This window comes from Paenibacillus haidiansis, from assembly GCF_036553665.1.
Taxonomy (GTDB): domain Bacteria; phylum Bacillota; class Bacilli; order Paenibacillales; family Paenibacillaceae; genus Fontibacillus; species Fontibacillus haidiansis.
Genome location: NZ_JAZHPZ010000012.1, coordinates 1 through 115343, shown reverse-complemented (window position 1 = coordinate 115343; position 115343 = coordinate 1). Strand labels below are relative to the sequence as shown.

98 protein-coding genes and 1 pseudogene (1 of these 99 running past the window's edge) are annotated in these 115343 nt (G+C 49.4%); 7 read left to right on the top strand and 92 right to left on the bottom strand.

What is annotated here, in order from left to right; all coding sequences use genetic code 11:
- Together uvrA and uvrB are read right to left on the bottom strand one after the other, a co-directional pair.
- Positions 1 to 569, bottom strand: the 5' portion of a protein-coding gene (uvrA, locus tag V3851_RS20085) for an excinuclease ABC subunit UvrA (protein WP_331848346.1). It extends 2290 nt beyond the left edge of the window; the window shows 569 of its 2859 coding nt (coding positions 1-569); the start codon lies at positions 567 to 569; the stop codon falls past the left edge of the window.
- 20 nt (positions 570 to 589) lie between these two features.
- Positions 590 to 2581: an excinuclease ABC subunit UvrB gene (gene uvrB / locus V3851_RS20080; RefSeq protein WP_331848345.1), complete on the bottom strand. Its 1992-nt coding sequence runs from the start codon at positions 2579 to 2581 to the stop codon at positions 590 to 592.
- Positions 2582 to 2750: 169 nt separating this feature from the next.
- Here uvrB and V3851_RS20075 point away from each other — a divergent pair, with 169 nt between their 5' ends.
- Positions 2751 to 3548: a flagellar motor protein gene (locus tag V3851_RS20075; protein ID WP_331848387.1), complete on the top strand. Its 798-nt coding sequence runs from the start codon at positions 2751 to 2753 to the stop codon at positions 3546 to 3548.
- On the top strand, positions 3545 to 4417 hold the full coding sequence (locus V3851_RS20070; protein WP_331848344.1) for a flagellar motor protein MotB: 873 nt from the start codon (positions 3545 to 3547) through the stop codon (positions 4415 to 4417). The genes V3851_RS20075 and V3851_RS20070 overlap by 4 nt, the downstream gene beginning before the upstream one ends.
- 73 nt (positions 4418 to 4490) lie before the next feature.
- Here V3851_RS20070 and V3851_RS20065 read toward each other — a convergent pair whose 3' ends face one another.
- From V3851_RS20065 to ftsE, 6 genes are all read right to left on the bottom strand, one after another.
- The gene (locus tag V3851_RS20065) at positions 4491 to 5018 is read right to left on the bottom strand and encodes a nitroreductase family protein (protein WP_331848343.1); all 528 of its coding nucleotides are present in this window, start codon (positions 5016 to 5018) and stop codon (positions 4491 to 4493) included.
- A 190-nt stretch (positions 5019 to 5208) separates the two neighbouring features.
- Positions 5209 to 6531 carry a PDZ domain-containing protein gene (locus V3851_RS20060; RefSeq protein ID WP_331848342.1) on the bottom strand — a complete coding sequence of 441 codons (1323 nt, stop codon included), beginning with the start codon at positions 6529 to 6531 and terminating at the stop codon, positions 5209 to 5211.
- Positions 6532 to 6603: 72 nt separating this feature from the next.
- On the bottom strand, positions 6604 to 8070 hold the full coding sequence (locus tag V3851_RS20055; protein WP_331848341.1) for a S41 family peptidase: 1467 nt from the start codon (positions 8068 to 8070) through the stop codon (positions 6604 to 6606).
- Positions 8071 to 8205: 135 nt separating this feature from the next.
- The gene (locus tag V3851_RS20050) at positions 8206 to 9420 is read right to left on the bottom strand and encodes a murein hydrolase activator EnvC family protein (RefSeq protein ID WP_331848340.1); all 1215 of its coding nucleotides are present in this window, start codon (positions 9418 to 9420) and stop codon (positions 8206 to 8208) included.
- A gap of 41 nt (positions 9421 to 9461) precedes the next feature.
- Positions 9462 to 10376, bottom strand: a complete 915-nt coding sequence (ftsX, locus tag V3851_RS20045) for a permease-like cell division protein FtsX (RefSeq protein ID WP_331848339.1) — start codon at positions 10374 to 10376, stop codon at positions 9462 to 9464.
- A complete protein-coding gene (ftsE, locus tag V3851_RS20040) occupies positions 10366 to 11052 on the bottom strand; it encodes a cell division ATP-binding protein FtsE (protein WP_331848338.1) in 687 nt (228 codons plus the stop codon). Before ftsE ends, ftsX begins: the two co-directional genes overlap by 11 nt.
- Positions 11053 to 11323: 271 nt before the next feature.
- On the opposite strand from ftsE, the gene V3851_RS20035 reads away from it, so the two are divergent.
- Positions 11324 to 12877: a VanW family protein gene (locus tag V3851_RS20035; RefSeq protein WP_331848337.1), complete on the top strand. Its 1554-nt coding sequence runs from the start codon at positions 11324 to 11326 to the stop codon at positions 12875 to 12877.
- Positions 12878 to 13528: 651 nt separating this feature from the next.
- Here the strand turns inward: V3851_RS20035 and V3851_RS20030 are convergent.
- Positions 13529 to 14194, bottom strand: coding sequence for a DNA-binding response regulator (locus V3851_RS20030; RefSeq protein ID WP_331848336.1), 666 nt, complete (start codon positions 14192 to 14194; stop codon positions 13529 to 13531).
- A 427-nt stretch (positions 14195 to 14621) separates the two neighbouring features.
- Between V3851_RS20030 and V3851_RS20025 the strand changes: the two genes are divergently transcribed.
- On the top strand, positions 14622 to 15995 hold the full coding sequence (locus V3851_RS20025) for a CynX/NimT family MFS transporter (RefSeq protein WP_331848335.1): 1374 nt from the start codon (positions 14622 to 14624) through the stop codon (positions 15993 to 15995).
- Here the strand turns inward: V3851_RS20025 and V3851_RS20020 are convergent.
- From V3851_RS20020 to argC, 11 genes are all read right to left on the bottom strand, one after another.
- A complete protein-coding gene (locus V3851_RS20020; RefSeq protein ID WP_331848334.1) occupies positions 15990 to 16685 on the bottom strand; it encodes a hypothetical protein in 696 nt (231 codons plus the stop codon). The two genes, V3851_RS20025 and V3851_RS20020, sit on opposite strands and share 6 nt — an antisense overlap.
- 41 nt (positions 16686 to 16726) lie before the next feature.
- Positions 16727 to 17452: a hypothetical protein gene (locus V3851_RS20015; protein ID WP_331848333.1), complete on the bottom strand. Its 726-nt coding sequence runs from the start codon at positions 17450 to 17452 to the stop codon at positions 16727 to 16729.
- Positions 17453 to 18094: a YhbD family protein gene (locus tag V3851_RS20010; protein ID WP_331848332.1), complete on the bottom strand. Its 642-nt coding sequence runs from the start codon at positions 18092 to 18094 to the stop codon at positions 17453 to 17455.
- Positions 18095 to 18242: 148 nt separating this feature from the next.
- Complete coding sequence (locus V3851_RS20005; RefSeq protein ID WP_331848331.1) at positions 18243 to 20240, bottom strand: methyl-accepting chemotaxis protein; 1998 nt, start codon at positions 20238 to 20240, stop codon at positions 18243 to 18245.
- 297 nt (positions 20241 to 20537) lie between these two features.
- Positions 20538 to 21953 (bottom strand): argininosuccinate lyase, encoded by a 1416-nt coding sequence (gene argH / locus V3851_RS20000; RefSeq protein ID WP_331848330.1) that lies wholly within the window; start codon positions 21951 to 21953, stop codon positions 20538 to 20540.
- A 25-nt stretch (positions 21954 to 21978) separates the two neighbouring features.
- A complete protein-coding gene (locus V3851_RS19995) occupies positions 21979 to 23214 on the bottom strand; it encodes an argininosuccinate synthase (RefSeq protein ID WP_331848329.1) in 1236 nt (411 codons plus the stop codon).
- Positions 23215 to 23255: 41 nt separating this feature from the next.
- Entirely contained in the window at positions 23256 to 24218 is a 963-nt protein-coding gene (gene argF, locus V3851_RS19990) for an ornithine carbamoyltransferase (RefSeq protein WP_331848328.1), read from the bottom strand.
- A complete protein-coding gene (locus tag V3851_RS19985; RefSeq protein ID WP_331848327.1) occupies positions 24215 to 25468 on the bottom strand; it encodes an acetylornithine transaminase in 1254 nt (417 codons plus the stop codon). The genes argF and V3851_RS19985 overlap by 4 nt, the downstream gene beginning before the upstream one ends.
- A 165-nt stretch (positions 25469 to 25633) precedes the next feature.
- Positions 25634 to 26476: an acetylglutamate kinase gene (gene argB / locus V3851_RS19980; RefSeq protein WP_331848326.1), complete on the bottom strand. Its 843-nt coding sequence runs from the start codon at positions 26474 to 26476 to the stop codon at positions 25634 to 25636.
- Positions 26477 to 26514: 38 nt separating this feature from the next.
- Positions 26515 to 27750 (bottom strand): bifunctional glutamate N-acetyltransferase/amino-acid acetyltransferase ArgJ, encoded by a 1236-nt coding sequence (argJ, locus tag V3851_RS19975; protein ID WP_331848325.1) that lies wholly within the window; start codon positions 27748 to 27750, stop codon positions 26515 to 26517.
- A 37-nt stretch (positions 27751 to 27787) separates the two neighbouring features.
- Positions 27788 to 28840 (bottom strand): N-acetyl-gamma-glutamyl-phosphate reductase, encoded by a 1053-nt coding sequence (gene argC, locus V3851_RS19970; RefSeq protein WP_331848324.1) that lies wholly within the window; start codon positions 28838 to 28840, stop codon positions 27788 to 27790.
- A gap of 295 nt (positions 28841 to 29135) precedes the next feature.
- On the opposite strand from argC, the gene V3851_RS19965 reads away from it, so the two are divergent.
- The gene (locus V3851_RS19965; protein WP_331848323.1) at positions 29136 to 30854 is read left to right on the top strand and encodes a zinc ribbon domain-containing protein; all 1719 of its coding nucleotides are present in this window, start codon (positions 29136 to 29138) and stop codon (positions 30852 to 30854) included.
- A 70-nt stretch (positions 30855 to 30924) separates the two neighbouring features.
- Here the strand turns inward: V3851_RS19965 and V3851_RS19960 are convergent, their stop codons facing one another.
- From V3851_RS19960 to V3851_RS19735, 46 genes and pseudogenes are all read right to left on the bottom strand, one after another.
- Positions 30925 to 31581: a hypothetical protein gene (locus V3851_RS19960; protein WP_331848322.1), complete on the bottom strand. Its 657-nt coding sequence runs from the start codon at positions 31579 to 31581 to the stop codon at positions 30925 to 30927.
- A gap of 190 nt (positions 31582 to 31771) precedes the next feature.
- A pseudogene (locus V3851_RS19955) lies at positions 31772 to 32619 on the bottom strand (YitT family protein).
- 159 nt (positions 32620 to 32778) lie between these two features.
- Positions 32779 to 33889, bottom strand: a protein-coding gene (gene prfB / locus V3851_RS19950; RefSeq protein ID WP_331848321.1) for a peptide chain release factor 2 whose coding sequence is annotated in 2 segments (ribosomal slippage) — positions 32779 to 33816 and positions 33818 to 33889 — 1110 coding nt in all. Because the reading frame shifts where the segments join, the coding sequence is not laid out codon by codon here.
- 101 nt (positions 33890 to 33990) lie between these two features.
- The gene (gene secA, locus V3851_RS19945) at positions 33991 to 36498 is read right to left on the bottom strand and encodes a preprotein translocase subunit SecA (RefSeq protein ID WP_331848320.1); all 2508 of its coding nucleotides are present in this window, start codon (positions 36496 to 36498) and stop codon (positions 33991 to 33993) included.
- Positions 36499 to 36721: 223 nt separating this feature from the next.
- Positions 36722 to 37285, bottom strand: coding sequence for a ribosome hibernation-promoting factor, HPF/YfiA family (hpf, locus tag V3851_RS19940; protein ID WP_331848319.1), 564 nt, complete (start codon positions 37283 to 37285; stop codon positions 36722 to 36724).
- 94 nt (positions 37286 to 37379) lie between these two features.
- Positions 37380 to 38477 (bottom strand): FkbM family methyltransferase, encoded by a 1098-nt coding sequence (locus V3851_RS19935; RefSeq protein ID WP_331848318.1) that lies wholly within the window; start codon positions 38475 to 38477, stop codon positions 37380 to 37382.
- Positions 38478 to 38664: 187 nt separating this feature from the next.
- The gene (locus V3851_RS19930) at positions 38665 to 38862 is read right to left on the bottom strand and encodes a cold-shock protein (protein ID WP_007132290.1); all 198 of its coding nucleotides are present in this window, start codon (positions 38860 to 38862) and stop codon (positions 38665 to 38667) included.
- A gap of 222 nt (positions 38863 to 39084) precedes the next feature.
- Positions 39085 to 40806, bottom strand: a complete 1722-nt coding sequence (locus V3851_RS19925; RefSeq protein ID WP_331848317.1) for an FkbM family methyltransferase — start codon at positions 40804 to 40806, stop codon at positions 39085 to 39087.
- Between the two features lie 29 nt (positions 40807 to 40835).
- A complete protein-coding gene (locus V3851_RS19920) occupies positions 40836 to 42944 on the bottom strand; it encodes a glycosyltransferase (RefSeq protein WP_331848316.1) in 2109 nt (702 codons plus the stop codon).
- A 36-nt stretch (positions 42945 to 42980) separates the two neighbouring features.
- Entirely contained in the window at positions 42981 to 44048 is a 1068-nt protein-coding gene (locus tag V3851_RS19915) for a glycosyltransferase family 2 protein (protein ID WP_331848315.1), read from the bottom strand.
- Positions 44049 to 44102: 54 nt separating this feature from the next.
- Positions 44103 to 45302 (bottom strand): UDP-4-amino-4,6-dideoxy-N-acetyl-beta-L-altrosamine transaminase, encoded by a 1200-nt coding sequence (gene pseC, locus V3851_RS19910; protein ID WP_331848314.1) that lies wholly within the window; start codon positions 45300 to 45302, stop codon positions 44103 to 44105.
- 43 nt (positions 45303 to 45345) lie between these two features.
- The gene (locus tag V3851_RS19905; protein WP_331848313.1) at positions 45346 to 46293 is read right to left on the bottom strand and encodes a dTDP-glucose 4,6-dehydratase; all 948 of its coding nucleotides are present in this window, start codon (positions 46291 to 46293) and stop codon (positions 45346 to 45348) included.
- Positions 46294 to 46335: 42 nt separating this feature from the next.
- The gene (pseI, locus tag V3851_RS19900; protein WP_414859335.1) at positions 46336 to 47382 is read right to left on the bottom strand and encodes a pseudaminic acid synthase; all 1047 of its coding nucleotides are present in this window, start codon (positions 47380 to 47382) and stop codon (positions 46336 to 46338) included.
- The gene (locus tag V3851_RS19895) at positions 47372 to 48331 is read right to left on the bottom strand and encodes a methyltransferase domain-containing protein (RefSeq protein WP_331848311.1); all 960 of its coding nucleotides are present in this window, start codon (positions 48329 to 48331) and stop codon (positions 47372 to 47374) included. The genes pseI and V3851_RS19895 overlap by 11 nt, the downstream gene beginning before the upstream one ends.
- Positions 48315 to 49391, bottom strand: coding sequence for a UDP-2,4-diacetamido-2,4,6-trideoxy-beta-L-altropyranose hydrolase (pseG, locus tag V3851_RS19890; protein ID WP_331848310.1), 1077 nt, complete (start codon positions 49389 to 49391; stop codon positions 48315 to 48317). Before pseG ends, V3851_RS19895 begins: the two co-directional genes overlap by 17 nt.
- Before the next feature lie 6 nt (positions 49392 to 49397).
- Positions 49398 to 50069 carry an HAD family hydrolase gene (locus V3851_RS19885; RefSeq protein WP_331848309.1) on the bottom strand — a complete coding sequence of 224 codons (672 nt, stop codon included), beginning with the start codon at positions 50067 to 50069 and terminating at the stop codon, positions 49398 to 49400.
- A complete protein-coding gene (locus V3851_RS19880) occupies positions 50066 to 51004 on the bottom strand; it encodes an ATP-grasp domain-containing protein (protein WP_331848308.1) in 939 nt (312 codons plus the stop codon). The genes V3851_RS19885 and V3851_RS19880 overlap by 4 nt, the downstream gene beginning before the upstream one ends.
- Before the next feature lie 23 nt (positions 51005 to 51027).
- Positions 51028 to 51756 (bottom strand): glycosyltransferase family protein, encoded by a 729-nt coding sequence (locus tag V3851_RS19875; RefSeq protein ID WP_331848307.1) that lies wholly within the window; start codon positions 51754 to 51756, stop codon positions 51028 to 51030.
- A 171-nt stretch (positions 51757 to 51927) separates the two neighbouring features.
- Positions 51928 to 52620, bottom strand: coding sequence for a CDP-alcohol phosphatidyltransferase family protein (locus tag V3851_RS19870; protein WP_331848306.1), 693 nt, complete (start codon positions 52618 to 52620; stop codon positions 51928 to 51930).
- A 2-nt stretch (positions 52621 to 52622) separates the two neighbouring features.
- Positions 52623 to 53300 carry a phosphocholine cytidylyltransferase family protein gene (locus V3851_RS19865; RefSeq protein ID WP_331848305.1) on the bottom strand — a complete coding sequence of 226 codons (678 nt, stop codon included), beginning with the start codon at positions 53298 to 53300 and terminating at the stop codon, positions 52623 to 52625.
- A 34-nt stretch (positions 53301 to 53334) separates the two neighbouring features.
- Entirely contained in the window at positions 53335 to 54438 is a 1104-nt protein-coding gene (locus V3851_RS19860; RefSeq protein WP_331848304.1) for a phosphonoacetaldehyde reductase, read from the bottom strand.
- The gene (locus tag V3851_RS19855) at positions 54422 to 55147 is read right to left on the bottom strand and encodes a phosphocholine cytidylyltransferase family protein (RefSeq protein WP_331848303.1); all 726 of its coding nucleotides are present in this window, start codon (positions 55145 to 55147) and stop codon (positions 54422 to 54424) included. The genes V3851_RS19860 and V3851_RS19855 overlap by 17 nt, the downstream gene beginning before the upstream one ends.
- On the bottom strand, positions 55147 to 56286 hold the full coding sequence (aepY, locus tag V3851_RS19850) for a phosphonopyruvate decarboxylase (RefSeq protein WP_331848302.1): 1140 nt from the start codon (positions 56284 to 56286) through the stop codon (positions 55147 to 55149). The genes V3851_RS19855 and aepY overlap by 1 nt, the downstream gene beginning before the upstream one ends.
- Positions 56270 to 57883 (bottom strand): phosphoenolpyruvate mutase, encoded by a 1614-nt coding sequence (gene aepX, locus V3851_RS19845; protein ID WP_331848301.1) that lies wholly within the window; start codon positions 57881 to 57883, stop codon positions 56270 to 56272. The genes aepY and aepX overlap by 17 nt, the downstream gene beginning before the upstream one ends.
- 2 nt (positions 57884 to 57885) lie before the next feature.
- Positions 57886 to 59715: a sulfatase-like hydrolase/transferase gene (locus V3851_RS19840; protein WP_331848300.1), complete on the bottom strand. Its 1830-nt coding sequence runs from the start codon at positions 59713 to 59715 to the stop codon at positions 57886 to 57888.
- Positions 59716 to 59740: 25 nt separating this feature from the next.
- Positions 59741 to 60745, bottom strand: a complete 1005-nt coding sequence (locus V3851_RS19835; RefSeq protein WP_331848386.1) for a UDP-N-acetylglucosamine 4,6-dehydratase family protein — start codon at positions 60743 to 60745, stop codon at positions 59741 to 59743.
- Between the two features lie 153 nt (positions 60746 to 60898).
- Positions 60899 to 62752 carry a motility associated factor glycosyltransferase family protein gene (locus V3851_RS19830; protein WP_331848299.1) on the bottom strand — a complete coding sequence of 618 codons (1854 nt, stop codon included), beginning with the start codon at positions 62750 to 62752 and terminating at the stop codon, positions 60899 to 60901.
- Positions 62753 to 62897: 145 nt separating this feature from the next.
- Positions 62898 to 63236, bottom strand: coding sequence for a hypothetical protein (locus V3851_RS19825; RefSeq protein WP_331848298.1), 339 nt, complete (start codon positions 63234 to 63236; stop codon positions 62898 to 62900).
- Positions 63237 to 63253: 17 nt separating this feature from the next.
- Positions 63254 to 63625 (bottom strand): flagellar export chaperone FliS, encoded by a 372-nt coding sequence (fliS, locus tag V3851_RS19820; protein WP_331848297.1) that lies wholly within the window; start codon positions 63623 to 63625, stop codon positions 63254 to 63256.
- 13 nt (positions 63626 to 63638) lie between these two features.
- Positions 63639 to 65150, bottom strand: coding sequence for a flagellar filament capping protein FliD (gene fliD, locus V3851_RS19815; RefSeq protein WP_331848296.1), 1512 nt, complete (start codon positions 65148 to 65150; stop codon positions 63639 to 63641).
- Between the two features lie 15 nt (positions 65151 to 65165).
- Positions 65166 to 65558, bottom strand: a complete 393-nt coding sequence (locus tag V3851_RS19810; protein ID WP_331848295.1) for a flagellar protein FlaG — start codon at positions 65556 to 65558, stop codon at positions 65166 to 65168.
- Between the two features lie 127 nt (positions 65559 to 65685).
- Positions 65686 to 66441, bottom strand: coding sequence for a flagellin N-terminal helical domain-containing protein (locus V3851_RS19805; protein ID WP_331848294.1), 756 nt, complete (start codon positions 66439 to 66441; stop codon positions 65686 to 65688).
- Between the two features lie 166 nt (positions 66442 to 66607).
- On the bottom strand, positions 66608 to 67456 hold the full coding sequence (locus V3851_RS19800; protein ID WP_331848293.1) for a beta-1,6-N-acetylglucosaminyltransferase: 849 nt from the start codon (positions 67454 to 67456) through the stop codon (positions 66608 to 66610).
- A gap of 25 nt (positions 67457 to 67481) precedes the next feature.
- A complete protein-coding gene (gene csrA / locus V3851_RS19795) occupies positions 67482 to 67709 on the bottom strand; it encodes a carbon storage regulator CsrA (protein WP_331848292.1) in 228 nt (75 codons plus the stop codon).
- Positions 67703 to 68149 carry a flagellar assembly protein FliW gene (fliW, locus tag V3851_RS19790; protein WP_331848291.1) on the bottom strand — a complete coding sequence of 149 codons (447 nt, stop codon included), beginning with the start codon at positions 68147 to 68149 and terminating at the stop codon, positions 67703 to 67705. The genes csrA and fliW overlap by 7 nt, the downstream gene beginning before the upstream one ends.
- 76 nt (positions 68150 to 68225) lie before the next feature.
- The gene (gene flgL / locus V3851_RS19785) at positions 68226 to 69131 is read right to left on the bottom strand and encodes a flagellar hook-associated protein FlgL (RefSeq protein WP_331848290.1); all 906 of its coding nucleotides are present in this window, start codon (positions 69129 to 69131) and stop codon (positions 68226 to 68228) included.
- 38 nt (positions 69132 to 69169) lie between these two features.
- Positions 69170 to 70723 carry a flagellar hook-associated protein FlgK gene (flgK, locus tag V3851_RS19780; protein WP_331848289.1) on the bottom strand — a complete coding sequence of 518 codons (1554 nt, stop codon included), beginning with the start codon at positions 70721 to 70723 and terminating at the stop codon, positions 69170 to 69172.
- An 18-nt stretch (positions 70724 to 70741) separates the two neighbouring features.
- Positions 70742 to 71242 (bottom strand): flagellar protein FlgN, encoded by a 501-nt coding sequence (locus V3851_RS19775; RefSeq protein WP_331848288.1) that lies wholly within the window; start codon positions 71240 to 71242, stop codon positions 70742 to 70744.
- 9 nt (positions 71243 to 71251) lie between these two features.
- On the bottom strand, positions 71252 to 71539 hold the full coding sequence (gene flgM, locus V3851_RS19770) for a flagellar biosynthesis anti-sigma factor FlgM (protein WP_331848287.1): 288 nt from the start codon (positions 71537 to 71539) through the stop codon (positions 71252 to 71254).
- Between the two features lie 127 nt (positions 71540 to 71666).
- A complete protein-coding gene (locus V3851_RS19765; protein ID WP_331848385.1) occupies positions 71667 to 72095 on the bottom strand; it encodes a TIGR03826 family flagellar region protein in 429 nt (142 codons plus the stop codon).
- An 85-nt stretch (positions 72096 to 72180) separates the two neighbouring features.
- Complete coding sequence (locus V3851_RS19760; protein ID WP_331848286.1) at positions 72181 to 73230, bottom strand: ComF family protein; 1050 nt, start codon at positions 73228 to 73230, stop codon at positions 72181 to 72183.
- On the bottom strand, positions 73227 to 75329 hold the full coding sequence (locus tag V3851_RS19755) for a helicase-related protein (RefSeq protein WP_331848285.1): 2103 nt from the start codon (positions 75327 to 75329) through the stop codon (positions 73227 to 73229). Before V3851_RS19755 ends, V3851_RS19760 begins: the two co-directional genes overlap by 4 nt.
- Positions 75330 to 75517: 188 nt before the next feature.
- Complete coding sequence (locus V3851_RS19750; protein WP_331848284.1) at positions 75518 to 75943, bottom strand: hypothetical protein; 426 nt, start codon at positions 75941 to 75943, stop codon at positions 75518 to 75520.
- 280 nt (positions 75944 to 76223) lie between these two features.
- Entirely contained in the window at positions 76224 to 76952 is a 729-nt protein-coding gene (locus V3851_RS19745; RefSeq protein WP_331848283.1) for a response regulator transcription factor, read from the bottom strand.
- A complete protein-coding gene (locus tag V3851_RS19740; protein ID WP_331848282.1) occupies positions 76945 to 78120 on the bottom strand; it encodes a sensor histidine kinase in 1176 nt (391 codons plus the stop codon). Before V3851_RS19740 ends, V3851_RS19745 begins: the two co-directional genes overlap by 8 nt.
- A 47-nt stretch (positions 78121 to 78167) precedes the next feature.
- A complete protein-coding gene (locus V3851_RS19735) occupies positions 78168 to 80891 on the bottom strand; it encodes a stalk domain-containing protein (protein ID WP_331848281.1) in 2724 nt (907 codons plus the stop codon).
- A 307-nt stretch (positions 80892 to 81198) separates the two neighbouring features.
- Here V3851_RS19735 and V3851_RS19730 point away from each other — a divergent pair, with 307 nt between their 5' ends.
- Positions 81199 to 82047: a hypothetical protein gene (locus tag V3851_RS19730; RefSeq protein WP_331848280.1), complete on the top strand. Its 849-nt coding sequence runs from the start codon at positions 81199 to 81201 to the stop codon at positions 82045 to 82047.
- A gap of 56 nt (positions 82048 to 82103) precedes the next feature.
- Here V3851_RS19730 and V3851_RS19725 read toward each other — a convergent pair whose 3' ends face one another.
- The 26 genes from V3851_RS19725 to spoIID form a co-directional block, all read right to left on the bottom strand.
- Entirely contained in the window at positions 82104 to 82439 is a 336-nt protein-coding gene (locus tag V3851_RS19725; protein WP_331848279.1) for a hypothetical protein, read from the bottom strand.
- 125 nt (positions 82440 to 82564) lie between these two features.
- Positions 82565 to 83767: a methionine adenosyltransferase gene (metK, locus tag V3851_RS19720; protein ID WP_331848278.1), complete on the bottom strand. Its 1203-nt coding sequence runs from the start codon at positions 83765 to 83767 to the stop codon at positions 82565 to 82567.
- A 226-nt stretch (positions 83768 to 83993) separates the two neighbouring features.
- A complete protein-coding gene (locus tag V3851_RS19715) occupies positions 83994 to 84263 on the bottom strand; it encodes an alpha/beta-type small acid-soluble spore protein (protein ID WP_331848277.1) in 270 nt (89 codons plus the stop codon).
- A 121-nt stretch (positions 84264 to 84384) separates the two neighbouring features.
- Positions 84385 to 84912 (bottom strand): hypothetical protein, encoded by a 528-nt coding sequence (locus V3851_RS19710; RefSeq protein WP_331848276.1) that lies wholly within the window; start codon positions 84910 to 84912, stop codon positions 84385 to 84387.
- A gap of 124 nt (positions 84913 to 85036) precedes the next feature.
- The gene (locus V3851_RS19705) at positions 85037 to 86311 is read right to left on the bottom strand and encodes a TolC family protein (RefSeq protein WP_331848275.1); all 1275 of its coding nucleotides are present in this window, start codon (positions 86309 to 86311) and stop codon (positions 85037 to 85039) included.
- A 58-nt stretch (positions 86312 to 86369) separates the two neighbouring features.
- Positions 86370 to 87623 (bottom strand): ABC transporter permease, encoded by a 1254-nt coding sequence (locus V3851_RS19700; RefSeq protein ID WP_331848274.1) that lies wholly within the window; start codon positions 87621 to 87623, stop codon positions 86370 to 86372.
- A complete protein-coding gene (locus V3851_RS19695) occupies positions 87620 to 88942 on the bottom strand; it encodes an HlyD family secretion protein (RefSeq protein WP_331848273.1) in 1323 nt (440 codons plus the stop codon). Before V3851_RS19695 ends, V3851_RS19700 begins: the two co-directional genes overlap by 4 nt.
- Positions 88943 to 88993: 51 nt before the next feature.
- Complete coding sequence (locus V3851_RS19690) at positions 88994 to 89584, bottom strand: TetR/AcrR family transcriptional regulator (RefSeq protein ID WP_331848272.1); 591 nt, start codon at positions 89582 to 89584, stop codon at positions 88994 to 88996.
- A gap of 210 nt (positions 89585 to 89794) precedes the next feature.
- A complete protein-coding gene (locus V3851_RS19685; RefSeq protein WP_331848271.1) occupies positions 89795 to 92290 on the bottom strand; it encodes a hypothetical protein in 2496 nt (831 codons plus the stop codon).
- Positions 92291 to 92465: 175 nt separating this feature from the next.
- Entirely contained in the window at positions 92466 to 95519 is a 3054-nt protein-coding gene (locus tag V3851_RS19680) for an S-layer homology domain-containing protein (RefSeq protein WP_331848270.1), read from the bottom strand.
- A 513-nt stretch (positions 95520 to 96032) separates the two neighbouring features.
- Complete coding sequence (locus tag V3851_RS19675) at positions 96033 to 96374, bottom strand: hypothetical protein (protein WP_331848269.1); 342 nt, start codon at positions 96372 to 96374, stop codon at positions 96033 to 96035.
- Between the two features lie 133 nt (positions 96375 to 96507).
- The gene (locus V3851_RS19670; protein WP_331848268.1) at positions 96508 to 100467 is read right to left on the bottom strand and encodes an S-layer homology domain-containing protein; all 3960 of its coding nucleotides are present in this window, start codon (positions 100465 to 100467) and stop codon (positions 96508 to 96510) included.
- A gap of 177 nt (positions 100468 to 100644) precedes the next feature.
- Positions 100645 to 101064, bottom strand: coding sequence for a hypothetical protein (locus V3851_RS19665; RefSeq protein ID WP_331848267.1), 420 nt, complete (start codon positions 101062 to 101064; stop codon positions 100645 to 100647).
- A gap of 166 nt (positions 101065 to 101230) precedes the next feature.
- Positions 101231 to 102352 carry a glycosyltransferase family 4 protein gene (locus V3851_RS19660; protein ID WP_331848266.1) on the bottom strand — a complete coding sequence of 374 codons (1122 nt, stop codon included), beginning with the start codon at positions 102350 to 102352 and terminating at the stop codon, positions 101231 to 101233.
- A gap of 115 nt (positions 102353 to 102467) precedes the next feature.
- Entirely contained in the window at positions 102468 to 103232 is a 765-nt protein-coding gene (locus V3851_RS19655) for a WecB/TagA/CpsF family glycosyltransferase (RefSeq protein WP_331848265.1), read from the bottom strand.
- Between the two features lie 6 nt (positions 103233 to 103238).
- Entirely contained in the window at positions 103239 to 104387 is a 1149-nt protein-coding gene (gene csaB / locus V3851_RS19650) for a polysaccharide pyruvyl transferase CsaB (RefSeq protein ID WP_331848264.1), read from the bottom strand.
- Entirely contained in the window at positions 104360 to 106378 is a 2019-nt protein-coding gene (locus V3851_RS19645) for a DUF5693 family protein (RefSeq protein WP_331848263.1), read from the bottom strand. The genes csaB and V3851_RS19645 overlap by 28 nt, the downstream gene beginning before the upstream one ends.
- Positions 106379 to 106419: 41 nt before the next feature.
- The gene (locus V3851_RS19640) at positions 106420 to 108138 is read right to left on the bottom strand and encodes a phospho-sugar mutase (RefSeq protein ID WP_331848262.1); all 1719 of its coding nucleotides are present in this window, start codon (positions 108136 to 108138) and stop codon (positions 106420 to 106422) included.
- Positions 108139 to 108187: 49 nt separating this feature from the next.
- Positions 108188 to 108610, bottom strand: coding sequence for a 3-hydroxyacyl-ACP dehydratase FabZ (gene fabZ, locus V3851_RS19635; protein WP_331848261.1), 423 nt, complete (start codon positions 108608 to 108610; stop codon positions 108188 to 108190).
- Between the two features lie 341 nt (positions 108611 to 108951).
- Positions 108952 to 109155, bottom strand: coding sequence for a DNA-directed RNA polymerase subunit beta (locus tag V3851_RS19630; protein ID WP_331848260.1), 204 nt, complete (start codon positions 109153 to 109155; stop codon positions 108952 to 108954).
- A 10-nt stretch (positions 109156 to 109165) separates the two neighbouring features.
- Entirely contained in the window at positions 109166 to 109984 is an 819-nt protein-coding gene (locus V3851_RS19625; RefSeq protein WP_331848259.1) for a flagellar hook-basal body protein, read from the bottom strand.
- A gap of 26 nt (positions 109985 to 110010) precedes the next feature.
- On the bottom strand, positions 110011 to 110895 hold the full coding sequence (locus tag V3851_RS19620; protein ID WP_331848258.1) for a flagellar hook-basal body protein: 885 nt from the start codon (positions 110893 to 110895) through the stop codon (positions 110011 to 110013).
- A gap of 54 nt (positions 110896 to 110949) precedes the next feature.
- A complete protein-coding gene (mreB, locus tag V3851_RS19615) occupies positions 110950 to 111948 on the bottom strand; it encodes a rod shape-determining protein (protein ID WP_331848257.1) in 999 nt (332 codons plus the stop codon).
- Between the two features lie 230 nt (positions 111949 to 112178).
- Complete coding sequence (spoIIID, locus tag V3851_RS19610) at positions 112179 to 112466, bottom strand: sporulation transcriptional regulator SpoIIID (RefSeq protein WP_331848256.1); 288 nt, start codon at positions 112464 to 112466, stop codon at positions 112179 to 112181.
- Between the two features lie 182 nt (positions 112467 to 112648).
- Entirely contained in the window at positions 112649 to 113410 is a 762-nt protein-coding gene (locus tag V3851_RS19605) for a M23 family metallopeptidase (protein ID WP_331848255.1), read from the bottom strand.
- Between the two features lie 94 nt (positions 113411 to 113504).
- Entirely contained in the window at positions 113505 to 114926 is a 1422-nt protein-coding gene (gene spoIID / locus V3851_RS19600; RefSeq protein ID WP_331848254.1) for a stage II sporulation protein D, read from the bottom strand.
- Positions 114927 to 115104: 178 nt separating this feature from the next.
- On the opposite strand from spoIID, the gene V3851_RS19595 reads away from it, so the two are divergent.
- The coding region (locus V3851_RS19595; protein ID WP_331848253.1) for a hypothetical protein at positions 115105 to 115343 on the top strand (239 nt) is incomplete at its 3' end.

Sequence of the window (115343 nt, the reverse complement as noted above, 5' to 3'; positions counted from 1 at the left end):
TCCGACAGGTCCCGCTGCTCGCCGTCGACGCGGACGCGCACAAAGCCCTGCTTGGCAATTTCGGCAAACAGGCTCTTGTGCTCCCCCTTCTTGCCGGAAATCACCGGGGCCAGGATTTGCAGTTTCGTCCGCTCGGGATACTGCATGATCCGGTCCACCATTTGCTCGACCGTCTGGGACGTGATCTCAATCCCGTGCTCGGGGCAGTGGGGATGGCCGACGCGGGCGAACAGCAGGCGCAAATAATCGTAAATTTCCGTGACCGTGCCGACCGTCGAACGCGGGTTGCGGCTGGTCGTCTTCTGGTCGATCGAGATTGCGGGCGACAGCCCCTCGATGGAATCAACGTCCGGCTTCTCCATTTGGCCCAGGAACATCCGGGCATAAGAGGACAAGGATTCCACGTACCGGCGCTGTCCTTCCGCATAAATCGTATCGAAAGCCAAGGAAGATTTCCCCGAGCCGCTTAAGCCCGTCAGGACGACAAAACGGTCGCGCGGAATCGTAATGTCGATGTTTTTCAGATTGTGCGCTCTGGCGCCTTTGATGACGATATTTTCGCTAGCCACTAGGTTTCAACTCCCAACTCTTATTCCGCCCGCAATTCCAGAATCGCGTCGCGGAGCTCCGCGGCCCGTTCGAACTGGAGGTTCTTGGCGGCATCTTTCATCTCTATTTCCAAACGCCCGATCATGGCCTCGCGGTCGCGCTTGGACATCTTGCCCTTGGCGTCCGCCAGATAATCGTTCTTGCTCTCGGCCACACGGGTCGCTTCGATGACATCGTGCACTTTCTTGCGGATCGTTTGCGGCGTAATTCCATGTTTCTCATTATAAGCGATCTGGATGCTGCGCCGCCGTTCGGTCTCCTTGATCGCCTTGTCCATCGACTCGGTTATACCGTCGCCGTACATCAGCACGCGCCCGTCCGAGTTCCGCGCCGCCCGGCCGATCGTCTGGATCAGCGACCGCTCGGAGCGCAGGAATCCTTCCTTATCCGCATCGAGGATCGCCACCAGCGAAACTTCGGGCAGGTCCAGACCTTCCCGCAGGAGGTTGATCCCGATCAGCACATGGAAGGTGCCGAGCCGCAGGTCGCGCAAGATGCTCATCCGCTCCAGCGTTTTGATATCCGAATGCAGATAGCGGACTTTAATACCGACCTCTTTCAGATAGTCGGTTAAATCCTCCGCCATCTTCTTGGTCAGCGTCGTCACCAGCACCCGTTCGTCCTTGGCGATCCGGTCGTTGATCTCGCCGATCAGGTCGTCGATCTGCCCCTTCGTCGGGCGCAGCTCGATCACCGGATCCAGCAGGCCTGTCGGCCGGATAATCTGCTCGACCATCGTGTTGCAATGCTCGAGTTCATACGGTCCCGGCGTCGCCGATACGAAAATCATCTGCCCCGCCTTCTCCTCGAACTCCTCGAACCGCAGCGGCCGGTTGTCGAGCGCCGACGGCAAGCGGAAGCCGTGGTCGACGAGTACGTTCTTGCGCGCTTGGTCCCCGTTGTACATCGCCCGGATTTGCGGCAGCGTCACATGGGATTCGTCGATTACGATCAGCATATCTTCGGGAAAATAGTCCAGCAGCGTGTACGGCGTCGCGCCGCGCTCGCGGAATGTCAGCGGTCCGGAGTAATTCTCGATCCCCGAACAGAAGCCGAGCTCCTTCATCATTTCGATATCGTACCGGGTGCGCTGCTCCAGGCGCTGCGCTTCCAGCAGCTTGCCCTCGGCTCGGAAATACGCCAGCCGCTCTTCCAGCTCCCGCTCGATATTTTCCAACGCGACTCTCATTGTCTCTTCCTGGGTGACAAAGTGAGAGGCCGGAAAGATGGCGACATGGTCGCGTTCTCCGACCAATTCGCCGGTCAGCACGTCGATCTCGGTTATCCGTTCGATTTCGTCGCCGAAAAATTCGATCCGGACCGCCTGTTCCCCCTTGGAAGCCGGGAAAATTTCCAGGACATCGCCCCGGACCCGGAACGTACCGCGCACGAAATTGATGTCGTTCCGCTGGTACTGGATATCGACCAGACGGCTCAAGATCTGATTCCGCGGCTTCTCCATTCCGACCCGCAGCGACAGCACCATGCTGCCGTATTCCATTGGCGAACCGAGGCCGTAAATACAAGACACGCTCGCCACGATAATAACGTCCCGCCGTTCGAACAGCGCGCTCGTCGCGGAGTGTCTCAATTTATCGATTTCTTCATTAATGCTGGAGTCTTTCTCGATATAAGTGTCCGAGGATGGAATGTAGGCTTCCGGCTGGTAGTAATCATAGTAGCTGACGAAGTAATCAACGGAGTTGTTGGGGAAAAATTCCCTGAATTCGCTGGCCAGCTGCGCCGCCAACGTTTTATTATGAGCGATGACCAGTGTAGGCCGGCCGAGCTTGGCGATCGTATGGGCGATCGTGAAGGTCTTCCCGGTGCCCGTGGCGCCCAGCAGGGTCTGGTGCTTTTTACCCATTTTTACGCCTTCCACCAATTGGTCGATCGCCTTCGGCTGGTCGCCCTGCGGCGTATATTCGGAGATTAGCTCGAATTTATTGTTGCTGAAGACAATATCACTCATTGTCCAACATCACCCTTATCGTCTAAAATGGAAATTGTACATCTATATATCAACGAGAACCTTGCATTCCGACATTTGTAAAATAAGAATGGATGTTCCCATTGATTATAACCCTTTTATGTTCAGGATGCAAACAGAACGTCGCAGAATAGGAGTTGTCATGAAACGGATGGATATCACAACAATCCTTGGACTTATCATCGGGCTTGCCGCCTTGATCGGCGGCTTTATTTGGGAGGGCGGGGAGCTCGGCGGACTGGCTCAGATCGCGGCGGCGCTCATCGTCTTCGGCGGCACGGTCGCCGCGGTCATGATCAGCTTTCCTTTGGCCAAATTGAAGACCATTCCCCGGGCGCTGAAGCTGGCCTTTACCTCGAAACCGCACGATGCGGACAAGCTGATCGAGGATATCGTGGGCATGTCGATGATTTCGCGACGCCAAGGCGTGTTAGCGTTGGAAAAGTCGGCCGAGGAGCATGGGGATCCCTTTTTGCGGGAAGGCATTCAGCTGGTCGTCGACGGTACGGAACAAAGCATGGTCAAGCAAATCATGGAACTGGAGATCGACGCCGTTCAGAATAAATATGAAGGGTATGCGAAAATATTCGAATCGGCCGGCGGATATGCGCCGACGATGGGGATTATCGGTACGGTGATGGGGCTGATTCATGTGCTCGGCAGCCTGACCGAGCCGACCGCGCTGGGGCCTTCCATCGCCCTGGCCTTTACGGCTACTCTATACGGGGTGGCCAGCGCCAACCTGATCTTTCTGCCCATCGCCGCCAAGATCAAAGGGCGGGGGGAAGATGAAGCCGAACGGATGGAAATGATGCTGGAAGGCATCCTTTCCCTGCAAAACGGGGATCATCCGCTGCTCGTCCGGCGCAAGCTGGAATCGTTCACGGCGGATGCGCGCCGGGACCTCGCGCCGCAAGCCCCCGCTGCCGGGGAGACGGAAAGCCTATGAGCCGGAGAGACCGAGCCGGGCGGCGAGGCCGGCGTCCGAGGCTCATCAAAGACACGAATGACCGGTGGATGATCACCTATGCCGACCTCATCACGCTGCTGCTGATTTTTTTCGTCGTCATGTATGCCATGAGCCGCGTGGATGTGGAGAAATACAAAGTCGTCACTCAGTCGCTTCAGCTTACTTTCGGCAGCGGCGACTCCATCCTGGAGGACGGAAATAGCATCCTCGACACCGAAAAAGGGCATGAGTCGCCGTTAGCGGAAGAAGACGGGAGCCATGATGCGGGACAGGCTATCAGCAACGGGGAGAACGGCGTGACGGATGACGATCCGCAGAGCGAAAGCGGCGGCGATCCGGAGCAAAAGCCGCTGACCGAGCGGGAGCTGGCCTTCCGTAAACAGGAAGAAGAACTGCAAAATCTGATGAACCGGATTGAAACGTATATCAAGGACAACCAGCTGGAGGACCAGATCAAAGTCGCCGATCTGCCCAAGGGGATTTCGATCACGCTAAGCGACCGGTTTCTGTTCGATACCGGCAAAGCCGATCTGAAGGCGGGCTCCGCCAAAACGCTGTCCAAGCTGGCCAGCCTGTTCAGCCAGCTCGATACCGTGATCAGCATCGAAGGGCACACGGACAATCAGCCGATCGTCCGGGCCTCCGAGTACAAGGACAACTGGGAGTTGTCGGGCGCACGCGCTTTGTCCGTCCTGCGGTATTTCCTCGACAAGGAAAAGCTCGACCCGCAGGGCTTCCAATACGCCGGCTATGCCGACACCCGGCCCGCGGCCGACAACACCACCGCGGAAGGCCGGCAGAAAAACCGCCGCGTCGAAATTACCGTGCTGCGGCAATTGCAGCAATAACGGCAATAGAGCAAAACACCGTTCCAACGCAAGCTGTTGCTTACGTGGAACGGTGTTTTTTGGGTCGGCCGGTTTATTTTTGATAACGATTCGTATGAAATACTTCTTGGAGCGGGTAAAGCTCTTTAGAGGCAGGCTCGGCAGCCGGGTATCCGAGACCGATAATCGCAACTACGCGGAGCTTGGCGGGGATATTCAATATGTCCCGGACATAATTTTCCCGCTGAAGCGACTCGGCCGCATCCTCCGAATGATATACCGCTCCCCATGCGGCCCCTAAGCCTAATGACGTTGCCGTCAGCCACAAGAAGCCGCCGGCGATCGACGCGTCCTGCAGCCAGTATTTGCTGAGCTCTTCATTGCCGACAATGACGATTCCCGCCGCGGCCCCTTCCAGCCAGCGCACATAAGGCGTGGTCTTGCTCAATTGCGACAACAGCGGCCGATCCGTAACGAGTATAAATTCGCGCGAGGGCAAATTATTGCCTGCCGGAGCTTTATACAGCGCCGTGATTAGCTTCTCCAATTCGCCTTCCGGTATCGGCGCATCCTTGAATTCGGTAATTTCCCGCCGCGCTTCAATGGCCGATAATACGTCCATTTGCATCCCTCCAATTAGTATTAATTATTAATTCCGTAAAAGCCAATGTCTTTACTAATTATATACTATTTACGAGTGCAGAGGGGGAAAACCAGGGGGAACAACAAAAATAGCAGCCAAAGGTTGGCCGCTATCCCTAAACACGATGCGATGCGCCTGTTCGTCCGGCGCAGGTCCGCCCGTTTGCGCTCTAGCGGGCGGCGTCGTTCACGCCCGCCTCGCCGGAGGCGGCGGGCTTCCCGGCCGCGCGCGCACGCCCGCGCGCGGAGCTGCGCGGGCGCAGCAGCTGCAGCAGCGAGAGCGGCTGCAGCCTGACCGCCGCCGGCGCCTGCTCGTCCGGCGCCAGAATCGCGCCGAGCTGATGGTGCTCGCCGGCGTAAATCGCGCGCTGGAGGAATTTGCTCTCGCCCGCGAGATTGCGGACCTCCAGCTTGCAGAACGCCGACTGGGTGCGCAGCGCCGCGTGCAGCTCCTCCTTCGTCGGCACCGGCACGCCGTTCACGCGGACGATGGACTCGCCGGCCTGGATGCCGAGCTCCTCCGCCGGGCTTCCCGGCAGCACTGCCAGCACCTTCAGTCCGCCCTGCGGGTGGACAAACAGCGGGCTCTTCTGCTGCTCCTCGAACCGGCTGAACCAGACCAGGCCTTCGTGCAGCAGGAAGGCGGCCAGTGCGGCGAGCAGCGTAAGCGGGGTCCACCAGTACGCGAGCAGCGCCAGCGCGATGATGATGACCCCGTAGGCCAGCAGCCGCACCGATGAAACCCGCGCCTTCGCCTTCGGCAGCATGCCGGTCGTCGACTCCGCGAAGCCGATCACGATCGGCAGTGCCATCAGGGCGAACCCGCCCTGCCAGGCATCCCCGCCGAACAGCGGCGTCCAGGGCAGCACGCCGCCCGTCGTCTCGGCGGGGATCAGCAGCAGCAGCGGAACCGGCCAGAGGCTCTGCATCTGGTAGCCGCCGACCAGCCTCCCGCGCTTGCCCTCATAAAAGAGCGGCCCGGCGAAGGAAGCCCCCTGCCAGCGGACAAGCAGCCCTTCGGCCAAATGAAGCAGGCCGACCAGGCACAGCAGGGCGGGAATATTCAGTTCCCGCACGGCGCGGACCGCTTCCGCCAGCCAGCCGCTCCCGGCGAAATCCGGGAACAGGTTGAGTGCGAACTGGACGACACCCAGGAGTCCGATCGAATAAGCCAGGCACAAATAGCGGACGCGAATCAGCAGCAGCAGGATCGTTGCGGCCCAGATACATAAAATTCCTTCTACAGTCAGCGTCATCCCGACAAACGCCGAAACCAGCGAAACGCCGATACCCGCGAGCAGCCCGCCCAGCACCGTGCGCCAGGTCTGGGCCAGCCAGCCGTGCAGTTTAACATGGAACAGCTTCCGCTCCAGCAGAACTTGTCTGCGATAAAGCAGCATAATAACAATAATCGAAATATAATAAAACGGCTGCAGGAAGAGCTGAGCTACCGCCTCCGTTACTTTCCACAATCCTTCAAGCAAGAGATCCATACCGGCTCACGCTCCCGTTCCTGTGATATCGTTTGACCGAGCAGAAAAAAAGAAGGCTAAATAGCAGCCTTCTTATTCCTTCGACACCGGTGCGGCGATTTCCTTCCGGATGACCTCGATTGCCCGGTTCATTTGATTATCGTTTTTCGGATCGCGGATTTGCTCGACCAGACTGGCTTCAAGCGCCTCCGCCGTTTTGGCGTCCAGAACTCCCGTCGCCTCGAGTTTATGGTCGGTTTGGAACTTCTTCAGCGCGGTTTCCGTAGCTTTGCTGAAGTATCCGTCGCTGCGGCCCGTCTCGTAACCGAGGCCCTGCAGCATGGTTTGAGCGCTTTTGATATCATCGCCAAGCATATCGTATTTGTAGGTCTTCTCTTTATTAATCGGGGCTACCGAGAAATAGTCCGGCTGAGCTACCGGAACATCCGGCTCGATCCCCTTCTTGTGAATCCATTCGCCGTTTGGCGTCAGCCATTTGGCGATCGTCACCTTAAGCAGGCTGCCGTCGCCGAACTCGCGGCTGAAGCTCGTTTGCACCGTGCCTTTGCCGTAAGTGGCTTCGCCGATCAGCTTGGCGTTCGCCGACTCCTGTAGCGCGCCGGCCAAAATTTCCGATGCGCTGGCGCTGCCCTTGTTGGTGATGACCGCGATCGGGTAGCTTTTGCCGGAGCCCTGGGACAAAGTCTGCTCCCGCTGCTTGTTTTTGTCCTCGACCTGTACGATCCCCTTGCCCTTCGGCACGAATTGCTCCGCCATATCGACCACGATCTGGAGCACCCCGCCGGGGTTGTTGCGCACGTCGATGACAAGCCCCTTCATGCCCTGCTTCTCGAGATTGGCCAGCTCCTGTTTGAACCGCTCGGCCGTATTCATCGAGAATTCGGTCACTTCAATGACGCCGACCTTGCCCTCTTCCATCCGGGCATAGACCGTTTCCAGCGCGATATCGTCGCGGATAATCGTATACTCGAGCGTCGTCGCGGTGCCCGCGCGCTTGACTTTGATTTTGGCCTCGGTGCCTTTGGGCCCGCGAATTTTCGCGACCGCTTCATTCAGGCTCAGTCCCTCGAACGATTCCCCGTTCACCGACAGCAAAATATCCTTCGGCTTGATCCCGGCCCTTTCCGCCGGGGAGCCCTTAATCGGCGATACAACGACCACGTTGCCGTTCTCCATGGATACTTCCGCTCCGATTCCGGTAAACGAGCCTTCAATCTGCTCGGAGAATTGTTGGGCGGTCTCCGGACCCATGTACGAGGAGAAAGGATCGCCGAGCGCATTCATCATCCCGTCGATCGCGCCGTCGACCAGCTTCTGCCGGTCCACGCCCTCCACATAATTTTTTTGGACCAGTTCCAGCGCAGTTTCGATCTTTTTGATTCCTTCTTTGGAACTCGTCCCTGCCGTATCGGCAAAAATGCCGCTGCGCAGCGGCCCCGTATCCGCCGAACTCCATTGACCGGTCAAGGTCAAGGTGAGCAAGCTGCCGAACACCATCGCCACGACCACAAGCAAAGCTACTGTACGTTTCTTATACATGAATTCACCGCCTATGTTTGTCTATTAAGTATATGTCCCGTGTCCGCAGAATATTAAATAAACCCTCCATGAACGAAAAACGGACAGCCCGTCTGTTACGGACGGCTATCCGTTTCTATCGGCAAATTTATTTTATTATAAATATGGCATCGGGTCTACCGGGCTGCCGTTAATCCGTACTTCAAAGTGGCAATGCGGACCGGTCGAATTGCCGGTGCTGCCGACTTCGGCGATTTTCTCGCCTTTCTTTACCTTCTGGCCCTTCTCCACTTTGATTCCGCCGTTGCGGATATGGCCGTACAGCGTCCAGACATTGTTCCCGTGGTCGATGATGACCGTGTTGCCGTATCCGCTCCACCATTCGGCGACGATAACCACGCCGCCTTCGGCCGCATGGATATCCGTCCCTTGCGGAGCCGCCAGGTCGACGCCGGTGTGCGTCTTCTTCACGCCGGTAATCGGATGAATGCGTGTGCCGTAATTCGAGGACAGGCGGGCGCCGTCGACGGGAACCTGCATCGAGCCGCCGCTGCCTTTGAATCCGCCGGAAGAGCTGCTCTTTTTGTAAGCATAGACTTGCGCCGCTTTCAGCTTGTTCTTCTCTTTTTCCAAGGCCGCCCGTTTGGTTGCCAGTTCGACGAGCAGCTTCTCCTGCTCTTCGCTGATATCGTCCGACTCCTCGATTTCATCGGAATATTGGGCGATGAGCTGCTGTTTCTCGTTCTCTTTCTCTTCCAGGATGCTCTTTCGCTCTTCCGCGTCGGCATACAAGGTTTTGATCTTGGCGTACTCGTCTTCCAACTGCTGCTGCTGCTCTACCAGGAGCTCCTTATCCTGCTTGTGCTCCTCCAGCAAAATATGATCCTGATTGGCGATCGCTTGCAGCGAATCGGCCCGTTCCAGGAAGTCGGTGAAGCTCGTCGACGATAAGAGCACGTCCAAATAAGACACGGCCCCATCGGTATACATCAGCCGGACCCGCGAATCGAGCAGGTCCGAACGCTCTTCGATCCGCGCCTTCGTCTCGTCCAGCTTGGTCGCGGTTTCGCGCAGGCTTTGTTCCGTATTTTCAATATCAAGGGAGATTTTGGCCAGCTCGTTGCTGACGATATCCATCTGTTCCATCACTTGTTTTAAATAGTTGGTGTTCTTGTTGACGTAATGCTGGGCCGTCTGTTTCTTTTGCTCGGCCTTTTCCTGCTGGGATTTGGCCTGCTTGGCCTGTTCCTGAAGCTGTTTCAATTCCTTATCGATCTCGCTGATCGTTTTCGATTTGGCATAACCTTCTGTAGGCTGGAAGATCGCAGCGGTTAAAGCGACGACGGCAACAACGGATATCCACTTTTTCAACTTCGTTTCCCCATCCTTCTTTTTTGGTTGCTTCAATTGAATTAGACTTTCAAAAATTTGCGGATCGACATGGTGCTGCCCCAGATCCCGATCAGAAGTCCGAGAGCGAGCAGCAGACCCGAAATAGGTAAACCGATCTCGTTCACGGGAATCAAATGAAAGGCGAGCGTAATGTCCGATTTCACCGAATCGACCAGTTCCTTGTACCCGAAAAACAGCACGCCGACGGTAATGATCGAACCGATAAACCCGATCAGGGCACCCTCGACGAAGAACGGCCACCTGATGAACGAATTCGTCGCCCCCACCAGCTTCATAATGCCGATCTCCCGGCGGCGGGCCAGGATCGTGACGCGGATCGTATTCGAAATCAGGAACATCGCCATCAGGCCCAACCCGGCCACAAAAGCAAAGCCGATGTTGCGGACCATTCTCGTAATTTTGAACAATTTCTCGGTGGTCCCTTGGCCATAATTTACTTTATAGATCGGATTATTCTGATATTTCTCGTTAAGAGCGCTGATTTTGCCGGCCACATAAGGTACGGTGGTAGGTTCGATTACCTCGACCTTCAGCGTGTCGGGAATCGGGTTGGTCGTCTCGTCGTACCCTTCCAGTAAATCCTTGCCTTCCTCCCCGAGCTTTTCCCTGAAATCCTTGAGCCCTTCGGCCTTCGGAATCAAGGTTACCCGGCTTACTTCCTCCATCATCCCGATTTCGTTCTGCAGCTGCTCCCGCGTCGCGTCGTCGACATCCGAGGAAAGGTAGGCGCTGATCTGCACCTGGCTGTCGGCCTCATCGGCAAATGAATTGACATTGAGCACCAACAGTACAAACACGCCCAGAATGAACAAGGAAACGACGATCGATGTAACCGACGCTACCGACATCCAGCCGTTGCGAAGTACGTTTCTCGCGCCTTCCCGCAAGTGTCTGAGAAAGGTGTTAAAACTCATACCCGTAATCCCCTCTCAGCTGGTCTCTGACGATGTTGCCGTGTTCTATGGCGATGACGCGTTTGCGCATCGTATTGACGATCTCTTTGTTATGCGTTGCCATGACGATCGTGGTGCCGCGGAAATTGATCTCGTCGAGCAGCTGCATAATTCCCCATGAAGTCTCCGGGTCGAGGTTTCCGGTAGGCTCGTCCGCGATGATAACCGACGGATTGTTGACGATCGCCCGCGCGATCGCCACGCGCTGCTGTTCGCCGCCCGACAGCTGGGACGGATCGCGATTGGCTTTATTCTTGAGTCCGACGAGCTCAAGCACCTCCATCGTGCGCTTTTTGATGACCTTTTTGGGGGCTTCTATGACCTCCAGTGCAAAGGCGACATTCTCATAGGCGGTCAGCTTGGGCAATAGGCGAAAATCCTGAAAAATCACGCCGATATTTCGGCGGACATAGGGAATTTTGCGCTGCTTCAGCTTGCCGATATTAAAACCGTTGACGGAAATCTGCCCTTTTGTCGGCACTTCCTCCCGGTAAATAAGCTTCATAAAGGTCGATTTCCCCGCACCGGACGGTCCGACCAGGTATACAAACTCATTGCGGTCGATCTTGACCGAAACTCCTTTGAGCGCATGCGTTCCGTTCGGGTACGTCTTCCACACATCCTGCATTTCTATCACTTAATCACGTCCTAAACCTTGATTACAAACGCTAAGTTGTATCTCTGTATCTCTAAAAAAATACATTCGACATGTTCCTGCCAATTCCTTTAAAAGCCGAGTTATTTCATCAGTCCGATTCCTATTGTAACAAATATGTTACCTTTTGAGTACCCGAAAGTTTCCAGATTTTCATCATATATATGGTTGTACACAGTATTTTTCCAATCCGGCAGCGGGCAAAAGAGCCCGAATCCCCGAAATAAACGCCTTTGCAGAAAAGGAGAACGGTATGCGAATAAAAGGCCTGTCTCTGCTTATCTCTTGCTTGGACGGAATCGTTCTTGTACTGGCCCTCTATGCCGGGCTTTGGCTTTATGCGTCCCGCGATACCGTGCCTACCGGGACTTCGGTGGGCGGAATCGGGCTTGGCGGGCTGGAAGCCCGGCAGGCGTTGGAATTGCTCGATAAAACTATATCGGCGATGGAGCGGAGTGAAATTAGGCTCACCGCACCGGATTACGCTTTAAGTTCTGCCAATGGGGGTGCGGCGGAGGTCGGTCTGACCTGGAAACAAGCCGGGGTGTCCTGGGATGCGCCCGCGTTTCGTACGGAGTTGATGTCGCTTTCCGCCGGAAGTTTGTGGGAGCGTGCTTGGGCTCGTAAAAATTTTGCAAAATCCTGGGAGCTTCAGACGGCGTTTAACCCCGCCGTTTTGAAGCAAACATTGAGCCCCGCTTGGGAGAAACAGCATTTCGGCACGCCGGTGAATGCCGTCCGGACGATCGGGGAGGACGACGGCATCCGCTACCTGCCCGGGCGCCCGGCGCTGCGGATCGATTGGGACGCCCTCACCGTCCGGGTTCAGGCGGCGATACCGGGCGCAGCCGTTCCGGGTGGCGGCGCGGATGGCCCCGGCGGGGCCGCTGCGGGCCACGGTAGGGCCGCTGGCGCGGGCGGCGCGGGCCAAGGCAGTGGTGCGGCATGGCCCGCTGTAGCGGTGGAGCTGCCGCTCACGCAGGTGCAGCCGGGCGTCACGGTCGAGACCCTGAAGCGGGAGGGCATCGTCCGCAAAATCGCCGAATACTCGACCGGGCTGCAAACAAGCGGAGCCGGACGGCTGCACAATGTCGAGGCGGCGGCGCGCAGCATCGACGGCCTGGTGCTGGCGCCGGGCGGCGTCTTCGACTACGCCAAGGCCGTCGCGGCGGCCGAGCGCGACTACGGCTTCCGCGAAGCGCCGGTCATCTTCGGCGGCAAGCTCGTCCCGGGGGTGGGCGGCGGCATCTGCCAGGTGTCCAGCACGCTGTACAACGCCGCCCTGCTGGCCGGCCTTGAGATGGTGGAGCGGCGCAACCACACTCTGCCGGTCAGCTATGTGCCGCTCGGCCGGGACGCCACCTTCGCCGAAGGCTACATTAATTTCCGCTTCAAAAACACCAGCGAACATCATCTGCTCATCTCGGCCCGGGTTCGGGACGGCCGCCTCACGGTCAAGCTGTTCGGCGGCACGCCGGAGAGCGTCACCTACCGGATCGAGTCCCGGACGGTGGAGATCCTCCCGGCGCCGGACAAATTCGTCGTGAGCCCCGGCCTTCCGGAAGGAAGCCGGGAGGTTGTCCTTGCCGGCAAGCCCGGTTACGTCGTGGAGACGTACCGGACCAAATACGCCGGCGGTTCCCCCGCCGGCACCGCGCTGCTGTCGCGCGACACGTACCCGGCCCAGCCGAACGTCATCGCCGTCTCCGGCGGCAGCGGGGACGGCGCAGCGAACCCTCGCCCGCCATCAGCGAAGCCGTCCCCTCCGATTTTGGAGGACGGTATTGAAGGGCCAAAGCTGCCATGATTTGGCCAGCCCCGCCCTTCCCGCGCCCATCTCCGGTGACCGCCAGAAATAGCGGCATTTTAGGGCGCTATTTCTCCAAAGTACTGGATTTGTTCGAGAATAGTGTCCTAAAAGGACCTTATTCCAGTGAATCTTGACCAAAACGGCCCAATATAGCCTTCAATTCACATAATAAGGTCCAAAAGGGACGCTATTTCCCAGATTTCGGCTCAATATTGCAAAATAGCGCCCAAAATGGACCTTATCCCAGTGATTCCGGCCCAAAACGGCCTAATATGCCCTCGAATTCACGCAATAAGGTCCAAAAAAGGCTCTATTTCCCCGGTTTCGACTCAATATCGCAAAATAGCGTCCAAAACGGACCTTATTCCAGTGATTCCGGCCCAAAATGGCCTAATATGCCCTCCAATTCACACAATAAGGTCCAAAAGGGACGCTATTTCCCCGGTTTCGACCCAATCTCACTAAATAGCGCCCAAAATGGACCTTATCCCACTAACTCAGGCCCAAAACGCCTAATATGCCCTCCAATTCACACAATAAGGTCCAAAAAGGACGCTATTCCCCCTAATTCAGCTCAATTTCACTAAATAGCGCCCAAAATGGACCTTATCCTGCGACAGATGCACGGCTAGGGAGGAGCGAGCTTACTTAGAGTAGCAAGTCCTTCCCCTCCATACTCAGACAATAGGAACGAATGCGCTTCTCGCCACTGGCGGGTTGGATCCACCCTTTCCGGGCCAAGCTCTGGAGCAAAGCCCTAGCCTTTTTGCCTCCCACCCCCATCTGCTCGCGGATATCCCCCGGAGTCAGCGGCCTTCCGATGCGGAGGAATAGACGTATTACCTCCTTTTCAGTCCAGTCGATTCCTTCCGTCTGCCTTTGCTCGCCCAGCCATCTTCCCATAAACTGCTGGAGCTTTTGCTGACAGTAGCGCGGGGTGTCCTTTACATCATCGTAAGTAAAGCGCAGCACTTTCCAGCCGTCGATGATCAGATCGTTCTGGCGGCGGCAGTGGTCCGAGAACTGCGTGCGGCCAATATTTCTCCAATGCGGCCCGAAACCGTCAATTTCTATCGCCAGCCGCAAGTCCTTTGGAGTATAGGCATAATCGAGGTATCGGAAGCCGTCCTTAAAGTCGCTGATCTCATATTCCGGATGAAGATGCTCAAAATGTCCAAAAGCGGGCCACCATACCGTTTCCGCGAACAATCTTTCCGCATGCCCATGCCCTTCCTGCAATCTCCTTAAACCTTCCCCTTGTCTCGCCGCCAAATGACGGCTCATTAATGAAGCGTAAGCTTCCGCATATCCCATGGTTTCCCCCACTTTCTTCCCATATGGAAAATAAAAAACGCCGCTTGCCGGCGGATCGTAAGACCGATCCGGGCAAATGGCGTGTGCTTCACGACAATCGCGCAAATGACAACATGCTGCCGATTGCAGCAAGTTGTATATATTCACCATAATTCTACCGTATTTCTCCGATCGATGAAAACTATTTTCTAAAGCTATTGATTGAAAAAGTTTTCATATGATAAGGTGGAGCCACCTGACAAAGCATGTGAAGAACTTGAAAGCCAGCCCTCGGCTAACGATAAATTTATCGTTATTTCACAGATACAGATCATTCCGGTGAATTGAATAAGGCTATTTTGTATCGATATTTTATCGATATTGGTGGAGATCATATCTATATCTTGCATGATGTTCGGGAAAACCTGGAAAGGAACAGGCAGTGACCATGAAGCAAAATATCAACGCTCCGAATATGGAGCGAAAATCTAAAGTTTATACGAAACAGCGTTCTTCAAGCGAATTGAGTTTGGAAAAAAATGAGGCGCTGCCGCGCGGCGCGGCTAGCGCGCTGCTCGTTGTCGCGGTAATGCTGACCGCGTCGACGCTGCGGGCGCCGATTACCGGGGTCGGGACGCTGATCGGCGAAATACAGGCCGACACCGGCCTGTCGCATACATTCGCCGGCATGCTGACGACCCTCCCGCTGATCGCCTTCGCGGTGTTCTCCCTCGCCGCGCCCAAGCTGTCCGCACGGCTCGGCATGGAACGAACGCTGCTGTACAGCATGATTCTGATGACGGGCGGGATTTTGCTGCGTTCGCTGCCCACGGTTTCCGCCTTGTTCGGCGGGACGGCATTGATCGGCATCGCCATCGCGATCGCCAACGTGCTGGTGCCCGGCTTGATCAAGCGCGACTTCACGCTGCGGCTCGGATTGATGACGAGCCTCTATACGTCACTCATGAATTTGTGGTCCGCCGCTGCCTCCGGCATCAGCATGCCGCTCTCCCGCACCGCGCTGGGGTGGCGGGGAGCATTGACCTGCTGGTTCATACTCTCGGCAGTCACCGCCCTGGTCTGGTTGCCGCTGGCCCGGCGCCACCGTGTCTCGCGGGGACCTGCCGAAGGTGCCGCGGCGAACGGCCGCGGCGCTACCAGTGCCGGCTCTACCGCAGTTACCCCCGCAGCCGGGTCCGCATCCGGTCCTGCCGCCGAGTCCGCCGCAGACGGCACCCGCCGCTCCGGCACGGTCTGGCGGTCGGCCATCGCCTGGCAGGTGACGATTTTCATGGGTTTTCAATCCGTCATGTTCTATATCGGGGTATCCTGGCTGCCGGAGATCCTTCATGAGCAAGGCATGAGCATGGATAAGGCGGGTTGGATGCTGTCCTTGATGCAGCTCTTCAGCATGGCCGGCTCGTTCCTGATGCCGCTCATCGCATCGCGCATGCAGAGCCAAAAATGGCTCGCCGCCGGCTCCTCGGCCTTCTTCCTGGTCGGCTTCGGCGGGATATGGCTCGGCCCGGCGGCCCTGGCACCGCTGTTCATTACGCTGATCGGGCTCGGAAGCGGCACGACCTTCAGCCTGGTCATCCTCTTCTTCGCCCTGCGTACGCGCTCGTCCGAGCAAGCCTCCCAGTTGTCCGGGATGGCCCAATCGCTCGGCTACCTGCTGGCGGCGGTCGGCCCGACCCTGTTCGGCTTTATCCACGACTTGAGCGGGGGATGGGCCGCGCCGCTGGCCACGATCACCGCCGTCTCCGTGGCGACCATCCTGTTCGGCTATTCGGCCGGACGGAAGGGCCATATCGGATCATAACGGCGGATCGATCTTGACGCTTTGCCCGACTTCGGCTTGTTTATCCCGGTGGCACGCAATACTGTATTCCACAAGGCGAATCCGGCAGCCCGGCCCGATCGTCACATCGCCGCCGCGGACGATGTCGGCCTGCGTATTTTCCAACCGGATCACATCACCTTCGATGACGCTCGCTTCAAGCTCGGGGGTCTCTCCGAGCCTGATCCAAGGCGTCCATTTCTGCGCCATATGCGGGGCAATGTCAATGCTCGTACCCGCGATCTCTCCCGTTTTACTGCGGCCGATCATTCGCAGCTCCAACCTCTCCGCGTTAAGCATCCCTTCCGTCTGAATTCCGCCTTTGAGCCGTAATTGTTCCGCTTGTATTCCACGATTCGCGATCGTATTTCCAAATACATGGAGCTCTTCGCACGAAACGCTTCCCTTTGCCCGAATTTCGCCGGTCAGGCGCATCTTGGCGACATGCAGTTCCCCCTCGATCTCAAGATTCCCCGTTGTGCGTATACTATCGCTGCGCAAGCTGCCGTCAACCTTGGTATTCCCGGTGCATTTGAACGTACGGCAGTCCAGACTTCCGTGAATCTCCGCATCCCCCGTCACATGAACCTTTTGAAAAATGCCGCCGTTCGAAGAGCTTTCGCCGACGAGCCTCAAATCATGCAGATGTTCCTCCCGCTTGGAATCGTTCATTTATTTTCGCCTCCTATAATCAACCTGTTTCGGGTTTCCGGTTAAACCTGCTCCGCGCGGCCGACGGATGCACTCGGGTCGGCCTCATAACGATGCCGGTATTCTACGCGTCCGATCTCGCATCCCGGACCGATGATCACGGAATTGCCGCGGACGACATCCGCTTTGGTCTCCTCCAGTCTGATATCATCGCCTTCGATAACATCGGCGGTAAGACGTACCGCCAAAGCAGGCGACAAGAAAGCCAAAAGACTCCGGGCGCTTGCTTTTCTGCGGACCTGAATGCGTTCCCCGCCGATTTCTTTGGCCCGGCAAGCGCCGGCCATATAAATATCCAGCGTTCCAGCGTTCAGCATTTCCCCGATCTGAAAACCGCCGTGTACCTTGAAGGTCTCAAATTCGGCACTGCCTTCCAGCTTCATGCTTCCGTCAATCTCCATACGTTCGCCGGAGGCGCTGCCGGTAATCGTGAGTATACCGTTGATATCATTCTGTTCCACCCGCAAATCGCCGGCGATGTTCAGCATGCCGTCGATCCTGAGCTTTTTCCCGTACAACGGCCCCTCCGCCGAAGCTTTGCCGTTCATCCTGAACTCCTGAGCCCGCGCCGATCCCTTCAGCTTTAGGGTTCCGTTGGAAGTCAGCGAAACGCAATCCGTGTCCCCGTTCAACGTGGCGATTCCGTCCGTGCTGATCTTGCCGTAAGTGCCTCCGGCCGACTGGCCGATCCCGTTGATTTTCAAATTCCTTGCTTGCTGCTCATTCATTTAACCTTCACTCCCGCCCATCCGTAATTTCAACTCTTCCGTGCAGCGAGCCATGGACAGTTTCGCAACTGTCCGCGTTTCGTCGTCCACAAACATGCCGCCGTCCCCCGGTACCAGGAAGAATACAGGCACACCCATCTTTCTCGTCAGGCCTACGGCGCATTCCCGCCCGGTCTTCCCGGGAAAATATTTGTCCAATGTCCGGACCAAAAGCCGCCCTTCCTCCAAAGAAATATCCCCGCTGAGCAGCAACAAATCGAGCGCATAAACAACGAGAATTTTTTCGAAGCCAAGGATAGGCTGGTCTGTAATGTTTACAGTTTCAAGGTATAGATTCAAGGATGTTGAGGTAACAATGTTTCGTTCCAATAATTCTTCAACGCTTAGGCTCACCTCTCCCGGATTCGGCGAAAACACATCGGCCAAGTCGTCAAGCGACAGATCCTCCTTCATGTTCAGGATCCGATCTATGCGCTGCAGTATTTTTTCGCGCGGAAAAAAAGTTTCCTGTCCCGTGAATGACGACTTGCGGATAAACCACTGCTCCGGAATCAGGCTTTTCCGTTTCCAACGGTACAGTTGCCCATAGGAAATTCCGGTCAAGTCCAGCAGTTCTTTTTTGGAGATTAATTCTTCACTCATTTTGCTGCTCCTTTCTTACTCCACGAGTGTAACATAACATTGTTACTCGGTAAAGAAAGAGAATGATGGAACCCGGGATCTCCGTCAAAGATAAAAAATGCCGGTTACGTATCCTTAAAGACACGTAACCGGCACTTCCGGCTAACTCTTATAATTTAAAATGCTCGATTTGGGCATGCATGTCCGCCGCCATGCGGGCCAGTCCATTCGAAGCCGAGGAGATTTCCTCCATTGAAGCCAATTGCTCCTGCGTCGCCGCAGTTACGCTTTGGAAGGAGTCCAGGCTCTTCGAAGAGGTTTGGGAAATCTGCGCCACCGAATCGGCGATCTCGTCCGCACTGGCCGACATTTGTTCCGTAATCGCGGAAACCTCGTGAATCTGCTCGGCAATCCGCTTCGTCGATTTTTCGATTTGCCCGAAGGCGTTTTGGGCTTCCTCGGTGACCAGGATGCCGCGTTCCACGCTCTCGATCACCTGATGATTCATGACGTTAAACACTTTCCCCGCCAGCTCGACCATCTGTGAAATATTGTGCTGGATGCGCTCGGAAGTCTCTCTGGATTGCTCCGCCAGCTTCCGTACTTCCCCGGCCACCACCGCAAATCCCCGGCCTTCTTCGCCGGCTCTGGCCGCCTCGATGGCCGCGTTGAGCGCCAGCAGATTCGTCTGAACCGCTATATCGGTAATCGCGCTGCTCATTCCGGAAATTTGAGCGCTCAGCTCATCCATCTGACTCATCAAATCAGCCGATTCCCGGGTGGAGCGGTGAATCTCCTCCATTTGCCGCCCGACCAGGCCGACTTTTTCGCTGCCGAATTTTACGTCCTCCCCCGTCTGCACGGAGGACTCGACAATCGCCCCGGATGCCTCCGCGATTTTGCGGATGCCGAGCGACATTTCCTCCATCGTCTTCGCGCTTTCGACCGAAGCCGCGGCCTGGTTCTCCGCGCCGGTTGAGGCATCCTGCACCAGACCGACGACGTATTCGACTGTCTTGGCGTTCTGCTCGGTTCCGGCCGTCAGCTCCTCGCTGGATGCGGCAAGTTGCCCCGATATGTCGGAGATGCCCATAACCATCCGGCGGATCGAGCTAACCATCTCGTTGTAATTGCCGGCCAACTGCCCGATTTCGTCGCGTCTCTTGATGTCCACTTCCTCGTTCAAGTAACCTTCGCCTACCCGTTTCGCCGACAGATTCAGCTTCTCGATCGGCCGGGTCATGCTGCGGATGATGATGAACAGCAGGACGCCCGCCACAATGAGAGAGACGGCAAGCACGATCAGAGAAGTCCAAAAAATCGGCATCGACGCCTCGACGAACTCGTCCGTTGACAGGACGCCGACGATTTTGAAGCCGGTCAGCTCGTTCGTGGCGTAATATACGCTTTGAGGTTTGCCGGTGTCCGGGTTGTCATAATCGATGAATCCCGATTCGCCGCTTTGGATTTTCGTGATATGATCCCCGACGGCTTCGTCTCCGACCGCCCGGGTCGGATGGGATGTAAATTTATTGGTTCTGTCGATCATATAAACGTAGCCGCTGTTCCCAAGACGTATCCCCTTGACCATCTCATTGACATTGGCCAGGTTGAGCGAAACCGTGATCGCGCCCTCCCCGTCCGGCAAGGCACGGCTGATATAAAGATTGTAGTGTCCCGTCGTCGCCGATTTGAACGGATCGAGAATGACCGTTTGATCCGGAGCGGCCATCGTCGCCTTATACCAGTCTCTTTCCCTCGGATCGTAATCCTGCTTGCCCGGATCCGGCGCCTTCATCCATTCCCCGTTATTGTTTCCGACCACGATATTCTCCAGATCGGGATGGTTCTCGATAAACAAATCGAGATGCTTGCGCAATTCCGGCGATTTTGCGTCGATCTGCTTGGAGTCGATTTCCATCACCAATTGCTCCACGTTTCGGACCTCGGCTTCAACGATCTGATTCAGCGTGTTATTCAACAAATTGACGCTCGTTTTCGTGCTTTCGTTCATTTTTTCCTGCAGCTGGCCGCTTGAGCTGGTCAGACTTGAATAAGCGATGACCAGGTTGGGAACGATCAGCAAGATCATGAACAGACTAAGCATCCTGTTGCGAAGCGTTCTTATCTCCAGCAGGCTTCCAATACGCCTAATTATTGATTTCATAAATATACCTCCCCCTTGATTTGCCAACTATGTACCGAATATGTTGAACCCCCAAGATGACTTTCATGATTGTCAGACTCTATGGATGCCCGCAAGTTTTCCTCCTTTTTAATAAAATCGCCTCGTTTTCACGGGACATTGCCATGAGCAATCTATCTAATATTTCGACAATATATGACGTTATTTTTATAATTAAATGAAAGTTTATGAAAATTAACATATTTTTCATATAAAAAAATAAAAAACAGCCCTCGTTACTCACCAAACGAGAGCTGTAATTTCATTTTACTTGCGGAATTATTTGCTTTTTTCGGTGTACTCCTTCACCCACTCGGCGGTGAATTGAAGTTTGTCCTCCGCCCGGGCGATCGCCGCGGCCACCTGTCCGGAAGCCGTACCGCCGTAGACATTCCGTGCATTGACCACGGTTTCGGGCTGAAGCACCAGATAGATGCTCTCATCGAACAGCGGCGAGAACTTCTTAAATTCCTCCAGCGTCAAATCGAGCAGGAATTTCCCGTTCTCGATGCAGTACAGAACCGTTTTGCCGATGACCTCATGCGCCTGCCGGAACGGCAGCCCTTTGTTTGCCAGGAAGTCGGCGATATCCGTCGCATTGGAGAAATCCTTGTTCACCGCTTCGCGCATGACCCCGGCGTTTACCTTCATCGTCGCGATCATCGGCCCGAACAATTGCAGTGCTCCGCGTAGGGTTTCCACCGTGTCGAACATGCCTTCCTTGTCCTCCTGCATGTCCTTGTTGTAGGCCAGCGGCAACGATTTCAGCACGGTCAGCAGGCCCATCAGATTGCCGTAGACGCGGCCGGTTTTGCCGCGAACCAGCTCCGGCACGTCCGGGTTTTTCTTCTGCGGCATGATGCTGCTGCCGGTGCAAAAGGCGTCGTCCAGCTCGATGAACCGGAACTCGGTGCTGCTCCACAGGACAAGCTCTTCGCTGAGCCGCGACAGATGCATCATCAGAATCGAGGCGTCGGCGAGGAACTCGATGATAAAGTCGCGGTCGCTGACCGCATCCAGACTGTTCTCGTACACCGCGTCGAAATGGAGCTGCTCGGCCACGAAATGACGGTCGATCGGGAACGTCGTTCCCGCCAGCGCTCCGGCGCCGAGCGGCAGTACATTGATGCGCTTGTAGCTGTCCTGCAGGCGCTCGATGTCCCGCTGGAACATCGAGACGTAAGCCATCAGATGATGGGCGAACAAAATCGGCTGCGCCCGCTGCAAATGCGTATAGCCGGGCACGATCGTCTCCTGGTTCGCTTTCGCTTGTCCGATCAGCGCCTCCTGCAAATCGTGCAGTAAGCCGGTGAACTCGACCACCCGCTTGCGCAGGTACAGATGCATATCCGTCGCCACCTGGTCGTTCCGGCTGCGCCCGGTATGCAGCTTGCCGCCTACGGGACCGACTTCTTCGATCAACTGCTTCTCAATATTCATATGGATATCTTCATCCGAGACGGAGTATTCCAGCTCGCCCCGGGCGATTTTGTTCAGCACGGTGTGCAGACCATCCTTGATTTTCTCGACATCCTCTTCCGGAAGGATGCCGCATTTCCCCAACATCGTCACATGCGCGAGGCTGCCCTGCACATCTTCTTCCGCGAGCGCCTTATCAAAGCCGATCGAAGCGGTATACTCTTCCACCAACCGGTTCGTCTGCTTTGTAAAACGTCCGCCCCACAGCTTGCTCACTTGACCCACTCCTTATTTGCCATTCCTATTGATTGCTCTGTGCCACACCGGCGCCGACCTTCAGGCGCAGCGCATTCAGGCGGATAAAGCCCGTAGCGTCGCCTTGGTCATAGGCTTGCGTCGGATCGGCTTCCATCGTCGCGATATCCGGGTTGTACAAGCTCACCGGACTCTTCACGCCGGCTGCGATGATATTGCCCTTATACAGCTTGACGCGGACCGTGCCGGTCACATTCTTCTGGCTCTCCGTCACGAGCGCCTGCAGGGCCAGCCGCTCTGGCGCGAACCAGAATCCGTTGTATACGAGCGTGCTGTAACGGGTGATCAGGCTGTCGCGCAGGTTCATCACTTCGCGGTCCATCGTCAGCGATTCCATTTTACGGTGCGCCGTGAACAGAATCGTGCCGCCCGGCGTTTCATATACGCCCCGGCTCTTCATGCCGACGAAACGGTTCTCGACCATATCCACGCGGCCGATCCCGTGCTTACCGCCCAGCTCGTTCAGCTTCTCCATCACACGGAGCGGGTCCAGCTGCTCGCCGTTCAGCGCTACACAATTGCCTTGCTCAAATGTCAGCTCCAGGTATTCAGGCTGGTCCGGAGCATCCTCCGGCGAAGCGCTGAGCAGGAACATATCCTTGTTTTCCGGCGCCGAAGCATCAAACCACGGATCCTCCAGCACGCCGCTCTCGTAGCTGATGTGCAGCAGGTTGCGGTCCATGGAGTAAGGTTTGGCCGCCGAGGCGGTAACCGGGATACCGTTCGCTTCCGCGTAGGCGATCATTTCGGCGCGGCCCGGGAAACGGTCGCGGAATTCTTGCAGGCGCCAAGGCGCGATCACCGAGATTTCCGGCGCGATTGCGGCCGCCGCCAGCTCGAAACGCACTTGGTCGTTGCCTTTTCCGGTGGCGCCGTGGGCGATCGCCGTCGCGCCCTCGGCGCGGGCGATTTCCACCATGCGCTTGGCAATAAGCGGGCGGGCGATGCTTGTGCCGAGCAGGTATTGCCCTTCATAAAGCGCACCCGATTGGAACATCGGGAAGATAAAGTCTTTGGCGAATTCTTCGCGCAAATCATCGATGTATACTTTGGAGGCGCCGGTTTTCAGCGCTTTTTCCTCCAGGCCGTCCAGCTCTTCCTTCTGCCCGATGTCGGCCGTGAAGGCGATAATTTCGGCGTCATAAGTCTCTTTCAGCCATTTCAGAATGACCGACGTATCGAGACCACCCGAGTACGCCAGTACGATTTTTTCTTTTGCCATGATTGATGATTCCTCCTAAAAAAGAGTAAGAATGGTCTAATTTATCCCATCAGGGCCGCCATCAGCGCTTTTTGCGCATGCAGCCGGTTTTCCGCCTGGTCAAAAATAATCGAATGTTCGCCGTCGATCACGCCTTCGCTGACTTCCTCGCCGCGGTGGGCGGGCAGACAGTGCATGAACAGATAGTCCGGCTTGGCGTGTTTGGCCAGCTCTTCGTCGACTTGGTAGGACGCGAACGCGATTTCGCGCGCCTTCTGCTCCTCCTCGAAGCCCATGCTCGCCCATACGTCCGTATAGATGACATCGGCGTCCTTCACCGCGGCCTTCGGATCGCGGACCACTTCGATCACCGCGCCGGTCGACTTGGCGATGTCCTGCGCTGCTGCAACGACCTGCGGGTCGGGCTCATAGCCTTCTGGCCCCGCTACCGACACGTGTACGCCGAGCTTCGCCCCGCCGATCATGAGCGAATGCGCCATATTGTTGCCGTCGCCGATATAGGCCAATTTTAAGCCTTGCAAAGCGCCTTTGTGCTCGTAGATGGTCTGATAATCCGCCAGCACCTGGCAAGGATGAGCCAGATCGCTAAGCCCGTTAATGACCGGAACAGTCGAGTACTTCGCCAGATCCACAACTTTGTCGTGACCGAAGGTACGGATCATGATTCCGTCCAGGTAGCGCGACATAACGCCGGCCGTATCGGCGATCGTCTCGCCGCGGCCGAGCTGAATATCGTTCTTGCTCAGGAATAGGGCGTGCCCGCCCAACTGGTACATGCCGACTTCGAAGGACACGCGCGTCCGGGTCGACGATTTCTCGAAAATGAGGCCGATGGTCTTGCCCTTCAGCGGCTGATAGACCTCGCCGTTTTTTTGTTTGGCCTTGATCTCGATCGCCAAGTCGATCAAGTATTTAATCTCTTCACTTGTGTAATCGTCCATCTCGAGAAAATCTCTTCCGCTGAGATTGATGCTGTTGCTTTTGATTTGCTCGGTCAAACTCATAGATTGCTCTCCTCCTTCGCGGTATAGGCGGCGATCAAGGCGGCCAGCGTATCGACGGCCTGATCGACTTCCTCCCGGGTCACGTTCAAATTCGGCAGCAGGCGGATAACATTCGGCCCGGCCGTGACGAATAACAGTTTATTTTTCTGGCCGGCCGTTACCAGCTCGGCGACCGGTCCCTCGCATTCGATTCCAATGATCAGTCCAAGGCCGCGGACTTCCTTCACGAACGGTTCATCCGCAAGCGCCTCGCGCAAGCGGCCGATCAGATAGCTTCCCGTAACCGCGGCCCGCTTCGGCGTGTTTTCCTCCAGCATCGTTTCGATCGTCGCCACGACCGCCGACGCCGCTACCGGGTTTCCGCCGAACGTCGAGGCATGGGTTCCCGGCGTGAACGCTTCGCGCAGGTATTCCTTCGCCAGCATCGCACCCGCCGGAAGACCGCTGGCTATGCCCTTGGCCGCCGTGAAAATATCCGGCTCAATGCCGTACTGCTGATGCGCGAACCAGCTGCCGGTCCGGCCCATGCCGGTCTGCACCTCGTCGATGATGAGCAGCAGCCCTTCCGCCTTGCACAGCGCCGCTAGCTCCTGCACGAAGCCGCGATCGACCGGATACACGCCTCCCTCGGCCTGCACCATCTCCAGCATCACGGCCGCGGTATTCGGACCGATCACCGCCTTCAGGGCGTCCAGGTCGTACAGCGGCACGGTGACGAAGCCGGCGGGCAGCGGCAGGAAGCCGTCCTTGACCTTTTGCTGGCCGGTCGCGGTCAGCGTCGCCAGCGTCCGCCCGTGGAACGATTGCTCGAAGGTGATCACTTCGTACCGGTCCGTCCCGTTCACCTTCTGGTGATAACGGCGCGCCAGTTTAATCGCCGCTTCGTTCGCCTCCGCCCCGCTATTGCAGAAGAACACCACGTCCGCACAGCTCACCTCGGTGAGTAAACGGGCCGCTTTTTCCTGCTGCGGAATTTGGAACAGGTTCGAGACATGCCACAGTTCGTCGAGCTGAGCCTTTACTTTGTCTTTCACCTTTTCCGGCGCATGCCCCAGGTTGGTTACGGCGAGCCCGCTCATAAAGTCGAGATACCGGTTGCCCTGGTCGTCCCACACCCAACTGCCGTGCCCTTTTACCAAACTGATCGGATAGCGGGCGTAGGTGGAGAAGAGCGCGCTTTTCGTTTCGTTATCGGTAGCCGCACCGGCGGTTCCTTGTTTATTCTGATAATCGCTATGGGCTTGAGCCATCCTTTTCAACTCCTATCGGTTAAGATTGAGCTTCCCGTCGGATTATCCCAATGAAGAAATCCTGCTCCCGCTTCATCGGCGGTTTTCATTGGTTTCCAACCTCGCTGTATCTTCAGGTCTTGTCTGTGTTCGTTCATTGGACTTTTTCCAATGAATCTTAGCTTACTACATGCGCACGATTCTGGTCCCGATCGCTTCGCCTTTAAGCACCTTGCCCAGCACGCCCGGCTCGCTGCCGTCGACGATGACGACTTCATTGACCTTGCCGCTGATGCAGGCGACCGCCGCGCGGACCTTCGGAATCATCCCGCCGTAAATTTCGCCCGTCTGGATCATATCCTCGATTTGCTGTACGGTTGCGGTCCGCAGCACTTTTTTCTCGCCGTTGATCGATTTCAAAATGCCCGGCACATCCGTGACCACGATCATCTGCTGCACGCCCAGCACCGAGGCTACCGCCCCGGCCGCCGTATCGGCGTTGATATTGTAGCGTTGCCCGTCAAGTCCGATCCCGACCGGTGCGATGACCGGCATAAAACCGAGCTTCACCACGCCTTCGATCAGGGCCGCGTTGATGCCGGCCACTTCGCCCACCAGGCCGACCTCGGCTGCGTTCGCCACCGGTTTGGCCTGGATCAGATTGCCGTCCACGCCGGACAGGCCGACCGCCTTGCCGCCGGATTGTCCGATGCGACGGACTATTCTTTTGTTGATGCTGCCGGCGAGCACCATTTCCACCACATCCAGCACCTGTTCGGAGGTATATCGCAAACCGTTGACAAAGCGGGTTTCGATCCCGAGCTTTGCCAGATTATCGGAGATCGCCGGGCCGCCGCCGTGCACGATTACAGGTTGGATGCCGTTCTCCTGCAGCCCCGCCAAATCTTCGTAAAAAGACTCCGGCAGCTCCTCCAGTGTGCTTCCTCCGCATTTCATTACAAATGTGCGTTTGGAGCTTAGCCCCAAGCCGACGGCGGACAACTGGCCGCCTTCCAATACGATTCTCATCTTAACGCTCCTCTCCAAATGTGGATCCTTATATAAATTTAAGTGCGGTATGCCGCGTTGATTCTTACATAGTCATAGGTCAGGTCGCAGCCCCAGGCCGTCGCGCCGCCTTTGCCGTTATGCAGGTCGATATGGAAGACAACCGTGTCGCCTTGCAAATAGGCGAGGGCTTCCTCCTCGTCGAACGGAACCGGCCGGGAGCCGGACAATACGACGATGTCGCCGAGCCGGATATCCACGGTATCCGGGTTCACCGGCTCCCCGGCGCGGCCGACCGCCGCGATGACGCGGCCCCAGTTGGCGTCGGCCCCAAACACGGCCGACTTCACCAGGCTGGAGCCGACCACGGTCTTGGCGATCCGGCGGGCGGACTCGTCGGTGACGGCGCCTTCCACCGTCACCTCGACGAGGCGAGTGGCGCCTTCGCCGTCGCGGGCGATCGCCTGCGCGAGCGTCTCGCACACGTGCCGGAACGCGGCCGCGAACGCCTCCCAGTCGGGATGGCCCGGCGCGAGCGGCCGGTTGTCCGCGAGGCCGCTGGCCATCGCGAGCAGCATATCGTTCGTGCTCGTATCGCCGTCGACCGTGATCATGTTAAAGGTCACGTCGGTCGTCGCGCCGAGCAGAGATTGCAGCGCCTGCGGCTCCACCGCGGCGTCCGTGGTCACAAAGGCGAGCATCGTCGCCATGTTGGGGTGGATCATGCCGGAGCCTTTGGCGGCGCCGGCGATCAGCACCTCGCGGCCGTCCACCGCGAGGCGGACGCACACCTCTTTCTTCACCAGGTCGGTGGTGAGGATCGCCTGGCAGAACTGCTCCGCCCCCTCGCCGTCCACAGCCACCGCCGCCGGCAGCCCGGCGATCCCGCGCTGGACGCGGTCCATCGGCAGCAGTTCGCCGATGACGCCGGTCGAAGCGACGGCGACGTAATGCTCGGGCAGCCCGAAGGCTTCCGCCGCCGCGACCCGCATGGCGTAGGCGTCGGCTTCGCCCTGCTGCCCGGTGCAGGCGTTGGCGTTGCCGCTGTTGACGACGATCGCCTGCAGCTTCCGCCCCCCCGACGCGATCGATTCCCGCGTCACCTTCAGCGGGGCGGCCTGGAACACATTCGTCGTATAAACGGCCGCCGCCACCGCCGGCACCTCGCACACGATCGCGCCGAGATCGTTGCGCGTGGTTTTTTTCAAGCCGCAATGGAGCCCTCCTGCCTGAAAGCCCTTCGGCGAGGTAATGGAGCCTTCCGGCGCTACGCTGAACAAACTAACTACTCCCATGACGTTCTCCTTTCGTTTTTACAAGCGGCTTTATCTTCTATGGATACACCGGACTCAGCATTAACCCCGTCGTTTCGTCCCAGCCCATCATCAGGTTCAAATTCTGGATCGCCTGGCCGGCGGCCCCTTTCACGACATTGTCGATGACCGAAATGATCGTCAGCCGCCCGGTCCGGGGATCGACGGCAAAGCCGATATCGCAATAATTCGAGCCGAACACTTCTTTGGTAGCCGGCCATTTTCCGGCCTCGCGGATGCGGACGAATTTCCGCCCTCCGTAATACTCCCGGTACAGCCTGATCAGATCCTCTTCCGTATACGCTCCCTTTAAGCTTGCATACATCGTGCTCATAATTCCCCGCGTCATTGGCGTCAAATGAGCCGTAAAGGTGACAGTCACCGGCTCGCCCGCGACCTGCGACAGGCATTGCTCCACCTCGGGGATATGCTGGTGCTTATTGACTTTATATACTTTCAAATTCTCATTGATTTCGGCAAAATGGTTGGTCAGGCTAACGCCTCTCCCCGCTCCCGATACGCCGGATTTGGCGTCGATAATGATCGTTTTGGGATCGATCCAGCCCGCTTTTAACGCCGGGATCAGCCCCAGCAGCGTCGCGGTCGGGTAACAGCCGGGATTCGAGATGAAGTCCGCGCCCTTTACGTCCTCGCCATGGAGTTCGCACAAGCCGTAAACGGCCTGCTCCAGCAGCTTCGCATCCGGCGCTTCGTGTTTGTACCAGGCCTCATACACCGAGCCGTCCTTGATCCGGAAGTCCCCCGAAAGGTCGATGACTTTTAGTCCGGCAGCCAGCAGCTCGGGAACCAGCTTGCCGCTTACGCCCGAAGGTGTAGCCGTGAACACGACGTCCGCCTTCTCCGCAATGGCCTGCGGATCGACACCGTCCAGATTTTGCGTCATGATTTCCGTCAGATGGGGAAACCCTTCCGCGATCGGTACCCCCTCGCTGGATGATGAAATGACCGAGGCAATCTCCACCATCGGATGCCCCAATAAAAAACGAATCAGCTCCACTCCTCCATACCCAGTGGAACCGACGATGGCAACTTTTAATTTTCCTCCACTCACTGGCTGACCTCTCTTTCTCCTCTCCAGGATGAATCGCGGTTTATAATCCGGATGAAATATACCGAAAAGTAATTACGTATTATTATACATTCATATTAATATATATACAATGCGAATTTTCTGTCTAAATTTGTATGAGCTTTTGGGAATATGTCATATTTTGCGTTGACTTATTTACAGAAAAGAATCTATTCTGGAGATATCTGTACATTACATATTTTGGAGGGGTCGGATTACATATGGTTTTACGCAGCAGACCTCCCTCCCGGGAACGAACGGAAGGAGCGTTAAGCCAATGAAGTATTGCAGTGAATGCGGGGCCAAGCTGGAGAGCAATGTAAAGTTTTGCTCGGAATGCGGGACCCGTATTGAACCGAAGCCGGACGTGGAAAAGAATGCGGAGGCCGCGAACGAGCCGGTTCCCGTGTCTGTGCCCGAGTCCGGGCAGATAGCAGAGCCGCCTTCCGGCGGGCAAGCACCGGAACCGGTTGCCGATCTGCCGGTTAAGGAGCAAGAGCCCGAACCGGTATCGGACATGATGACCGATCCGCCGGTATCAGGGCCGACTTCCGAACTGCCAGCAAGCCCCGAAACATCCGTACCGGCTCTAGAAACGGCAAGCCCCAATCCGCCAAACGGGCCGGTATCCCAACCCGTTCCCACCATGCAGCCCGCTCCGGCGCAGCCTGCCGCTACGGGAACTAAAGAGCAAGGGGCGTTCTTACGGTGGATTCAGCGCCATAAGTGGCCGGTCATCTCCGTCGCCGCCGCAGCCTTGCTGGTCCTTATTGGCCTGTTCTTCATCAGTACGTTATTGGGCGGCAGCGGCCAATTGGCCGACAAGTTTGAAAAAGCGGTCGAAGCCGGCGATGCCCAGGTCCTGGCCTCCATGTTGAAGCCGGGAGAACAAAAGCTGGTTGTGAATAAAGAGACGGTCCGGCCGCTTCTCGATTTATTGCGTGAGGATGAGCTGCTGCGAGCGCAGGTCGTCGATGAGATCGAAGCCCAAATCGAAATGCACAAGAAAGAGAACGGGGCCCGGGTCGCCGATGTGTACGCAGAGTCCATCATCCAAGTGAAAAAAGCGGCCAAACAGTCTTTTTTGAAAGCCGATTATGAACTGGTTGTTGTTCCTTGTTATGCCAATGTCAGCACCACCTACCCGGATACCAAAATCCTGGTCAACGGCAAGGAATTCTTCACTACCGACGAAGAGTTTTCTTATGATGAAATCGGCCCGCTGATGCCGGGAAAAGCCACAATCAAGGCCCAATTCGACGGCAAATACGCCTCCCTGGCAAAGGAAGAGACCTTGACCTTGTCAAATCCGCTTGAGTACTATGACGTCAATCTCGATTTGGAGGGCGAAACGGTTTATGTCAGCTCGAATTACGATGAAGCCGCTATTTACATTGACGGCGAGGATACCGGATTGACGACGAGCGATTATGAGGGGATCGGGCCGATTTTGCTGGACGGCAGCAGCAAGGCATATGTGCAGAAGGAATTCCCTTGGGGTACAGTTAAAAGCGAAGAGCTCCCGATCGATTCCGAGGACATGCAAATCGATATCGCCCCCGAGAACGACCAATTCCGGGATTCGATTCAGACGGCCGTCCAGACCTTTTATCAGGAATTTTTAAACGCGTTGAATACCCAGGACACCTCGGCAATGACCCATGTGTCCAATGCGGCCGAGGGTGAAGTTGCCCCCATCATTCAAGAAATGAAAAACAGTAATTTAACCTACAGCGGAAAACTGACCAAGATTATCTTCGACATGGACAGTATCGAATTTACCGGCTGGGGCGATGATTACAGAGCCAATGCGAGCATTCAAGTGCACTATACTCAAACAGTGACCGATAATGCCGATTCGACGAACACCATGACGGAGGACATCGTTTCCAACGAAACGTTCCAATTGACCTACGAAAACGACCAGTGGATCGTAACGAGTATATACGAGGACTACTCTTTTGATGCTGGAAATTCCGAGGAAGTACTGATGTAAGTATTAAAAAAACAACAAGGGCAAGCGCCTGCCTATGGCGCTTGCCCTTGTTGTTCGTGATACGGTCGCATTACTCCGTTCCGTCTATTTTCGCTTGCAGCAGCTCGATCAGCCGGTCGCCCATATTGGCGAAGCCGCCGCCGGGGCCGCCTGCTTCGGGAGCGCCCTCGGGTCGCTCGCCAGCCTCAGCCGCGTCAGGCGGCTGCACTTCGCCGCCCTCCGGGGCTTGGCCTTCTCCGCCTTCCGGAGCGCCTCCTGGACCGCCCTCACCCCGATTGGGGCGATCTCCACCCTGACCGCCGGGCATCTGCTCAGCCGCCTCCGTCAAGAAGGCCTGCTGCTCCTCGGTGAGCAGCGCGGTCAGGCTTGCGTCACTTTCTTCAGTCAGCTCGTTCGCCGTCACCGCTTCCTGCACGATCGGCAGCATCGATTCCGCCTGCACCTTCGTAATCCCCAGCCCTTCTTGCTCATCCATTCGCAGGAGGGAAGAGAAGGTGCGCATCATCTTCATTTGCCCTTCGTCCATCCCCTGGCCCGGACCTTGAGCCGCGTCATCAGCCGACGCCTGGCTCGTCTCTGTATTTGTGCTCGTGTCCGTGCCTGCATCCGCCGCAGCTTGGCCGCCATTACCGGCATTCGATGAGACCGCGGCTTCATTGGAGCCGCATGCGCTCAGTAAGAGCAGAGCTATAATGCTTACAGAAGCAAGCTTTGTGAAATGGTTCATAATCTATCCGTTCTCCTGTTCTTCCACCTGTATTTGGATTTGACTCTTCCCCATCATAAAGTCCAAACCTTAAACAGGCCTTAGCGATAACTGAATGTATCCTTAGCGCTTGCTGAAAAAAAGAAACACCCGCTTCCGGACGTCCGGGTAGCGGACGGCTTTAGAAACGGGCCGATAAATCGTATAATGCTCAGCTTTTCTTGAAACCTTCGCCCAGCGCCTCATGGGCATTCGTGATCACGACAAACGCCGAGGGCTCCAGCGTCCGTACCAGCGTCTTGAGACGGGTCACTTCGCTCTGCCCGACGACGACCATCAGTACGGTTCGGTCATCCCCCGTATAGCCGCCCCGAGCGCTCAGCTTGGTCAGGCCTCTGTCCAGCTCGGACAATACCGCCTGCGAAATGGCCTCGGTATTTTCCGCGATGATATAGGCCACCTTCGTATAGTTGAAGCCGAGCTCAATCATGTCAATGATCTTGCCGGTTATGTACAAACCGATCAGTGCGTAGAGCGCTTTTTCCATAGACAAGGTAAAGCCCGCGAGCGCGATTACCGTTCCGTCCATCAGCACGACACAGACGGAAAGGCTCAGCCCGCTGTATTTCTGGATGATCTGGGCCAGCGTGGACAACCCCCCCGTGGAGCCCCGGCCCCGGAAAACAATGCCGAGCCCCAGGCCGACGCCGATCCCGCCGTACAGCGATGCGAGCAGCGGGTCCGTAGTCGGAACCGGAAAATCCTTGGTTAGAAACACGAATAACGGAAGTATGACGGTTCCCAGCAGGGAACGGATGGCGTAATTCCGGCCAAGCAGCCAAAATCCCGCAATAAACAGCGGTATGTTTAAGGCCCACTGCGTATAGGCCGGTTCAATACCGAACAGCGACTGCGTAATGACGGACAGACCGGACACTCCGCCCGAGGCGATATGGTTCGGCACCAGAAACAAGTTAAAAGCCAGCGCGGTAATGAACGAACCGACGAGATCATCAGCGTGTCGATCGTGGTCCGGACCGGGCCGGTGACAGGAATCATTTCATTCAATCTGCGTTTGCGGGTTTTGGTCGGCACCGCTAGCCCCTCCTTACTGATTCAAAAAAATTCCTACACCAGTCGGATGCATCCGGCGTATAAGAAGCCTTTAGCTCCTGTTACGTCCGGAATTCCGCGGTGTAGGAATGGGTTCTATTTTACTTACGCTTCGGTCTTGATCTGGCTCCGCAGGTACCCGTCGATAAACGCATCGAGGTCGCCGTCCATCACGGCGCCGACATTCCCGGTCTCCACCGAGGTGCGATGGTCTTTGACCATGCTGTACGGGTGGAATACGTAAGAGCGGATCTGGCTGCCCCAGGCGATGTCGGACTGCTCGCCGCGAATCTCATCGATCTCCTTCTGCTGCTCTTCGAGCTTGCGTTCGTAGAGCTTGGAGCGGAGCATCGTCATCGCGCGTTCGCGGTTCTTGATCTGCGAGCGTTCGTTCTGGCACGTCACCACGATCCCGGTCGGCAAGTGCGTAATCCGCACGGCCGAATCCGTCGTGTTGATGTGCTGTCCGCCCGCGCCGCTCGCCCGGTACGTGTCGATCTTGAGATCCTCGGTACGGATGTCGATCTCCACGTCGTCGGTAATTTCCGGTACGACGTCGCAGGAGACGAAGGACGTATGTCTGCGGCCCGAAGAGTCGAACGGCGAAATCCGTACCAGCCGGTGGACGCCCTTCTCAGCTTTCAGGTACCCGTAAGCGTTGTAGCCCTTAATCAGCAGGGTGACGCTTTTGATGCCCGCCTCGTCGCCGGGCAGGTAGTCGAGCGTCTCCACCTTGAAGCCGCGTTTCTCCGCCCAGCGGGTGTACATCCGTAGCAGCATCTGGCCCCAGTCCTGGGATTCGGTGCCGCCCGCGCCCGGATGAAGCTCCAGGATCGCGTTCATTTTGTCGTAAGGCTGGTTCAGCAGCAACTGCAGCTCGAAATCCTCCAGCTTCTTGACGAGCGCAGCCACCGATGCGCCGATTTCCCCGGCAAGGGACTCGTCGCCTTCCTCCTCGGCCAGCTCCGCCATCATCTCGGCGTCGTCGTACTCCTGCTGCAAGGCATTGTACTGATCCACCGAGGATTTGACGGCATTCATCTCGGCAATGAGGCTCTGCGCCTTGTCGTTGTCATCCCAAAAATCGGGCGCGGCCATCTTTTCCTCATAGTTGGCAATCATTTCCTGTTTTAGGTCCAAGTCAAAGAGACCCCCTAAGGTTGATTAATTTTTGGGCTATTTCCCGCATATCATGTTTGACGTTCGGATCGATCATGCTGTAAAACCACCTCTCTAGGTAAATAGTATGACAGAAGAAACGGGGATGCCATCCATGAAGGCCCCCCGCTTTGATTTTTAAATTCCGGCTGACCAGGTTTAGGCGTTTTGCCCATGGCAGTGCTTGTATTTCTTGCCGCTGCCGCAAGGACAAGGGTCGTTGCGCCCGATTTGCTCACCGCGATGGACCGGACGCTTCTCGGCCGGTTCGCCGCTCGTGGAGATTTTGCTCTCGTCGACGACGGCTTGACGCTCCTGGTTGCTTTCCACTCTGGCTTTCATGATATACGTGGCGACTTCTTCCTGAATGCTGGCAATCATTTGATTGAACATTTCAAAGCCTTCGAATTGATATTCGCGCAGCGGATCGGTGCCGCCGTAGGCCCGGAGGTGAATCCCTTGACGCAATTGGTCCATCGCGTCGATATGATCCATCCATTTGCTGTCGACCGCGCGAAGGGCGATGACTTTCTCGAATTCGCGGACCATTTCAGGGCCCATCGCTTCTTCACGCGCATCATATTTTACCATAACCTTTTCGAAAATAAAATCCACGATCTCGTTCGGCTCTTTGCCCCACAGGTCGTCCTTGGTCACGGCACCTTCGTCGAGCAGCTTGCTGTTGACATAGTCGGCGACTTCCTGGAGTTCCCAGTTTTCCGGGATCTCGTCGGCGGTATGCGCTTCGACCACGCGCTCGATAACCGGCTTGATCATATCGATGATGATCTGTTTGATATTTTCCGATTCCAGCAATTCGCGGCGCTGCTTGTAAATTACTTCACGCTGCTGGTTCATGACATCGTCATATTGCAGAACGACTTTACGCATGTCGAAGTTGTTGCCTTCCACCCGTTTTTGGGCGGATTCGACCGCGCGGGTGATCATTTTGCTCTCGATCGGCTGATCTTCTTCAAACCCGAGGCGGTCCATCATATTCAGAACGTTGTCGGCGCCGAAACGCTTCATCAGTTCGTCGCCGAGTGACAGATAGAACTGGGTCGAACCCGGGTCGCCTTGACGCCCGGCGCGGCCGCGCAGCTGGTTATCGATTCGGCGGGATTCGTGCCGCTCCGTACCGATGATATGCAAACCGCCCAAATCCGGTACACCATTGCCGAGCAAAATATCGGTACCGCGACCCGCCATGTTGGTGGCGATCGTCACGGCCCCCGGCTCACCGGCGCGGGAGATGATTTCGGCCTCTTCGGCATGATACTTCGCGTTGAGCACTTTATGCTGCACGCCTTTGCGCTTCAGCATTTCCGACACTCGTTCGGAGTTCTCGATCGATACCGTACCGACCAGAACCGGCTGCTTCAGCTTATGGCGATTGACGATTTCATCCACAACCGCCTTGAACTTTCCTTCCTCGCTCTTGTAAACGACATCCGGGAAATCCTGGCGCTGGTTCGGACGATTGGTCGGCACCTGAAGCACTTCCAGCCCATAGATCTTCTTGAATTCCTCTTCCTCCGTCTTCGCCGTACCGGTCATCCCGGCCAGCTTGCGGTACATGCGGAAGTAGTTCTGGAAGGTGATCGTGGCCAGAGTCATACTCTCGTTCTGAACCTCGATGCCTTCCTTGGCTTCGATCGCCTGGTGCAATCCGTCGCTATAGCGGCGGCCTTGCATAATCCGGCCCGTAAATTCGTCGACGATCAGCACTTCGTCTTCCGTTACCACATAATCTACGTCCCGGCGCATAATCACGTTCGCCTTAAGCGCTTGAACGACATGGTGGTTCAGCAAAATGTGCTTGTGATCGTACAGGTTTTCGATGCCGAACGCTCTCTCGGCTTTGGAAACCCCTTTTTCGGTCAGGGAAACCGCTTTAACTTTAATATCCACGGTGTAATCTTCTTCGGGCTTCAGCGTCTTCACGAAGCGGTCGGCCGCGTAATACAGCTGGGTCGATTTCTGAGCTTGTCCGGAAATGATCAGCGGGGTACGCGCTTCGTCAATGAGGATGGAGTCCACTTCGTCAATAATACAGAAATAGAGCGGGCGTTGTACCATTTGTTCTTTGTACAGCACCATATTGTCGCGGAGATAGTCAAACCCGAACTCGTTGTTCGTGCCGTACGTAATATCGCAGGCATAAGCTTCCTGCTTGTCATGATGCTCCATGCCATTCAGGTTGACCCCGACGGTCATCCCGAGGAAATTGTAAATCTGTCCCATTTGGTCGCTGTCGCGCTGCGCCAAATAATCGTTGACCGTAACGACGTGCACGCCTTTGCCGAGGAGCGCATTCAAATAAACCGGCAGGGTCCCGACCAGGGTTTTACCTTCACCGGTTTTCATTTCGGCAATCTTGCCTTCGTGCAGGGCCATCCCGCCGACGAGCTGCACGTCAAAATGGCGCATGCCCAGCGTCCGTTTGGATGCTTCTCTAACAGTGGCAAAAGCCTCCGGCAAGAGCTCGTCCAGCGTTGCGCCATTCTCGATCCGTTCCCGGAACTCGGCGGTTTTCGCTTTCAATTGCTCATCCGAAAGGGCTTCAAATTGCGGTTCCAATGAATTAATATAATCTACCGTCTTCATAAGACGTTTGACATCACGTTCGTTCGTGTCGCCAAAAATCTTTTTTACTAATCCCAGCATGGTTTACCCCTTTCACGCATAAACAGATGATTTGCCTAAATTGTAACAGTTTGTAAGGGATGCCGCAACAAGCGCCGTCACTGCCCGCATTCCCGCCAAACCGTCTTCTATACGAATAAAGAGCCCTATCCGCGCGCGGATAAAGGCTCGTTCCTTTAACTGCCATGCAACAATTACCACACTCATTCAAACAATCTTCACAAGCGGCCGGTATCTCTCTCGCTTATGCTTTCTCGATCAGCCCGTATTTCCCGTCGTTCCGCTTATAGACTACGCTGATTTCCTCCGTGTCGATATTGGCGAAAACAAAGAAATTGTGGCCGACCATGTTCATTTGCAGGATCGCTTCCTCCACATCCATCGGTTTGAAGTTAAACCGTTTGGTGCGGACCAGCTCCATCTCCTCGTCGGTGTCCGTCTCATCCAGCGTAGCCACGGTACCGTTTGCGGCCGGGTCTTCGACGAACAAAGTTTTCAAGCTGCCTTCCTGGCGAAATTTACGGTTAATCTTTGTTTTGTGCTTGCGGATTTGACGTTCCAGCTTGTCCGCGACCGCATCGATCGACGCATACATGTCGTCACTGCGATCCTCCGCTCGAAGCACAACGCCGGTAAGAGGAATGGTGACCTCCACCACGTGCAAGCCTCGTACGACACTCAAGGTGACGTAACCATCTGAGGTAAGGGGTGCATCAAAGTACTTGTCAAGCCGGCTGAGCTTCTTGTCTACGTATTCTCTCAAGGCCTCAGTCACTTCAATTTGCTGTCCACGAATACTATAATTCATAGGGCACTCCTCCTTTGCTTTGCACCTTCATTATACCACAGGTGTTAGCCCAAAGTAAAAATTGTAAACGGGAGGTTAAGGGCGCCCTAACAGCTTATTTTCTGCCAAAATACACTTCTTCTCTGAATAAAACAAGATTCTCCCCTCTAATGAATGTTACAAAATTATAATTAGATACGGCATTATAAAAGGCTTTGCTACAACCTGGCTTCATAACATCATGCAATTCAATTATCAGAACCTTTACCTTACTGAGCCATTCCTCATAATCCGAAGTGAAAAGCTCTCTTTCGGCCCCCTCAATATCCAGCTTTAGAATATCAATTTCCTGCCCAACATAGTTTGCCATTAACGAAGAGATGGTGACGGCTTTAAAAGCATCCGGATCCGATTCACTAGTCTCTTCAACCATTGCTCCCCATTTGTCCAAACCATTATCCTTTACCTTGAGATGCGTGTCTTTATTCCATAATCCGGAATTTACTGTGGTGATATGTTTATAAGGCGCCGTATTATACTGCAGTACTTCATAATTAGATGCTTCCGGTTCTATTGCAACGATTTGCGCTTCCGGGTAGGCGTTGGCGAATAATACACTACCATACCCAACGTTGGCTCCTCCATCAATAATAAGCTTTGGAGAAAAGGAAAGTGGAAAAATATAATCGCGCCCCTGGAAGATTTGCTTATACACTGTCGGATCGGATGTTCCCAGTCTTACGTAAACGGGGAATTTCACCCCTGGCTCTTGCAGCATTTGGACTGAGTATTCCTTTAAAAAGGCTGGCCCCGAATCCAGCTTATCGTTAATCTCATGAACTAAATCCGTTGCCTCGTTTGTTTTGTGATAAATTTGGTTTAAATAATCCAGTGAAAGTCTATCCTCGCCTAATTGATGTAAAATATAACCCATATTATACAGAGCATCCGCGTAATTTGGCGCTAGCTCTAGTGAGCTGTTTAACAACGGGATTACATAATCGTAATTTTGGGACTGCCAGAAATAGATTGCCAAATTATTGAGCAGTTCATTTACAGTCGCCAATTGGCCGTAAGATCGCAAAATAAGCTCTGGTAAATCCTCGGCAAGAACTTTTGTCTTCAAAATGGTCTGCACCAACTCGCTCAAAAAAACAGGATCGTTTATATCTCGAATTGGAAAGTCAAATATCGTTACAATTTCGTTACTCACATTATCCCCCGTTGCTATAAATTTATTTGCCAATAAAACGGCTTATAAAATTTATCGGTTGTAAACCGTTACCTGATTACTGTTGGGAATAAATAAAGACCCCGGGATTTATCCCAGGGTCTGTTGCTAGCGAATCTTCAATTCTTAACCATCGTACCGTTATATGTAGGTCGGCTGTGCCGGATGATTATAATTTGATTACGTTAGCTGCTTGCGGTCCACGTGCGCCTTCAACGATTTCGAACTCGACGGATTGCCCTTCTTCCAAAGTCTTGAAACCTTCAGATTGAATTGCGGAGAAGTGTACGAATACGTCGCCGCCTTCTTCAGTTTCGATGAAGCCATAACCCTTCTCTGCGTTAAACCATTTAACTTTACCTTGCATGCACTAACATTCCCTTCATTATCAAATAAGAGTGTAGCCTTGTAACCAAGCCTCCACATTTCTGACTATACCACCCAAAGTTCTCCAGTGTCAATTACCAAGGAATAGGTTTTACTGTAAAAATAATGTAAATCCTTGTCGAAATGGATTATTCATGTGGTTAGTTCAAAGTGGTCTCTTATTAATTATTAACCAAACCGAATCGTACCGAAACAATACTTCCTATAGATTTTTCGGCGCATAAATATAATTACTGTAATCGAAGCCCGACAATGCGCGGTCGACGATTTCATAATTTAGTTGATTAAGCAATCGGTTAACTCTTACTAATGAGCTATCTCTAATTTCTAGCCATAATATTGGGCGATGATCAAGCAAAGTTTGCTTCATGCCATTAATTACCTCGAGCTCTAAATTATCAACGTCTATTTTTACAAATTGGGGGGGAAGTAAGTTTAAATCGTCAATTTTAACAACAGTCGTAGCACCTGTTTCACTATACAAGAGATGAGACGCTCCTATATTTCCATCAAAAATACTCATTTCCCCTTGCGTATTTATGTCTGATACAGCAGCTTCAATAATTTCAACATTGAAAAATTGATTATCCCTCAAGTTGGCAGCTAATAATTCCTTTACTTCCTTTATTGGTTCAAAAGCATATATTTTTTGTGGTTTGGCATACTTGGAAAAATATAATGAATGGTTTCCTATGTTTGCCCCTATATCATATATCACGCTGGCTTCCGGGATATGTTTTAGAAATTTATCAAGATCTTCTCTCTCATAATAATCACGGTTCTCCCCAATGATTCTTCCAATAAAGTCATCTTTAAAGACACGGATTGTAACGTTATCTTTGAGACTGAATTGTTGTGAGTTGGTATCTTCTTCGGGTACAGGGCACTGATTCAGTTTATTTTTTATGGTGTTTATTAATCGGAGACATCTTTGTCTTGTCTCTTCATCCAATACGTCTAACATTCGATCAATGTAATACATCACGTTGTATAAATTATTTATGCATTTAAGAAACAAAGTAATATCCAAAGAGGTTACCCAGGAATCAAAGGCATTCAGTCCTGCAAAACGAACCGCTTTATGATCGGAAAGAATGGCCCGGCTTAAATGGACCCATTCATCGAAGATAAACATATTGGTAAAGTACGTTTCCAATTGGTCCTTTTCCTCTTCATCCAGTTCAGCAAAAAAGGATTGGATATCGGACCACATCATCAAAGAGTTCTGAAGGGTGATGTCCGGAGACATGGATTGGGTCAGCGATCTTGAAACACCGTCTCTTGATCTGTAAAAATATACAGTCTCCGGCAATGTATAGATACTCTTTGAGTTGATATAAGTATATATTGCAATTGGTATATCTTCTCCAATCGCTATCCTTTCATTAAATCTAACTTTGTTGATTAGCTCTCTTTTGTAGAGCTTCCCCCAACAAAAGAAAAAGTTAAAAAATTCCGGATAGTCTGTAATTCGTTTAGTCCCCCCTACCGATAGAGTTGGGTATTTAATAAATAATTCCGCTACGGCATTTCCATGGCTAGTCAGGTTATTATAAGTTCCCGTTACGATATCCGCTTGGGTTCGAATAGCTGAGACATACATTTTCCCCAGCGCTGCCGGCTCGATCAAATCATCGCCATCCAAAAAGAAAACGTATTCTCCTCTTGCGATTTCCAACCCTTTATTTCTAGCTGCAGCTACTCCATTATTCTGAGGATTTCGTACCAAAACAATCATAGAATGAATTTCAGCTAATTTCTGAAGTATTTCATAAGTTCCATCCATGGAATAATCATCGATGACAATGATTTCAATTCCATTCATCGTACTTTGAGTGACCGAACGAATCGTATCGGTGATATATTCGACTACATTATACGCTGGGATAATAACACTGACTTTAACATTATTATTACCGGACATCATTCAGCCCCCATTTATTTCCTATAAAATCATCTTGATTGAGATGTCAGTGCCTCTCCCAGTTTAAAGATCAAGTTACTGATCTCTCTATTGGGCTCTCTAATTTGAATTAGAACCTTATACGCATCCTCTATGGCATTTAATTTTATCAGATTTAATCCAAAACTGACTAAAGTTTCTCTATCGTCTGGTTTTTCCTCCAAGGATCTCTTATACATGGGAATGATCCAGTCATATAATTCGAAAGCATAGCAACTTCTTGCTATTTGGGTTAAAGTCTTTGATTTATGAACAATCTCGGACTCAACGACCTCTAAAACTTCATCGCATTTTATCCCATTGTCTCGTACAAAAGTAAAGAACTGGTCAATGTTATGATCCGGCTCAACATAATATTCGATCCTCAAAAGATAATATTTAAGCTTCTTGCGCTGCTCTACCTTTTTGGTTAAGTTAGTTTCAATTTCATGAATCCACTGATTCAACTCAGGGCTCTTGTTGGGGATTTTCTTAAACCATTCGACTGCCGATTGCTGCTCTCCCAAAAAGTGCATGATTCTTCCTAAATTAAATAACGTATTGGGATCCTTTGGGCTTAATTCATACGCCTTAGTTAAATAAGGAAGCACCTCATCCAATACATTCTTTTCAAAATTAGCCATGGCTAATGTATTAAGAAGCTCGGTTGCAGATTCCTTGTATTGACTAAAAAGAGATATAATTTGATCCATACTGTATTGTTCCAAGAGGGTACTTAACGCTGCTTCATCGGGATTTTCTATAAAATGATCAAAAGCAGCATGAATCCCCTGGTGAACCACTTCTCTTGTTGCACTAATGATAAAATTCGAAACGTTCCATTCCTCGGGAAGTTCGTGGCCTGACAATTTTAGCGTGCTTTCCTTCAAAATGAAGTCGTCATTAGTCTCTTGATTAAGAACATAGTCCACATTCAGTTCTTGGAATCCCGCTTCTTCGAAAGCGATTGAAATTTCGGACAAACTCCAAAAGTTCATTCCCTCTCTCCATATCCCGTCCCTAAGAATTTTTTGGATGACATTACGGTTACGAATATTGGGGAAATCAACCAAAACTTGACCCGTGGGAGTTGCATAATGAATAATATTTTGCAAAAAGTTTACCAGTTCAACAATATTCGACGTATTATTCCGCAAAATAACCAGATCAAAGCCGTCTTTGTCTAACTCGGTTAAATCACTATGCAGGAATACGGCACCTTCGTTGCCGACAAGATGGCGAGCAATTCCCCGCGCCCTTTCCGATTTTTCAATGCCGTGAATATGCGCTTGCGGAAATTGCTGCCGTAAATTTAATAATGTAGCGCCACATCCGCTACCAATTTCCAACACGGAAAGAGCATCTTCAGTGGAATAATTATTCAGTGCCGTTAATATATTCGCTTGAGGATTCATATAAGACCACGGGAAACCCCATTTTTTATAGAAAGAAAGTGCTGAAGGGACATCTTCCCCCTCTCGCTTCGAACTGTCCTCATGGTGTACGAAAGCCGACCGGTTCACCGCCAGCTTATAATTGACTTCTACTAGTCTTAGAGAAAAGTCCGCTAGAATCAAGCTACCCTCGATTTTCTCATCAAATCCGCCAAGTTGGTCAATGACGGATTTTTTTAATAAGACGCAGAAGTCGGACAAGATAAGAGTATCTTCGAGTGTCAGTCCACCATCTTCCAATTTATCCGCAAAAATCAACAATTCATCTATAGTCGCATAATTAACAGGAATGGTTTGGTTCTCCCCGGCTTGATTCGAAACAGGACCTACGCCGGCATAATGTGGTGAAAGCTCCAAACTATGCAAAAGCCGCGGTAACAAATTAGGTGTTAAAATGGTATCCGCATGCAACAATAAAACATAGTCCCCTGAAGCAACCTCTAACCCACTATTCCAGGATTGCGCTTGAGAGGAACATTTATCCGTTATGGGTGTAATAATATCTTTCTGTTCTGTTAGCCATTGTCTAATTTCCTCATCGGCGCCGCGTTCAACAACAATAATTTCATATTTAATTCCATTAATGAACGTCCGAATGCTATCGACACACGTTATTAGTTCCGGTAATGCATTGTCGGGACTAATTATGATACTGACTGTTTCCATATGGCTGCTCCTTATTATTTTCTGCGATGATTTCTTTTAATTCATTAGTAAATTCAACCGGGTCATTGAAGGTTCATAGTTTAAAATTGCCGCCTCTTTATAACATGTGGATGCCTTTTCTTTATTCCCCGTAACTTCATAAAAAACGCCCAGGTTATGTAATGCCGCAAAACTACCGGTACCAATAACACTATCATATTGATCGGTTTCTCCAATTTCCAAGCATCTTAAATAAGACTGCTCGATTTGGGGCAAATAATTGATATATTTCGCTGTATTGCTCATGATCAGATCCAAGTAAAATACACCGGAGGCAAAATGAAAGTCGGAGAATTCCCAAAGGAATTCTTTCTCTCTTTCGATTAACTGGAGTCCTTCCTCAAGATGACCCGTAGCTAAAATCTCATACAGAAGATTAACAATCACATAAGGAGCGTACATTTCTTGTCGGGTTATCCGTTTATAAGCCTCTTGCAAATGAAGATAAGCCGCATTGTGATCATCGATGCCTTTATATTCCTTTGCAATTTGATAATGATAGTAAGGATCATTTGGATGATCCTGAATTTCCAACTGTAAAATCGGAATATTCCTACCTGATTTAACCTTTTGATAGTAACCGTCATGTTGAACTTCCACGGAAAGTTTCACACGAGGTAAGTCGGACTGGACCTGTTCATGTATACGACCTTTATAGTACAATCCCCGGGGAAACAATCGAGAAATAAAACATTGAGCGTAAGCGACCCCATTCTTATCCTGATATTTATCGATTCTTTTGACCCTTCCGATCGCTTGGCCGCCATCCATAAACTGGCGTATCGCTTGGCCGCAATCGTTGGAAATGTATTCGTCCGCATCAAGCACCAGGTTCCAATCCGAGGTTGATCTCTCTAATGCATAGTTTCTTGCTTCCGCAAAATTTTGATTCCATTCAAAATCGAACACTCTGGCCTGATAGGACAAAGCAATCTCCTTTGTATTATCAGTGGATCCGGTATCCACCAAAATAATTTCATCCACTAGAGGTACAACACTATCCAAACACCGGGCTAACGTAGCAGATTCATTTTTGGCAATCATTACGAGTGATAAAGTCGGCATAAAGTTATCCTTCTATACTAGGGAGATTTTATATTCAGGAATATACTAAAAATCTTAGAATTGAGCATAGTACTTGCTATATACGGTCTTGATCGCATCAATAACATCCTTAATATCCTGGTCCTTCATTTTCGGAAATAGCGGAATAGTCATTGCGGTTTGATAATAAGTCTCCGCATTAGGACATAATCCGGCAGCATACCCCATTTTTCTATAAAACGGCTGTAAATATACTGGAATATAATGAACATGAACACCAATATTCAATGTACGGAGCTCATTAAATATTGTTTTTCTGTCTGCACTAAAGTGACGGGGATCCCATCGGAGTACATATAAGTGCCACGAGGAATCTGATAACGGATTTTGCTTAGGCAGGACAAGACCCTTCATTCCGGAAAAAGCTTCGTTGTAGACATTAACAATTTGACGTCTTCTCTTTATAAATTCATCCAGCTTGTCCATTTGGCTTAAACCCAAAGCGGCTTGAAGATCAGTTATCCGATAGTTATAACCAAGCTCCTGCATTTCGTAATACCACGGACCGTCATTTTCAATAAGATCATTCGGGTCCTTCGTCATTCCATGATTGCGGAACAAAAGTAGTTTCCGGTAATAATCCTCATTGTCCGTTACGATCATGCCGCCTTCACCAGTTGTGACATGCTTGACCGGATGAAAACTAAACATGGTCATGTCCGCCCAGCCACCAATTTTCCGTCCGGCAAAGCTCGCTCCAAGGGAATGGGCGGCGTCTTGAATTAGCACGATTCCATGTTCTCTGGCAAGCATAGAAATACGGTCGATTTCCACGGGCTGTCCCGCAAAATCAACCGCAATGATCGCCTTTGTATCATCCGAAATTTTCAATTCGATTTGTTTCGGATCTATATTATAAGTATCCAAATCGATATCCGCAAATACGGGCGTCCCGCTTTGATAAAGAACGCAATTGCTGCTGGCCAGAAAAGTAATCGGCGTCGTGATGACCTCGTCCCCTTCGCCGACCCCCGCGGCAAAACAAGCCCCATGAAGCGCAGCCGTACCATTTGCAAATGCGACGGCATACTTCGCCCCAACATATTCGGCAACCTTGGATTCAAACCGTTCAATGGTTGGACCTTGGGTAATAAAATCCCCACGCAGTACCTTAACAACCGCTTCTATATCCTGATTGTCAATCCATTGCTGACCATAGGGAAGCATAGATGAACGAACGGAATTTACAGTTGATTGATTCTGATTTTTTTCCATATGGCAGGGTCCCCCTTCTTCATGTTAGCTGTCATATTTGATACTACTTTAAGCCGCCATTTCGGATCCAATCGGTTGTACGGGCAATTCCTTCCTCCAAACCGACCTCCGGTTCCCATTTCAGGAGGCGCTTCGCTTTATCCGAATTACATAGCAGCTTCTGAATCTCGCTTTGGGGGTGAATGTGTTTCACATGTTTAATTCTCGAGCTGTCACCTGTTATGAAGAGCGCCAAGTCATTAATAGGGATGTCGCGGCCAAGGCCGGCATTAACAATCTCCCCGTTTACCGTATCCGAGAATCCGGCAGCAACGACAAATCGTGCGCAATCCTCGACATAAAGAAGATCTCTTGTTTGTGTCCCATCCCCATAAATGTGCAAATCCTTGCCGCTCAAATGATTATTAATAAAAATCGCTACGACCCCGCCTTCACCGCCCGTCTTTTGAAACGGTCCGTAGGTATTGAAAGGCCGAATGACAACCGTAGGCAAACCGTAAGTATGGTAATAGGAAAGCACCATGTTTTCTGCGGCCACTTTGGAGCCTGCATAAGGGGATGCCGGCTTCGTCGGATGCAGTTCAGTGATTCCGGTTTGGTCGTTGCATCGATCATAAACCATGCAGGTACTCATAAAGACGAGCTTTGTTTTATACTTTTTGCATTGTTCCAAAATATAAAACGTTCCTACCGTATCATTGTTAAATGTTGTGCGCGGATCATCGATCGAGTCTTGGACGTTAATGGAGGCGCCTAGATGATAACAGATGTCAAATTTATGGGCCGTGAAAAGTTCCTCTAACAGGAGCTCATCCAAAATGGTCCCTTTAATGAAATGTTTTAAACCCGAGTGTTCGCGGAACTCCTTCAAGTTTTCTTCCCGACCATTAGACAAGTCATCCAGAATCCACAGATGATGGCCATCTTCAAGCAGTCTTTTGGCAACCCAACGGCCGATAAAACCGGCGCCACCGGTAAGTAAAATGTTCATACAGCTATTCCTCCAAAAAATCGAATTACTCGACCTATTATATTACAATAGCTCCCAGGTAACTGGAGTACCTTTGGGGGCATCTTTCCCAATACGTTTTCCCAGTATTTCATCCAAATACTTCGTAGGAAGCCCGAGACCCGGACGGATTGCTTTTACATTTTCCTTTGTAAAAACCTCTCCTGCTTTCATGTTCCTTGAAATATATAAAGAACGCCGATGCTTGAGCGATTCCTGCTCTCGTTTCGTTGCACCATATGTGATTTCACCCAAAGCCAGCCAAGCTCTTTCCGATTCAGTCACTAAAGCTTCAAGCTCTCCCGGCTCCATGGAAAATGCCGAATCGACCCCTCCATCCGCACGATTAAGAGTAAAATGTTTTTCGACAACAGTGGCCCCCAAGGCTACACTGGCCACGGAAACTCCTATTCCCATGGTATGGTCGGATATACCAACTTGGCAACTGAACAACTGTTCCATATGGGGAATTGTCAGCAGATTCGTATTGTCGGGAGCTGCCGGATATGTACTTGTACACTTCAACAATACGATATGCTCAGCCCCTGCTTCCCTTGCTGCTCTTACCGTCTCGTTCAGTTCGGCCACAGTGGCCATGCCGGTAGAAATAATGATCGGTTTTCCTGTTGCCGCTACTTTGCGAATCAGTTGAATATCCGTATTTTCAAAGGAGGCAATTTTATAGGCTGGAACATTCAACGATTCAAGGAAATCGACGGCTGTTTCATCAAACGGGGTACTAAAAGCAAGCAATCCGAGCTCTGCACATTTTTTGAAAATCGGCTCATGCCATTCCCATGGCGTGTATGCTTCTTGATACAACTTGTATAAAGATGTTCCTTTCCATAAGGAATTTGGATCCTCGATGAAAAAATCGCCCTCATCAATATCGAGCGTCATGGTATCGGCCGTGTATGTTTGAAGCTTAACGGCATCCGCCCCTGCCTTGGCAGCGGCCTCAACAATGGCAAAAGCACGCTCAAGCGAATGGTTATGATTTCCCGACATTTCAGCGATGACAAAAGGTTTGTGTTGCTTTCCGACCCAACGATCACCAATTCTAAATTCCATATCGTTCATCTTCCTCTCCCTGGAAAAAATCCATAAAGTGTGTGGCTACTATCGCGTTCTGGGGTAGCAAGCATGGGATGCCGTCAATGATCGGATAAGCCAACATGCTCTCCGGAGAATAATAGGCTGATTTCATTCTGCGTATAGGTGTTTTGGTGAGAGGGCAGCAGAGATGGGAAACAACGTTCTTTTCCTGAAATACACTATCTTCCTCCCGCTTGCGTATGACCATCAATCCGGTAGGATTCAAGGGATTCAAGGACACATCAAATAATTTGTGTTCAATGACATCATAGCCAAGATCCTTTGCGGTTTGATACAAATTGGTGACATAGCCATGAGACAGCATGCGTTGTTTTGCCCTGTCATCGGCGAATTCATAGGACGGCTCGAGAAGAACTAAATATTTGCGAGCGATACGGTAGAGTTCCGTCAATGCGTCCTGCTCCCGCCCCCCGTTAGGCTCGACGGCATGTACGGTAAATACAACGTCCATGCTCCGATTCATGAAAGGAGTCGCAAACATATCCCCAGTAAATAATTCAAGTTCATTTGAATTCAGACTAAGCTGATTTAGAAAGACAGATGCATATTTGACTCTGGACCAAGATAAATCAAATCCATAGATTTGATTTGGTTTCCGTTCCATTCGTTGCAGTACATTTCCTAGGGAGACTCCATCGCCGATGCCCGCCTCAAGAAGGGTGGAGATATCCCCTAGATCATCCAATACCTTCGCAAGACTCTCCGCAAATAAATCTCGCTTCGACCTGTCCTTATAATAACCCCTAATATAACTTCCTGCTTGCAGATCATAACTTATCAGGATATCGGAAACTGAATTCATCTTGCTCCCGGTATTATTTTTGAGAAAACGAATTATATTTTCCCGATTTGAAAATCGATGTTTCAATTCACTTAACATTTTCAAGTTATTTATATGATCCATCAGAGCTATACCTTTCTATGATTGAGGTTATCGGATGCGCCCTTCTCGTTTTTAAATTACTCATAAAAGCTATTGCCTGACTACTTTTAACCTTTAACTCTTCAGGGGTAAGCGCAACTCTTATCAGGACTTCTGTGATATCCGAAGAACTCACTTTACTGCTAAACCCTAAGTTCCATGCCAAGCCTTTTTTGGCCGCCTCCAGGACAGCTTCCTCTTGATTATCCGCAACAATGATTACGATTGAAGGAACACCCATGAAACATCTTTCCCACAAAGAAATCCCCCCGGCTCCGATTGCCAGGTCCATATTTAAAAGGAATTTCGCCATTTGATTCACTTGGGGATAAAAACAGACGTTTGGGATATTTTTACAGAGTTCTTGCAACTGAGACTGCCGAGGATTCGCCGGTCCAGCCACAACATGAAAATTGAACTTTTTCAATTGTAAAACATCCTTCTCTAATGCCGATAACACCTTCCCAAGCTCATCAGTCGGATCACTACCTCCAAAACTTACAAGGATGTTTTTGCATTCATCCCTTTCTTGTATTTGATCTGCGACTTCGAAAAACTCTTCTCTTATTAATGAATAGTTTGGGCCAAGCATCGGGATACAATGTTCCGGAATAAGAGAACGATACCTCTTTTCCAAATTTGCATATAAATTTTGGTCTATTATTACATCACAATCATGTCGCCGATTAGCCAAATCATCAATGATGATGATGCCTCTCGTAAAAGGTCGAACTAATGTTTCCCAAGTTATATCCAGGCTGTAATGATCGGTTATGACCCAGTCTACTTCCATAGGTTCTATAACTTTCAGAAACTGTTCCGCGTCCGAATGTTGCCCTACATTGCTTAGGCCTATTAAGTGTAGTGCATACCCCTTTTCAACAATCTTACCATGCATTGAATTTGGCAGTTCTTCTGAGCATACGAAACTAATGTTCAGACTGCTTATATGTTGCGTTAAATGTTGAGCCAGAGTTAAGCATCGCATAACATGACCGATTCCTAAATCATACGTAGCATCCACCCGAAAAACGATATTCATTGAACCTCACACTTTCCACTGATGTATGACATCAAAAATCTCTAGTAAATGATCAACTTCAGCCTCGGCACAATATCGTTCACTTAATTTCAAATTACTGTACGGTCCCCTTTTTATTTGAATCGTTCGGAAACCTAAAGGCTTAATTCCAATAAAATCTTTGTTCGGGTTATCCCCGATATATACAATATCGGCAGGAGGGCGTTTTTCGATTTGAGATATTTTTTGGAAACAATACGGGGAAGGTTTGGAATGCGCTCTACCATAGCGATAAGTAATAAAGCATTTTTTTATTCTGGGGTATAAACCTAGCGCCTGAACCTTGCTGTGCTGTACAAGCTTGTTTCCATCTGTGACAATATATGCAGAACCCTCGGGAAGTCGTTGCAGCACTTGCTCAGCATCTTCCAAAAGTTTGATTTGAGGTATATGCTGACGGTAGACCGATAGACTTTTACGGATATTTCGCTGTGTCTCCAAACCATAATCCCTTAAAACCTCATTAAATACTGATCCTCTTCCTTTTTGTTCGAGCGCACTCCACATCTTCCGGAAAGCCTCGTTCGCCGACACCTTAAACTCTTGCGATAAATATCCGGCAACTGCCCGGAATCCGCTTCTAACAAAAGTAATCTCTTCGTATAACGTATCATCCAAATCAAAAACGAACACAGTCATATGATGAAGTCCTCCGCATGGCGTATAAGCGTTTTTTCCTTAAGAGAACGTTTAAATGGGAGTTCACTTGAAGGAATCCCCCGGCTCTCTTGTATAAACCAATAAAAACTATCCAGCCCCATCGAAAGGCTTAATGTGGATGCTCCGCCAAACCGCGCATTGCATTCGATGATGTGGGGGGTGCCGGATTGATCCACGATGAATTGGAACATAACATGCCCTTTTAGACGAAAATACTCAGCAATTTCCCCAAACATTTTTTCATATCCGGGATGATGAAAAGAAGCGGTTATTTGAGACTCACCCGCCTCAACATAATTCCGCTTCCTAACAATAACCCCCTTAGTTTGGTAATTCTGGTCAACGTATACATCCGCACTACATTCCACCCCATCAATGTACGGTTGAAAGATAGGTATCCTTAATTGCATTGAATAACGGAGTGCCTGATCCCGATTCAACCGTATCCCAACCTGCTTAGAAGCAGCCCCAAAGCGTTCTTTAACTACGTAATGATCAGTATCAAACTTTACATCTTCAAAAGATGGAATAGACGAAAATCCTACTTCATTTAATTTTTGTGAGAACAGTAATTTATCGAGGCTAAGTTCAACTGCGCCTATATCAGAAATCATGGTATAAATTCCCTTTTCCCCTAACTTCCCCCGATACTGAGCAAAATAGCTGAGTTCTCCATCCCTACTGGGAAAAACTACAGTTATGTTTTTAGTCAAGCAATACTCTATAAAATCTTGAATAGGAAGTCGCGATAGCGGAGGACAATGCCAATATTCGTCAACAAAGTATCGCCCGATACATTGATCGTTTGTATCCGCTCCAAATAGGAGGGAAGTCCCCTCGATTTGATGCAATGCATCCTTTATCGCTTTTAACATCGGTACCTTTTTCGAGATGCTCATCACTAACACGTTCACAGTTGATCCTCATTTCCGAATAACTATTCACCTGAATGAGCTTGCTCAACATTGGCGTTAATCCTAACCCATTCAGGGTGCATTTTCAGTAATTCCAATGTTTCATCCCATCCAAATACCGTTCCTTTATAAAGGTGGTTATAAATTCTCAAGATCAATTCCCAATCCTCCGGTGTGTCCAAGGTAAGCCGGTATTGCGACTCATCTTTTTCATTCACCATAGTATGGATGTGAAATATTTCAGGATGCCGATAAATAAATGGAGTTACATGTTCTTTATCATAATCCGTTTCTGCCTGTTCATAAGCCTGTTCAAGGGCTGCAAATGTAAGTATCTCTGAATCTAATCCACGAGGGTAGGAATTGGCTAACTTTACTCTCGCATAGTCATAACCGCCAGAGACAAATTCTTGTATTAACTTTTCCGTAGTAGCTGGATCGAGTAACGGACAATCTGAAGTTACCCGAATGATGACCTCAGCTTTTGCAAGTTTTGCAGCCTCATAGTATCTACTCAACACATTATTTTCGCTGCCGCGATAACAAAAGACCCCATACTTCTCTGCCTCCGTTGCAATCGCATCGTCTCTCTCCAAATTTGAAGTAGCGACAACAACATTTGAAACAGAAGGTATAGTCTTACTCCTAGTTATAACGTGTCCTAGAACCGAACGGTCTTTTAATAATCGTAAAACCTTTCCTGGCAATCGGGAAGAGCCCATTCGTGCTTGGATGATTGTCGTAATGTTCATATATTCTTTTAATCCTTATCATTAGTTTGAAGGGTCTATTCAAAAAACATAATATTGGATAAAAAACAAAAAAAGTGAAAATGGTAAAATGAAAGTGTTTCTTCACCTATAATATCAATACGTGTGGTGCATCTTTATGGACTTGTAGCTTGAACATGTTACCTATCACCACTATAAATGACTCGGTTTTGACGCGGAGCTTTTTGTCTTAATACACTCATATACACGGTATAACCAGTCCAAATTTTTAAGTATAACAATAATTAGAATCGCTTGTGGTAACCACCCGAATATAGCCGAAATGGAAATGATAAAAAAGATGCTAAAAATATCGAAGCCTGGTATTATTCCTCGATCAAGAAACCACTGTTTCCATTTAGAACGAACAAGTTTGTTTTTTCTTGAAAAGGGCAATACATATTTATGAACGACTACCAAATCAACCAAAATTGTAAGAGGTAAAGCAATGCGTAACCATACAGGCAAGTCCGCCCCAAGAGCTAAGCCGAGAAATAGAACCCACCTAACAGTTTGATCACTAATCTGATCCAATTTGGCCCCAAAAGGAGTACACCGGTTTGTAAGCCGGGCCAAGTTTCCATCCGCTCCATCAAAAAAATGATGGAGTTGAAGCAGAACCGCCCCTAAAACCCAACGTTGAAGAAAAAAAGACACCCCTGCTCCTATACCAAGCAATCCGGTAAAGACTGTTACCAAATTGGGGGTTAATTTTAGATCATAAACTAACTTAGTAAAAAACGGATCGATCAAATGCGCATAGAATCTATTTATTGCGTATTCATATTCTCTCCGTTTCCTAACTACATATTTACGTTTGAAAGCAAGATACTTTTCAATTAGCATGTTCATTTCCCCAATTGTTGATTGACCATGTCTAAATCTTCAGGAAAGTCAATTTCTGTACATAATACATCGGATATATTCACCGGGTAAATTTTCAAGCCTCTTAATATAGCATTTTCAATTCCTTTTTCAAAATAATCAAAATCATCGCAGTTTTCTAGCTGTTGAATAAGTAACGAAATATCTTCCCATATTATTTTGTTAATCCCCACAGCTTCACCTTCAGGATTCTCTACTGTTTTTGATACATTGATGATGAATCCATTAGAATCAGTAATATACTTAACTTCTTCTCCCCCTACTTTTGCTGTATTTACCGCCATACAAGAGACGGGATGTCCAATTAAACGCCCTATAATTACCGGATCGAATACTACATCCCCATTCACCCAGATAACATCTTCGTGAGGAACCTTTTTTAATGCTTTCAATAAGCTTTTAGATGTATTCGTAGTATCAAAGTAGTCATTATAAATAAAAGAGGCATCTGGTACAGCTTCCATAATCAGTTCCTTTTTAAATCCCACCACGATAGAAATATCGTCGATACTAACGTAATTCAAAAACGCTTTTATTTGATTCTGCATAATAGTGTTTCCATTTGACAATTTAGTTAGCGATTTCGGATGAGGTTTTCCTAATCTGGAACCAATACCAGCTGCTAAGATAATGATTTTCATAATTAATCCTCAATCGATTTTTTTACAAAAAATATTATGAAAACTGAGATACAAAGTTGGAAAATAACGCATTTTCATCAACCAGACTATTCTGTGACCGAGAAATCTGTGATAATTGACCCTTTATTCTATATAAGTCCTCAATAGTAATGTTATAATCTTCAAACGAACAAGACACTCCCAAAGAGCCAAACCATTCAACAAAATCTTTCTTGGAAATTTGAATAAGCTTTTGTTTTACTAAAGGATCAAACACATCTAAACTCAATGCGGTCTCTAATATAAATGGAAGAGTAAAGCTGCATGCGATTCCATGCGGCACAGATTTTTCAAGGGTAAAACTATATGAAATTGCATGAGCTATAGCAGTTTTGGTATTAGAAAAGGCAAGCCCTGCTTTACAAGAAGCTAGCATGATTTTTTCTCTAACATCAAGATCACTAAGATCCTCTCGCAACCTCGGTAAATACTTCATTATATCTTCGATAGCTTCAAGTGCAAAATGTGTAGAAATCGGATTGGAATTAATATTCCACAAAGCTTCAAAACTATGCGATAAAGAATCAAGCCCTGAACTAATAGTAATACTTTCAGGGAGCGATACTGTAAGGTGAGGATCATAAATCGCATGCTTACACCATAAATCTGGCAAATGCAAAGAATACTTTCGACTCTCCACTGGATCCCAAATTGTGGCCCATGGAGTAATTTCGCTACTCGTTCCAGACGTAGTCGGGATAGCAACTACAGGGCAGATAGTATATTCAACATCAACTCCTAAATGTATTAATTTTGTTATTGATGTGAAGTTACCTTCTTTTGTTCTAACAGATAATACTTTTGCAGTATCAATTACACTCCCTCCCCCAACTGCTAGAATAATATCGAAATCATATCCATATGACTCTTTATATAAATTTCCAACAGTTTGTAAAGATGGATTAGGGCTAACTGAATCAATTATGAAAAAAGAATTGTTAAGTTGCTTTTCTAGTTCAGTTACCAAACCACGATTGACGAATCCTTTAGATGTTACTAACAATACCCGCAGATCTTTCAAGACATTCGAGGCCATTCTAATAGCATCATAACCAAAATGAATATGAACTGGGTTGAAATAATTAAAACTTTTTATCACCAAACACCTCTTTAGCACGCTTATAGTCGTCAAGAAAATCTATCTCGATCCATCTCTTCCCGTCGACAGAAGAACATAAAATTCTCTTTCCCTTTTTAGCCAAACTGGTAAAAGCCTTAGTATCATATTCATTAAGATTGCCGGTAGCTAATAAATGCTCAATCTCAGTCATTAAAGGGCCAGGATCTTGTATTACTGCCAGACCAGTCCATTCTCCTGCACTTTCTAATGGTGCAATTTCTTTTGACGACTCAACTAAAAAATTATTGTGGTCTACTTTAACCTTCATAGCCTCTTCATCAGTTTGGCCAAACTCTGTAACTAAATTGATATCCCATTCATCAAAATTCTTATGATGTATTAAGGTTCTAACAATCTCTTCATCATAAATGACATCACCATGCAGATATATAAAAGGCTCATTCACAACAAAATGCTTAGCGAACCACAAGGAACCCATATTATTACAATGCTTGTAAAAGGGATTAAAAATATATTCAACATTATTACCAAGTGACTCTCTTATCATTTGATCCTTATATCCTACAACTACAGCAATTCTCTCAACCCCATTATTTATTAGATAATTTACAGATCTTTGTAATATTTCTACTCCACTAATTTCTAATAACCCCTTTGGTTTTTCTAAAGTAAGCGGATAGAGTCTACTTGAAAGACCTGCTGCTACAATAACAGCTTTCTTAATCATCATACTTCTCCCTTAAGATGTTGTATTAACCTCTCTTTGACCTCATACGGTTTAATCCGAGGTCTTCCGAGATTCTCAACAGTACCTGGAAAAATTTTGATGTATGCAAACGTCAACCCCTTGTTAGATTTCCAACGGTTTAATTCTACAATTAACTCATCAAGATTGTGAATGTAAATGGAGTTGCTATACCCCACGTCCGCTGCCAAGCTAATAAAATCAATGCCACCTGATACTGTCTTTTGCCCCCCCGTTGATTCATGGGCATTGTTATCTAGTAACAAATGAAACATATTAGAAGGTTTATAGTAGGCATTAGTCGCAATCGCTCCCATTCGCATCAAAAAAGAGCCGTCACCATCTATAACTACAACATTACTCTTCGGACTTGAAAGTGCTAAACCTAGGCCTAAAGAGCTTACTGCCCCCATTGAACCTACCATATATAAATTGTTCGGTAGATCCCCCACTTCATACAGTTCCCTACCTGTTAAACCCGTAGTAGCCAAATTAATATCAAGTTTCTTCGTTAAGCGAGTGATTTCTGATAGAACTTCGGATCTTTTAGGAAATTGATCCTCATGTGACCGAGTTATTTTTCTCTCATTAAGCGGGATTTCAATTCTTTGTTCCAATAATAACTCTTTTTCAAATGTTCCTTTCTTCACGACAAAGAAAAAAGATTCCCCACTCTCAATAAATTCATTTGCTGTTACCAATTGAATCATTGCTTCTTCAATTTCATGAGACAGAAAGGCCCAATTTATTCTCATCACATCTAGTAAATCAGTTGTTATTTGTCCCATCAATTCATGTTGCGGTTCATCTTTAAGACCACTTTCACCTCTTAGACTCACAAAACCAAGGACAGGGATTCTAAACGTATAATTTAAAGAAGTTAGAGGTGAAATTGCATTAGTTAAACCAGAATTCTGGCATAGGAAAACAGATTTTCGCCCACCTAAATAAGCCCCCGCGCAAACAGCAACCGCATCACCCTCATTAGCAGCCATAATATACTCACAATCATTAATAGCATAATTAATTAAGTTTTGAAGAAAAGAACAAGGTACCCCACTGTAAAAATTGAAGCCCATTTTTTTTAATCTATCCCCAAACAGTTTAGTATTTATTGGCATGAATTTCCTCCACCTTCAGCAAATCTACAACTTCATCAATATCCAACCATGCGCCTCTAATGAATTTGACTCCAATCCTATAACCATCTTTAATAATTTCATTAAACAAATCGCTCATACGCAACATTTTAAAATCATCTTTCAGAGCCATTCTTTCCAATGTTTTCCTTACAATCTGCGATCCGATCTCATTCATTTTCCATATACCAATAAATTCACCGTTAATTTCACTTTCTTTTAAATTAGACGACATTTTTAATAATTGAGTGGTATCTAAAAATAATTTTTTAGAATATGGTCTTTCGGTAATTATATAGTCGCGATAATCCTCTGTCTTATGTGTATCAGCATCTGCAACGATAGTGATATCATTCTTATCGTTCAGCAACTCGTTCAATATAAATCCTTGGTAGTAAATATCACCATAACTTACGAGCGAATTTTCTCGTAAATGCTCTTTAGCCAAGTATAGTGAGTATAATTCAGAAGTAGTAGAATGTTCATCATTATCAATCATTTTCGCGTTGGCCACTACTACCTTTTCTTTAGCAAATCCTCTAACCACTGTAATATCTTTAATGCCAATTTGGTTAAAAGAATCTATTTGATTTCCCAAAAGAGTCTTACCTTTAATTTTTAATAGAGCTTTAGGAATATCATTTGTCAACTTCCCTAGTCTTATTCCTTGAGAGGCGGCCAGTATCACAGCATTGATATTCATCCCGGCTGTCGGAAGATATTTCTTCTCGGCATCTTTCAACTCGTCAGCACCCTGTATGCGGAAGATTTCAGAGACAGTAGCAATTTCATCTTCAACATTAATAAGAGATTGATCATTGAAAACTCTACAAGATATCTTTTGCATTGCAGTAATCGATGCCCTAACGTTATGATTGGCCCAAATAACAAGATTTACCCCTAAATCTCTAAAATGATCCGTTGGAGTAGAATAATATTTTGTCGGTACAATCACCACAGGATGACGACCAGCCCATTCTTTCATAAACATCTCTATGTCAGATGGATTAGATTTTTTACTATGAATTAAAATCGCATCAGCTCCAGCCATCCTATAGGCTTCTGCCCTTATGAGAGCCTCCTCCAATCCCCATCCAGCAATAAATGCTTCTACCCTTGCTACAACATTAAAATCATCATCTTGTTGCGCATCTTTTGCAGCCTTAATTTTTCCGCAAAATTCATCAATATCAGCAAGCGGTTGTGTTTCTCCACTTATGAAAGAGTTAGTTTTAGGAAAAATCTTATCTTCTATACAAACTCCGCCAATTTGACGTTGTTCCAACTTCCTCACCAATCTCCTCATATTGTTAAAATTCCCATAGCCGGTATCACCGTCGAGTAAGATTGGTATATTGGTTGCATCGCTCATGAATTCGAGCACTTCTAAAACTTGAGTCCAGGAAGCCTCATTATTATCCCTCACACCTAAAGCAGCAGATATCGATAAACCACTAGCCCAAATCCCCCTAAAACCGGCTTCTTCGACAATTTTAGCTGACAACCCATTATGCGCCTCCATAATAAAATCCAGTTTAGAAGAAACGAGCATTTCTTTTAAGCATGTGGTTTTCTTCATAGTCAGTTAAGCCCCTTACTAATGAAATTTTTATAGTGTTCGGTATTATGCAAATTAACTTTAAGGTACTCAATCCTCTTTTTGCTTTCAGAACTGGTAATTAAATTTTTTTCTTCATTTGGTAAGTGATAGTATTCTTCTGTACCATTCCCATAAAGTACGTATTTATCATTTATACCTCTTACTACGAAAAAACTATTTTTAAATTTTTGGCCTAGTGCTTTTAAAAACATTTCGTTTTGAGTAAATGTCGGATTCAACAATTCCTCTCTAAACATATAAATCAGTTCAGTATTGTTGTTTTCATATTTCAACTCTCTAAACAAAAACTCAGAAAGCTGCTCACTTAATTGTGACATACTAAACAAGTCCGTAATCTTTCGAGGTTCAATCTCTTTTCTGTAAAAGATCAACGGTACTTTAATTACTTCGTCATACCAAGTAAATATATGTCCAAATGCATTGTGCTCACCAACTGCTTGTCCATGATCACTGCATATAACTAAAGATGTTTCTGCGGGTATAAAATCCATAAAGAACTGTAGCTGCTTGTCTATGTACTCAACAGTTTCCTGATAGCGAATCCTATAATTATCTATTGAATATTCGCCATCACCCAAATTCACATAATACCTAACCGCACTATTTAACAGTATAGAGTTTGCGTGATATCCACATAAATGCGGAACATGAGCTTCACTTATATGAATCAGAGAAAAATCGTTGTTTTTCTCATTAAGTAAATCGCATAAATAATACCAAAAAACAAGTGATATAGGCAGATTAATTTTCCCATACTCTCTTTTCTTATTTCTTTTTAAAATCGCTTGTTCAGTTCTATTATCACTCCCAAAAAAGTCCAAAACACTATAATTCTTGATTGTATATTTTTTTTCGAATAACCCCCGTAAAAAACTACTATTATCCAACTCGAAACCATACTTTATTTTCTCATCTCTAATACTTGTATCTATATCTCCAGTGAACATTGAAACTACGCTTGTATGAGTGTAGGTAGAAGTACTATAAGCGTTTGTAAAACTTATTGCCTTTTCCTCCAAGGCTTTTAAATAAGGCATATCCTCCTGAACATCTTGATATCTAAGTGAATCAAGTATGAGAAAAGCCATATCTTTATTCTTTCTATGCTGTAAGCATTTTTTTAAATTCATAAGAAGTTGGTTCAACTCTATTAAAAACTTTTCTAATTTATCGCAATTTTCAAATTGGTTATTAATATATTCATTTATGAACTTCCTCGCATATACAAAGTCTCTTATGTTCAGGTATTGCTTTATCAACTCTAATAAATAACGTTCTTTCTCTGCTTTAGAAACTCCCTCTCTGTACTTACTTATTAAGATATTAATCCCGATTTTCATACCATTATGATCATAGAATGGAATTTGCATTTTAGGTAGACCTTCATACAGGTCAATAATTAGAGTACCTGAGCCGAGTATCATTCTTATTTCAGAACTTATCTCATCCGCATACGCTACAGAAGAGATAATGACTACAGAGGGCTTTATTATCTTTAATTCTTCTGGAGCCCCTATTGTGATTCCCTTTATACTCTGCCCTTGTAATTCGACATTGTTATCAACAATACAATACGTCTTCTTTGTTAATTCAGGAATAAAACTCAAAAGTTTTCGGGTATGTTCTCCCCCGCCCCAAACAACCAATTTTTGTTTATCAATATAAGGTATTTTAGAATAATTGTAGAAGACAATATTTTCTAAATAAGATAAATTGTTATTAATATTCAGGCTATATTTCTTTAATAAGTTAGTAATAATATCTTCAAAATCGGCTGCTTGTTCTACCATTGATATGACATCCCTTCATAAGTTGCTAACTAAGTAAATTCTCTTCTTCTAGCCACTTACACAGTATTGACTTTTTTACTACCTCAAACTTAAATAGATTATCATTTTTCATTTCAGTTCCTATTTTTTCACCTTCCATAATATGTCTATTAAAAACAGGCCTAAGGATATACAAATTGTTTGTTTCTATAGCAGTTATAACCTCCTCTGCCGATAGAAGTTTCTCAACCATCTTCTCTCCAGGTCTTAACCCAACAACTTTTATTTTAATTTCTTGCTTGATTTTATACTTTTTCTTCATGTAATTAATTATTACTTCCGCCAAGTCAGATATTTTCACTACTGGCATTTTCAAGACGAACACCTCACCCCCAGATGAAAGGGAGTTCGCTTCTAGAATCAACTCAATTGCTTGTCTAGGGGTCATCATAAAGCGTAACATATCTGGATCAGTAAGTGTTATTTCAGCTCTATTTAAAATTTGCTTTTTAAATAAGGGGATTACCGAGCCCCTAGAACCCATAACATTTCCGAATCTCACCGAAGCAAACACCGTGGACTTAGGCCCTTTCTGATACTCTGCTGCAGAAATAAGCTTCTCTGCAGTCAGCTTAGTTGCTCCATACGTGTTCGTTGGAGAAATAGCTTTATCTGTACTTGTAAACAGAACCTTCTTAACATGATTGTTAATGGCTGCTTGAATTACGTTCTGTGTGCCGATCACATTCGTTTGAACGGCTTCAAAAGGATTATACTCACAAGCAGGTACATGCTTCATTGCCGCGCAATGAAACACATAATCTACATCTTCCATTGCCCGGGACAATCTTTGTGAATCTCTTACGTCGCCTATTAAGAAACGCAATTGTTGAGCATATGGCTGAAGTTCCTGCGCCATTTCGAACTGCTTGAATTCATCTCTGCTGAAAATGCGAATAACACCTGGTTCTTCCTGCAACAAACGCCTAACCAGATGCTGACCTATTGTCCCAGTCCCCCCGGTTATCAAGATTTTCTTACCTTTATACATACTCACGGTTAATCCCCCTATAAATACAATTGATCCAACGATGGAGAGCAAGCCGAATATAATTGTTCATTTTTTAGTGGAATCAGTTCATCAATAACTCACCTAAGTACTTATCTTCTAAAAAAACGAATCATAATATATCCACTAAATTGATCAAACTGGAATTCGATTTAATGCATCATGTAAAAGTTTCTCTAATCTCGGAATAACCTCTATCATTTCATTGATGAGTTTCCCAAGATAAACCTCAAAAAGTTTTGCCTTCTGTACCAATTTTCTTTCTTCCACGATCAACGATAAATGGTTATCAAAGTACCGAAGTTCGGTTGGCAACAACGGTTCAAACAAAATTTTGAATAGTACACTGCTCACAACGGAAGACCATTGATCCTCAATGGACATCATGGTATTCGAACATTTCAATGGGTTTATACGACTAAGTCCGGCTAGTTTCCCTAATAGTTTTTGTATATTTCTCAACTTATGATAGATATCTTCAAGTTCATTAAATGTTTCCGTTAATTTATCCATCACTTGTTTTCTTTGACGTTCATTAATAGCAGTATCCCTCTTGCCCTCTACCACTTGTAAAATGCTGTCTGGCGATAACTTAACTTTTCGTTCCCATAGTTGTTCTAACTGCTCTAATGACATCCACTCAGTCCCTTTGATTATTGCTCCTATTTTTGAGGTATTTATAAAGTGAACATCCGAATATCGAGAAATCACTTCTTCCATATTACTTTGAAGAATTCTATACGCATAAGTGGTCCTATTCATTCCTCCATTTACGTTTTTGACTAATTCATTGGCACTACTCACTTTTTCATGAATACTCTTTTCACGAATATGAATCACACCCTCGGCATAATGCTTTTCTTCCGGAAAAGAAAAATCCTGTCCGGTCAGGGCAATCTCCCTGCACCCCATGTACACGGCAGCCTGAAGAGCTACCCCGCTTACTGAAGCGAGCGAACGAAATATCGGAGTATCTGTGTCTGATTCCATAAAAAATTTGGTGATTGGATCCGTATCACTATGGGCAAATAGTTTTATTGCATTCACTTTATCCGTTACCCGATAGTTTGTTGTTGGTGTATATAACATTGGAATTTCCAAAGATTCAGAAGTTCGAAATACATTCTCCATAACTCTCCCCCCATCAACAGCAACAACTAAGTGGGGACGGATTCCATGATGCAGCAATGCCTGGATACTGGAGCCCGCGGAAATTATTAAACAGCGGTTCTTCAATTTACGAATATTTTCAATATCTTGTTGAAGTGAAGGTCCTGAGCCAACAATGACAGCAGGCACCCCCGAAAAAGCATCCTTTAGCTTCGCAATGGAAGGTGAGGACAGATTGGTTGCTAAGTGATTCATTCGATTAAGCATCCAGATATCTTTAAATTGCTCTAGCGTCTTCTGATTCACTTGATACTCCGCCGCTATTGCGGGGATTTGCTCCTTTAGACTTCGAATACCTTCCGATTCTTGCTTTTGATATGAAGGTATCGTTAGCATTGCAAATGTATCTTTGGCGAGTGTACAAAGCGGATAGATCAACTGCCGTTTTTCCTCCATTGAGGGTCCAACGGCAACAGCTTTGACGTTTGGATGATCCAATAATCCTTGAAGGTTTTCAGTCATTAACATTGTTTTAAACAAAGAAATGTTAGGTTCATAAACATATATCCATTTATCCGGATAGTGCTCCAGAAGCAATCGGAGATGGTACCCTAAACCAAGCCCATACAGCAGAATGTGATTGTGTTGCTGCATTTGCTCCGCAATGGATTGAATCCACAAAGCCATCTGAAATAACGCATTATCCTTTTCATACAACCAATATTCTCCCGACATTTCAGAATGAAGCAGGACATTTCCCAGCCCGTTCGTCATCTCGGTACGTCGCTCTGCTTGTATATTATCTTGGGCTTGTAGCATTTGATAGATGTGTTCGTATTTATTTTTGAGTAAATTTAAATTCGTACTCGTATAGTCCATAGATCTTCTCCGTTCGCATACTCAACTTCTATATATTATATCGGTCACCTTCAGCCTTTCTATGATAACCAATAGTTGGTTATGATACAAAAAAAACCGGAGCAGTATCCCCTTTGAAGGAGATAGATTCCGGTTTTGAATTTAATTAGTTCTTCTTATCGAAAAAATAACTGTCAGCTGCATAATTATTTTGATATGCTATTTGTTGTCTTTTGATCTGATTATTTCGCTCTAACCAATCGCTTGCGTCATCTCGCAGTTGATACATCCTAGATAGAATAGGTTTATCCTCTTTCAATATCTCTGCGAGAGCTTTTTTTTGATTGGAATTTAGTGCAATGGATGCCCCTTCTGCAACGATTTTATCGACTAACTCTTGTCGTTCTCCAACAAAACGCTCAACTTCTTCAAACTCAAGGTCAACTGAATGATCCAGAAAATCTTTAGTTATTTGCTCCAACTGCTTAAGCAATTGATCTATCATTATATTTCACCCTTAGATTATATACTTACACGTTTACTCGCCTCTGTCCATGCTTCTTTCATTTCTACCAAATAATCATAAACTTCCTTCGCAAAGTGTGTGTTTTTCTTAACATTCGCTTGTATCAATTGGTAAAGCATATAATCATAAATTTTTAATAAATCATTGGCTATTTGGTAATCAAAATTAAGCGATGCAATGAGTTCATTAATTATGGCCTGAGCTTTGACCAAGTTATTGTTGGTTTTCTCATAGTCCTCCTGCTCCATGCCTTCAATCCCCAATTTCACAAAACGAATCGCTCCATCATACAGCATGAGCAATAATTTGGCGGAATTAGCTGTTTGGGCTTGGGTTTCTTTATATTTATCAAAAGGGGATATTACCAATTTCCTCACTCCTCTAACTTAAAAAGCTGGACAAACTGCCGGATTGAGCATTATATTTATTAATCGCCGTCTCCATTGCTGTAAATTGTTTATAATAGTTAGTTTCCAGTCGAGTCAATTTATTCTTCATATCCTTAATCCGATTCTCGAGATCCCTGCTCTCCATTCCCATTGTACTGGATGCCAAAAACGAACTATTCAAATCACTGCTGATTCTGGATGTTCCCGCTCTTTCTGCGAGACGATTAAGTCCATCATTCAGCAAATTGCTTAAACGGTTAAAAATACCCGTGTCCTCATTATATTGTATGCCTTTTTTCTTATCTTCCGATGTTACGGATGTACCGACCCCGGAGAAAAAGCTGATTACTTGATCCGCATTGAGCTCAATCATCTGTCTTAGCTGATCTTCATCCTCAATAACCAGCTTGCCGCCTTCATTCCATTTCCCCGTGGATATCCCTAAGCTAAAGATTGAAAAGTCGCCTTCCGCAGTACTAACCTTACTAGTTAAAGCCGTTCGCATTCCACTGACGACACTGGAAATAATATCGTCTCTCTTGAGCATCCCGCTCTGAGCCTTTTCTGTCCAGAGCTTAATATCGTCTTCCGACATTTCCGCCTTCTGGTCATCCGTCAATGGCGCATAATCACGATAACGCTCTTCATTTACCGCAGAATTCATTGCGCTGATCAAGGTATTGTAATCCGAAATAAAGGATTTCACTGCATCTACAAGTTTATCTGTGTCGGGTTTTGTTTGAATATTAACTGTACCCGTTCCTTTTAGAATGATCTGCATTCCGTCATAAGTAATCACGTTAGAATTGTTTGGATCTATTTTTACGGCACCGTTAGCAATGAGTTCCGTTGAAGAAACCCCGTTTATAGAAAACTCAGGATCACTTTGAGTTATATTCTTTACTTCACCTTTACTAAGCAAATTATCTGATATTTGAATATCGCTGCTAGCACCAACTATTTTGGAAGTGATGACCAGTTTTCCAGTCGCGCTATCAAAGGTAGCATTAACCTCGCTTCCGGCTTGTTTATTAATTTGAGTTACAAAAGATTGAATGCTCGTATTCGCCGGATCTGAAATAACTACATCTTTACCATTGATTACTATAGTAGTCGAATCAGTGGTTCCCAACACATCACTCATCAAACTATCACGCGTTTTTCCGGCAAACTTAATTTCTGTCCCTGCGGCCGTACCTACACTCGTTACTGTTACATCGATTGGCAAATTGCTTGCGCTATTCGAAGCCGAGACGCTGACTGCTCCAGTATCACCCGTGATCTCAGCTTTTTTAGCCTGCATGGAAAAGGTGCTTTTGAGACTGGAGAGCTTATCATTAATAAAGCTTACCATCTTGGTGCTTTGTTCACGATACGCCTCTCTTTTCCAATCCAGAAGTTGTTTTTGCTGATTTAATTTATCTAAGGGAGCGCGTTTGGCTTGCATTAACTCTTTTACCATACTGTCAATGTCTAACCCTGAAGAAAATCCACTAATTCTCACAATTTCCCCTCCTAATTATACCTTTTCGTCGATAAGAAGGCCGGCTATTTCCATCATTTTAGCGGCAAGGTCCAACGTCTTCTCCGGTGGAACCTCCCGAATAACTTCGCCAGTATCCTTATTCAGCACTTTCACCATAATGGCATGTGTTTTATCATGAACTGAAACTTCTAACATAGTGGAAGGACCCTGCATGGCTTTTAAAGCACGTTCAATAGCCTGAATCAGCTGCTTTTCGCCAATGGATACTTTGTTCCCCTGGTTGATCGCCGTCTCTACTTCTTTTCTGCTCATCTCGGATGTATTCAATGTAGGAACAGCATTTGCAGCTGCCGATATTCCGGTTTTATCAGTCTGTACAGGACCTGTTACCGGTGAATTCGAAGTTGCTGATCCCGAAATGTTCATCGATACAACCTCCGTTTACATCAAGATTAATTTACTCTATATATCGGCAGTTTTTAAATTCAATGTTATAGATAAAACGCAAAAAAAAGAGCCGCCCGATTGGCGGCTCTTAATGATAAGCGAAAAATTAACGCAGCAAGGAAAGTACGCCTTGCGGTTGGGAATTGGCTTGGGACAACATAGCTTGCGAAGCTTGCAGCAGGATGTTGTTCTTCGTGAGAGCAACCATTTCCTTCGCCATGTCCGTATCGCGAATACGGGACTCGGAAGCAGTCAGGTTTTCTACTGTAGTACCCAAGTTGTTGGATGTGTACTCCAGACGGTTTTGGTAAGCACCAAGCGTACCGCGAGCCGTTGCTACGCTCGTAATTGCTTCACTGACCGTAGCATGGTCGGTAGCCGACAAGCTAGTGAAGGAAAGAGCCTCAATAGCAATGGAACCACCATTGTCATTTGTAGTAATACTGATCGAGCTAGTAATATTAACACCGTTAAATTTTGTATTGCTGAGAATGTCGTTGATTTGCGACTGCAGTTGTTCCAACTCGGAATCGATGTTTCCTGTATCAGTGGATTGATAAGTTCCGTTTTCACTTTGAACGTTCAGTTCTTTCATCCGAACGAGCATAGCACTTACTTCGTTCAATGCACCTTCAGCGGTTTGTACAAAAGAAATACCGTCTTGCGTGTTCCGTTGCGCTTGTTCCAAACCGCGGATTTGGCCGCGCATTTTTTCGGAAATCGACAGGCCGGCTGCATCGTCAGCAGCGCGGTTGATGCGGAGACCGGAAGACAATTTCTCCATGTTCTTGCCTGCAGCTACGTTGTTCAGACCCATATTGCGATGAGTGTTCAATGCGTTAATATTGTGGTTGATAATCATTGATAATTTCCTCCCTGAAATTGGATTAGCCCACGTCCTTGTGGTGATCGGTTTAAAGGTCGGCCGCCCGGTTTAAACCTTTCTATTCGTTATATCGGAAGTCCTACTCGATTATTTTAGGGATTAACACATTTTTTTAAAAAAACTTTCGTGGTAAGGCAAAGAATCATTTAATTCCAAGCGTATGTTCAATAAAATCCAGTACCTTAGAATCAACGGATTCATCGAATTTTCTGGCAAATAATGCATCACTGTTAAACAAACTATACAAATAATCCATTGTTATGATTGCCGGTCTATATAAGGCGTGTTCATATTCTTCCATGTTAATAAATCTATGGTAATTATTAATATGCGTTGTTTTAAAGTCACTGTTTAAAATAAGCGTTTGAAAGAACGCTTCATCGGGAATAAGGGTATATCGGAAATAATCCTGCATATCAAATGATAGATAGGAGGTTGTCGCATATTCGGCAAATGAACGGGTAATCATTTTCCATTGGGAGCCGTAGTGAGGCTCAATATGAGGAGCAAAATATTCCTCGAAGGGCTTCCGTTTCCCCATATTCAGTATTTTCCCGCAATCTTCCACGTGATAGTGGTTCTGTGTCAACTCCAATTGTTTGGGGACCGATCTTGTCGGTTTCGATCTCAAATAGTTTGATCCTATCGATTTTGACAAAAAATCTTTAACTTGCTGCTGCTTGACTAATGGAAAATCTTGTCCACTTAGATTGATGTAGTAATCCCACTCCATATCCCAGTTGAGTAAGTATGTCATAGCATCAAGTTCAGCTTGTACCAGCGACCATCCGCCCCAAGACAGAAATCTGGGTGGGAGAATTCGAATATTGGGATTACTATCAGACAAATTATAAGCAAGTTGATGGAGCTCCGCATCCGCTCCCGAATCGATGTGAATAAGATAAATATTGTCCTCTGCATATACGGCATTTAGCAGCCTAAGCAGCATGTTAGGCTTATGGTGCGCCATAATGAAATAAGCAATTTTCACATTTCATTCTCCTGACAGTCACATCTTATTTTTCTTTCCAATCGTTTAATTTTTGCAACAGAGCTTTTCGGCCACTGGAGGCTTCAACATTACTTTTCTGAATGGCTATATAAATTTCTTTCCGGTGAATCTCGACATTTTTTGGAGCTTGAATTCCTAGCTTTACGGTATCCCCTTCTACCTCTAAAACAACAAGTTCAATATTATCGGATATTATAATCGATTCGCCTTTTTTACGACTTAGCACTAGCATGAACTGTCACCGCCCGCCGTTGTTCTTCCCCCTAAGTGAAGAAAATGCTTGGTTGTATAATTGCTCCTATTCAAAACAATTTGTTTACCAATTCTCTCCTCTACATTAAATACAAGAGGAGCCATCAAATTGGTTGTAACCTTGGTTAATTCGTCCCCCCAAGTTACAATCGTCCGCACGGCAACTTCACTCTCACTATTAATATGGAGTTCTTCTAGATCCGTATCGCTTAATTCAAACTCATAGTCAGGAAAAAATGAAAATGGGTTAATAATAATAAAGGCTACCTCTTCTTCCTCCATGGACTGGAGAAACGAAAAGTGCTCGTCGTGACGAAAAATCGTAAATTCTGAGTATTGTTCAAATCCGGGGATCCCTTTGCGGAATGTGTATACCTCATCTTCGCTTACCTTCACTTCACTTTGGGCTTGGGTGACCATTTATCTGGTTCCTCCTTATATTAAAAAAGCCATGAACCTTTTAGTTCATAGCTCCATTAATAAGCAGTATATAATGTTAGCTAATAAAATTCACCAGGCTCGGAGTAATAATTTTTGCACCGGCCGATAAAGAAGCCTCGTAAATATTAGAGGTTACATTTGCCTGAATCATCAGTTCGGCAATATCCGCATCCTCTGTTTTAGACTGGAGCTCAGTAAGACTTAAATTCTCGTTGCTTAACCGATTTTGCATCAATTCCACACGGTTCGTACGAGCCCCTGTTTCTGCATGTACAGATACCATAGTATTCAAACGGGAGTCAATATTCTCCAATTCACTGTTGATATCGTCAAAGCGGCTATTTTTCAAAGCATCGGATAATCTGTCTATAATGCTGAACACATTATCCGTATCATCCTTCCCGCCAAAAAAGTCATTTCCCGAGGTATTGATTTGGAAGGTAACTCCTTGTCCCACTGTGTATTCCACACCTTTGGGATCGGTAACTACGGATGCATAGGAATCCGGATTATTAGAATCATAAGGTTTAATATCGTAGGTTTGCCCGTTAAAAATATATTTCCCGTTAATTTGGGTGTTTCCCAAATCGCCCAATTGTTCTTTGAGTTCCTGAATCTCCGATTCGATACTGCTTAACGCACTTTCCGGATTTGTCCCATTACTTGCTTGGACCACAAGTTCTTTGAGCCGATTCATTACTTCTTCTGCCTGGGACATCACAGAATCAGTTGTATCCAACCATCCAAGAGCCGTATCCACATTCCGGCTATACTGATCGTTCGCTGACAATTCGGAACGATAGCGGAGGGCATAAGTCACTCCAACAGGATCGTCAGAAGGCTTGTTCAGTTTCCGTCCGGTGGATAGCTGATTCTGCTGTTCGGACATTTTGTACAAATTTCGATTCAAATTACGAAGAACCTGAGTGCTCATCATATTTGACGTAACGCGTAGTGCCATAAATTATTCGACCTCCTAAAAAATCTGAGAGTTAAACATCAACGTCCAACCATCCCGGTTCCGTTAATGAGTTTGTCCAACATTTCATCAAAGGTGGTCATAAAACGAGCTGCGGCCGAGTAGGCATGCTGGAACATGATCATGTTCGACATTTCCTCGTCAAGCGATACACCACTAACGGATTGACGTTTTGCGTTTACCTGGTCGGTAAGTATAAGTGCGTTGTCTGCCTGACGCTTGGCTTCATTGGCTTGCACCCCAACCTGGCCAACTATTGCTTTGAAATAATCATCAATAGTTGAGGTAGCCGTTTGATTGCCGAATGAAAACTTGACATCTTTTAAATCAGCCATAAGCAGAGCAAGACCATTATTCCCTTTTACCACGGTTTCTGATGTACCGGCTCCGGTCGTTCTGAGCGAGGTAGCAATCAAACTCGGATCGTCTATAATAGCCTGGCTTAGAGTAATATTGCCCGCCGTAATTGTTGTTCCGCCATCCTTCGCGGTAAAAAAGTCACCACCCGCAACAGGCGTACCATCGTTAGCGTTATATCCCAGTTTATGCAAGGCGTTGATACCTTTAATCGTAACCGTTAAATCGGTCGCCAAGGTACGACTGTCCCCTTCGTATCGTTGCCCGTTGAGTTCAGTACCTTCGGGCAGAATCGTACCTGCCGGAATAGTGACGGTGATGTCCCCGTTTACTAACGCATTCGCAAAAGTATCAAGCTGGGTCTGGTAACTCTTCACATAATTATCGCGGGAATAGATCATTCCGTAGATTTCGCCGCTATTTAAGTTACCTGCCGAATAAGCGTTTTGCAGCAAATCTGCTGTAACCGCAGTTGTTGTTTCCCCGGTAACAAGAAGTTGTCCACCCATTGTAATCTGATATCCATCCGGCAGCTCAGTCACCTCAATATTTACCAAACTGGATAACTGATCCGTCAATAAATCTCTTTGATCACGGAGGTCATTTGCATTATCGCCAAGACCTTCAATTCGGGCAATCTGACGATTTAAATCCGCAATTGAAGAAAGCATTGAGTTCATGTCCGAGGCATTAACCGCAATATTAGTTGTCAAATCAGAATTCAAATCATTGAGTTGTTTGGCGGTATGGTTTAAAGCATCGGTTAGAGCAAGTGCCGTTTCCTTAACGATTTTTCGGTTTGTAATATTTTCGGGGTCTTTACTCAAATCGGACCATGCGCTCCAGAATTTGTTCACCAATGAACTAATCCCTGTATCGGAAGGCTCATTAATAATCGTTTGCAACTTATCGAGCGTATCATATTGAATGTTCCATGCACCAAGCGCCTTATTTTCGTTTCGGAACTGCTCATCCAAAAACTGTTCTCGAATTCGTTCAATCGAATTGAATTCGACACCTGTACCAAGCTGACCGGCTGTGACGGAGCGGCTTACCCCGTATGCTTCCAATGGGCGGGCCGCGCTCATTTTAACCGTCTGTCTAGAATACCCGTCCGTATTCGCGTTCGCGATATTGTGCCCTGTTGTATTTAATGCGGCCGTCTGCGTAAACAAGCTCCGCTTCGCGGTTTCTATCGAGTGAAATGTCGATGCCATAAGTTCCTCCTTGTTCGTTTAAGCTCGGGCGTCGAAATAACCAGGTCCCTTCGAGCCAGAATATTTATCGGTCGGCGGCTTGTAAGTAGCCTCTTGCTCCGGCGGCGCGCCAAGCAGTTCGATAGAGTAATTCACAAAAGCAAGGGATTGCTCGATCAGCTTCTGATTGAGATCATTCAATCTCTTCAGTTCTTGCAGGGTCCAGGAGAGAGCGGCCTGTACATTCTTAAGAGCCTCTTTCTCCGCGGGATCAAACACAAGCCTGGTCAGCTCCGTAAGATTGAGATTTAGCCTGGACTTTATCCCCTTCTCTCGCAGGAAAGCCTGACAGGCATCCAGCCGCTGCTCTTCCAGGTTGGAGATTTGCTTCATAATTTTCGACTCCTGATTCATGATTCCGATCAGCGTCTCCATATCATTTGCCATAATGGCTTCCTTCTTGGACTCCCCGCATTTAATCATCGTCAGGTGAACTTCATTGAGCTCGTAAAGCGAGTCAATCAATTGCTGTATAGCCATAGCCGCCCCCTATTTATCGGTAAAAAAAGACTTGAAATACGGAACCAGCTTCTCGGCCAATTTCCCGGCATCCACATTATAAGTTCCCGAAGAAACCTGCTGCTTCAAGTCTGCGATACGCTCCAAACGCGAGCTGTCGATGGATCCTTCCTGGGCCTTCAAGAGCTCCTGGGCTTCCGTCGAGATGGATACCTCGTCCTTGCGGCGGGTCTTGCTGTCCAGGTCCTTGCGCTGCGTTTCAATTTGCCGCTGATAATTGTTGATGGCCCCGATCCGTCCGGTCTCATTGATTTTCATGGGTTTCACCTTTCCTTCCCAAATAAAAAAGCCGATAATCTTTACTAAGTTTATCGGCGTGTCTTGAATCATATTTAATAGCGAACCATTGGATTGTGAAGAATATTATGCCAATATATGAAGGTTTCTAACGCGACGGACCTCGGAATTTGTCGACAACCCCGTAGGCGCCGCCTCCGTTTCGGTCGTCATCCCTGCCTTGGGCCGATCCGTGTGCCTCTTCTCTCGCGGCTGCGCTCAAATCGCGGGTAAGGCGTCCCCGGCAGGAGTCGCACATATTGCCCTCGCGGATAAGAACTCCGCACACCTCGCACGGATACATCATATTGGGGTTATTCGCGATCGAAATACGGCCCTCTTTGATAAATTTGGTGATTTGACGAATGGATACTTCAGTGGCGTCAGCCACCTCTTGTATCGTGGCGGTCTTCTCCTCGCGTAAAAATTTGACGCATTTCTCATATTCCTGTTCGATCTCTTTTACGCAAGATGGACAGATGTCTCTGAAATTTTTGGCAAACAGTCTCCCGCAGCGCGGGCAGTTCCCTAGATTCATCTCCATACGGATGATCGTCCTTTCAAAAAAATAACATGTTCTGCAAATAAGATTACCCTATTTGGGGAAATTCGTCCAATGTTTTTCAGGAACGCGCCCAAGTCAGACTGTAGATTTCGGCCGGACGCCCAAGGGATAAGCACAATTTCCGAAGCACGGCGGAACACGCATTCACCGTACTCCCTGTAGTGTACACATCATCTATAAGCAGCAGTCTTACGGGACCTGTTGTGTAATCTTCGCTATAATCAAAGGCCCCGGTTGCAAAAATGGAAAAGGGAAATCCGCACCGTTTCGGATTATTCAACGCAAAAGTCAGCTTGTCCTCCGCATCCGGTGCAGAACCAAAAACACCCTGCAAATCCCGGAGGCGCTGCCAACGGTTTTTGAAGCTTTGCTTCTCGGTATGCTGCGTACGTTCGAGCAGCTCCAAGAGCGGCAACCCTAGCACGGAAGCCGCCCCCGCCGCGAGTTGTTCGGCCTGATTGAAGCCCCGCTCAAGCATCCGGTCATTGCTTACCGGCACATAAGTGACGGCATCGAACCGAGAGCTCCTTTGACGCTTTTGCTCGCCGAGTTCCCGAGCCATTTGCAGCGCAGCCTTCCCGGTCATCCGGGCCAGGATCGTCCCTAGCGCCTCATTGCCTCTGAATTTATACTGGGCAAGCCATTCCTTCATGGTCGCATTATAGGAAACAGCGCTTCGGTTCAACACATAATATCTCGGCGCCCTGCCTTCTCGGCTGCAATCGGGGCACCCGACATGCCGGCCGCAAATCTCGCATCGAGGATGCTTGATCCAAGGGATGGAAGCATAGCAGGAAGAACAAATTTCGGGATAGCCTTGGGTTTTGTTTGAAATCATCTTACCGCAGGTAAGACATGGCAGGCCGGGAGGAGCCAGCAGATTATGCAGCGGCGACAGCATTGCCTCTTTCGCGCTGTCCCAATCGATTCGGGAGTAGGGGGACACCACTAACTGTTCTTCAACTAATCCCACATCCTCCAAGCCTTGAGCGCTTTCGCATCGAGAGCCCCCACCATCATGGTCTACCGGCCGGTTCCGATTCCATATACGTCTCCGTTCTCTATTGATCTTCACATTTTCGTTATAACTGTACCGTGCGCTCGTCATCCGTTTACAACCTCCCCTTCTTCATTAAGAAAACCTTTCTTGCGCGCCGCAGCGTTCATCGCGCGGATCTGCCGTACGGCGCCCCGTTGGGACTTCGTCCACTCCGGCGAGACAAACACGATCGCACCTTGCGGATCATCCTTGGATCTGCCCGCCCGGCCGGCCATCTGGACTAATGAAGCCTCGTCAAAAAGCTCGCTGTCCGCATCGAGGATGTATACATCACTTTTGGGTACGGTCACCCCGCGTTCCAATATCGTGGTCGTCACCAAAAGCCTGATTGTTGTCGCCCTGAAACTCAGGACATGATCGGCTCTATGCTCATCCTTTGAGGAGGTCCCTTCAACGGGAACCCCCGGAAACTGCTTCCGCAGCAGTTCTACAACCGGATCGATGTGGCGAATGCGGGAAACGAAAACAAAAACCTGGGCGCCGCGGTGAAGCGAGAATTTCAGCGCCGACAGCAAAGGCCGAGGAAATGTTCGCCGTCTGAGGCAGGCTTCCACAGACGCCATGGCGATCCGGCTCGGAACCGGGAGCGGGTGACCGTGGAAGCGCGCCGGTACCTTGGCGTGAGGCAGAAGGCCTGTCCTGACTTCCCGCTGCATTTTTGCCGGCGGCGTTGCCGAAAGGAAGATGAACCTGCCGCCCGGCTTGCAGCAGTTCTCGGCGGCGTAGGCCAGCATCGGATCATTGTGGTAAGGAAACGCGTCCAGTTCGTCGATGATAACCAGATCAAATGCGTGATAGAACCGCATAAGCTGGTGGGTCGTCGCCAAAAACAGGCGGCTCTCGTGCCACCGCTGCGGGCTTCCTCCGTACAGAACTACGGCCGGATCGTCCGGGAAGGCTTTGGCGATCCGCGGCGCCAGTTCCAGCACGACGTCGCGCCGCGGCGTGGCTACAAGCGCCCGGCCGCCGCAGTCCAGCACATAACGCAGCAGCGGGAAGATCATTTCTGTTTTGCCCGCGCCGGTGACCGCCCAGAGCAGGAAGCGGGGCGGGCGGGGCGAAGCTTCCGCCGGGCCTGCGAAAGCTGCGCGCCGGAGCAAGCCGGGCAGCGGAAGCAGGCGGCGGAGCGGCGTTCGGAGCGGGCGGCCTGCCACAGCCGCGTCGTAAGGGGCAACGGCGGCGGAAGCGGGGCGCTGTGCTTGCATAGAGGGACGCCGCCGTGGGGGCTGCGGCTGAGGTTCCCGCGCAGCCGCCAGAAAGCGCAGCGCGGCCCCGGCCGCTTCGCGCTGCGCCGGGCTCAGGCCCCACCGGTCCAGCAGGGACCCGGTGGGGCTCTCCGCCGCGCCGCCTGCGGCCGGCGCGGGCATGGCCCCGGCGCTGCTGCCGCGCAGCAGCAGCGCGCAGGAGCGGCTGCGCCCCAGCGCGAGGCAGGCCTCGCAGTAGGCGCAGCCGCCGGAGCCGCACGACCCGCAGGGCGTGCGGCTTTGCACCGCGCTGCCGCAGCGTCGGCAGCGCAAGCCCGCGGCCCGCCCGCCGGCGCGGCGGGCCGCCACACCCGGCAGGGCGTCGCCCGCAGGGCCGACGCCCGAGGTGAGCTGCACGCGCCCTTGCAGGTGCGCGAGCTGAACCGCAGAGCGCCAGGCCGGGCCGAGCTCCGGCAGGCGCTCCGCAAGCAGCTGCTGCAGCTCCGCTTCCAGCAGCGACCTGCCCTCCAGCGCGTCCGCAATCCGCGACGCCCCGGTTAGCAGCGTTTGCGGGTCTATATCCGCAAACGCCACATCGGCTTGCTTCCCCTTCATCCACAGCAAGCGGGGCGTCTCCAGTTCAAGCCGCGCCTTGCGGTCTCTTCCCCCCTGCTCCGCTCCCGGCTCCCGCTTTAATTTCGCTTCTATGTACTCCAACCATTCCCGGGGACTCCACCGGTCCATTGCCGCCGAGCCCTGAAATCCGTCGCGGAGATAGACCGCCCGGCCGAGCGGCATGGAGGCGGCCAGCATAATAATCGCCTTAACCTCATTAAGCTCCCTCTGTCCGCCTTCATAGCTGTGTTTTCCTTGAAGCCACCACCAAAGGTCAATCTTGTAATCCAGGCTAATCCTTAATTGCCATCCCTTATCCAGACTGATCGCATACACGCAAGCTCTCATACTGCCCCTCCTTTTCAAATCAATAATTAATCTGATAAATCTATTATGTTTAAATATATCCCTGTTTTGGGAATATCCGTATGTGTCAAAAAAACAAAAAAGCACACTCCCGGCTCTCGCCGTTAAAGAGTGTGCTTCACACTTTCCATTGTTTCCGCATATGAAATTCAAACCGCCGCAAATACCGTTTACGCCTGTACATATGGAATCTTGGCCGCCTCCTGCGGGACGCGAAGATCGACATGCACTTTAACCTCTTCCTCCGCTAAAGCAGCAGAGTGCCTGGTTACCTCATCTTCGCCCACCGTCTTCAAGCCGATAGTTGTAAGCTCAATTCCCGCCTGATCCCGCAGCCGCTCGATGATGGCCAGTGTATCATCCCGGGACGCCTCATCCAATACCGTGACCTTGATGGACTCGCCATGCAGCCGCGCATACCATGATAAGGCTCTCAAATACCACTCCATTTGATTCCCGTGATTGTGGGTCACCAAAATATAATGCAGTTTCTTCCCGTTTTCCGGTCTTTTCCGGGGGAGGAAACCGTACATGAAATGTACGAGCACCGCCGCTGAACCGTAGCAGAGCAGAATCCAACCGACATAGGAAACCATGGACACCACCCTTTCCCTAGTAAGAAAGTCAATAGCAGGCGTACATAAAATCCCGCTTATTGAACTTTCCTTTTATAACGACAATATATGCCGCCATAGGGAACTCGGTTCCTGGCTCGCGCTCGCACTTCAATCAAGCCACAAATTTACACATCGATATGTAAGCAGCCCCACTGACTTTGTTTATGCAAGAGGTCCTCAAATTTCATGATCCAGTAAAAAATGGCATTCTTTTGCATAAAAAAGCCCTTGTTCGCCCGGAACACGAAATTGAATTCCGTTACAGGGTAACCCAACCAAATTTAATTGCGTTAATTACCGCCTGGGTACGGTCATCCACATCCATTTTTTGCAAAATACTGCTGACATGGTTCTTGACCGTTTTCTCACTGATGAACAGATGCTCGCCGATCATCTTGTTGCTGCGCCCTTCGGCCATTAGTCGGAGCACCTCGGCTTCGCGCCGGGTCAGCGGATTATCTTCGCCGGCCACAAATTTAACGCCGGCTTCGCGGATCGCATTATCCTCGGCAATCGCGCCCGTCTCGCTTAAATATTCCATCCGGCGAAGCTGTTGAATCAGCTTGCCCGTTACCTTCGGGTGGATAAAGGCATTGCCCTCGGCCACGGTACGAATCGCGTTGATCAGGGATTCGGCTTCCATATCCTTCAGCAAATACCCGGTCGCCCCTTTGCGCAAGGTCTCAAAAACATAGCTTTCATCGTCATGAATCGACAGGATGATGATCTTCACTTCGGGGAGCGTTTCGCGAAGCTCGGCCGTAGCGTCGACCCCGTTGAGGATCGGCATGTTGATATCCATCAGCACGATTTCCGGGTGAAACTGTTGGCAGCATTCCAGGACCTGGGCGCCGTCGCCGCATTCACCGACGACTTCGATATCTTCCTCCATATTCAATATTCGCTTCAGACCCTCACGAAATAATTGATGGTCGTCGGCCAAGAGTACTTTAATTTTTTGTCTGCTGTTAGAATTCAGGTTATCCATCCTGGTACTCCTTTCTCTTTTCTGCGTTAGTCGGAATGTGGATTATAACTTTTGTGCCCATATTCGCTGTTGACTCGATTTCCATTCTTCCTTCTAGCAATTCCACCCGTTCCCTCATACCGATCAATCCGAAATGGGTATGTTCCTTTGTCTTCTGCTCCAATTGGTCGACCTTGAATCCAAGGCCGTTATCCTGAACGACAATTCTGACCATTTGGGCTTGATAAGTGATATCTACACCGACATAGGTAGGGCAGGCATGCTTGGCTGCATTACTGAGAGCTTCCTGGACCAGTCTGAATATCGCTGCCTCCATAGGGGAAGACATCCGGTGCTCCTTACCTCTTGTTTCAAAGGTGGTCCGGATCTTGGTCTTTTCTTCAAAATCATGTACATATTTGCGCAAGGTCGGAATCAGACCGAGGTCGTCCAAAGCCATCGGCCGTAAATTGAAAATCACCTTCCGCATTTCTTCCAGACTGGAGCGGACCTGTCCCTTCAAATCTATTATTTCGTCCTGCACCATCTTAAATTCCTGCTTAGCGAGCATTCTTTCAACAATTTCCGTCCTAAGAACTAGATTTGCGAGCAATTGCGCGGGACCATCGTGGATTTCCCGCGAAATCCGCTTGCGCTCTTCTTCCTGGGCCAAAATAATCTTGAGCCCGATCATCTGCCGGTTTTTAGCCGATTCCAGAATCCGCGTAACCTGCCCCAATTCGCCGGACAAATACTCCAGCACGACTCCGAGCTGCGAGCTGACCGTTTCCGCGCGTTCCACGGATTTTTCGACATTGCGGGCCCGTTTCTGCAATTCATCGCGGCGGGCCTTCAAATACATTTCCTTTTCCCGAAAAATCAACAGATCCAGTTGAAGCTGGGTGGCCTTCTCGTAGGCTTGCTTGATGTCCTCTTCCTTATACCGCACAAAATCCCGGCTGACTTCCGTCAGCCGGATGCGGGATCGACGATAATTGATTTCAAGTTGATCGACCTTTTCCACGGTCTCTGCCGTCTCCTTGATCACTTGCTGCAATTCCTTATTGAGCGTATTCAGCTCATTGCGCGCAGCATCCAGGATCTCAAGGATTTGCAGCTTGCTGTTCTCCATGACGCCTACGGCGTTTTTGATAACACGGTCAATTGCATCAGCTTGATATTCTGCCACTTCAACCTTCTCCATTCCAAGTATCCATATATTCCGAGCTTATCATATCATGATTGAAGGGTGATAGTTTTGGTATTCTTCTCCCAATTTACGAGAATGCCCAATTGCTCAGAAACCAAACGGAGCGGGACCAAAGTCCTGCCGTTTACAATCATCGGGGATACTGTGGACTGTTTTGCCGATCCGTTTAACAAATATTGTTTCTTCCCTACCGTCAACTCCAGCACGGTTGTGCCGCGCGTTACCGTTATTTTTTTCGCGGTCGCATTCCATGTTGCTTGCCCGCCAAAGGCATCCAAAACATATTTTATCGGAACGTATGTGGTGTTGTCTTTCAATACTGGCGCCGCGTCAAGCGTTTGCTTCTTGCCGTCTACGGTCATGCTCTTCTGGCCGATCACCATCGTCGCCTTCACGCTGGGCAACCCGTCCCCGCCATCCGTAACGGGGGCCGTAAACCGGATATTATCAAAAGATACGCTTCCCGTCAAAGCCCGCTCGTCCTGACCGTCCTCCAGATTGACGACATACAGCCGCTTCAAATTGGCCGGATGCTTGATGGCACTGGACGTAAGATCAACGGTAATCGTTCTCCAACCGGTAAAATCTAACGGTCGGGCGAGGTCCACATACACGCTCTTGCCGTCGGCATCCGCGAACTCGGCCCGCAGCCAGTTCAGGCTGGCATCGCCCAGCACATCGATAGCCATCGATGTGGCGCCCTCAGGAATCGTTTTGCCCGTCGTTCCATTGAGCTGTGCGTATCCGAATTTATTGCCGGTGCCTCCCGTAAGATCATAATCCAGTTTCAGTACCTTGGATTTCTCGCGTTCTCCCGTCCCCTGCACCACTGCGGCCGTTCCCGCCGCTTCGGCAGGGAGCCCTGTAAACGATACCGGGTAGGTCACATTCTCGAAGCTCTCCCATACCTGCTCTTCCGAGGCGGACAGAACGATCGGCGTGCCGCTGAATCCGTCGTAGGTCGGCGTGGCATAAGCCACCTTGGCCCCGCTGTTCACGGACTCGACCTTCAGCACTCCGTCCTGTACGCTCGCCTTCATCCCGGTAAATTGCCATTTGATCGATTCATCCGGGACATCGACCGTACGGCCATCCTTCAGCTTGGCCGTTACCGGTACGGAAATGGTTGCCCCCGCTTCCAGGGAAGCGTAGGTCGTCACCGGCGTCAGGCTGCTTAAATCCGAACCGCCCAGCACAGTGACCTTCATGCTGTCCTTGGAATCGCCGCTGACCGCGGTAATTTGCGCCGTTCCCGCTTTAACGCCCTTGAACCCGTCTCCCGTCCAGGTTACGTTGCCGTTGTCGGCCTTCCAGGTCGCCTGAATTCCCGAGGCGTCCACCGGATTATAGTACGTGTCGTAACCTTTCAGGGTATAACCTTCGGTCTGTCCGATCATCAAGGTTGACGAACCGCTGACTTTAAGACCCTTCAGGGCGCCTTGAGGCGCCGTGCTGTATACTCCCAAACCATTGGCTACGGCCCGTTGCCCCGCCGAGCCGTTGGAGGTCGTATATGTCAGTTCCGCCTCCGTTTCGGCAAGCGGGCGGGTAACCATGGTCGTCGAGCCGCCGCCGTCCAGGTTGACGCCTTTCCAGACGCCGATGCTCGTCATAAACTTCTGCAATTCGGCCAAAGTCAATCCCGAGCTGGATTCGTTCTTCTCCGCCGTGACGATATAGACTTTGGTACCGTCCTGGGAATAACCGACCGCTGTCCGCGCGACCGCGCTGCTGCCGCTGATCGATGTCGTGGAACGCGTAAAGGACGACGCCTTCCCTCCATCCACCAGAAGGGTATGCCCGCCGATCATCATTTTGAAGCCCGACGGATCGACTTCCTGTCCGCTGGTTTGGGAAACCAAACGGTAAGAAGTATCTACCCGCTGCCCTACCTGCATATGGGACATAATATATTCGGCCGCTTCGCCGTGGGCGCGGAGGATGTACCCGTCCGACGGCACGGTGCCGACAATCGCCGATTTATAGGAAATTTGCTGAATAATCCCGCCTTGCACCAGCACCTCGGTCGGCGTCGTTCCGCTCGCTTTCGGCCGTTCCTCGGATTTCCATGCACTCGTATAAATAAACATTTTGTTTACGTGGCTGTAGCTGCCGTCTGGCTCCGTCTTGTAGGATTCCTGGTTGATCCCTGTAAGCGGGAATGTCGAGCCGTCCTCGGCCATTACCGTGCCGGAGAAGCCATAGCGGTCGATCACCGGCTTGTTGTCGGCGGTTACCGCAAAAGTAAACATGCCTTCCAACTGCGCCGGGCTGGTTACCAGTTCTCCTTGGGACACGGCGGCGCCCATCGGTACCCCTTGGCCGCCCGTGGCGAAGAAATCCCCGTTCACCCCGGCGACCGCGCCGGTCTCCTTGGCCATTCCCTCTACGGATTGCCGCGTCGTCACCTGTCCGCCTTTCCCGGTCATCACATCCAATTGGACGTAAGGGTTGCTCAAATCAACCTCGATCACATCGGCCAGCACCTTCACCTGCTTGCCCGAACGCGTTGTTGTATATTGATATTTTACCAGCTTCGCACCTGACGTAATATTCTCTTCACTTAACCGGACCGTCTGGCCTTCTGCCGCATACGCGGTTTGCGCCGACTTTCCGAAAGGTTCCAATAAAGCTACCGGCTGAATCCAGATCAATCCCGCCAAAGAGACAAGTATCAGCTTTTTCCCATGCTTTGCCGCAAGACGCACCACTTTCGCTTTGCTTCCGGCTTCCTCTCTTTTTACAACCATTTTTGTCTGCTACTCTCCCATCTTTATTGCAGTCTTTTATCCCGGGTTATGCGCTCCCGCGGAATCTAGTACATAATTAATAGACTACAATTAGCCGGAAAAGTTACGAAAAAAAGCAAATTTCATGAATAATGGGAAAGTCTGAGATGTTTAGCATTGACTATCTTATGAATTGGATTATTATATACATATTACTATAATTATACTTTACAGTGACGAAGAACGTCCTAACTTTCTGAATGCATGATTCAGAGGGTTAGGACTTTTTTGCTTGTTGGACAATTTTTTAGAGGGAGGGTTTTGTAGTATGAACGGAAAATTTGAAACCGCATACGAGGCATTTGTAAAATCCCACTTTTGCGGAGAGGCAGAAGAACGAAAGACACCGCATGCTAGAGGACGGGGACGCAAGAACTTGATATTTCTCAGAAATGTATGGTGGCCGCTGTTTAAAAGCTTGGAATATTTATGCCCGGAGTTTGAAGTTCGCGACTGGTGCGGGGAACCCTTTTCCGTGGACTTTGCTTATCTGCCGGGTCAGGTAAAATATGCGATCGAAGTCAAACGATTTGTTCCGGATGTTCAGGAAGATGGCCGCAGCCATTTCTCCTGCGGGCTGAGCCGGGAATTATACCTGCAAACGCTAGGATTCCGGGTCATTTCATTTGCCGAAGACGATGTCATCAACCGGCCCGAGCTATGCCGATACTTGCTGCAAATGTTGATCTGCCGATATCAGGCCAAGCCGCAGTCAGCCGAAACCCCCTTGTTCGCCGAAATGGAGGTGGTCCGTCTGGCGCTATGCTCATCGCGTCCGCTTCATCCCGGGGAAGTGGCTCATCACCTTAACACCGACGAGGGGACCGCGGTTTCCATGATGCAAGCGTTATGCACCAAAGGCTGGCTTCGCCCCACCCGGGTTGGCTTCGGGGATAAAACGCTTCATTATGAATTAGTCAGAAACGGGATCGAGAAAGGAACTATTGGGTCAGAGCTTACGCGTTCCGGCAAAAGGCAGGAGGTCGACGATCGAGGGGAAATGGTGTTCAAGCTGGACAGGGTCGTAGAGATAGCCGCTGGCCCTATGTACTCAGCGCAAAATAAGCCGGCGGATTATGGGGTTTCCTTGCACGGCGATTCGATGCAGCAGAAATAACCCTTTTGCTCGTGCTTCGCTCAAAAGGGATGCGCTGGATTGAATTTGAACGTTCGTTACATAGCCGCTCGTTTCATCTCGCGGATTCTCGTTTCCTGCTCCAGGGAACGCATAGCCAATGATTCGAGAATCCGGTCCTGGCGGCTGATATTCTCCCGAGATTGCGAGACAGCTTCTTTTAGGCTCGCCATATCTTGTTTAATGACGGTAACATCCTCTTTAACAATCGCGAGCTTCTCGTTGGTCGACTTCACGATATTAATGAGCTGCATAATCAAACCTTCGTGTCTGTCGAGCCGTTTGTTAATGCCATTAACTTCATCTTTCATTACACTTTGTCCACTTTTAATAATACCAAGTTCGCTTAAAATTAAATCCAGCTTCTCTTCCATCGTGATTCCTCCTTCTTACAAATTTAGATTTATTATACCATACCTTGAGCCAAGTCTTGTGTCTAAAAGAGAAAAGGATACCGTCTTCAACACTTGAAGTCGGTATCCTTCTATTTAAGTTGAACTTACAGCCCCGCTTGTGCTTTGAGGGCTTCTACCTTGTCCACACGCTCCCAAGGGAGATCGATGTCCGTACGGCCGAAATGGCCATACGCCGCCGTTTGGCGGTAAATCGGTCGGCGGAGATCAAGCATGCGGATAATGCCGGCCGGACGAAGGTCAAAATTACCGCGAACCAGCTCGACCAGCTTCTCTTCAGGCACTTTCCCCGTACCGTACGTATCGACATTGATGGAAACGGGATTGGCTACCCCGATGGCGTAAGCCAGTTGGATTTCCACTTTGTCGGCCAGCCCGGCGGCTACGAGGTTCTTCGCCACATAACGGGCGGCATAGGCTGCGGAGCGGTCCACTTTCGTCGGGTCCTTCCCGGAAAAAGCACCCCCGCCATGACGAGCATAACCGCCATAGGTATCGACGATAATTTTGCGTCCGGTCAAGCCGGCGTCCCCTTGAGGCCCGCCGATGACGAAACGGCCCGTCGGGTTAATGAAGTACTTCGTTTCCGCGTCCAACAGCTCTGCCGGAACGACGGGGAGAATGACTTGCTCCTTAATATCTCTTTGGATTTGCTCCAGTGTAATATCTTCGGCATGCTGCGAGGATACGACGATCGTATCGACACGCTTCGGCTTGCCGTCGATGTATTCAATCGTGACTTGCGTTTTTCCGTCGGGACGGAGATAGCCGAGCGTACCGTCCTTCCGTACTTCGGAGAGTCTGCGCGCAATACGGTGCGACAGGGCGATCGGAAGCGGCATCAATTCCGGAGTCTCGTTGGTGGCGAACCCGAACATCAAGCCCTGGTCGCCTGCGCCGATATTTTCCGTCTCCTTGTCCACTTGCGCCGGATCCCGGTTTTCCAAAGCCGCGTTGACGCCTTGGGCAATATCGGCCGACTGTTCGTTTAACGAGGTAAGTACGGCACAGGTGTTGGAATCGAACCCGTACTTGGCGCGGGTATAACCGATCTCTTTGATCGTATTCCGGACAATGGCCGGGATATCGACATATTCGGATCTTGTGCTGATCTCGCCGATCACGAGCACCAGACCGGTAGCGACCGATACTTCACAAGCCACCCGGGCGTATGGATCATTCGCCAGGAATGCGTCAAGAACCGCGTCGGAGATTTGGTCGCAAATCTTATCCGGATGCCCTTCAGTAACGGATTCGGACGTAAATAAGTGTCGTCCTTGGATGGACATGAAAATCAACCTCCCCATGATTAGTATGGCAAAACATCTAAGTATCAATCCTGAAAGTACCCTATGGTGAATGCTAAATAATCCGTCCGAGGATCACCGCAGTCGTGGTTTATCATAGCAAAAAATCAACCTTTTCCTGGGCGGAAAAGGTTTGATTGACAATCCTCAAAAGTCATATTATCGCATTTGGCAAGTCATGTCAAAATAAATGAGAAATTTTACACAATTAAAGCATAAAATTGCGTTCCGCCTGAGCTACCAAGCGTTTGGTGATTTCGCCGCCTACAGAGCCGTTTTCGCGTGAAGTCAAATGCCCCCAATATTCCCCATAACTTTGACCGGCTCCTAAAGCTCCAAGTTCCCCGGCAAACTCCGTGTCCGCCGATCCGGAAAAGCCAGCACCCACAGGCAATCCGAACTCCGAGGCAATTTCGTATTTCCATTGCTGCAGCACATGACGGCTTTCCGGGACGATCTTGCGGTTGTTTCTTGCCATAAATAGCACCTCCTGATGATCTTGATCTTCATCTTCAGGATTAGTATGGTGCCCGACGACCGTCGCTACGCATATTAATGTTTGTTATCGTTGGCAAAATTATACCCTGGCAGCCGCTTCTTTATTTAAGGATCCGGTATCCGCCGCGCACCATTACGGTTAAATTATGGGTGTCTCCTTCGCGAACCTGAATGCCCCGACCGTCCCGCGGAAAGGACAACAGATGATTGTTGTTTACGGTTCCCCCCGTCACAATGTCGACCCCATCCGTCAAATCCGCTACGCCGTTGGCATCCTTACTATATATTACCGCTTTCCCCGAGCGGACGATAAATTCGGCCCCCGCGGAAGCGATAAGGATCTCTCCCGGTTTCACATCGACAATTTCAATCCCTTCGGTTGAACCGCCGTCCGTTGAGCCCGCCTCTTCAGTCCCGGACGATGGCGTTGTAACGGTGCCGCCTCCGCCGCCTAAGGCTTGCTTAATGGCTTGGTCCACATAGCTTTTCGTCACGACCGGATCATCGGATGTCCCCGGCTGCCCGGACACCCCCGCGCCCTCGGCTTCGATGTTCAAAAGCGAGCCCGTCAAAATCCCACCGCCAATTGCCAACACCAATGCTGCCGTCTTCCAGCTTATTTTGCTCATGACACATCTCCCATCTAAAACTACTAAACTATTTATAATGATAGATGGTTTGATAGTTTAAGACAAGCAAAAACCCTCCTCATTATGGAAGAGGGTTTTGATGCATATAGATGTCGACCGTCGTTTAAATGATGAGCCCGTTTTCCATGGCTTCAACTTGGCGGGTTATTACAAAATACTTCAACTTGGTTAAATTCGCTTTGGTTTCGGCTTGCGTCAGCGTAAACTTCAGCTTATTCATATCAAAGGCGGAAATAAAGCCTTTCTCATACCGGATGTTATTGTTGTTATAGTCAAACAGGACATCCTGATACTCGTTATCGGCCGTTACCGCCCCAAGATAAGCCGTTTCCGCGTCGTTATAAATTTGATCGACTTTCTTCGCTTGTTCAACATACAATTGTTCACCCTGCAATTTGGCGATTCTCGTGCTTAATTCAAGGAAGTCCTCTCCGTCATCGCTGGCCGTATCCGTATGGGTTTCTTCCCACTTCGCTTGGTCGATTTCTTTATCTTTCATTTTAAGATCATAAGATTTGGCCAAAATCCTGTTGGTATCTTTTCTTTCCACCGGCTGTAATTCCGGCAAAGGAATGTCCTCAAGCACCAAATCCGGGTTGTATTCGATCCCCAAATCATAGCTTAACTGAACCAGGTCGGCCTGATATTTTTTCTCCAAAATATTCAACTGCTCGTTTTGTGTCCGAACGGCGCGCTCCGCCTTCACAATATTCTCCTTCGAGCCTCCGCCATAGCTTTCTAGGATTTGGGCTCTTCTCACATCGTTCTCAAGCAAAGCAACATATTCTTTGGTGGTTGCAATTTGCTCCTTCTCGGACAGCAGAGTAACATATTGCGAAGTGACTTGCAGGATGGCACCCTCTCTGGCTTTATCCGTTTCCAGCAAGGTCTTCTTTTTATTCGTATCCATTTGCTCGATTGCGACTTCCAACTGATTTCTTTGGGAGCGGACCAACTTGTTCATTCCGTCCACAATATCACTTATTCCGTCCATCATTCCGTTGATCACCGTATTCGCCTCAATCGTTGTCCCCAACCACAATAATTGGTCTGGAGTGGCGTCCTCGGGAATCCGGTAGGTCGGATCCGTCAAAATATCCATCGGATCTGTCGGAAGCTTGTATTTGTATACCGAACCGGTTACGGATAATTCGTCCTTCTGCGCCTCCAAATCCCCTTGTTTATTATCCAAAGCGCTAAATTTAAGTCCCAGCAAAGCCAAATTATAAGAATTATCAACAGCCATATCGATCGCGGAATTTAAACTTAAGCTGTCCACCCGTTTTAAATCTTTAAGCGGATTATTCGCCGCTGATACAAACTGACTAGAACCAAACAGCAGCGAAACCGCCAGCGGACCAATGATCCATTTTTTCATGACTCCGGCTTCCTCTCTTTCCTAATCCAAAAAGTATAGTTTATACCCATCCAGCTTCCTACATGGAGACTGTTGTCGTTGGTGCCGCACTAACCGGTTGAGCAGCAATCGGCAATGCCGGGGTTGTGCTCTCGTAATGCTCCTCGTCGTCCGTTATATTCTTAAATGAAACGAACCGGGAGTACAGCAATCCGGCCAATAAAGCAATTAATCCAATCACGGCCGTTGAAATACAGTCGTTCAAAATATGGGAGGTAGGCAGTCCCTTCAACATAATCGTACGAAGCGCTTCGAGAAAATAAGTCAGGGGCAACCCGTGCGCGATATTTGCCAAGACCTTGGGCATTGCCTCCATCGGCCAGGAATGGCCCGACAGAGAAAATGAAGGCAACGCGACCAGCATGGAAATCTGCAGCGCGGTAATTTTATTGGGCAGGATCAGGCTGAGCACATACCCTATCGCCGCAACCGTAAATGAGAAGACAACGGCGATCAACAGAAGCGACCAGACCGAACCGCGGAATGACAATTTATATACCGAAGTAAGGATGGACAAAACTACAAAGACATTTAGAATGCCAATCATCCAATACGGAAACATCTTCACAAAAGCAATTTTCCAGGGGCTTCGCTTCCAAACGGCAAACCTGCCCCATGTTTTTTCTTCTTTCTCTCTTGCGATCGTCATCGAGCCTGCCATAAGAATGACTTGCTGCAAGGTGGTGGCCGCCATCCCGATCACGAGAAAATCCTCATAGTCAAAGGTCGGGTTATAGAGCGTTCTGGAGCTAAAAGGAATACTTGTCATCGTGGCGCTGACCTGCTCATCCTGGAGCCCTTGCTGCATTAGCTTCTTGGAGGAAGCCCCGTAACTGTAGGTGGCTATAACTTCGTTAGCCCCTTTCAGCACGGAGTTTGTGATCATCAGATTTGTGCCGTCCACAAATGTAATTACCGGCGTTATGGTGCCATGCTTCAGCTTCGCATCCAAACCGGCCGGAATGACGACGGCCGCCCTTGCGCTCCCTTCATCGATTGTCTGTTGCAGCTCGGCTTCGGAATAAACTTCGCCAACAATCTTAATCGACATATGGGCGTCCAGCGCCTGTATGATCTCCTGGCTTAATTGGCTATGATCCTCATCGTAAACGACGGTCGAAACATCCGTAATCGCACGGTGGCTATAAAGTGACGCAAAGAAAAACGTATAAAAAATAGGGCCTATCAACAAGATCACCAATATTACGCGATCCGTAAAGATCTTTTTCCATTCATCCGCTAACGCGGAGCCTATGGTCATCCGGGTATTCACTTGGCTTCACCCGCTTTTTCGTCTTGAGCCGTCGCACCGCTTTTTCCATACCATTCTAAAGTCATTCCGGTTGGAACATCCGAAGGCAGATCCAGCAGCTCTATCTTAATTCCGAACGAGCGGATATCGAGATCGCCGGTATTCTGGGTCGCTTTTTGCGAGGCAAAAGTTGCGGCCTGAGCCACGGAAATTACTTTCCCCTTCAGCATTTTGTCGCCCGATACCAGCTTGATGTCGACATTATCATTCACTTTGATCCCGGCCATCTCCGTCTCAGGCAGGTAAAACTTTGCCGTCTTGATGCTGGCGGTTTCTTGAATCGTGAATACCGGGAAACCGGAGCCGACAATCTCTCCGACTTGCGCCGATTGCGAAACGACAAATCCGTCGGATGGAGCAATCAACTTGGTGTAGCCAAGATAAGTCTCAGCTTCCGTCAGTGCCGCCGAAGCTTGTTGTTTGCCGGACTCAGCCGTATGTAATGCCGCTTCGGCTTGATGAATGGCCGCTTCGGCCGTTTCAACATCCTGTTTCTTGATATCGATCTGCGCCTTGTTCGCTTCCGCCAGGGCCAACGCTGCCTTCGCCTGATTAAGCGTGGCTTCGGCGGCTTTAATCTCTTCTACGCGCGCCCCTTCTTTGGCCATGTTATACTGCTCTACCGCTGCGTTATAGGATGCTTCCGCCTGAATGTTGGTGGCTTTGGCTTTGTCCAGGTCCGCCTGACTGACCAGACCCTCGGCAAACAACTCCTCCGTACGCGTCAAAGTATCCTTGGCAATATCATAAGCCTTGCTTGCCGCATCCATTTGGATTTCGGCCTGCTTCAGCTCTTGCGGCCGGGCCCCGGCCTTTAAAGCGTCTACCTTGGCCTGTGCCGCATCGACAACCGCTTTGGCCTGTTCGATTTGTTTGTTGATCGTATCCGCAGTAAGCGATACGGCCCCTTCACCTTGCTGCTTTTTCGTTTTGGCCGCATCAATCGATGCTTCCGCCTGCCCGATCTGTCCTTCGGTCACGGCCACCGCCGCCTGAGCCTGGGCAACCTTGGCATTGATCTCATCGCTTTCGATCGTGGCGAGCACATCGCCTTTCTTTACTTGATCCCCTTCCTCAACAAAAATTTCGGTAATCCGCCCGCCTACTTTAAAGCTCGCACTCGCTTGGTCCGCTTCAATAAAAGCTGTCGGGCGGTTCACCTTCTCGCTCCCCGAAGTCACCTGGTTAGAGCTAACGATCCATATCCCTGCAACGATTAGCAGGCATAAAACCACATAAATTATAGCTCTGGGATTTAATACAGCTTTTAGTTTCTCCATGTTTCATTTCTCCCCCGAATTGGTTCTCTATTTTAGTCATAGTCTCTTTCCTTAATCCTGCTGTCTTACATGCAGCCCGCCCGCCAAAAAAACGCGAACGAATTCCTTAATTTGCTCTTTGGTTAGCGGCTCATGGAGATTGTTCCAATCCACGGTCAGCGCGACGTAAAGCTTCACCATCACGAAGGAAATTACTTTTGGATCAAAGGAGTGAATCTCCCCGTGCTCGCCGGCAATAGCGATCTGCCGCTCCAGATAACCAAGAATGGCCTCCTCGACTTTAATCAAGCCTTCATGGGCCTGCTGTGTGCCAAAATTGCGCACCTCTTGGATTAGCTTGTGAAGAAGCTCATGCTGGCTTCTGTATTCCAACAGCGCGTCCATCGTTTCATAAAGATTTTCAAAAAACGGCTTATCCTCTCTCACCGTCCGCTCAATAACGAGCTTCATATCCGCAATGATCGAATGAAGAATTTCATCAAAGAGCTCTTCCTTATTGGTGAAAAACGTATAGATTGTCCCCTTGGCAACATTTGCAATCTTGGCCACCTGGTCCATCGTCGTTGCTTTATAGCCGAACAGCGAAAAAGACCTCTCCGCCGCTTCAACTATTAATTCACGGCGATTCACCGCGCTTGCCATGAAATACGCCTCCTTTAACTTTAAATTGACTTTTGATACGAAATGACCAATTTGTTATTCTGGTCATTCGGTCATTAATCATGATATCATTTCCTCGATTGGATTTCAATTCATTGTGGAGGAAAATTTTTATTAGTTAGAAAAAGAAAAAGGCAGTGCAGGAATGGATCCTGCACTGCCTTAATCATCTTTACTTTAGTTTTTCATTAATTACTCATAGCCTACAGCATACGTAGCAATTTTTGTTTTCTCTCCGCCAAAGGAATCATACACAGAGAATTGGAATGCACCCGAACGATCTGTTTGATATATTGGGTCGGAGACGGTGTAACTAAACGATTGATTTGTGCCAATTGTAAAATCTTTCTCAAGTTCAATTTCCTTTTGGAATTTCAATCCGCTGGAATCCATGACTTCCAAAATGAACTTATGCCCGAAAGTACCCATATTGTAAGTTATATCCCGCTTCAAGTCGTAATCAAACGAGACTTCAAGGCCTCCGCTGCTTGTACGGCCTTCAATACCTTTGATACTCAAGCTATAAGGGAAGAGTTCAATATTGGTTAGGCCGCTTTTAATATCGCGGCTATCCAACATCAATTCCATAGCGTTAGCATTTACAAATCCGGTGGATGTTTCACCGGTTGCGGTTAATTTGCTGCCGTTAATTCCTTCGCCCACGATCAACTGCATATTCGAGAGTGTAAGGTTCTTCGGAACTTTCGCCGAGAACGTGACGATGTTGTTCGTTTTAGGGCTAACCGTTGTTTCCGGCTGAGTTACTTCAGCTTTATAATATTGACCGTCACTCGTCTTAAAGTATGCCTCTAGTTTTGACAATGCAACCTGCATATCCTCAAGATTTCGCATAATCATCTCAGTATAGAGGACATCCGAAGATGTACCTTTATACACATATGTTGCGTGTTCTTGCAGATCCGCCTTTTTCCCGGCCATATCCATATTGTAATACGACCCGTTAGTTGTAACTGCAACATCACTAAGTTTGCCAAGGTTCGTAAATTGAACCCAGTTGCTTGTTTTCTCATCCGCTTTCTTCTCAAGAAGCTGAACTTGAACCTGATTGAAATTCAAATTAGTAGGTACGGTTGTAACCACATATACGCTCGTTTTTTCTCCAGGGCCCAAGATGCTGCTGGCGCTGCTATTAATGAGTTGAGTCGATTCACTAACGGAAGAGCCATCCACTTTATAGGCACCGGCAAACTGCGGTAATTGAGCCGCAACCGATCCTCTATTCACAATTGTCAGTTTAGAGGTCAAGAGATTACTGTTATCCCATGGCAATTTTTGGACAGCGTCTAACGATACCCCGAATAATCCGGCATTATTTTTCACATACCGTTCCTCACCCGAAGAGTTGTACATCGTTTGAGCCTCCGGAAGAACAAACACGGCTACCGGATAGCTGGATGAGCTTGTCGCCGGCTCACCCTCGGTTGATGCTGAGCCGCTCGGCACTTTCATGACCAATTCCAGGTTTCCAAGCGCGGAAACAGGCATTGATGCATCTAATGAAATATTTTGTTCTTCTCCCGGATCAAGCGTCAATCCGGAAAACTGATCAGTAGTAATTGGATAAGAGGTCGAGCCGGATTGAAGCTGGAACGAATAAGCCGGAACGGTTACCGCCTCCGTACCTGTATTCGAAACCATTAATTGAACCGATACATCACTTTTGAAATTGCTCTGATTCAGATAGGCGCTCTGAATACTTGTCTCAATTTTAGAGTTCCCGACTAACAAAGTCTTTACTTTATTCGCTAAAGTCTTGGAGTTGTCGGCACTTGCATTAGCGAGTTTCATAGACACAATAGGATAATCCAGTTTCAACGTTTCATCCGTCTCTATAGCAATCAATTTTAAATTATTCGTACTTACATTCTTAGGCAGTTTTGCATTTAAATTAATCGTTCTATTATCTTGAGATTGAATTTCGTAGCCTGTGCTCGAAGTGTCTGGGGTCATCGTAAACGTAGTCCCACTGACCGTCTGAATGACAAATTTCAAATTTGGCTTACTAAGCAGACTTGAACTATTGTTCTGAATGTTAAGTGCCACATTTGCGTACTTATAGTCACCAACCGTTAAAACATCAAAAGAGTTCACCTTGAACTTAACTCCTGTCCCGTAAACATCCACTTGTTGGGAGTAGTTAAGCGGTGTAGAGATTGTATAGCTTGCCGGAATTTTAAAACTGCCCAAATTGCTTTCATAATTCGCCTGACTGAAATCCCATTTAATCAGTTGAAAAATCAAATCACTATAATTCAGATTTTTACCGATTCTGGCTGTATAAGTAACGCTTACTTCAGCTCCGGGAACCAGTTTCTTCTTGCCGCTATCTTTCGAGACGATTGAAACTGTATAAGCTGTCCCTGAATTTGTTTTAACCTTTGTCCAATAATCCGTCAGATCAATAGTAGTACTTCCATTGTTCTTATACACAAGCGTATAAGTTAATATATTCTGTTCATCTTGGGACAGAATATTAACATTGCTTAGTCGGACGGTGCTATTAGCCGCAAGCTTAACGGGAGCCAAATTGTTCACCGTATGTACTACCGTTGCCGCCTTATTGGCGGCAGCCGTAGAAGATGATGCAGCTTCTGCAGAATATAAACCAACCTGACTTATAAGAACGGTAGCCGCTAAAGAAGCAGCGAGTGTTGTTCTCTTATTCAACTTCAAACCTCCTAGATATTTGTCGTATACATTATATACGCATCAACTTAGGAAAAGTTTAACACAACAAGCTTAAAAGTTCCTGAAAAAATTAAATGACCCGTAAGAGTCACTTTTTTCAAAGTGGTCTTACGGGTCATTACTCACTCACTCAGAAGAGGGCAAGATGTGATGATTATTTGGCCAAGATACTGTCAGAGTAATCTTTAACAGTGTTACCATATGGATCTTGAATATAGCCTTTAGGGTCTTTGTATTCAATTTCAATATCGGTACCATCTGCAATTGCTTTAGTAGTTTCGATTTGAACTCTGATTACATTGCCTACTTTGTAAGTTACGCCATCGATTTCAACTTCTTCACCAACGATATCAACTCTCTTAACTGTTACATCACCAGCACCAAGTACATCGATATCGAAGAGGTCTCTTACTGCTTTAGCAGTAGGATCATTGTAATCTGTGAATCGAACATCTTGGTCAAGAGTAAAGTCCAGATAAGTTGCATCAGTTGTGGATACATATTTCACTTCATCAACTTCAGGATCAATTTCGTCCTTGAGTTCGATTGCTTTGTTTTTCAAATCGTTAGTCCATGTAAAGTCAACAGCATTTCCATATTGGTCTTGAGTATTGTCATCTACAGTAGCCAAGCTGTAGGTACCTTGCTTAAAGTTAGCGAGTGGCAGATCGCGATCCAAGGTCAGTACCAATTTCTTGTCCTTGTCTTTCAACTCATAGTCATCAACATAAGCTACTGCTTTACCAGAAACAGTATTGACGATTACAAAGTCGTCCTCGTCTACTGTGGAAAGCGCAGTTTTGAAGCTAATTTCCACAGTATCAAGAGCGGTAGCCTTTGCTACACCGTCTTCTTCAACTATTTTTGTGCTATTAACAACCTGTTGAAGAGTGTAAGGTGTATCGTCGCCATCCTTCAGATAATCACCATCAGCATCTTTAATGTAGCTTGCATAGACAGTGTCACCTTCTCCAATAGCTTCTTCGGTGTAAATACGGATTGTATCCTTGCCGATTGGAGCGATATCGTCGTCATCATCCGTCAATTCGAGCTTAGTGTTAGAAGCATCGTCTTTATCTGAGAAGCTGAATTTAGCATGATCATCGTTGTCGGCGGAAATTTCGGAGTTAAACTCGATGTAAACATAATGTCCTTTACTACCTTTTTCCTCCAACCATACACGAGCGATGTCGGCATCTTCAGTTCCTTCTGGATCAAGTGCAACGGAGTAAGGAAGCATTGTGTTCGCGATTACAGCGTCATCTTCAATGCCTTCAATTTCCAGAGTGTACTCATCGTCGAACTCTGTTCCGAAGTCGATTGTTACGATATTTTTCACGGAGTCGTATTCGATAGTACGAGTTGGATGTCCATCTTTGTTTACGCCGGCAATATCGGCTGGATCTCCGTCTTCATCAACAAGGGTGTAGTTGTCTTTGTCTTTAGCGGTCTTTGAATTAAGAGTTTCGCTAAATTCGATTTTGGCAATATAATTGCCATTTTTCTTTTCGAAATCAACATCTACAACCGTAGGACGAATCGTATCCAAAGTAGGAGTTACAGTTCCTTCGCGGTCAGCTTTGTTGCCGCTGTAGTCCGAAACACCGTTCAGATGAATAGTATTTTCGCCAGTGTTCAGCTTATCGTCAGAATCTTTAAATACAAGTGTTACTTTATTATCTTTAATTTTAGTAACTTTCAGATCCTTGGAAGAAGAGTTGGCATAGCCATCTTTTACATCCTTAATGGTTTCATTGAAAGTTACAGTAACTTCTTTCAGGTCATCAGTTTCGATCGAAACGATTTCAGGAGCTTCAGTATCAACAGCTACCTCAAATTCATTTTCAACCGGAGCAACTTGAAGACCGGCGAAGTCTTCTACTTCACTTACACGAAGAGTATGAGTTCCTTCAGCAAGATCTGTAACAACGATTACTGTGTCTGGATAAGCATATTTCACAGAAGCAGCGATTCCCTTACCATCAACACGATAGTTTGTTGCAACAACAGCTTCGGTTTTATCAACCGGTTCGCTGAAGACAACTTTGAACGCTTTTGTTCCCAGACCAACTACTTCTTTAATCGTAGGAGCAGTAACGTCAATTGGGGTGAATTCGACTTTTTCATTGAAAGTCTTCGTTCCGTCTTCATTCAGAACATTTTTGATTTCCAGCTTAGTTTGTTTTTGTTCTGCCAGTTCAGAACCTTCAGCCAACAAGAGCGTTACAGTTGTTTTGTCTTCGGACAACGTCGCGCTTTCGAAAGATTTACCGGAAATCACGTAGTTGTTTTCGTTTTCTGCACTTACTTTGTCAACAGTGCCGTCGAATACAACAACAACTTCCTTCAGGTTCTCAGCAGTTACGGATTGAACCGCTTGAGCAACTGTAGTTACATAAGTAACTTTTTCAGTGTACTCAACACCGTTGTGAGTGAATTTCACTTCAGTTTCTTTGTTAGCTACGAGTGGAGTTTCCAGAGCAACTTCAACTTTTTCGCCGTTGGACAGCGTGAAAGTTACGTTGCTAGGGTCAACTACTTCGTAAGAAGAAACTGTAGGAACTTGGTTAGCTTCGTATACTGCGTGAGCAGCAATTACTACTTGGGAGCGAGTTGCATTAGCTTGGTAGTTAATGCCTGCATCCAGGTAGCCGGCTTTAACAGCCGCTTCTACATAACCTTTAGCCCAGTCAGAAGCTGTGTTGTTAGTTTCTGTTGGAACTTCCAGGTCGAGAGCGATAACCAGAACTTTAGCCAGCTCTTGAACTGTTACGTTGCCAGTTGGGTCAAAGAGTTTCTTAACGGAATCTTTACCTTCCATGATGCCTGCTGCCGTAGCTGCTTCGATGTAAGGAGCTGCCCAGTGCGATGCAGTGTAGTTCTTGTCAGTGTAAGTTGCAACACCTGTAACAGGTTCCAGATCGATTGCATTTACGATAACTTTAGCAAGTTCAGCGCGAGTGATCGCTTTGTCCAGGCCAGCAGTGCCGTCTGGGTAACCAGTAACGATGCCTGCTTCTTTGAGGACATCAAATTTTTGTTGTGGCGTCAAGTTATTGTCTGCGCCGAAGGCTACAGAAGCAAACATAGAGAATGCCATTGCTGTAGACAAAGCCACGGATAAAATTTTCTTCATAACCTTTTTTTCTCCTCCTTGATTAACTATCACATGAGAGTTTTCTTTAAATGAATAGCTCGTGTTACTCATTAGCCATTGCACCCCCTTTCCAGAGCCTGAGCAGGTTTCCTATAAATTAGGTCTGCGGCTAAATCCGCAGAAACTTGTAACCAGCTTCATACATAAAAATAGAATGTAGAAATAGACTAGTTTCCTAATCCTACCTAAACATTATACAATGAGTCCCAAGTGCCGTAAAGCTAAATTTTCTAATAGATAGACAAGTTTCCCCATGAGGTACATGTTGGAATGTCTAAACTGGTCATCATTGTCAATGCTCTACATCTTAAACGCAGCAGGATTCAAAAAGTTGCGGGGTTTCGAAAAAAAATTGCAAGATTGTTACCTTTGCTAACTTTCCCCGATTTTGCATCAATTTTACTTCCCTGCCGCCTGACGGAAATTAGTATAACACCCCTAAAAATGTCAGTCATCAAGCAACTTTTTCCAATGTCCAATACCCTAAATGTATGTATGTCAAACGCAAATAAGACGTCCAATTTGGACGCCTTAATGCTTTTTTGCTTATGAAAGGGTTTTCCTCTAGCGTACTCTCATCGCCAGTTGAATGATCCGGCTGCGCATTTGCGGGTCGGTATTCAACTTCTCGTACATATCATCGATGGCTTTCTTGTTATCTTTATATGTTTTCTCGTGTTTCATCGTATTATGAGACCATTCAATTAATTCGTTCTCGGCCACTCTCAGCTCATTAAAGGCATCGTGGAAGCCGGTCTCGATAACCAAGCCTTCCATTACCTCCTGAGTCACTTCCTGAATCTTGGTGGTTTCTTCGATTCTCTTTTCTAGAATTTTGGATTTATCCTCAAACTTTCTCTTCGCTTTCGAATACATAACTTGCGGTTTCGATAAAATCGGTTTCATTTCTATTATTCACCCTTTTGCGAAAAAATCTGTTACCCAGCTATTGTAACGTAATTCCAGCTAAAATACAAAATGATGAAATTGGAAAGAGGGAGAGCCAACGATTGGCCCTCCCTCTTTCATAGATAAGCTCTTACATCTTAGGCAGCTTCTTCTGGTCAATCATCACTCTGGCAAGAATAATCGCCGCATCTCCACGCAATGTAGAAGCTCCTGGATTGAAATTATATCCTTTGGACTCGTCCTTCGCATCTACAGGAGAACCCGTAATAAAGCCCTTCTTGGCAATCGCCAAAACGGATGCCTGAGCGTAGTAATCGATCGTCGAATAATCCTTGAAATACTTCTGCAGATCCTTCGTGATCTTCGCACGGTCCGTCTCCAGCTTCAAATCGAGCGCTTTGGCAATGATAACGGACGCATCCTGGCGCGTAATAGGGCTATTCGGATCGAAGGCACCCGGCTGCGAGCCTTTAACAAAACCGGCGCGAGCCGCCGTTTCCACAAAGCGATAATCCCAAAGTGCGTCAAGGTCGATGACCGTCGTCTTCGGAACGTCGCCGAAATGGAGCTCACCGCTGTAGTTGAGCGCCAATTCTTTAGCTCTTACGATCGCGCGCACGAACTCGGCGCGGGTGATTTTCTTGTCCACGCCAAATGACGTGGAAGGATCGATCGGATTCATAACGCCTTTCGAGAAAATTGTTTCAATATAATCTCTGCCATAGGCGTGATCGATAATATCGGTGTAAGACGAGCTCATCTTGCCTACGACATAGTAGCCGAAGCGGTCAAACGGTATCGTAACGGTGTGCTTCTTCGCATCGACAACCCCGCCGATATTCTCCCACTCACGGTTTTCCGGATCGAAGTGGAATACTGTTACAAGGCGTCCCGCATCCTGGGCCACCGAAGCATCATAGGCCAGCGTAAGCTTTCCGCGTTTCGATGGAACCAATTCATTTTCCGGGTCGCGCTCATAGAAGCTAGGGATGTCCGAGAAATCGAACTGGTACGGATCGGCGCCTTGGGTAACCGGATCATATTCCGTTGTGGTAATATCGTCGGCAATCCCGGCGTCAATCCAGAATACCGGACTGGATTTGGCGAAGCGGTCCGGGAAATTACTGATGAAGTACTGTTCCCCGGCTCCTACCAAGTAATTGTAGTCGTCATAATTTACTTCGAATTCGTGCCGGTCTACAACCCCGTCTTCCTTGTTGGCGATGGCAAAACGGAGGTCATGCCCGGAAAAGACCTGGTTCTTTAATTGCTCCGGAATATTGAAATCGCGCCGGATCAGACTTGTCCCGGTCTCAAACGTCAGCGAAAGCGCCCCGTCAAATACTTTATGGGTCTTGGCCATTTCGGCCATGAATTGCGCCCCCGGAATATTGGTCGGAACATACTTGACCGTTATGGTTTCCTTCAGTTCATCGTCGCCTTCTTTGACGACAATATTAATCTTCGTTTCTTTATTGGCCTTCAAGCCCGTAACCACGGCCCGGAAGGCGTTCGGGTAATCCACATCGCCATCCAGATCGGCATCGTATTCCACTTTGACGGCTTCCTCTTTATCGACCGTCACGCTATCCGCCGTGTCCGAACTAATCACGACTTCCACAAAGTTCTGGTTGAGCGTCGTTTTTTCAGGCAATGGACGAATTACGTTGTAAACCGTACGTAAGTATACAACTTCGATACGATAGGTGGATGTAGCCCCGTTACTTGTTACAGTAAAGTTGTAAACAACAGGAGAACCGTCCTCCGGAATTTCCTGATCACGGAGGATAAAGCTAAAGTATTCATCATCCTCGTTATAGAACACTCGCAAATCGTCTACATCGTCGCCGGAATCATAGAAACCATAGCGGCTGCCGTCTTCTTCGGAAAACAGACTATTTTCCAAGGTCCAGGTCACGCCGTCGGAATCCGCGCTATCTTCGGAAGACGAAATATTTAGCGCATACTCATCCAGGCTACCATTATCGTCCAGGTCCTCCAGTGAGCTTCTCACAGTGTTCTCATTCCCGCCCAGATCAAGGAAATCAAAAGTCCCGTAAATGTTCATGGTTGTTTCTTTGGTTGAATACGTGGAACCTGTCTCTTCGAAGGCAGGGTCTTTCTTGTCGGGGATATCCCAGCCGCTTTCATCGGCATAAGGGAACACACCCAAGGTGTCCTCGACCGGAATTTCCGGCACATTCGTTTGGATAAGATTTACCGATACGCTCTTGGTGTAAGAGCTTGTTCCCGACTTGTAAACCAACTTGATCGTATTGCTGCCCGTGATCATGGCGCCGGCCGCCGTATCTTCGTCATCTTCATCCACTTTAAATTCGGTCTTGGAACCGTCTTGTTCCAGGTCGACCAATGTGTTGTTGACATATAAATAAACCGTTCTGTTGCCGCCGCTGTACACGATGGTATCCGTATTTGGAATGTTAAACAAAGTACCCGAGAAATTTCCGACGGCTTTCAAAATATCTTTCTTCATGTCCGTATTCGTCGTATCGATCGAGATTTGTTGACCGTCATACAGCTTGTCAAACTGTGCGTACGGACCGTACAGCAAGGTTATGGCAACCGTCTTCTTGCTGTCCCCGACGGACAGAGTAATCAGTTGCGATCCGTCGGCCGGAAGCTCGCTCATTTCTACGATAATGCGCATGACATCGGTTTGTACCCCGTTAATCGTTTGTACGGACGATTTCCGCGTGACTACATCCAAATCTCCGCCGGTAAGTTTATTCCCTTTAGAATCGGTAATACTATCAAGCTCAACGTCCGTAGAATTGGTACCGTTAATCACCAGGACTTCAAAGCCCGCAGGCAGGGAATAAACATCCGTATATTTCGTAGGGCTTGTGGCCGTGCCTGTCAAATTCAACGCTTGGGAAGCCGATGTATTGCCGCTGTAGCCATCCAAATAGTTAATGGCGTAAATATACGGCTCCGAATTGTCCCGGAGCGTGAAGTAGGCGGTATGTTCTCCAACGGTGTTTACAGAACCGTCAGGTTGCTCATTATTCACTTCCAGTTGAACCTTGACCGTGTCGTCAAAAGCGGCAGCAGGAACGTCAATCTCATAGCTGATTACGGTATATCCGCCGTCCGCATCCGTCGACTCCACTTCGGCATCCACCGAACCGGTGCCTGTCGCCCCTCCCGAGAAGGTGTAATCCACTGTAAAGTCTCCATCCGTAACCGGAACAATGGCTTTACCTGTGAGAACGATATCTCCCGCTCCGACCGAGCTGACGCTAAAATCAGGGGAAGTAGCCAAGTCCGGGGACTTGGTATTGTCGCCATCATGGTTCAAGTACAAATCATAGAACGTCGATTCACCATTATTGAAAGCGAGCTCCCGGGTCGTCTCTACCGACTGGTCCCCGTTGGTAGCCGTAATCGTAATCAGATTCTTGCCTTCGTTGACTTTGATCGAAGAAGCGGTAAATTTGTAGTCATTATAGCTAGACACCTTATACGTCCAGCTCTTGTCATTTACGGTGACCATAACGGACTGCGCGTTTTTGGCGATACCGCTAATGATGATATCGGCGCTGTCCTTACCGAAGTTGGCCGATTTCGGAGCAGCCGTCAACACGGCGGTCGAGCCTTCGGACAAATCCACTGTCTGGCCGCTCATGCTTGCTTGCAGGTTAGACAGCGTAGGGCCGTTGCGGAATTCGATATAAATCGTATCTTCCACCGATTTGGCGCCGTTGGTGCCTTTGAATGTAATTTTGTTCATCCCGGAGTAGAGTTGCACATCCATAACGGTCAGTTTAAAACCGTCCAGCGTGATGCCTCCGGTTTGACCGACATTGGAGTTTACAACCTCCCAGTCATTACTGGAATTTTGGGCTATTTGATAAACGCTGTAGGAGATATCCCCGTTCACATTATTAATGGTACCGGTCAGATTCACCTCATCCGTATTCACTACTCTAGCCGAACCCACGCTGTAATTCTCGTTAGGAAACACAAAAAATGTCCCCGTGGAAGCGGCATTTGCCGTCCCGGCCAACCCGGCCGGTATCAAGCCAACCATCAGCATAGCCGTCAACAACAAGGATAATACTCTTTTCAAAATCAAATCCCCCTTTAAAAGAATAGCGAAAATATGCCTATGGCTACCTTTCACAGTTTTGTACCATTTATATCGGCTTTACCCGGGGATAAATTTAGAGAATTTGAAGAATAAAATAAGCTCCCGGAGTCTTTGATCCGGGAGCTTGAATATCTGAAAAATATATTTAGTTTGATATTATAGTGCCCGCCGTATTGCCGAGATGTCCGTCTCCTGCTCAATCGAGCGGAGACACAGCTTCTCCAGAATCTTCTCATGGCGTGCTTGTTCCTCTCTGATGGAATTTTGTTCGCCGTGCCGCTTGTTCATGTCCATGCTAAGCGCGTCAAGCTTGGCATCCGTCACATCCTGACGGTCGCTAATTGCTCTAACGATGGCATGGGTCTCGCTTAACTGCGTTTGCATGAGTCCTTGCGTTCCTTTAAGACCTTGAATATCCGACTTCATCGACTGCATTTCCGATCCCATGGATTGCATTTCCGATTTCATGGACTGCATGTCCGATTTCATAGACTGTATGTCGGATTTCATGTCGTATTGCTCTGTCTCAATATGATCCAGCTTCTGCAAAATCTGATGGAGTAGTTGTTCGCTCATATCCGAATTTACTCCCTTCCGTAATGTAAAAATCATACCTTATTATACCCTTTTTCGAGGAAACGTGTCGAGCAAAAAACAACCCACTGTTGTCTTCCCGAGACACAGGGGTTGTCCTAAACAAACGTATAATTGCGGTAATCTAAGCTAAAATATTGCAGTAGCGTTACTTGGAGCCGCGCTCCGTGCCGACTTTCATGCGCAGACGGGCGAAAAAGTCGAGCAGCGGCCGCTTCGTCTTGCCGATCAGACCGATGACCTCCGCGCCGATTTGCAGGAAGAACACCATGACGCAGATGACGACGAAGGTGACCCAGTTGGCGTTATACATCGCCGCCGAGGATTGGATCACGGCCAGCACGCCGAAGAAGGCGGCGATGCCGTAAATAATCAGCACCGTCTGGCGGTGGCTGAAGCCAAGCTCGCGCAGGCAGTGGTGCAAATGCCCTTTATCCGGCGAGAAGATCGGTTTCTTCTGCATCCAGCGGCGGATAATGGCGAACAGCGTGTCCGACAAAGGCACGCCGATCAGAATCAGCGGCGTCAGGAACGAGACGATCGCAACCTGCTTGAAGCCGAGCAGCGATAGAAGCGCCAGGCTGAAGCCCAGGAACAGGGCGCCCGAGTCGCCCATGAATATTTTGGCCGGGTGGAAATTGAAGTACAGGAAGCCGATAATGCCGCCGAGGAGCAGCAGGCTAAGCAAAGCCACCACGATATTGCCCATCAAAAAAGCCATGACGGCGATCGTGCCGATCGCAATCGCGGATACGCCCGCGGCCAAGCCGTCCAACCCGTCGATCAGATTGATCGCGTTGGTCACGCCGACAATCCACAGAATCGTGAACGGAATCGCGATCCAGCTTTCCACCGACGCATACGTATGAAAAGGAATATTGGCAAATTCAATCCGAACGTCAAAACCGAATACAACGACGCAAGCCGTAGCGATCTGCACTAGAAATTTCAGCTTGGCCGGCAAATCGAACCGGTCGTCGAACGCGCCGAGCAGGATCGTCATGGTCCCGCCGACAAGAAATGCTTTAATAAAGTTGATTTCGCGCACCGAGAGGCTTTCCGGAAGAAACGGAAGCAGCAGGAAGAACGTAATCACAAAAGATAAAAAGATAGCCAATCCACCGAGTCTCGGCATAATTTTCGTATGCACTTTACGGGCATTGGGCACATCCACCGCGCCGACCTTAAAAGCGAACTTCTTTACCAACGGCGTAAGGCCGAGCGCCAGCGCCAACGAGACGATAAACCCGATGGTATAAATCATCCACATGTGTTATTTCAACCCCCATTTATTCTGCCGGAATGAATTATACTCCGATTCAGCAGGAACACACAAACCTCATACTTGAGCAATAATACGCTGTTTTGCGCAAAAATTCAATCACTTAGCTCATTTTTGTAAGGTTTTCGCCTGCGCGGAGCACCCGAACCATGAACTTCGGCAGGACTAGCATCCGCCGGAAACGGGTCGGTTCCGACAGCAAACGGTACAGCCATTCCAAACGCATCTTCTGAAATGCTTTGGGCGCACGCTTCGATTTTCCGGAAATAATGTCGAAGCTTCCGCCAACACCCATCATCACCGGCACGCCGAGCGCTTGCTTGTATTTCCCGATCCAAGGCTCCTGCGTATCCGCGCCGCGGGCGACGAACAGCAGATCCGGCGACGCGGCCACAATGTTCGCGATGACTTCCGCGTCCTGGTCCGGTCCGAAGTAACCGTCCCGGAAGCCGACAATCTCCGTCCCGGGATATTGGATGCTTAACCGCCGGGAAGCTTCCTGAATCACTTCCGGGGTCGAACCGAGCAGATAAACTTTCCAGTGCCGCCGCTCGCCCTCTTTCATTAATTCATGCAGCAGATCGAAGCCCGCCACCCGTTCGGTCACCGGATCGCCGGCCTTCTGCGCGGCCCAGACAAGACCGGTGCCGTCCGGGATGACCAATTCGGCGTCCTGCATAATTTTCTTGTAGGCGGGATCTTCCAAGGCGGCCATAATCATGATCGGATTGGCCGTAATGATCTGATGCGGCTTGCCCGACTCCACCATGCCGGCCACATGGGCAAGCGTGTCGTTCATTCCCCATTTGCAAACGGAGATGCCGAATACCGATACGGTCGGCACCGCTTCTATATGCTTCGTCTCCAACTTCCCTCACCCTTTGCTCCGTAGAAATTCGACGATGCGCCGCGCGGGGGTGCGGGCTTCGCGCTTCAGCTCCGCTATGCGCGGAGCGTTGGCCGCGCGCCAGGCGTCGCCCTCCAACAGCAGGCGCTCGGCCTGCGAGGCCACGATCCGGGGATCGAGCTCCTCGGCAGTGCCGACGGGCACGCCGCCGAGTCGCCCCAGAAAATGGTCGATCTTCGGATCGTACGAAACGCCGAGCAGCGGCACTTCCTGCGACGCCGCGTAAATGAGGCTGTGCAGCCTCATGCCCACCAGCAGGCGGCAGCGGCTCACTTCGCGGAGCATCTCGTACGGATGCTCCGTCTCCGCCGCGATGCTGACGGTGCTCCCGTGTTCCGCCACATTTCCCAGACGGTCCATGACGAAGCGCGAAGCTTCGTCGTCGCCGGGGAAATGAAACGGCAGGAACCGGATATGCACCGGAACGCGGCGGCTGAGCGAAGCGAGGCCTTCGGCCAGCTTCGCAAGCTCGGTCCGCTCGGGATTCCAGAAGCGGACCGACACGCCCACCACCGGCAGCTCAGCCGAGCCGGAGCCTTGGTCCGCCGGATCCGGTGCCACCCCCGGTCCATCCTCCGGCAGCGCCAGACCCATCACCGGGTCCGGCACGACCTGGACGGCCGTTTTGCGGATGCCCATGCTGTCCAGCAAGGCGGCCGACTCGGCGTCCCGGACGGAAATATATTCGCAGCGGCGGAACACCGCGGCGATCAGCGGCCGGAACGGTTTGCGGCGGACAGGCCCGATCCCCTGCGCGTAAACGAAGGTCGGCTTGCCCATCCACTGAGCGATTTTGATGATGCCGAGGTAATACGGAATCGAGCCGAGCCCGGTGGCGTCCTGCAGCAGGCTTCCTCCGCCGCTGATCAGTCCGTCGCTGTTCTTAATAGCGTTCCTTACATCGCCGAGTTTCATCCGGTGCACGGCCTTAACGCCGTAAGTCCGGCTGGTCCACTCGGGGTCGATGGACAGAACGACGGGCGTGATCGCGATGCCCGCCGCCTTTCCCTCTTCTTCCAACGCGGAGAGAATCGATTGCAGCACCGCTTCGTCCCCGCTGTTGCGGTATCCGTAATATCCCGACAGAACTATGGTTTGAGAAGACGCGGCGACCATTTATCCCAGCACCTTTCGATAATATGCCAAACCAGCACGGCGATGAGGCCGACGATGAGGCCAAGGGCGAGTCCGAGTCCGCCGCGAATCAGCGAAAGCGCGGCAGGGGTATGGATATGGGCGAAGGTGTCCACCATCGACAATTGCCCCATAACCGCAATAACCATCGCGTACAGCGCCCAGCGGTAGCGGAAGGCGGCAAACACGGCGACGATAAACAGCGGATGCGCCAGCAAAAATTCCTTGTTGCGCGGACGAACCCCGAACGTATTTTCCAAGAAAGAACGGAAGGCGGCTTCACCCGGAAGCAGCGTGCCGGCATTGCCGGTTCTCGACAAATAATATAGCGCAACTACGCCGAGTATGCCTGCGGCAACGACCCATACCAGCGTAATCGGCATCCGCAGCCAATTCCGCAGCTCCTGCCATACCGAGGTCCCTTGATACAGGAAGACATAAATCGCAACCAGCAGAATCGGCCCCAAATGAAGCAGGCTGACGCCGCGGAATTGATTCAGGACCAGGCTGTAGGTAATGTTGTTCAGCAGCGAAATAACGAACGGAACGGCGGCCAGCGAGATAATCGCCGTTTTCACATACAGGATGATGCTGTGCGTCAACCTCCGGCCGGCCGAAATGCCGGGATGTGCTTGGCCGATCTCTTTTACTTTGCGGATCGCAAGAATAGTGGAAATCGTCGGAGCGCTGATGGCAACCCCGAGTGCCAGCGCCTGTTCCAGCAGCGTCGGCTTCAGCACATATAACCCGGCCGAGCCGATTAAACCAAGAATAAAAGCGATCAAGGTCAGCGGCGCGATAAAATAAGAAACAAGCATCGCACAGAATGCTACACCGCCGAGGACGACGAGGGCTTTCAAATATTTTTGCCAAGAAGCGTCATGAATTTGGAATGCCTCCGCCTGTCCGAATTCAAATCCGTTATTTTCGATGCGCTGAACCGCTCCTTCCGGCCCCTGCAGCGAATCGATCAAATTGTTGATCGGATTCGTGATCGCCGCTTTGGCCGCATCCTTGGACGGCGATGCGTTCAGATAGATCATCCGGATGTTGCGGTCCTTGGTGGCCAGGACGAACCGGTCGGCCAGCGTTTTGGCGTCCTGGCCGGCTTCGGTGTCGGCCAAGGAATGCAGGCGTACGATATTGTAATCCGTCAGATAAGCCAGCTTATTCAGGCCCTTTTGCGGAGCCTTCAAATTCTCGATCGCCGCGAGGCCGATCCCGTGTTTTTTGAGCAAATCGGCGAAGCCCTGCAAGCTATTCATAGCTTCGTTGTCCTTGAATCCCGTTACCGCTTCCCCGTCAAACAGAATTCGCTTTACGCCGTTCGCCGCAAAGAACGAAAGCTGCTCATCGAGCGATTCCTGATCGTAAGGGACATTGTCCGACAGCCGCGGCAAAATATTAAATCCCTTTTCGCGCAGCATGTTAAAGGCGATCGGGTCCAACTGCATCGGTTTCATGACCGCTTCGTCCATGCCCATGCCGATAATCAGACCCGGATAATTCATATACTCCCAGTCCGTCACGGAGACGTCCAGATTCCGGAACGTCTCTTCGATCATCGGCCGGAGCTGCTGTTCATTCTCCGGGCTAGTAAAAACAAGGTACGTATAATTGCTCTCTGGAGAAACAACGGTTTGTGTCATCTTTGCCGCATCCAGCGCATTAAACACCATAATCCGCCGCGCCTTCGACAATTCATCCAGCGTGCTTTCAAACATCGCCATGGTACTCACGCCGGCCTCTTTCAGCCGGTCCAACTGCTCATCCATGTAAGCCGCCGGATCGGCCTGATACGAAGCCACATCCAGCAGTCCCCGATAATTGAAAACAATCTCCACTTTATTTGCAGACGACTCGGTCTGCACCCGCTGAACGATCACCGGTATGGAAGCTACAATACCAACGACGACCAAGATCCACAACCATTTGCGGGAAGCGTCATTCCACCGCTGCCAACTTCGAATCACAAGGGTACCTCCTCAAAAGTAAAAAATAACTGGTAAGTCCATTAGCCGTCCACGCGGGCCAGCACATCTTCCTGCAAACGGGCGAGCCGGGCTTTGGCATCCTCGTTCGACGTTCCGCGGACCGCGAAGTAAAACTTGATCTTCGGCTCCGTTCCCGACGGACGAAGGCAGAACCAAGAGCCATCCTCCAACCGGAATTTCAGGACATTTTCCTTAGGCAGTCCATCGAGACCTTGCGAATAATCGAGAAGTTCCTTAACCGCAATGCTTGCCACGCTCTTCGGCGGATTGGTACGGAAATCATTCATCAAGGCGCCGATTTGCGCCAGGCCGTCTTTGCCTTTCAAGGTCCGGGAAGCCAGCGCTTCACGATAGTAGCCGAAGCTTTGATACAACTCCTCCAGCACGTCGATCAGCGTTTTGCCCTGACGCTTGTAATAAGCGACGGCTTCACTGATCAAGGTCGAAGCCACGATCGCGTCTTTGTCGCGGGCATAATTCCCGGCCAGATAACCATAGCTTTCCTCATAGCCGAACAAATAAGTATAATCGCCCGTTTGCTCGAACTCGTTCATTTTTTCGCCGATATATTTGAACCCGGTCAGCGTGTTGAACACCGTCGCGCCATAATGGCGGGCGATCTCCGCACCCATCTCGCTGGTTACGATCGTCTTCACGACCGCGCCGTTTGCCGGAAGCTTGCCCGCTTCCTTCATTTGTCCCAGCACATAATGTACAAGTATAGCCCCCGATTGGTTACCGGTCAAAATTTCATAGTCGCCGGCCGCCGTTTTAACGACCGCGCCCATCCGGTCCGCATCAGGGTCTGTGCCGATCAGAATGTCCGCGCCGACTTGCTTGCCCAGCTCGATCGCCATGGCGAAAGCTTCCCGCTCTTCCGGGTTCGGGGACTTCACGGTCGAGAAATTGCCGTCGGGAAGTTCTTGTTCTTTAACGATATGCACCTGGGTGAAGCCGATCTTCTCCAGGGCCCGTCGCACCGGTAAATTCCCGGTTCCGTGCAGCGGGGTATAAACGATCACCAGGTCCTTCGCCGCACCCGAGGCCATCAATTCACGGTTGACGCTGGTCTCGGCCACCGTCTCGACGAACGCCTCGTCTTCGGCTTCGCCGAGCCATACGAGCAGTCCTTTCGTTTCGGCCTCTTCCCGGCTCAGCCGTTTCACTTCGGCCAGTGAGGTCAGATCCTGAATATTCTTGATCACGCGCTCCGCTTCATGCGGCACCAACTGTCCGCCGGAGGCGTTGTATACCTTATAACCGTTATATTCCGGCGGGTTATGACTCGCCGTTACGACAATACCGCCGGTTGCGTTCAAACTGCGGACGGAGAAGGACAACTGCGGCGTCGGACGAAGCGACGGGAACAGCTTGGCGACGATGCCGTTGCCCGCCAGCACGAGCGCGGCCTCCAGAGCAAACTCCGGTGAGAAATGCCGGCAGTCGTGTGCAATGACGACGGAAGGCTGACCTTCCTTACCGCCATGCTCTTCCAAAATATATTTGGCAAAGCCCTGCGTCGCTCTGGCCACCGTGTAACGGTTCATCCGGTTACTGCCGGCGCCGATGACGCCGCGCAAGCCGCCGGTGCCGAACTCCAAATCCCGGTAAAAGCGGTCTTCGAGCTCAGCCGGGTTATTTTCCAGCGCGCGCAGTTCCTGTTTGGTCTCTTCATCAATGGAAGCGTCGTTTAACCAGCTATCCACTTTTTCTCTAATGTTCGAATTCAATTCAGCCATGGTTTCAAAAATCCTCCCAACGCATAATAGTCTTGGAATTGCAACTAACTCAGGATAACGCAAACATAATTTCGCCCTCTGCGACAATTTTATCATCGACCTTAGCGACGGCATGTCCTTTACCGATGGAACCTTTCATGCGGGTGATTTCCACTTCCAGACGCAGCGTATCCCCCGGCACGACTTGACCGCGGAAGCGGAAGCCGTCCAGCCCGGCGAGGAAGCCGATTTTCCCCTTGTTTTCCTCGACACTCAGAAGAGCCGTAGCGCCCACTTGGGCCAAAGCTTCGGTAATCAGCACCCCCGGCATAACCGGGTATCCGGGAAAATGCCCCGTAAAAAACGGTTCATTTACCGTGACATTCTTGATCCCTACCGCTCTTTTGCCTTCTTCCATTTCCACAATCCGGTCCACCAGCAGGAAGGGCGGGCGGTGCGGAATAATTTCTTGAATTTGTTTGGTATCGAGCATTATGTAATACCCCTTTCTGATTTTCATAAAATCGTTCCGGTCCGTTGTCACATCATAAACAACACGCTAATTTTCGTATAAAAGATCAGGCGAACGGTCACACTGAAATTATCCTTCGCGTCTGCAGAAGCGAGGGTTAAGATAAGGGGCTTATCCGTGAGCGGTCCGATACCGCAAACGGGTAACGCCCTTTTGATTTCTTTTGACGCGCGACAGTCCCCCATCATTATACATTTTATGACCCTAAAAAGAAAACTCCCGATACCGGGAGCGAAAAAGCCATTACATTCAGTTTCTTCCATTATATAGATAATCTATTGTGCTTGAGAAAGCCGCGCCGGTTAAGGTGCAAACACGAGGTCGAATACATGCTTCCAGGTACTCCATTGCCAAACGCCGCTGATATCCTGTTTGCCCAATACCACATAACCCACGGCAGTGCCGCAGATCAGGGCAATCGCAAGAAACAGAACAATCAGCACAATCCGCAGGAGGGTGATCCAACCGGACCGCCGTTTTCCGTCCGGTTTATGCTCTCGGGTCATGATTCTCCACCTACCCGCGTAAATTATTGGCCAAGCCCGCCATCGTTTCGCTGGAGGTAAGCGCACGTGCCGCAAGCTGATAAGCGCGCTGCACCTGGATCATCTCCGCCATTTCTTCCGTCAGGCTGACATTGGAGCCTTCGAGCGCCCCTTGCCGGATCTGGGCTTGCTGTTCCTGCGGGAACAGTGACGTATCGGCGACCACCTCATCCTCGATGGCCCCGTCGGCGAGCACGAACAGATTGCCGTCAACCTGCTGCAGCGCATCCGGTCTGATCGGGGTCCGCAATTGAATCCGCCCCGCTTCGGTCACTTCTTCCCCGGTTACGGCAAGGACGTTGCCCTGCCCGTCGATTTGCAGCTTGGCGCCGGCAGGAAACGATATCGGATCACCATCCGTATTTAAAACAAAATGTCCGGAACCGGTTACCAGATAAGCGGATTCCTCATCGGCCGGGTCCGGCTGGATATGGAAGTCTCCTGCCCGGGTATATGCTTTGCCGCTTTCGGTAAGTACCGCAAACAGGGCGTTGCCTTCAATCGCCAAATCAGTCGGATTGCCGGTCTCCTTGATCGACCCTTGGATGAAATTGTTCGATATGGATGTCATTCTCGAACCGAATCCGAGATTGAATCCGGACGGCGTTGCCCGCCCTTCCAGATTCATCTTGGAGGTCTGCTCCTTCACCCGTGTGAGCGTATCCTCAAATGAAGCTTCCTTGCGTTTGTACCCCGTAGTGTTTATGTTCGCGATATTGTCGGCAAGAAGGTCCAGACGCTGCTGAATCCCGCTCATCGAAACCATGGCGCTGATCATGGAATTGTTCATGAGGCACCTCCTTCATCTAACTTAGCCTAGACACGGCCGATTTCGTTGACCGCTTTGTCCAAACTTTTATCGTAATATTGTATCATTTTCTGATTCGATTCATAGGCCCGCTGGGCGGAAAGCAAATCCACCATCGCTTGGGCGGTATCCACATTGGAGACCTCCAGATAGCCTTGGCGGATTTCCGCGCCGTCGCCGGCTTGCAGTTCCCGGATATCCGCGGCATCAGGATCATCTGCCCGGTAAACGCCATTGCCGTCTCTGACCAATTGCTGCGGCCGGTTTACAACGACAATCCCCAGCGTAGCGATCGCGTTTCCATCGGAAGCGACAAGATTACCCTGGGCATCGCTCTTCAGCGAGTCGATCGATTGCCCGGCCGGAAGCACGATCGGGTTGCCGTCGCTATCCAATACGCGCTGCCCCTGCGATGTCAGCAAATCGCCCGCGGCATTAACGGTGAAACCGCCGTCCCGGGTATAACGCACTTGATCGTTATTGTCCATGACCGTAAAAAAGGCCTGCGGCCGGTAGATCACTTCTCCGTCCTCGTTCACATATTTACCCGATGCGTCGAAGGGAATCGGATCGCCGGTAGCCGGGTCGTTCAATCCCAGATTGGACAGCAAAGCAAAATCGGATCCCTTGTGTGTTTCTTTCAGGTCCCCCTGTACGAAAGAAGACATGCTTTCCTCCGCAAACACCCCTGTCGCCAGCTTCCCGATCCGTTTGGGCGTCGGGCTTTCCTTATCGCCTACAAGCGAAACCAGCATTTCGGGAAAGGAATGCTTCACCGAGTTCACCTGTTTATAACCCGTAGTATTGATATTCGCTATATTCTGCGTCACCGTATCATGGCGCCGCTGCTCTGTCATCATCCCTGAAGCCGCAGTGTAAAGCCCTCTTAACATAGGGAACCCTCCAAACCAAGCTTTCTTGACTCTCTTCTATATTATATCGGCGAATCAGAATTTTTTCTTAGTTACCCGGTCCAAATTATCCAGCATGATGCCGGTTCCCTTAACGACACAATGCATCGGATCTTCCGCGATAAGCACCGGTACGCGCAGCTCTTCGATCAGAAGCTCGTCCAATCCGTTCAGCAAAGCGCCTCCGCCGGTCAGAATAACGCCACGATCGATAATATCGGCGGACAGCTCCGGCGGAGTGCGCTCGAGCACCGATTTGGCGGCGGTTACAATCGATGAAACCGGATCAGCCAAAGCTTCTTGAATCTCCTTTGAAGTAACGGTGACCGTGAGCGGCAATCCCGAGACCATGTCTCTGCCCCGGATATCCATTTCCGCCACCAGCCCGGAAGGATGGACCGTCCCGATGTTCACTTTGATATCCTCCGCGGTCCGTTCCCCGATCAGGAGCTTGTACTTCGTTTTAATATATTTAATAATGGCGGCATCAAATTTGTCGCCGGCGATCTTGATTGACGAAGCCGTGACGATGTCCCCCATCGAGAGCACCGCCACATCCGTCGTACCGCCGCCGATATCGACAACCATATTGCCGCTCGGTTCAAAAATATCCATTCCCGCGCCGATCGCCGCGGCCTTGGGTTCTTCTTCCATGAAGACCTCTTTGGCTCCGCTGCGCTCCGCGGCTTCGCGAATCGATTTCTGTTCCACGGAAGTAATATTGGTAGGCGCGCAGATGAGAATACGGGGGTGACTGTACCAGCTTCGGCCTCCAATCCGGTCAATAAAATACTTGAGCATCGTCTCCGTAATCTCGAAATCGGCAATGACGCCGTCTTTGAGCGGACGAATCGCAATGATATTACCCGGTGTGCGGCCCACCATCTTTCTTGCCTCTTCGCCGACAGCCAGCACGCGCTTGGCGTCGCTGTCGATCGCCACAACGGAAGGCTCGTCGAGAACTACTCCTTTTCCTTTGACATGAATCAGTACATTAGCGGTGCCTAAATCAATACCAATATCCTTGCTCATCATCAAATGCTCCCCCAAAATGGTTTTTATTGACAAAATATGGTAAAGGCTTCCCCGGTATCGCGGAGCCGGACTTCGACAAAATACTGCAAAACCCCTTAACAAATCGGGATAATGAGATAAAATCCACAATCTTATACCATATTTAAAAATACCATACTTTGGGGGAGGTATTCAATCATATTCCTCTCCAGGGATAATCTTATTGTTTACCCATTCGTGCGGCGAGCTAATCACCTTCCGGCCGAGCTGATCACCTCCCGCTTGTTTTGGCCTTTTTTCTTATACTTGATTTTCGTCGCCTCGCCTCCCCGAAGGTGCCTGATCGACTTATGGTATTCGAGAATGTGCTTGACCTGGTCCGCCAAATCCGGATTGATCTCCGGCAGACGCTCGGTTAAATCTTTGTGCACCGTGCTTTTCGAAACGCCGAATTCTTTCGCTATGGTCCGAACCGTATGCCGAGTTTCCACGATGCAGCGACCTATTTTAATCGTTCGTTCCTTGATGTAATCGTGCACGCTCCCGCCTCCCTACTCGAGATAGTTTGGTACATTATATGAGGGGCGGGCCCATATATTCTTTGTTTCCAAGCCTGACAAGCCCGGGCAAAGCCAAATTATTTTGACAAGGGGAGCCTGTCCGGCGCAAAAAAAGCGGAGAGCCCGCGCTTTTCGCGCTTTGGCTCTCCGCTTGATAATCGTTATTGTTGCTTGGGCAGAACGCTCGCCGGGTTGACCAATTCGCCGTTCTCATATACGGCAAAGTGAACGTGGTTGCCGAGATCCTTTTCCATCTCGTTGCGGCCCGCAGAGGCGATCGCGTCGCCTTGTTTCACTTGATCGTTCAATTTGACTTTGACATCCGCAAGACTTTCGTACACGGTTTTCAAATTGTTCGCGTGCGTGATTTCAACGACGAAGCCAAGCAGCGGCACTTCTTCGACCCGGGTCACTTTACCGCCCATCGCGGCCGTGACATCAAACGTCTGGCTATCCTTCCGCGCGATGTCGATCCCCGTATTGGCGATAAAGGTGTCATTATACTGGACCAGCGCGGCTTCGTGATCTTCGGCGCTGCCCTCGTTGTCATAGAACGGCTTCACCACGGAGACTTCGGAAAGATTCGCTACGGGCCAAGCCAGATCTTCTGAGACGGCGACGGTTTCATCCGTTTTGTCTTCGCCTTCTACCTTCGCGGTATCCTGACCCAGCAGATCCTCGCTTGAAGGCTGTTCTACGGCGTCCGTCACACTGGCGGGCGTGGAATCCATCGGCTTTTGGCTGGCATCCTGGTAGACCCACACTAAGGTTAGTATAATTGCCGCTGCTGCCACGTAAACCGCCGGGTAGACCCATCTCTTCGACAATAGTTTCTTCCATGCGGACACCGGTACGGCCGGTTCTCCCATTGTAATTTTAGGAGATTCCTCATGGGACTTCGTTTTGTTGTTTTGTTCATTCATTAGCTCATCACCTCAATAACCAGTGTTACCGGGGCGAAAGCTTTTATACTTCGCTTATATCAATTTTCCAAAAAATTTAAGAGACATCATTATTTCACGAACTCCGTTTCAATAGGTTGGAGGTTTGCTGAAAGGATATGCCCGTGTAATAGTGTTTGAGAATCTGGGTGGTGGTGTATCCTTTTTGAGCCATGCCGTTGGCGCCCCACTGGCTCATCCCCACGCCGTGCCCGTAGCCGTAGGTGGTGATTTTGACATTCGTCCCGTCCAGCTTGACGCTGAACTGGCTGGAGCGCAAATCCAGCTTCTCCCGGATCTCGCGGCCGGTGTAGGTTTGGTCTCCTATCCGGATTCCCTTGACCCGTTTGCCGGAAGTGAACGAGAGAATCTTCACCAGACTGTCGGAAAGCCCGCTCCCGCTGGCACCGGCCAATGCGGTTTGAGCCGGGGCCTTCTGACCAAGCCGCTCAAACAATTCATTGACGGAAAGGGTTACGGTCTCTTTATTATGCGGATTAACTGTACTGTCCCATGGGCTGGGTACGCTGCGGAGATAAGGGATGCGAAGCGACCAGTATTCCTCCGAATTTTCAGTGTACCCCCCGCTGGACGAAAAGAACGCCGCCGTAATCGGCTTCCCCTGGTAGGTCATCACGATGCCGCGCGTTTCCCGAACCGCTTGCTCCAGCTTGGCGAGCTGTTCGCTCTTTCCGCTCCCGGCCCACCTCTCCAGCGTCTCCTTGGAGAGGTAGGCTTGATGGTCGACGGTATCGACCACATCCGCCTGGCGGCCGGGGACGCCGCTCGTATCCCCGGCCGCCAGGCGGCGGATGATAAAGGTACGGGCCGCGATCGCTTGCGCTTTGAGCGCTTCAAGCTCAAAGTCTGCCGGCATCTCGGCGGCCAGCACGCCGGTCACGTACTGTTCGAGCGGTACGGTCTCTACGCTGCCGGTGCGCGTCAGATAGACGCGCACTTCCGGCTCGTCCGCGGGCGAGGCCTCCGCCGGCTCGAGCCGCTCCCCGCCCGCGGCGACCGCAGCGCCTGCGGCGGGCCCCTGCCCCGGCGCCGTCTGCGCCGCCGGGGCGGCCGGCGGCTGCGGGCCGGTGCTGCGCCCGGCGAGCAGCGCGGGCAGCAGCACCGCGAGCGCGGCCAGGCCCGCCAGCGCGGCGGCAAGCGCCCAGCCCCTCCTCCCGCCACCGCGGAAGGAGGAGGGCCGCGTCCGCGCGCCGGGCGCGAGGCGCAGGCGCAGCGGCTGCGGCGCGGGTTCCCGCGCAGACGCGGGCGCAGGCTGCCCGGCGCGGAGCGGGGCAGCGCCGTTTGGGGCCGCGCCGTGCGGGCCAGGCATGGGTCGGGCGCCGGCACCGCCCGCCCCGGTGCTGCCTCGGCTTTCAATACATACGCCCCCACCGACCGGGCCTGCATTGCCTGCTCCCGCCTCTCCAATATTCCCTGCCTCTGTATCTCGCACCCCCATACCAATTTTCACGGTGATTCTATGATTTTTATCATTCATTCCGCCGTTTACCTCCATCCGGATTCATGCTGCTCCCAACCGTTAAGCAGCGGCTTTTCACTCCTATCGTTTTTAAGCCTTATATTTAAAGCTCGCTATACTTATAGATATGAGTTTTGTCCAATCGCTAGAACCCTCTATAACAAGAAGGTCGACAAACTCGGCGGCAGTGCAGCAAATGTATCCATTCCGGGTTGGCGTTATCATTCGGGCTACTCCAAACGAAAAAAACTGCAAATATACATGTATTGTCAGCCGAAAGGCGGATTTTGAGAAAAAGCCTGCAAAAACGGCTGGGCCCCTTAAATCCGGAGTCCTGACCTACAAGTTTATTGTAAACGCAGTATTGCTTATTTTCTTACGTGTTTACATCGATTTATGGAACTTAGTGGTATCCTTTAGCGTCTTCACCCATGA

Coding starts and splice junctions, on each gene's coding strand:
- V3851_RS19840 (WP_331848300.1), bottom strand. CDS start 59,715: ATGGTAGAACAAGCAGCCGATTTTGAAGATATTATTACTAACTTATTA.
- V3851_RS19630 (WP_331848260.1), bottom strand. CDS start 109,155: ATGACCCGAGAGCATAAACCGGACGGAAAACGGCGGTCCGGTTGGATC.
- aepX (WP_331848301.1), bottom strand. CDS start 57,883: ATGAAGAAAACCACATGCTTAAAAGAAATGCTCGTTTCTTCTAAACTG.
- V3851_RS20060 (WP_331848342.1), bottom strand. CDS start 6,531: ATGGATCTCTTGCTTGAAGGATTGTGGAAAGTAACGGAGGCGGTAGCT.
- secA (WP_331848320.1), bottom strand. CDS start 36,498: ATGCTGGGATTAGTAAAAAAGATTTTTGGCGACACGAACGAACGTGAT.
- V3851_RS19715 (WP_331848277.1), bottom strand. CDS start 84,263: ATGGCAAGAAACAACCGCAAGATCGTCCCGGAAAGCCGTCATGTGCTG.
- V3851_RS19865 (WP_331848305.1), bottom strand. CDS start 53,300: ATGAAAATCATTATCTTAGCAGCTGGTATTGGTTCCAGATTAGGAAAA.
- V3851_RS19920 (WP_331848316.1), bottom strand. CDS start 42,944: ATGGAAACAGTCAGTATCATAATTAGTCCCGACAATGCATTACCGGAA.
- argB (WP_331848326.1), bottom strand. CDS start 26,476: ATGAGAATCGTATTGGAAGGCGGCCAGTTGTCCGCCGTCGGCTTGGGG.
- csrA (WP_331848292.1), bottom strand. CDS start 67,709: ATGCTAGTGCTAAGTCGTAAAAAAGGCGAATCGATTATAATATCCGAT.
- V3851_RS19805 (WP_331848294.1), bottom strand. CDS start 66,441: ATGATTATCAACCACAATATTAACGCATTGAACACTCATCGCAATATG.
- aepY (WP_331848302.1), bottom strand. CDS start 56,286: ATGCCAATAAATACTAAACTGTTTGGGGATAGATTAAAAAAAATGGGC.
- V3851_RS20075 (WP_331848387.1), top strand. CDS start 2,751: ATGGATATCACAACAATCCTTGGACTTATCATCGGGCTTGCCGCCTTG.
- V3851_RS20065 (WP_331848343.1), bottom strand. CDS start 5,018: ATGGACGTATTATCGGCCATTGAAGCGCGGCGGGAAATTACCGAATTC.
- pseI (WP_414859335.1), bottom strand. CDS start 47,382: ATGGAATTTAGAATTGGTGATCGTTGGGTCGGAAAGCAACACAAACCT.
- V3851_RS19620 (WP_331848258.1), bottom strand. CDS start 110,895: ATGTTAAGAGGGCTTTACACTGCGGCTTCAGGGATGATGACAGAGCAG.
- V3851_RS19605 (WP_331848255.1), bottom strand. CDS start 113,410: ATGAATGAACAAAACAACAAAACGAAGTCCCATGAGGAATCTCCTAAA.
- V3851_RS19825 (WP_331848298.1), bottom strand. CDS start 63,236: ATGATAGATCAATTGCTTAAGCAGTTGGAGCAAATAACTAAAGATTTT.
- V3851_RS19905 (WP_331848313.1), bottom strand. CDS start 46,293: ATGAACATTTTACTTACCGGTGGCGCCGGTTTTATCGGCCGTTGGGTT.
- fliW (WP_331848291.1), bottom strand. CDS start 68,149: ATGGTCACCCAAGCCCAAAGTGAAGTGAAGGTAAGCGAAGATGAGGTA.
- V3851_RS19835 (WP_331848386.1), bottom strand. CDS start 60,745: ATGTATAAAGGTAAGAAAATCTTGATAACCGGGGGGACTGGGACAATA.
- V3851_RS19810 (WP_331848295.1), bottom strand. CDS start 65,558: ATGAACATTTCGGGATCAGCAACTTCGAATTCACCGGTAACAGGTCCT.
- V3851_RS19640 (WP_331848262.1), bottom strand. CDS start 108,138: ATGGCTGAATTGAATTCGAACATTAGAGAAAAAGTGGATAGCTGGTTA.
- V3851_RS19985 (WP_331848327.1), bottom strand. CDS start 25,468: ATGGCTCAAGCCCATAGCGATTATCAGAATAAACAAGGAACCGCCGGT.
- V3851_RS19965 (WP_331848323.1), top strand. CDS start 29,136: ATGAAGTATTGCAGTGAATGCGGGGCCAAGCTGGAGAGCAATGTAAAG.
- V3851_RS19695 (WP_331848273.1), bottom strand. CDS start 88,942: ATGGAGAAACTAAAAGCTGTATTAAATCCCAGAGCTATAATTTATGTG.
- V3851_RS19760 (WP_331848286.1), bottom strand. CDS start 73,230: ATGACGAGCGCACGGTACAGTTATAACGAAAATGTGAAGATCAATAGA.
- V3851_RS19915 (WP_331848315.1), bottom strand. CDS start 44,048: ATGCCGACTTTATCACTCGTAATGATTGCCAAAAATGAATCTGCTACG.
- V3851_RS19930 (WP_007132290.1), bottom strand. CDS start 38,862: ATGCAAGGTAAAGTTAAATGGTTTAACGCAGAGAAGGGTTATGGCTTC.
- uvrB (WP_331848345.1), bottom strand. CDS start 2,581: ATGAGTGATATTGTCTTCAGCAACAATAAATTCGAGCTAATCTCCGAA.
- V3851_RS19885 (WP_331848309.1), bottom strand. CDS start 50,069: ATGACTGTGTTCGTTTTTGATTTGGATGATACGTTATACGAAGAGATT.
- ftsX (WP_331848339.1), bottom strand. CDS start 10,376: ATGAGTTTTAACACCTTTCTCAGACACTTGCGGGAAGGCGCGAGAAAC.
- V3851_RS20035 (WP_331848337.1), top strand. CDS start 11,324: ATGCGAATAAAAGGCCTGTCTCTGCTTATCTCTTGCTTGGACGGAATC.
- V3851_RS19665 (WP_331848267.1), bottom strand. CDS start 101,064: ATGAGCGAACAACTACTCCATCAGATTTTGCAGAAGCTGGATCATATT.
- V3851_RS20020 (WP_331848334.1), bottom strand. CDS start 16,685: ATGAACGATTCCAAGCGGGAGGAACATCTGCATGATTTGAGGCTCGTC.
- argF (WP_331848328.1), bottom strand. CDS start 24,218: ATGAGTTTGACCGAGCAAATCAAAAGCAACAGCATCAATCTCAGCGGA.
- V3851_RS20005 (WP_331848331.1), bottom strand. CDS start 20,240: ATGAAATCAATAATTAGGCGTATTGGAAGCCTGCTGGAGATAAGAACG.
- V3851_RS19870 (WP_331848306.1), bottom strand. CDS start 52,620: ATGCTAATTGAAAAGTATCTTGCTTTCAAACGTAAATATGTAGTTAGG.
- V3851_RS20030 (WP_331848336.1), bottom strand. CDS start 14,194: ATGGGATATGCGGAAGCTTACGCTTCATTAATGAGCCGTCATTTGGCG.
- V3851_RS19735 (WP_331848281.1), bottom strand. CDS start 80,891: ATGGTTGTAAAAAGAGAGGAAGCCGGAAGCAAAGCGAAAGTGGTGCGT.
- V3851_RS19660 (WP_331848266.1), bottom strand. CDS start 102,352: ATGTGGATGATTTATACCATCGGGTTTATCGTCTCGTTGGCGCTGGCG.
- fabZ (WP_331848261.1), bottom strand. CDS start 108,610: ATGCTCGATACCAAACAAATTCAAGAAATTATTCCGCACCGCCCGCCC.
- argJ (WP_331848325.1), bottom strand. CDS start 27,750: ATGGGAGTAGTTAGTTTGTTCAGCGTAGCGCCGGAAGGCTCCATTACC.
- csaB (WP_331848264.1), bottom strand. CDS start 104,387: ATGGTCGCCGCGTCTTCTCAAACCATAGTTCTGTCGGGATATTACGGA.
- V3851_RS19745 (WP_331848283.1), bottom strand. CDS start 76,952: ATGGATAACCTGAATTCTAACAGCAGACAAAAAATTAAAGTACTCTTG.
- V3851_RS19995 (WP_331848329.1), bottom strand. CDS start 23,214: ATGGCAAAAGAAAAAATCGTACTGGCGTACTCGGGTGGTCTCGATACG.
- V3851_RS19675 (WP_331848269.1), bottom strand. CDS start 96,374: ATGAAACCGATTTTATCGAAACCGCAAGTTATGTATTCGAAAGCGAAG.
- V3851_RS19895 (WP_331848311.1), bottom strand. CDS start 48,331: ATGGATCATATAAATAACTTGAAAATGTTAAGTGAATTGAAACATCGA.
- V3851_RS19765 (WP_331848385.1), bottom strand. CDS start 72,095: ATGAATCTAGGGAACTGCCCGCGCTGCGGGAGACTGTTTGCCAAAAAT.
- flgK (WP_331848289.1), bottom strand. CDS start 70,723: ATGGCATCGACATTTCACTCGATAGAAACCGCGAAGCGGAGCTTGTTT.
- spoIID (WP_331848254.1), bottom strand. CDS start 114,926: ATGAATGATAAAAATCATAGAATCACCGTGAAAATTGGTATGGGGGTG.
- V3851_RS19875 (WP_331848307.1), bottom strand. CDS start 51,756: ATGAACATTACGACAATCATCCAAGCACGAATGGGCTCTTCCCGATTG.
- V3851_RS19705 (WP_331848275.1), bottom strand. CDS start 86,311: ATGAAAAAATGGATCATTGGTCCGCTGGCGGTTTCGCTGCTGTTTGGT.
- V3851_RS19755 (WP_331848285.1), bottom strand. CDS start 75,329: ATGAGAGCTTGCGTGTATGCGATCAGTCTGGATAAGGGATGGCAATTA.
- V3851_RS19725 (WP_331848279.1), bottom strand. CDS start 82,439: ATGGAAGAGAAGCTGGATTTAATTTTAAGCGAACTTGGTATTATTAAA.
- V3851_RS19855 (WP_331848303.1), bottom strand. CDS start 55,147: ATGATTAAGAAAGCTGTTATTGTAGCAGCAGGTCTTTCAAGTAGACTC.
- V3851_RS19775 (WP_331848288.1), bottom strand. CDS start 71,242: ATGGCTATACAGCAATTGATTGACTCGCTTTACGAGCTCAATGAAGTT.
- hpf (WP_331848319.1), bottom strand. CDS start 37,285: ATGAATTATAGTATTCGTGGACAGCAAATTGAAGTGACTGAGGCCTTG.
- V3851_RS19710 (WP_331848276.1), bottom strand. CDS start 84,912: ATGAGCAAAATAAGCTGGAAGACGGCAGCATTGGTGTTGGCAATTGGC.
- V3851_RS19925 (WP_331848317.1), bottom strand. CDS start 40,806: ATGTCCGGTAATAATAATGTTAAAGTCAGTGTTATTATCCCAGCGTAT.
- V3851_RS19750 (WP_331848284.1), bottom strand. CDS start 75,943: ATGGTTTCCTATGTCGGTTGGATTCTGCTCTGCTACGGTTCAGCGGCG.
- metK (WP_331848278.1), bottom strand. CDS start 83,767: ATGTCCATCCAAGGACGACACTTATTTACGTCCGAATCCGTTACTGAA.
- V3851_RS19730 (WP_331848280.1), top strand. CDS start 81,199: ATGAACGGAAAATTTGAAACCGCATACGAGGCATTTGTAAAATCCCAC.
- mreB (WP_331848257.1), bottom strand. CDS start 111,948: ATGATGAGCAAGGATATTGGTATTGATTTAGGCACCGCTAATGTACTG.
- V3851_RS20025 (WP_331848335.1), top strand. CDS start 14,622: ATGAAGCAAAATATCAACGCTCCGAATATGGAGCGAAAATCTAAAGTT.
- V3851_RS20070 (WP_331848344.1), top strand. CDS start 3,545: ATGAGCCGGAGAGACCGAGCCGGGCGGCGAGGCCGGCGTCCGAGGCTC.
- V3851_RS19830 (WP_331848299.1), bottom strand. CDS start 62,752: ATGGACTATACGAGTACGAATTTAAATTTACTCAAAAATAAATACGAA.
- V3851_RS19690 (WP_331848272.1), bottom strand. CDS start 89,584: ATGGCAAGCGCGGTGAATCGCCGTGAATTAATAGTTGAAGCGGCGGAG.
- flgL (WP_331848290.1), bottom strand. CDS start 69,131: ATGGCACTACGCGTTACGTCAAATATGATGAGCACTCAGGTTCTTCGT.
- pseC (WP_331848314.1), bottom strand. CDS start 45,302: ATGGAAAAAAATCAGAATCAATCAACTGTAAATTCCGTTCGTTCATCT.
- V3851_RS19680 (WP_331848270.1), bottom strand. CDS start 95,519: ATGAGTAACACGAGCTATTCATTTAAAGAAAACTCTCATGTGATAGTT.
- V3851_RS19960 (WP_331848322.1), bottom strand. CDS start 31,581: ATGAACCATTTCACAAAGCTTGCTTCTGTAAGCATTATAGCTCTGCTC.
- V3851_RS20015 (WP_331848333.1), bottom strand. CDS start 17,452: ATGAATGAGCAGCAAGCAAGGAATTTGAAAATCAACGGGATCGGCCAG.
- V3851_RS20010 (WP_331848332.1), bottom strand. CDS start 18,094: ATGAGTGAAGAATTAATCTCCAAAAAAGAACTGCTGGACTTGACCGGA.
- V3851_RS19625 (WP_331848259.1), bottom strand. CDS start 109,984: ATGAACAATTCCATGATCAGCGCCATGGTTTCGATGAGCGGGATTCAG.
- pseG (WP_331848310.1), bottom strand. CDS start 49,391: ATGAATATCGTTTTTCGGGTGGATGCTACGTATGATTTAGGAATCGGT.
- V3851_RS20055 (WP_331848341.1), bottom strand. CDS start 8,070: ATGTATAAGAAACGTACAGTAGCTTTGCTTGTGGTCGTGGCGATGGTG.
- flgM (WP_331848287.1), bottom strand. CDS start 71,539: ATGAAAATCAATGAGACCGGACGGATCGGGGCCATCAACAATTATCAG.